The sequence below is a fragment of the Acidobacteriota bacterium genome (assembly GCA_033549365.1).
Taxonomy (GTDB): domain Bacteria; phylum Acidobacteriota; class Aminicenantia; order Aminicenantales; family Saccharicenantaceae; genus JAWSUF01.
The window spans coordinates 230687-346029 of record JAWSUF010000001.1 but is presented as its reverse complement, the minus strand read 5'-3'; the positions used below and the strand labels follow the sequence as shown (position 1 = coordinate 346029).

General features: G+C 59.4%; 108 protein-coding genes (1 of these 108 cut by a window edge). 49 read left to right on the top strand and 59 right to left on the bottom strand.

The features are described 5' to 3' along the window. The 8 genes in view from infA to SCM96_01440 are tightly spaced (at most 46 nt apart) and all read left to right on the top strand, a layout consistent with a single transcriptional unit that may run on beyond the window. Positions 1-82, top strand: the 3' portion of a protein-coding gene (gene infA, locus SCM96_01475; protein ID MDW7759294.1) for a translation initiation factor IF-1. The gene continues 137 nt to the left of window position 1, outside the view; only the last 82 of its 219 coding nucleotides appear in the window; the start codon falls outside the window, past its left edge; its stop codon occupies positions 80-82. Positions 83-94: 12 nt separating this feature from the next. Next, a complete protein-coding gene (rpmJ, locus tag SCM96_01470; GenBank protein ID MDW7759293.1) occupies positions 95-208 on the top strand; it encodes a 50S ribosomal protein L36 in 114 nt (37 codons plus the stop codon). Positions 209-220: 12 nt separating this feature from the next. Next, entirely contained in the window at positions 221-601 is a 381-nt protein-coding gene (gene rpsM / locus SCM96_01465; protein MDW7759292.1) for a 30S ribosomal protein S13, read from the top strand. Positions 602-626: 25 nt separating this feature from the next. Next, on the top strand, positions 627-1019 hold the full coding sequence (rpsK, locus tag SCM96_01460) for a 30S ribosomal protein S11 (GenBank protein MDW7759291.1): 393 nt from the start codon (positions 627-629) through the stop codon (positions 1017-1019). A gap of 24 nt (positions 1020-1043) precedes the next feature. After that, positions 1044-1670 (top strand): 30S ribosomal protein S4, encoded by a 627-nt coding sequence (gene rpsD, locus SCM96_01455; protein MDW7759290.1) that lies wholly within the window; start codon positions 1044-1046, stop codon positions 1668-1670. A gap of 46 nt (positions 1671-1716) precedes the next feature. Beyond that, entirely contained in the window at positions 1717-2751 is a 1035-nt protein-coding gene (locus tag SCM96_01450; GenBank protein MDW7759289.1) for a DNA-directed RNA polymerase subunit alpha, read from the top strand. Beyond that, the gene (rplQ, locus tag SCM96_01445) at positions 2748-3164 is read left to right on the top strand and encodes a 50S ribosomal protein L17 (GenBank protein MDW7759288.1); all 417 of its coding nucleotides are present in this window, start codon (positions 2748-2750) and stop codon (positions 3162-3164) included. Before SCM96_01450 ends, rplQ begins: the two co-directional genes overlap by 4 nt. A gap of 30 nt (positions 3165-3194) precedes the next feature. Beyond that, complete coding sequence (locus SCM96_01440; GenBank protein MDW7759287.1) at positions 3195-4145, top strand: cysteine synthase family protein; 951 nt, start codon at positions 3195-3197, stop codon at positions 4143-4145. Between the two features lie 6 nt (positions 4146-4151). Here SCM96_01440 and SCM96_01435 read toward each other — a convergent pair whose 3' ends face one another. Genes SCM96_01435 through SCM96_01420 form a run of 4 tightly spaced genes read right to left on the bottom strand, consistent with a single transcriptional unit; the run spans position 4152 to position 9486 of the window. Further along, the gene (locus SCM96_01435) at positions 4152-5792 is read right to left on the bottom strand and encodes a LysM peptidoglycan-binding domain-containing protein (GenBank protein MDW7759286.1); all 1641 of its coding nucleotides are present in this window, start codon (positions 5790-5792) and stop codon (positions 4152-4154) included. Positions 5793-5828: 36 nt separating this feature from the next. Further along, positions 5829-6800, bottom strand: coding sequence for a UDP-glucose 4-epimerase GalE (galE, locus tag SCM96_01430; GenBank protein ID MDW7759285.1), 972 nt, complete (start codon positions 6798-6800; stop codon positions 5829-5831). Then, positions 6797-8263: an HD domain-containing protein gene (locus SCM96_01425; protein MDW7759284.1), complete on the bottom strand. Its 1467-nt coding sequence runs from the start codon at positions 8261-8263 to the stop codon at positions 6797-6799. Before SCM96_01425 ends, galE begins: the two co-directional genes overlap by 4 nt. After that, on the bottom strand, positions 8260-9486 hold the full coding sequence (locus tag SCM96_01420; protein ID MDW7759283.1) for a peptidase C1: 1227 nt from the start codon (positions 9484-9486) through the stop codon (positions 8260-8262). The genes SCM96_01425 and SCM96_01420 overlap by 4 nt, the downstream gene beginning before the upstream one ends. Positions 9487-9579: 93 nt before the next feature. Between SCM96_01420 and SCM96_01415 the strand changes: the two genes are divergently transcribed. Next, positions 9580-10419: an LEA type 2 family protein gene (locus SCM96_01415; protein MDW7759282.1), complete on the top strand. Its 840-nt coding sequence runs from the start codon at positions 9580-9582 to the stop codon at positions 10417-10419. A gap of 46 nt (positions 10420-10465) precedes the next feature. On the opposite strand, the gene SCM96_01410 is transcribed toward SCM96_01415, so the two are convergent. Further along, complete coding sequence (locus tag SCM96_01410; GenBank protein ID MDW7759281.1) at positions 10466-11230, bottom strand: outer membrane beta-barrel protein; 765 nt, start codon at positions 11228-11230, stop codon at positions 10466-10468. Between the two features lie 218 nt (positions 11231-11448). Between SCM96_01410 and SCM96_01405 the strand changes: the two genes are divergently transcribed. After that, on the top strand, positions 11449-12066 hold the full coding sequence (locus SCM96_01405; GenBank protein ID MDW7759280.1) for an L-threonylcarbamoyladenylate synthase: 618 nt from the start codon (positions 11449-11451) through the stop codon (positions 12064-12066). Positions 12067-12096: 30 nt separating this feature from the next. On the opposite strand, the gene metG is transcribed toward SCM96_01405, so the two are convergent. The 4 genes from metG to SCM96_01385 are packed head-to-tail and all read right to left on the bottom strand — an operon-like array spanning position 12097 to position 15003. Continuing rightward, positions 12097-12429, bottom strand: a complete 333-nt coding sequence (gene metG / locus SCM96_01400) for a methionine--tRNA ligase subunit beta (protein ID MDW7759279.1) — start codon at positions 12427-12429, stop codon at positions 12097-12099. A gap of 3 nt (positions 12430-12432) precedes the next feature. After that, positions 12433-13014 (bottom strand): GTP cyclohydrolase I FolE, encoded by a 582-nt coding sequence (folE, locus tag SCM96_01395; protein MDW7759278.1) that lies wholly within the window; start codon positions 13012-13014, stop codon positions 12433-12435. Next, positions 13014-14210: a nickel pincer cofactor biosynthesis protein LarC gene (larC, locus tag SCM96_01390; GenBank protein MDW7759277.1), complete on the bottom strand. Its 1197-nt coding sequence runs from the start codon at positions 14208-14210 to the stop codon at positions 13014-13016. Before larC ends, folE begins: the two co-directional genes overlap by 1 nt. A 7-nt stretch (positions 14211-14217) precedes the next feature. Further along, entirely contained in the window at positions 14218-15003 is a 786-nt protein-coding gene (locus SCM96_01385) for an NAD-dependent deacylase (protein MDW7759276.1), read from the bottom strand. Positions 15004-15104: 101 nt separating this feature from the next. On the opposite strand from SCM96_01385, the gene mtnP reads away from it, so the two are divergent. From mtnP to SCM96_01370, 3 genes are read left to right on the top strand one after another with little or no spacing between them, the layout of a single operon-like run. After that, complete coding sequence (gene mtnP, locus SCM96_01380; GenBank protein MDW7759275.1) at positions 15105-16016, top strand: S-methyl-5'-thioadenosine phosphorylase; 912 nt, start codon at positions 15105-15107, stop codon at positions 16014-16016. Further along, positions 16013-16912: a PfkB family carbohydrate kinase gene (locus tag SCM96_01375; GenBank protein ID MDW7759274.1), complete on the top strand. Its 900-nt coding sequence runs from the start codon at positions 16013-16015 to the stop codon at positions 16910-16912. Before mtnP ends, SCM96_01375 begins: the two co-directional genes overlap by 4 nt. A gap of 42 nt (positions 16913-16954) precedes the next feature. Beyond that, complete coding sequence (locus SCM96_01370; GenBank protein MDW7759273.1) at positions 16955-18328, top strand: tryptophanase; 1374 nt, start codon at positions 16955-16957, stop codon at positions 18326-18328. Position 18329: 1 nt separating this feature from the next. On the opposite strand, the gene SCM96_01365 is transcribed toward SCM96_01370, so the two are convergent. The 3 genes from SCM96_01365 to SCM96_01355 form a co-directional block, all read right to left on the bottom strand. Continuing rightward, complete coding sequence (locus SCM96_01365) at positions 18330-18680, bottom strand: hypothetical protein (protein ID MDW7759272.1); 351 nt, start codon at positions 18678-18680, stop codon at positions 18330-18332. Positions 18681-18790: 110 nt separating this feature from the next. Beyond that, positions 18791-20092, bottom strand: a complete 1302-nt coding sequence (locus tag SCM96_01360) for a TrpB-like pyridoxal phosphate-dependent enzyme (protein MDW7759271.1) — start codon at positions 20090-20092, stop codon at positions 18791-18793. Positions 20093-20302: 210 nt separating this feature from the next. Beyond that, positions 20303-20809 carry a nucleoside deaminase gene (locus tag SCM96_01355; protein MDW7759270.1) on the bottom strand — a complete coding sequence of 169 codons (507 nt, stop codon included), beginning with the start codon at positions 20807-20809 and terminating at the stop codon, positions 20303-20305. A 131-nt stretch (positions 20810-20940) separates the two neighbouring features. On the opposite strand from SCM96_01355, the gene SCM96_01350 reads away from it, so the two are divergent. The 3 genes from SCM96_01350 (at position 20941) to SCM96_01340 (ending at position 25475) form a co-directional block, all read left to right on the top strand. Next, positions 20941-22617 carry a M28 family peptidase gene (locus tag SCM96_01350; GenBank protein ID MDW7759269.1) on the top strand — a complete coding sequence of 559 codons (1677 nt, stop codon included), beginning with the start codon at positions 20941-20943 and terminating at the stop codon, positions 22615-22617. Further along, positions 22614-23195, top strand: coding sequence for a hypothetical protein (locus SCM96_01345; GenBank protein MDW7759268.1), 582 nt, complete (start codon positions 22614-22616; stop codon positions 23193-23195). Before SCM96_01350 ends, SCM96_01345 begins: the two co-directional genes overlap by 4 nt. 123 nt (positions 23196-23318) lie before the next feature. Next, positions 23319-25475: a serine hydrolase gene (locus SCM96_01340; protein MDW7759267.1), complete on the top strand. Its 2157-nt coding sequence runs from the start codon at positions 23319-23321 to the stop codon at positions 25473-25475. Here SCM96_01340 and queA read toward each other — a convergent pair. Genes queA through SCM96_01315 form a run of 5 tightly spaced genes read right to left on the bottom strand, consistent with a single transcriptional unit; the run spans position 25448 to position 29396 of the window. After that, positions 25448-26479, bottom strand: coding sequence for a tRNA preQ1(34) S-adenosylmethionine ribosyltransferase-isomerase QueA (queA, locus tag SCM96_01335; protein ID MDW7759266.1), 1032 nt, complete (start codon positions 26477-26479; stop codon positions 25448-25450). The genes SCM96_01340 and queA overlap by 28 nt on opposite strands. Continuing rightward, positions 26480-27514 (bottom strand): Holliday junction branch migration DNA helicase RuvB, encoded by a 1035-nt coding sequence (gene ruvB, locus SCM96_01330; protein ID MDW7759265.1) that lies wholly within the window; start codon positions 27512-27514, stop codon positions 26480-26482. A gap of 13 nt (positions 27515-27527) precedes the next feature. Then, positions 27528-28115 (bottom strand): Holliday junction branch migration protein RuvA, encoded by a 588-nt coding sequence (gene ruvA / locus SCM96_01325; protein MDW7759264.1) that lies wholly within the window; start codon positions 28113-28115, stop codon positions 27528-27530. A gap of 20 nt (positions 28116-28135) precedes the next feature. Next, positions 28136-28630, bottom strand: a complete 495-nt coding sequence (ruvC, locus tag SCM96_01320) for a crossover junction endodeoxyribonuclease RuvC (GenBank protein MDW7759263.1) — start codon at positions 28628-28630, stop codon at positions 28136-28138. Between the two features lie 19 nt (positions 28631-28649). Beyond that, complete coding sequence (locus SCM96_01315) at positions 28650-29396, bottom strand: YebC/PmpR family DNA-binding transcriptional regulator (GenBank protein MDW7759262.1); 747 nt, start codon at positions 29394-29396, stop codon at positions 28650-28652. 162 nt (positions 29397-29558) lie between these two features. Here SCM96_01315 and SCM96_01310 point away from each other — a divergent pair, with 162 nt between their 5' ends. Both SCM96_01310 and SCM96_01305 read left to right on the top strand, forming a co-directional pair. Further along, positions 29559-29759 (top strand): DUF2892 domain-containing protein, encoded by a 201-nt coding sequence (locus SCM96_01310; GenBank protein MDW7759261.1) that lies wholly within the window; start codon positions 29559-29561, stop codon positions 29757-29759. A gap of 66 nt (positions 29760-29825) precedes the next feature. Then, positions 29826-32318, top strand: a complete 2493-nt coding sequence (locus tag SCM96_01305) for a heavy metal translocating P-type ATPase (protein MDW7759260.1) — start codon at positions 29826-29828, stop codon at positions 32316-32318. Positions 32319-32341: 23 nt separating this feature from the next. Here SCM96_01305 and SCM96_01300 read toward each other — a convergent pair whose 3' ends face one another. The 5 genes from SCM96_01300 to SCM96_01280 form a co-directional block, all read right to left on the bottom strand. Continuing rightward, positions 32342-32779, bottom strand: coding sequence for a CARDB domain-containing protein (locus SCM96_01300; GenBank protein ID MDW7759259.1), 438 nt, complete (start codon positions 32777-32779; stop codon positions 32342-32344). A 165-nt stretch (positions 32780-32944) separates the two neighbouring features. Further along, positions 32945-33511, bottom strand: a complete 567-nt coding sequence (locus SCM96_01295) for a hypothetical protein (GenBank protein MDW7759258.1) — start codon at positions 33509-33511, stop codon at positions 32945-32947. A gap of 84 nt (positions 33512-33595) precedes the next feature. Further along, positions 33596-34468 carry a hypothetical protein gene (locus SCM96_01290; GenBank protein MDW7759257.1) on the bottom strand — a complete coding sequence of 291 codons (873 nt, stop codon included), beginning with the start codon at positions 34466-34468 and terminating at the stop codon, positions 33596-33598. Between the two features lie 134 nt (positions 34469-34602). Next, positions 34603-35133: a thioredoxin family protein gene (locus SCM96_01285; GenBank protein ID MDW7759256.1), complete on the bottom strand. Its 531-nt coding sequence runs from the start codon at positions 35131-35133 to the stop codon at positions 34603-34605. 101 nt (positions 35134-35234) lie between these two features. Continuing rightward, entirely contained in the window at positions 35235-36557 is a 1323-nt protein-coding gene (locus SCM96_01280; protein MDW7759255.1) for a pyridoxal phosphate-dependent aminotransferase, read from the bottom strand. Positions 36558-36741: 184 nt separating this feature from the next. On the opposite strand from SCM96_01280, the gene SCM96_01275 reads away from it, so the two are divergent. Then, positions 36742-37632 carry a tetrahydrofolate dehydrogenase/cyclohydrolase catalytic domain-containing protein gene (locus SCM96_01275; protein ID MDW7759254.1) on the top strand — a complete coding sequence of 297 codons (891 nt, stop codon included), beginning with the start codon at positions 36742-36744 and terminating at the stop codon, positions 37630-37632. A 56-nt stretch (positions 37633-37688) separates the two neighbouring features. Then, entirely contained in the window at positions 37689-38717 is a 1029-nt protein-coding gene (locus SCM96_01270; protein MDW7759253.1) for an AIR synthase family protein, read from the top strand. Between the two features lie 159 nt (positions 38718-38876). Here the strand turns inward: SCM96_01270 and SCM96_01265 are convergent, their stop codons facing one another. From SCM96_01265 to SCM96_01190, 16 genes are all read right to left on the bottom strand, one after another. Next, positions 38877-39296 carry a hypothetical protein gene (locus SCM96_01265; GenBank protein ID MDW7759252.1) on the bottom strand — a complete coding sequence of 140 codons (420 nt, stop codon included), beginning with the start codon at positions 39294-39296 and terminating at the stop codon, positions 38877-38879. 134 nt (positions 39297-39430) lie between these two features. Further along, the gene (locus tag SCM96_01260) at positions 39431-40774 is read right to left on the bottom strand and encodes a M24 family metallopeptidase (GenBank protein MDW7759251.1); all 1344 of its coding nucleotides are present in this window, start codon (positions 40772-40774) and stop codon (positions 39431-39433) included. 129 nt (positions 40775-40903) lie between these two features. After that, positions 40904-41722 (bottom strand): c-type cytochrome biogenesis protein CcsB, encoded by an 819-nt coding sequence (gene ccsB, locus SCM96_01255; protein MDW7759250.1) that lies wholly within the window; start codon positions 41720-41722, stop codon positions 40904-40906. Beyond that, positions 41719-43053, bottom strand: coding sequence for a cytochrome c biogenesis protein ResB (locus SCM96_01250; protein ID MDW7759249.1), 1335 nt, complete (start codon positions 43051-43053; stop codon positions 41719-41721). Before SCM96_01250 ends, ccsB begins: the two co-directional genes overlap by 4 nt. After that, complete coding sequence (locus SCM96_01245; protein MDW7759248.1) at positions 43050-43508, bottom strand: Rrf2 family transcriptional regulator; 459 nt, start codon at positions 43506-43508, stop codon at positions 43050-43052. Before SCM96_01245 ends, SCM96_01250 begins: the two co-directional genes overlap by 4 nt. A gap of 144 nt (positions 43509-43652) precedes the next feature. After that, positions 43653-45107, bottom strand: a complete 1455-nt coding sequence (locus SCM96_01240; GenBank protein ID MDW7759247.1) for a M48 family metalloprotease — start codon at positions 45105-45107, stop codon at positions 43653-43655. Further along, positions 45100-45522: a hypothetical protein gene (locus SCM96_01235; protein ID MDW7759246.1), complete on the bottom strand. Its 423-nt coding sequence runs from the start codon at positions 45520-45522 to the stop codon at positions 45100-45102. The genes SCM96_01240 and SCM96_01235 overlap by 8 nt, the downstream gene beginning before the upstream one ends. 42 nt (positions 45523-45564) lie before the next feature. Further along, positions 45565-46176: a hypothetical protein gene (locus SCM96_01230; GenBank protein ID MDW7759245.1), complete on the bottom strand. Its 612-nt coding sequence runs from the start codon at positions 46174-46176 to the stop codon at positions 45565-45567. Between the two features lie 236 nt (positions 46177-46412). Beyond that, positions 46413-47822: a sigma-54 dependent transcriptional regulator gene (locus tag SCM96_01225; protein MDW7759244.1), complete on the bottom strand. Its 1410-nt coding sequence runs from the start codon at positions 47820-47822 to the stop codon at positions 46413-46415. Between the two features lie 69 nt (positions 47823-47891). Continuing rightward, positions 47892-48074 carry a hypothetical protein gene (locus SCM96_01220; protein ID MDW7759243.1) on the bottom strand — a complete coding sequence of 61 codons (183 nt, stop codon included), beginning with the start codon at positions 48072-48074 and terminating at the stop codon, positions 47892-47894. 117 nt (positions 48075-48191) lie between these two features. Further along, positions 48192-48404 (bottom strand): DUF3185 domain-containing protein, encoded by a 213-nt coding sequence (locus tag SCM96_01215; GenBank protein MDW7759242.1) that lies wholly within the window; start codon positions 48402-48404, stop codon positions 48192-48194. 94 nt (positions 48405-48498) lie between these two features. Then, positions 48499-48723, bottom strand: a complete 225-nt coding sequence (locus tag SCM96_01210) for a hypothetical protein (GenBank protein ID MDW7759241.1) — start codon at positions 48721-48723, stop codon at positions 48499-48501. Continuing rightward, positions 48707-49762: a C39 family peptidase gene (locus SCM96_01205; GenBank protein MDW7759240.1), complete on the bottom strand. Its 1056-nt coding sequence runs from the start codon at positions 49760-49762 to the stop codon at positions 48707-48709. The genes SCM96_01210 and SCM96_01205 overlap by 17 nt, the downstream gene beginning before the upstream one ends. Position 49763: 1 nt before the next feature. Next, positions 49764-49916, bottom strand: a complete 153-nt coding sequence (locus tag SCM96_01200; GenBank protein MDW7759239.1) for a lmo0937 family membrane protein — start codon at positions 49914-49916, stop codon at positions 49764-49766. A gap of 161 nt (positions 49917-50077) precedes the next feature. Then, the gene (locus SCM96_01195; GenBank protein ID MDW7759238.1) at positions 50078-50314 is read right to left on the bottom strand and encodes a hypothetical protein; all 237 of its coding nucleotides are present in this window, start codon (positions 50312-50314) and stop codon (positions 50078-50080) included. 20 nt (positions 50315-50334) lie between these two features. Continuing rightward, positions 50335-50580: a GlsB/YeaQ/YmgE family stress response membrane protein gene (locus SCM96_01190; GenBank protein ID MDW7759237.1), complete on the bottom strand. Its 246-nt coding sequence runs from the start codon at positions 50578-50580 to the stop codon at positions 50335-50337. Between the two features lie 317 nt (positions 50581-50897). Between SCM96_01190 and SCM96_01185 the strand changes: the two genes are divergently transcribed. The 13 genes from SCM96_01185 (at position 50898) to SCM96_01125 (ending at position 72783) form a co-directional block, all read left to right on the top strand. Further along, positions 50898-52445 carry a WD40 repeat domain-containing protein gene (locus SCM96_01185; GenBank protein MDW7759236.1) on the top strand — a complete coding sequence of 516 codons (1548 nt, stop codon included), beginning with the start codon at positions 50898-50900 and terminating at the stop codon, positions 52443-52445. 178 nt (positions 52446-52623) lie between these two features. After that, positions 52624-53145, top strand: coding sequence for a methyltransferase domain-containing protein (locus SCM96_01180; GenBank protein ID MDW7759235.1), 522 nt, complete (start codon positions 52624-52626; stop codon positions 53143-53145). Positions 53146-53372: 227 nt separating this feature from the next. Beyond that, complete coding sequence (locus SCM96_01175; protein ID MDW7759234.1) at positions 53373-54920, top strand: dynamin family protein; 1548 nt, start codon at positions 53373-53375, stop codon at positions 54918-54920. Between the two features lie 129 nt (positions 54921-55049). Continuing rightward, positions 55050-56639 carry a thiamine pyrophosphate-dependent enzyme gene (locus SCM96_01170; GenBank protein MDW7759233.1) on the top strand — a complete coding sequence of 530 codons (1590 nt, stop codon included), beginning with the start codon at positions 55050-55052 and terminating at the stop codon, positions 56637-56639. A 3-nt stretch (positions 56640-56642) separates the two neighbouring features. After that, a complete protein-coding gene (locus tag SCM96_01165; GenBank protein ID MDW7759232.1) occupies positions 56643-57221 on the top strand; it encodes an indolepyruvate oxidoreductase subunit beta in 579 nt (192 codons plus the stop codon). A gap of 10 nt (positions 57222-57231) precedes the next feature. Next, positions 57232-59586 carry an acetate--CoA ligase family protein gene (locus SCM96_01160; GenBank protein ID MDW7759231.1) on the top strand — a complete coding sequence of 785 codons (2355 nt, stop codon included), beginning with the start codon at positions 57232-57234 and terminating at the stop codon, positions 59584-59586. 1 nt (position 59587) lies between these two features. Further along, positions 59588-62830 carry a glycoside hydrolase family 38 C-terminal domain-containing protein gene (locus tag SCM96_01155; protein ID MDW7759230.1) on the top strand — a complete coding sequence of 1081 codons (3243 nt, stop codon included), beginning with the start codon at positions 59588-59590 and terminating at the stop codon, positions 62828-62830. Then, the gene (locus SCM96_01150; GenBank protein MDW7759229.1) at positions 62827-63834 is read left to right on the top strand and encodes a uroporphyrinogen decarboxylase family protein; all 1008 of its coding nucleotides are present in this window, start codon (positions 62827-62829) and stop codon (positions 63832-63834) included. Before SCM96_01155 ends, SCM96_01150 begins: the two co-directional genes overlap by 4 nt. Then, positions 63831-65792 carry a sodium:solute symporter gene (locus tag SCM96_01145; GenBank protein ID MDW7759228.1) on the top strand — a complete coding sequence of 654 codons (1962 nt, stop codon included), beginning with the start codon at positions 63831-63833 and terminating at the stop codon, positions 65790-65792. Before SCM96_01150 ends, SCM96_01145 begins: the two co-directional genes overlap by 4 nt. A 91-nt stretch (positions 65793-65883) precedes the next feature. Then, positions 65884-67068 (top strand): TMEM43 family protein, encoded by a 1185-nt coding sequence (locus SCM96_01140; protein ID MDW7759227.1) that lies wholly within the window; start codon positions 65884-65886, stop codon positions 67066-67068. A 15-nt stretch (positions 67069-67083) separates the two neighbouring features. Continuing rightward, positions 67084-67830, top strand: a complete 747-nt coding sequence (locus tag SCM96_01135; protein ID MDW7759226.1) for an SDR family oxidoreductase — start codon at positions 67084-67086, stop codon at positions 67828-67830. Positions 67831-67971: 141 nt separating this feature from the next. Further along, on the top strand, positions 67972-68982 hold the full coding sequence (locus SCM96_01130; GenBank protein MDW7759225.1) for an aldo/keto reductase: 1011 nt from the start codon (positions 67972-67974) through the stop codon (positions 68980-68982). Between the two features lie 207 nt (positions 68983-69189). Beyond that, entirely contained in the window at positions 69190-72783 is a 3594-nt protein-coding gene (locus SCM96_01125; protein MDW7759224.1) for a hypothetical protein, read from the top strand. Positions 72784-72904: 121 nt separating this feature from the next. Here SCM96_01125 and SCM96_01120 read toward each other — a convergent pair whose 3' ends face one another. Then, complete coding sequence (locus tag SCM96_01120; GenBank protein ID MDW7759223.1) at positions 72905-73858, bottom strand: glycoside hydrolase family 130 protein; 954 nt, start codon at positions 73856-73858, stop codon at positions 72905-72907. Positions 73859-74185: 327 nt separating this feature from the next. Between SCM96_01120 and SCM96_01115 the strand changes: the two genes are divergently transcribed. From SCM96_01115 to rmuC, 5 genes are all read left to right on the top strand, one after another. Beyond that, complete coding sequence (locus SCM96_01115) at positions 74186-74983, top strand: SDR family oxidoreductase (protein ID MDW7759222.1); 798 nt, start codon at positions 74186-74188, stop codon at positions 74981-74983. A 161-nt stretch (positions 74984-75144) separates the two neighbouring features. Next, positions 75145-75993 carry a DUF6599 family protein gene (locus SCM96_01110; GenBank protein ID MDW7759221.1) on the top strand — a complete coding sequence of 283 codons (849 nt, stop codon included), beginning with the start codon at positions 75145-75147 and terminating at the stop codon, positions 75991-75993. Positions 75994-76029: 36 nt separating this feature from the next. Then, positions 76030-76932 (top strand): DUF362 domain-containing protein, encoded by a 903-nt coding sequence (locus SCM96_01105; GenBank protein MDW7759220.1) that lies wholly within the window; start codon positions 76030-76032, stop codon positions 76930-76932. 15 nt (positions 76933-76947) lie between these two features. Further along, positions 76948-77325, top strand: coding sequence for a zinc ribbon domain-containing protein (locus tag SCM96_01100; protein ID MDW7759219.1), 378 nt, complete (start codon positions 76948-76950; stop codon positions 77323-77325). Further along, positions 77312-78640 carry a DNA recombination protein RmuC gene (rmuC, locus tag SCM96_01095; GenBank protein ID MDW7759218.1) on the top strand — a complete coding sequence of 443 codons (1329 nt, stop codon included), beginning with the start codon at positions 77312-77314 and terminating at the stop codon, positions 78638-78640. The genes SCM96_01100 and rmuC overlap by 14 nt, the downstream gene beginning before the upstream one ends. Positions 78641-78708: 68 nt before the next feature. Here the strand turns inward: rmuC and SCM96_01090 are convergent, their stop codons facing one another. Further along, a complete protein-coding gene (locus SCM96_01090; protein MDW7759217.1) occupies positions 78709-79362 on the bottom strand; it encodes a YggS family pyridoxal phosphate-dependent enzyme in 654 nt (217 codons plus the stop codon). 313 nt (positions 79363-79675) lie between these two features. Between SCM96_01090 and SCM96_01085 the strand changes: the two genes are divergently transcribed. Next, positions 79676-81199, top strand: a complete 1524-nt coding sequence (locus SCM96_01085) for an aromatic amino acid ammonia-lyase (GenBank protein MDW7759216.1) — start codon at positions 79676-79678, stop codon at positions 81197-81199. Between the two features lie 62 nt (positions 81200-81261). On the opposite strand, the gene SCM96_01080 is transcribed toward SCM96_01085, so the two are convergent. The 4 genes from SCM96_01080 to SCM96_01065 all read right to left on the bottom strand — a co-directional run bounded on the left by SCM96_01080 (position 81262) and on the right by SCM96_01065 (position 84691). Continuing rightward, positions 81262-81738 carry a hypothetical protein gene (locus tag SCM96_01080; GenBank protein ID MDW7759215.1) on the bottom strand — a complete coding sequence of 159 codons (477 nt, stop codon included), beginning with the start codon at positions 81736-81738 and terminating at the stop codon, positions 81262-81264. A 181-nt stretch (positions 81739-81919) separates the two neighbouring features. Then, a complete protein-coding gene (locus tag SCM96_01075; GenBank protein MDW7759214.1) occupies positions 81920-82648 on the bottom strand; it encodes an NAD(P)H-dependent oxidoreductase in 729 nt (242 codons plus the stop codon). Next, the gene (locus tag SCM96_01070; protein ID MDW7759213.1) at positions 82645-83226 is read right to left on the bottom strand and encodes an NAD(P)H-dependent oxidoreductase; all 582 of its coding nucleotides are present in this window, start codon (positions 83224-83226) and stop codon (positions 82645-82647) included. Before SCM96_01070 ends, SCM96_01075 begins: the two co-directional genes overlap by 4 nt. Before the next feature lie 196 nt (positions 83227-83422). Further along, complete coding sequence (locus tag SCM96_01065; protein ID MDW7759212.1) at positions 83423-84691, bottom strand: vitamin K epoxide reductase family protein; 1269 nt, start codon at positions 84689-84691, stop codon at positions 83423-83425. A gap of 406 nt (positions 84692-85097) precedes the next feature. On the opposite strand from SCM96_01065, the gene SCM96_01060 reads away from it, so the two are divergent. Together SCM96_01060 and SCM96_01055 are read left to right on the top strand one after the other, a co-directional pair. Further along, positions 85098-85628 carry a hypothetical protein gene (locus SCM96_01060; GenBank protein ID MDW7759211.1) on the top strand — a complete coding sequence of 177 codons (531 nt, stop codon included), beginning with the start codon at positions 85098-85100 and terminating at the stop codon, positions 85626-85628. Positions 85629-85656: 28 nt separating this feature from the next. Next, entirely contained in the window at positions 85657-87567 is a 1911-nt protein-coding gene (locus SCM96_01055) for a M14 family metallopeptidase (GenBank protein MDW7759210.1), read from the top strand. A 44-nt stretch (positions 87568-87611) separates the two neighbouring features. Here SCM96_01055 and SCM96_01050 read toward each other — a convergent pair whose 3' ends face one another. Genes SCM96_01050 through SCM96_01040 form a run of 3 tightly spaced genes read right to left on the bottom strand, consistent with a single transcriptional unit; the run spans position 87612 to position 90030 of the window. Beyond that, positions 87612-88643 carry a DUF4097 family beta strand repeat-containing protein gene (locus SCM96_01050; protein MDW7759209.1) on the bottom strand — a complete coding sequence of 344 codons (1032 nt, stop codon included), beginning with the start codon at positions 88641-88643 and terminating at the stop codon, positions 87612-87614. A 9-nt stretch (positions 88644-88652) separates the two neighbouring features. Then, positions 88653-89480, bottom strand: coding sequence for a HEAT repeat domain-containing protein (locus SCM96_01045; GenBank protein MDW7759208.1), 828 nt, complete (start codon positions 89478-89480; stop codon positions 88653-88655). Further along, the gene (locus tag SCM96_01040; GenBank protein ID MDW7759207.1) at positions 89470-90030 is read right to left on the bottom strand and encodes a sigma-70 family RNA polymerase sigma factor; all 561 of its coding nucleotides are present in this window, start codon (positions 90028-90030) and stop codon (positions 89470-89472) included. Before SCM96_01040 ends, SCM96_01045 begins: the two co-directional genes overlap by 11 nt. Positions 90031-90201: 171 nt before the next feature. On the opposite strand from SCM96_01040, the gene SCM96_01035 reads away from it, so the two are divergent. Beyond that, the gene (locus SCM96_01035; GenBank protein ID MDW7759206.1) at positions 90202-91005 is read left to right on the top strand and encodes a hypothetical protein; all 804 of its coding nucleotides are present in this window, start codon (positions 90202-90204) and stop codon (positions 91003-91005) included. 149 nt (positions 91006-91154) lie between these two features. Here the strand turns inward: SCM96_01035 and SCM96_01030 are convergent, their stop codons facing one another. From SCM96_01030 to SCM96_01010, 5 genes are all read right to left on the bottom strand, one after another. Beyond that, positions 91155-92012 (bottom strand): phosphoribosylaminoimidazolesuccinocarboxamide synthase, encoded by an 858-nt coding sequence (locus tag SCM96_01030; GenBank protein MDW7759205.1) that lies wholly within the window; start codon positions 92010-92012, stop codon positions 91155-91157. Positions 92013-92074: 62 nt separating this feature from the next. Beyond that, the gene (locus SCM96_01025) at positions 92075-92494 is read right to left on the bottom strand and encodes a VOC family protein (protein MDW7759204.1); all 420 of its coding nucleotides are present in this window, start codon (positions 92492-92494) and stop codon (positions 92075-92077) included. A 3-nt stretch (positions 92495-92497) separates the two neighbouring features. Further along, the gene (locus SCM96_01020) at positions 92498-93523 is read right to left on the bottom strand and encodes a zinc-binding dehydrogenase (GenBank protein MDW7759203.1); all 1026 of its coding nucleotides are present in this window, start codon (positions 93521-93523) and stop codon (positions 92498-92500) included. After that, complete coding sequence (gene lsrF, locus SCM96_01015) at positions 93520-94398, bottom strand: 3-hydroxy-5-phosphonooxypentane-2,4-dione thiolase (protein ID MDW7759202.1); 879 nt, start codon at positions 94396-94398, stop codon at positions 93520-93522. Before lsrF ends, SCM96_01020 begins: the two co-directional genes overlap by 4 nt. An 84-nt stretch (positions 94399-94482) precedes the next feature. Beyond that, positions 94483-96567, bottom strand: a complete 2085-nt coding sequence (locus SCM96_01010) for a M20/M25/M40 family metallo-hydrolase (protein MDW7759201.1) — start codon at positions 96565-96567, stop codon at positions 94483-94485. 145 nt (positions 96568-96712) lie between these two features. On the opposite strand from SCM96_01010, the gene SCM96_01005 reads away from it, so the two are divergent. The 3 genes from SCM96_01005 to SCM96_00995 are packed head-to-tail and all read left to right on the top strand — an operon-like array spanning position 96713 to position 97820. After that, positions 96713-96967, top strand: a complete 255-nt coding sequence (locus SCM96_01005) for a ribbon-helix-helix protein, CopG family (GenBank protein ID MDW7759200.1) — start codon at positions 96713-96715, stop codon at positions 96965-96967. Continuing rightward, positions 96964-97362 carry a type II toxin-antitoxin system VapC family toxin gene (locus SCM96_01000; GenBank protein MDW7759199.1) on the top strand — a complete coding sequence of 133 codons (399 nt, stop codon included), beginning with the start codon at positions 96964-96966 and terminating at the stop codon, positions 97360-97362. Before SCM96_01005 ends, SCM96_01000 begins: the two co-directional genes overlap by 4 nt. A gap of 32 nt (positions 97363-97394) precedes the next feature. Then, on the top strand, positions 97395-97820 hold the full coding sequence (locus SCM96_00995) for a thioesterase family protein (protein ID MDW7759198.1): 426 nt from the start codon (positions 97395-97397) through the stop codon (positions 97818-97820). 4 nt (positions 97821-97824) lie between these two features. On the opposite strand, the gene SCM96_00990 is transcribed toward SCM96_00995, so the two are convergent. From SCM96_00990 to SCM96_00975, 4 genes are all read right to left on the bottom strand, one after another. Beyond that, positions 97825-101145, bottom strand: coding sequence for a glycosyl hydrolase (locus SCM96_00990; protein ID MDW7759197.1), 3321 nt, complete (start codon positions 101143-101145; stop codon positions 97825-97827). A 115-nt stretch (positions 101146-101260) separates the two neighbouring features. After that, complete coding sequence (locus tag SCM96_00985) at positions 101261-101869, bottom strand: hypothetical protein (protein MDW7759196.1); 609 nt, start codon at positions 101867-101869, stop codon at positions 101261-101263. 114 nt (positions 101870-101983) lie between these two features. Beyond that, a complete protein-coding gene (locus tag SCM96_00980; protein MDW7759195.1) occupies positions 101984-104509 on the bottom strand; it encodes a protein kinase in 2526 nt (841 codons plus the stop codon). Positions 104510-104602: 93 nt separating this feature from the next. Further along, positions 104603-105313, bottom strand: coding sequence for a TorF family putative porin (locus SCM96_00975; GenBank protein ID MDW7759194.1), 711 nt, complete (start codon positions 105311-105313; stop codon positions 104603-104605). 52 nt (positions 105314-105365) lie between these two features. Here SCM96_00975 and SCM96_00970 point away from each other — a divergent pair, with 52 nt between their 5' ends. Beyond that, positions 105366-105731, top strand: a complete 366-nt coding sequence (locus SCM96_00970) for a hypothetical protein (protein MDW7759193.1) — start codon at positions 105366-105368, stop codon at positions 105729-105731. Positions 105732-105795: 64 nt separating this feature from the next. Then, a complete protein-coding gene (locus tag SCM96_00965; GenBank protein MDW7759192.1) occupies positions 105796-108969 on the top strand; it encodes a hypothetical protein in 3174 nt (1057 codons plus the stop codon). 30 nt (positions 108970-108999) lie between these two features. On the opposite strand, the gene SCM96_00960 is transcribed toward SCM96_00965, so the two are convergent. Together SCM96_00960 and SCM96_00955 are read right to left on the bottom strand one after the other, a co-directional pair. Further along, on the bottom strand, positions 109000-110442 hold the full coding sequence (locus tag SCM96_00960) for a radical SAM protein (protein MDW7759191.1): 1443 nt from the start codon (positions 110440-110442) through the stop codon (positions 109000-109002). Next, entirely contained in the window at positions 110435-111157 is a 723-nt protein-coding gene (locus SCM96_00955; GenBank protein ID MDW7759190.1) for a MerR family transcriptional regulator, read from the bottom strand. Before SCM96_00955 ends, SCM96_00960 begins: the two co-directional genes overlap by 8 nt. A 358-nt stretch (positions 111158-111515) precedes the next feature. Between SCM96_00955 and SCM96_00950 the strand changes: the two genes are divergently transcribed. Together SCM96_00950 and SCM96_00945 are read left to right on the top strand one after the other, a co-directional pair. After that, positions 111516-112937, top strand: coding sequence for a hypothetical protein (locus SCM96_00950; protein ID MDW7759189.1), 1422 nt, complete (start codon positions 111516-111518; stop codon positions 112935-112937). A 103-nt stretch (positions 112938-113040) separates the two neighbouring features. Then, on the top strand, positions 113041-113970 hold the full coding sequence (locus SCM96_00945; GenBank protein ID MDW7759188.1) for a pirin family protein: 930 nt from the start codon (positions 113041-113043) through the stop codon (positions 113968-113970). Here SCM96_00945 and SCM96_00940 read toward each other — a convergent pair. After that, positions 113936-115288 (bottom strand): amino acid permease, encoded by a 1353-nt coding sequence (locus tag SCM96_00940; GenBank protein MDW7759187.1) that lies wholly within the window; start codon positions 115286-115288, stop codon positions 113936-113938. The two genes, SCM96_00945 and SCM96_00940, sit on opposite strands and share 35 nt — an antisense overlap. Positions 115289-115343: the final 55 nt, after the last annotated feature.

Here is a 115343-nt window from a genome sequence, read left to right as displayed (position 1 = left end):
CATCCTGCCGGGAGACAGGGTCTTGGTGGAACTGTCCCCCTATGACCTGACCAAGGGGCGCATCACTTATAGGTACAAGTAGAGGATCAAAGCCATGAAAGTCAGAGCATCTGTGAAAAGGATCTGCAGAAACTGCAAAATCGTCAGGAGGAAGGGCGAGGTGCGCGTCATCTGCTCCAATCCGAGGCACAAACAAAAACAAGGATAAGACGAGGTCACTATGGCAAGAATCGCGGGCATCACGCTTCCCACCGAGAAGAACATCGGCATCGGTCTGACTTACATCTACGGAATCGGGCGCTCCAAATCCCTTCGGATTCTCAAGGAAGCCCGAATCGACGAAAACAAGAAAATCAAGGACTTGTCCGAGGACGAAGTCAACAAAATCCGCCAGATCATTGAAAAGACGGAAAAAATCGAGGGCGATCTTCGGAAAGACGTCACGATGGACATCAAACGTCTGATCGATATCAGTTCCTACCGCGGCATGCGCCACAAACGGAAACTCCCGGTCCGCGGGCAGAGAACCAAGACCAATGCCCGGACCCGAAAAGGCCCCCGCGGCCATGCGATCAAGAAAGCCGGCAAGGATAAAAAGTAAGAGATCCTGACGAAAGGGAACGACCATGGCCAAACCAAAAGCCAAAACAAAAAAGAAAAAAGTCAGGAAGGATATCGGATTCGGTACGGCCTATATCCAATCCACTTTTAACAACACCGTGATCACCATCACCGATCAGACAGGACACACCGTCTGCTGGTCCAGTTCCGGAACGTCGGGGTTCAAGGGTGCCCGCAAGGGAACGCCCTATGCGGCCCAGCTGGCGGCCCGGGATGTGGCGAACAAGGCCAAGGATTTCGGCGTCCGCTATGTGGATGTGCGGGTCAAGGGCCCCGGTGCGGGCCGTGAATCGTCCATCCGCGCCCTGCAGTCGGCGGGCCTGGAAATCCGATCCATCAAGGATGTCACGCCCATTCCCCACAACGGCTGTCGACCGCGGCGTCGGCGCCGGGTCTGAGCGGACGGAGAAAAGGAGACCATCATGGCGAGATCGAGCCAGCCTGATTGCCGGATATGCCGGGTCGAAAAGACGAAGCTCTTCCTGAAGGGGCCCAAATGCCAGACGGACAAATGCGCCATCGAACGAAGGGCCTATCCGCCGGGGCAGCACGGACGAGCCCGGAGAAGGGTTCTGGGGTATGCCATTCAGCTCAGGGAAAAGCAGAAAGTGAAAAGATTTTACGGCATGTCCGAGGAGCAGTTCCGGCTGTTTTTCGACCGGGCGGAACGCCATAAGGGCGTCACCGGGGAAAACCTTCTGAGCCTTCTGGAGCGACGTCTGGATAATGTCCTTCATGTCATGGGTTTTTCGCTGTCCCGGGCCCATGCCCGGCAACTTGTGGCCCACGGACATGTGCTGGTCAACGATCGAAAAGTGAATATCCCGTCCTTCCTGGTCAAGGAGGGGGATCTCATTCTGTTCCGGGAGAGATCGATCAAGAGCGAGGACATCAAGGCCGTCGCGGCGGCGCACAGCGGCAAAACCGTTCCGGCCTGGCTTGAGGTCGACAGGGACGGCCTGAAAGGCCGTGTGCTGTCGTTGCCCAAGCGCGAAGACGTGACGCTGCCCGTCGAGGAGCATCTGATCGTCGAGCTGTACTCGAAATAAGAACGGAACACCGCGGGGACGCGAAAAAATCCCGCGAGGAGGACACATGGCAGAAACCGGTTTTGTGAAACCCAAATTCCTGGACGGCAACCCCGAAACGCAGACGGAAAAGTACGGCCGTTTCCAGGCCCAGCCTTTTGAACGCGGATACGGCGTCACCGTGGGAAACGCTCTGCGGCGCATCCTTCTGTCGTCGATCCCGGGGGCCGCGATAACGGCCGTCCGCATTCAGGGCGTTCTCCACGAATTTTCCACCATCCCCGGCGTCGTCGAGGATGTCACCGACATTCTCCTCAATCTCAAGAGCATCCCGCTCAAGATGAAAGGGAAGAAACCGGTTCGGATGACCCTCAAGATCGAAGGTCCGGCCGAAGTGAAATCGTCCGACATCACCTGTGAATCGGGCGTCGAAATTCTCGATCCGAATCTGACCATCGCCCACCTCGATGCCGACGGCCGTCTGGACATCGAAATGATCGTCAAAAACGGCCGGGGCTACATCCCCGCCGACAGGAATTTCGACGAAGAATTGAGCGTGGATTTCATTCCTCTCGATTCGTCGCATTCTCCGGTTCTCAAGTCCAATTACAAGGTCGAACCCGCCCGCGTCGGCAAACGCATCGATTACGAAAGCCTGACCCTGGAGGTCTGGACGACGGGCGCGGTGCGCCCGGCTCAAGCCCTGTCCCAGGCGGCCCAATTGCTTCGCGACCATCTCATCATTTTCCTGGATGTCGTCGACGAGCCGCTTTCGGACAAACAGTCCTCTCCCAAGGGAGGCGACATCCCGCATTTCTATCAGGCGGATGTCCTGGCCAAATCCATCGAACATCTCGAACTGTCCGTCCGATCCAACAACTGCCTGCGGGCGGCCGGTCTCGATCGCATCGTCGATCTCGTTCAGAAATCGGAAGACGAGCTTCTCAAAACAAAAAATTTCGGTCGCAAATCTCTGGCGGAAATCAAGGAAACTTTGAATAAGATCGGTTTGGGATTGAGCCTCGATCTGCACCCGACGCTGCTCGAACGCGTTCAGGCGGAGCTCAAGGACGAACATGCCGAAAAGGAGACGGAGGAATGAGGCATCAAGTCAAGCGGGGACATTTGGGCAGGACGACCTCTCATCGGAGGGCCTTGCTCCGCAATCTGGTCACCTCGTTCCTGGAAAAGGAGCGGATGAGGACGACTTTGGCCAAGGCCCGGGCCACCCGGCCGATAGCTGAAAAAATGATCACGCTGGCCAAGAGAAACACCCTCCATTCCCGAAGGCAGGCCTTGAGTTACATGATGAAGGAATCCGTGGTCACCAAACTGTTCGCTGAAATCGGGCCGCGTTTCACGGAACGGCCGGGCGGGTATACGCGGATCGTCAAGCTGGAACCCCGGCTGGGCGACGGTGCGGAGATGGCCATGCTGGAGCTCATCGGTTCCGAATTCAAGAAAAAGGCCAAAAAAAAGAAAGCCAAAACTCCCGCGGCGGCCAAAACCAAGTAGAATCTCTGCTTTCATCCGGTGCCCCAGCCATTGAGCATTCAGGCTCGATCTTCCGGTCTTCTGGACGCCATCGGCAAAACGCCCCTTGTCGAATTGTCCCGTTCGACAAAGGGGGAAGCGTTTCGGATCTGGGCCAAACTGGAATACCTCAACCCCGGCGGAAGCATCAAGGACCGCATCGCCCTCCATATGGTCGAAAAAGCCGAGCGCGAAGGGCGGCTCAAGTCGGGGGACATTCTTCTCGAAAACAGTTCCGGGAATACGGCCATGGGCTTGGCTCTCGTCGCCCTGCAGAAAGGCTATCGCTGCCGCATCGTCATTCGGGATACGACCAGCCGGGAGAAAATCCGTATGCTTCAGCATCTCGGTGTGGAGGTCGTCCAGGTGGACGCATCGCTTTCTCCCGACGATGACAAATCCTACAATCAATATGCCCGGGTCCTGGCCGCCCAATCCCCGGAACTCTTTTATGTCGATCAGCACAACAATCTCGATAACAACGAGGCACACTACTTGACGACCGGTCCGGAAATCTGGCAACAGATGGAGGGCCGAATCGATTGTCTGGTGGTCGGGATCGGAACCGGCGGCACGATCTGTGGGGCGGGACGGTATCTTAAGGAGAGGGATCCGGCGATCCGGACCGTCGGCGTTGATCCTTCGGGATCGGTTTTCTATGATTATTTTCACTCTCAGACGATGATTCCTCCCCGGAGATATCATCTTGAAGGCCTGGGCGACGAATTCATTCTGCCGACGGTGGAATGGGAATACATCGATGATATCCTTCGCATCGACGATCAGACGGCTTTCGAATGGACATTGCGTCTGGCCCGGACCGAGGGGATCATTGCCGGAGGATCGAGCGGCGCCGCCTTATGGGGGGCTTTCGAAGCGACCCGCCGGTTGGGGCCGGACGCCCGCATCGTGACGGTTTTTCCGGACTCGGGCTACAAATACTGCAGCTCAATCTACAAATAAACGGAATTATGTGGTGCCGGAGCGGATGACTAGCCGCTGCCCGACATTGATGCCGTCGCCCTGAAGTCCGTTATCGGCCTTGATCTGCTGAACGGTCGTGTTGTAGAGGCGAGCCAGCTGAAAAAGTGTGTCGCCCGCCCTGACGGTGTGGGTCACCGAGCCTCCCGGCGGCGGAGGCGAAGGTTTGGCCGTGGCCGGCTGACCGGCGACGGCCCCGGGGATTTTCAACCGCTGGCCCGGATGGATCAACCGTGAATTCTTCAGCGAGTTCAGCCGGACGATGGCGGCGACGCTGGTCCGGTAACGGCGGGCGATGCCTCCCAGGGTTTCTCCGCTTCTTACGGAATGCCAGCTGAAAACGGCTTCGGGCGGCACATATCGGGAGAGGGAGGGAAGGGCGGCCACAACCCGTTCGCCGCTTCCCGTCGGGACTTTCAAATGATACTCGGTATCCGGGGTGGAATCGTGACGGAGTTCCGGATTCAACTGGGTGAGATCATGCGGGCCGAGACCGAGTGCGGCGGATAAAGCCGTCAGCTTGACGGGTTTGTCGATGCGGATGGTTTCGAATTGAAGAGGCGGATCGGGTTCCGGCAGGACGAATCCATATTTCTCGGGATTTTCAATGATCAGGTTGACGGCGATAAACCGGGGGACGAAACGGGCCGTTTCGAAGGGGAGTCTGTTGAAAAGATCCCAGAAGTTGTCCAGATAGTCGATATGCTGGGAGCGGATGACGCTTTGAACGCGGAATTCTCCGCAATTGTAGGATGCCAGGGCTGTTGTCCAATCTCCGAATAAACCATGAAGCTCGGACAGGTACTTGACGGCGGCCTGCGTGGCTTTTAGAGGATCCATACGCTCGTCGATCCATTTGTCACGTTTAAGCCCGAACCGGGTGCCGGTGGATGAGATGAACTGCCAGAGACCGAGCGCGCGGGCCCGTGACAGCGCCCGGACTTTGAAGCCGCTTTCGATCAGAGGCAGCCAGGCGATTTCGTCGGGGAGGCCGCCTTTCCGCAACTCCTCAAGGATCATGCTCCGATATTGACCGGATCTTTTGTAGGACTCCAGAAAAAACTGCCGTTCCCGATTCTGGAAGGATTGGATCTCCCTGAGAACATTCGGATTTTCGACGAGCGGGATAGTCTTGTGATTTTCGCCCGCCGGCATCAACCGGGAGGCGTAGATCTGCTGAATCCGCTGAGCGATCAGCAGCCGCAATCCGTCCTTCTCCTGACTGAACGGAGAATCGGGAGCGGTATTGATCTCGATGATTACGGCGTAGGCATCGTCGAGCCGCTGGAGCGCCCGGTCGAGATCCTCGGACTCCCATGCGAATTGGGCGTCCTGAAATGCGGCCAACGCTTCTTCAAGCCGGGCGCCGGCCTCTGCATCCGATGTGGTTGTTCTTTCCCGGGACGGGCGGTCGGCGAAGGTCTCTTCACCCGCCGGATCCGGGAGATCGCATTCCTCGATCACGAGATCGGCGGGAGGGAGAACTTCGCCGGCGGGTGTTTCGAGAGCGGGAACGTCGCCCGGTGCGGGCGCTTGATGGGCCGGTTTCCGTTTTCCGGATGCGCATCCGCCCATCGCGAGCACAAGCACCAAAAAGAAGGGAAGACATGTTTCCTTGAAATATCTCATTGTCCCTGGAATTTTATAACAAGCCATACCGTCCGGTCAAACGTTTTTGCGATGCCAGTTCCAGGCGGTTTCGAGAATGTTCTCGATGTCGGAATGCCTGGGAATCCAGCCCAGCTCGGACTCCGCTTTGTCGCGTGAAGCCAGGAGGACCGGGACGTCTCCCGGCCGCCTCGGCACAGCAAAGTAGGGAATGACCGACCCGGTTACGGACTCCGCTTTTCGGATGATTTCCAAAACCGAATACCCCCGGTTCGTTCCCAGGTTGACGGCGCCTCCCGGATATCCGGCCATCAGGGCCTTGAGGCCTTCGACATGGGCCCGGGCCAGATCGGTGACGTGGATGTAATCGCGGACGGCCGTGCCGTCGGGGGTGGGGAAGTCCGTTCCGAAAACCTCGAGACGGGGAACGCGGCCGAGGACGGACAGCAGGATGTTGGGGATCAGATGGGTCTCGGGATCGTGGCTTTCGCCCATTTCCCCGGAGGGGTCGGCGCCGGCGGCGTTGAAATACCGCAGGGAGAGGGATTTTAATCCGTAAGCCCGGCCGTAGTCCGCAAGGATGTTTTCGACGACGGCCTTGGTTCTACCGTAGGGATTGGCGGGCGCGATAGGATGATTTTCCGCGATGGGTGTTTCGTGCGGCACCCCGTAGACGGCCGCGCTCGAGGAAAAGATGACATGTTCCACCCCGAAATCGACGGCGGCCCCGATGAGATTGAGGCTCGAAACGAGGTTCTGGACATAGTACCGGGCCGGGTCCCGGGTGGACTCTCCGACCTGGATGAGGGACGCGAAATGAAAAACCGCGCCGAAAGTGTTTCCGGCAAACACCGCTTCGACGTCGGCCTTGTCCATGAGATCTCCGGGGACGATCCGGTGTCCGCGGATGAAGTCTCTCCTTCCCGTTGAAAAGTTGTCCAAGACGCAGACCTCAAAGCCTTCCTCGGCCAGGGCCTTGACGGTGTGAGCCCCGATATAGCCGGCTCCCCCCGCGACAAGAACATTCATGCCTTTTTCCCTTCCAGCAAACGTCGGGCCGCTTCCATTCCCGCGGCTTTCGTTTCGAAGACCCCGTCGAGCTGCAGCGTGTGAAGCTTTTTCAGGATCCGCCCCATCGCCGGTCCGGGAGCGACACCGAGGCCGATCAGGTCCCGACCCATAATGAGCGGCCGGATGGTTTCGCTGTCAATCCGGAATTCGCGGAATTTCCGGAACAACCAGCGGGCCTCCCGGTCCAAACCCCGGACAAGCTTGTTTTGCCGTCCGGCCCTGTCGGCGGCGTCCAGAATGATGGGGAGATCGAAATCGCCTCCCACATCCGCGGCCAGGCGGTTGAAGGCTTTGCGGGTCACATCATCCCGGTTGGCCCAGATTTCCGAGGCCCGGTGGTGGGCGCCGATAAGCCGGGGGACCGTTTTTTCAATATCCCAGCCTCCCCAGGATACGATGCGATGGCGGGTCAGAACTTTGCGGGCGATACGCTCGGAGACCCTGTCATGTCCACGCGAGGTGACGGTTATCCGTCCTCTTCTGAATTCCCGGCGCGTCGTGGACGCCTTGCCGGCGTCGTGATATATCGCGGCAAGGAGAAGGCTGAGCCGTTTTCCGTCCGGCCATTCCGATGTCCGGACCAGGGACTGAGCCTGATCGACCGTCAGAAGGGTATGTCCCCAGACCGTATGGTGTCCGTCGGCGTCGGTCTCGGGGTGAAAGACGGCATCCTGAATGGTCAGGGAGAGGGCATAGAGTTCGGGGAAAAGTTTTTCAACCCCACCCAAACGGAGCAGTTCTTCGAGGCCGCGAGAGGGCCGCCGGGAGTCAAGAAGAATCCGGAAAAACTCTTCGTTGACGCGTTCGATGGACAGCCCGGACAGATCGATATCCCGGGACAAGTCATAAATTTCGGGATCGATTCGGAATCCCAGAACCGAGGCGAAACGCGCCGCCCGCAGAACGCGCAGGGGATCGTCGGGAAACGCTCCGGGATTGGTCAAACGGAGTCGGCCCGCCCTGGCGTCTGAAGCCCCGCCGAAGGGATCGATGAGACATCCGTCGGCAAGGCGCAGCGCCATGCTGTTGCAACGGAAATCCCTGCGGGACAGGTCTGTTTCAATGGGAAGGTTGGGGTCGGTGGCGATTTCGAAATCCTTGTGGCCCCGTTCCGCCGCCGGACGAGGCGTGTCGATCCGGGGGAGGGCGACGTCATACGTTTTCCCTCCGGTCGTAAATTTGATCACCCCGAAACTCCGGCCCACGAGATCCACGCGGCCCCGGCTTTCGAGTTTTCGGACAACGGCTTCGACGGAGTTACGGGCGACCAGGATGTCGACTTCGGGAGACGGCCGCTTCCGGATGAGATCCCGGACATAGCCTCCGACGGCGTAGATGTTTCCGCCGAAAAGACGGATGAAAAGCCGCTTGTCCTTGAAATCGAAGTCCGGCATGTCGTCGATCAGGGTTTCAAATCTCAATTGTCCCGGGGGAATTTGGCCAGAATGTCGGAGACGGCGCTCTTGTGGGTTACGAACATCAGGGTCTTCATCCGGATGTAATCGTCGCGAAGAAACATGTATCCGGCATGACGGCCTTCGAAGGCCGTTTTCCAGGAGTCCTTGATCAGGAACCAGGAACCCTTTCCGCCGTAATCCTTGTATCCCGTGCAGTGGACGGCGTGGTCGTCGGTCGTCGAGCCGTAGGCGAAACGGATTTCCCGGGCGGCGGCGTCGATATGGCTGGCCGGGATATCGAAAGTTGGAATGACCGCGGCGTCTTCGGCCGGGACGTATCCGGGTTCGGTGAAATCGATGGACAGAGTCGCGGTATATCCCCGGCGCAGCGCCCGGAGAAGAGTCAGGTAAAATTCGTGAAGGGGAAGGTTGTGGTAATCCGCCGCACGGCTCCAATTATCGGGGACGTCGAACTCTCCCCGCGTATGCACGGGAAGAGCCAGGGTGCTGATGAAAGCGACATAGTCGTCGGGATTGAGGCCGAGTTCCCGCGTGAGATATTCGCGGGGTGTGAGGGATCGTCCGTCGACGGTGATGCGATCCGGCGGACGTCCCAGGACACGGTCCAGCACGCCCCGCACTTCGGACACGGCCTTGTCTTCGTTCCAGTCTTCGCGCGATGCCAGATCATGCAGCCGTTTGCGGATCTCGCTGAAGAGTTCGGAATGATCGTGTTCGGTGAGGCCGGAGGGAAGGCCCGGATAATCTTCATGCCGGACAAGACCGTAAGTTTTGATTCTTTGAAGAGCCGAATCGGGTTGCGATCCCTGGCCCAGAAAGGATTTTCCCCGTTCCCGGATGAAGCGCCGGGCCTTGTCGACATATTCCCAGTAGACGGTGTGCATTTCCGAGAGCTTCACGGGTTCCCGGCCGAGGCGCCGGAGATCGGACTCCAGAAGAGATGTGGCGGCGAAAGCCCAGCACGTTCCGGTTTCTCCCTGGGGAACGGGAGGAAGGTGGAAGAGATTGGTGAATTCGGCGGGATGGCCCGGTTTCTCAAGATCCGCCATGTTCATGATCAGGGCAGGCGGTTGCCCTTCGTCGCGGACGATATAGACGGCCTCATCGCGGGCCGTGAATGTGATGGCTCTTCGTCGCGAGGCTCCCTCATCTCTCCGGCAGGCCGCGGCCGCGGCAAGGACGACGGAGACCAGAACGAACAGAGCGAAATAACGACGCGGTTTCATGGCCACCTCCTGGCGGCATTATACTCCGGCGTCGGGATCTTGTCACCCGGCGGGAATTTGTGTATCTTGAAAACAGGTTGCAACATGAAGCTTATGAAGACAACAACACGCCCCTTCGCCCTTTTTCTCATTTTCGTCCTTTCTTCGGTGTCCCTGTCGGCCTCGCTCAGGCGGGACCTGTCCCTGGAGCTCAAGGAAAGACGCATCCGTGAGCTGAGTTCGTCGGGGTTGACGCTGGTTTTTCATATCGGAGCTTTCAACCGGGGACCCTCCGCCGCCGAGCTCGTCCGCTACAACTACCGGGTCCGGGTCAACCAGAGGGAGTATATCAACCTCTCCACCAATCTGGATTCCCCGCTGGTCATTCCTCCGGGTCGGGAAACCATTTTCGCCCTGCCCGTTAAAATCACGTATCCGCTGCTTTTTCAAGTTGTCGGAGAAATTGAGGAAAAGGCCGGCTTTGACCTTGCGGGGGAGTTGATCTTCAGGGACGCGCGGAGCCGGGAAGAAAAATTCGCCATGGGCCTGTCCGGGGAATTCCCGATTTTCAAGGATCCCGAGGTCGGCTTTCTGCCTTTGGAGGCCAAAACGCTGACTATGGGAGGCGCCGACGTCGTTTTCACGGCGAGCTTTCAAAACGCGAATGCCTACGAACTTCTGGTCGACAGCGTGCGCTATCGCCTGGAGTTCGCCGGAAAGACGGTCCAGGAGGGGTTTCTACCCGGCGACAAGAGTCTTCCCGCCCGGGGCGGAAAAGAAATCCGCGTTCCTTTTATCATCGATTTTTTCTCGGTCGGCCGAGATGTTCATGACCATCTTCATGCCGGCCGGGTTCCCTGCCGGTTCAGCGGAGAGATCGAAATCCAGTCCGTCTGGGGCCGCCTCCGGATCCCGTTCGACACGTCCGGCACGCTGGTTCTCAGCGGCCGGTGAAACTTGCCGGCCGCCTTTTGATGAACAAACCGGGGAGCCAGGTTGCTTAGAACCAGTAGTTGATCCCCGCGGAAATCGTGTATCCCCCCAGGTCGAATTTCTCGAATCCCAGGAAGGCTTCCTTGAAGTTGCCCTTGACGGAGTTGTAGCGGAACTGGACATCCACGGTGATCCTGTGGGCGACCGGAACTTTGAATCCGGCGAATCCGTGGTAACCGAAGGCCGTGCGCTCCTCGCGAAGCTGGGCCGGATAGATCGGATAGACGGGAACATCGCCCAGGTCTTCGTCCTCGTAAAAGTATTCATCCGAGAAATCGACGATGTCTCCGCGCAGGTAGACCGTCCAAAAATAGATTCCGCCCCCGGCGCCGAGATAAGGCACGATTTTATTCCGGCGTCCCAAAGGGGCGATCTTGATGGAGAACTGCACGGGCGTGATGGACAGATTGAGCGTGTGGGCGACACTGAAGGCGCCCTGGTATAACTCGGCCGGGAAGGCAAAATCTCCCTCAGTGAATTCATAGCCCACGTAATCCACGTAGAATCCGGACTTGTTTTTGTTATAAGTGTCCAGGCTGATTTCGAAACTCAATTCCCGAGTCAGAAAGTAATCGTAGGCGAATCCCAGCGTGGATTGGGCGTAATCCGATTTTTGAAAGCTCATCTGGTCGAATTCAATTGTCCAGAGGCTGTCGGGGCCGCCTTCGGCCTTGGGGAAAAAATATCCGATTTTTAAGGACAGCGTATTGGCGGCGGCCGTTCCGCAAAGCACCAAAAGCGACAACACAAGTGCGATCCCGGCTTTTTTCATCTTGACCTCCTGTCGCGATTATTCATGATGCCATACATTATAGCAAAAAACATGCCAGACTCATCAGGCATAAAAACGGATTCATTGCCGGGCGGACTGTATCCAAAAAAGGGCAGGTGTCATCATTTGACAAATCCGGCCGGTGTCCCTACCATGAATTCGGCCGGGCCGGATGAGACACCGGAGCTTGAACGGGGTTCAACATGAAGACGCGGATCATGACACTGCATCGGGGCGGGCTGGAGAGGGCTCATCTTGACGAAGCCGTCGAAATCCTCACGGCCGGAGGCGTTGCGGCCTACCCGACGGAAACGTTCTATGGGTTGGGCGGATCGGCGGAGTCGGCGAACGCCGTGGAAAACATTTTCCGGCTGAAAGGACGGGATCGGTCCCAGGCTCTGCCCCTGATCGCCTCGGACGTCGAAATGGTCAGGGCCTGGGTGAGCCGTCCCGGTCCGGTATTTGAAGCCATGGTTCGAAAGTTCTGGCCGGGATCCCTGACTCTGGTCTTGAAAGCCTCGAAGGCCGTCCCGGACCATATCCGCGGACCGGGCGGTTCGGTAGCCCTGCGTGTTCCTCCCCTTGTGTGGCTCCGGAGACTTGTCCGCCGGCTTGGTGTTCCTTTGATCGCGACAAGCGCCAATCCGTCCGGGCACGCCGGTTTCTCGGGTCCGGATTCGGTTCGTGCTCATTTCGGCGGCCGGATCGACCTCATCATCGACGGAGGGGAGACGCGAGGGCGGCTGCCTTCGACCATCCTGGATTTGACGGGAAAAAATCCCGTCATTCTTCGTGAGGGCGCCGTTTCCCGGAAGAATCTCGCCCCGTTTCTTTAGAGGCCCCTTTTCGACTTCGGCTGCGGGAATCTACTGAACAGGGGATCCGGTGGGGACCTCGGGAGCGAAGAAGGGGATATGGGCTTTCCCGTCCACGACGGCCGCCAGAAGCATGGCCTGGGACTCGATGCCACGAATGACGGCCGGTTTCAAATTGACAATGACGATCATTTTGCGGCCGACCAGGTCCTCAGGCGCGTAAGTCTCGGCAATCCCCGAAACCATGGTCCGGATCTCGGTCCCGATGTCCAGCGAAATCTTGATCAGCTTGCTGGTTCCCGGGACCCGTTCGGCGGACCGGATTTCTCCGACCCTGAGGTCCATTTTCTTGAAATCTTCGAAAGTGACGATCGTTGCGCTCATATTTCAGGCCTCCCTGCCGCTTTGGGTTCCGCCGCGGATGAGCATCATGGCTTCGGCCCGGGTCGCGGCGTTTGTTCGGAAGGACCCCCGGACGGCCGATGTGACGGTGATGGATTTCGGTTTCTTGGCCCCCCTCATGGACAGGCACATGTGCTCGGCTTCGATGACGACCATGACGCCGAGCGGTTTCAGGTGTTCGGCCAGTAGATCGGCGATCTGTTTTGTCAGGCGTTCCTGGACCTGAAGCCTCCGGGCGAAGGATTCGACGACGCGGGCGATCTTGCTGAGTCCGACGATCCGGCCTTCTTTTGGAATGTAGGCCACATGGGCGACGCCGGCGAACGGCAGGAGATGATGCTCGCACATGGAATAAAGGGGAATATTCCGGATGATCACCATTTCGTCGTGGCGGTCGTCCATGACGACCAGAAGCTCGGCGGCCGGGTCTTCCTCGATCCCCGAGAGGATTTCCGCGAACATCCGGGCCACGCGTTCCGGCGTGTTCCGGATGCCCGGCCGATCGGGATCCTCACCCGTTCCTTCGAGGATGAGACGGACGCCCTGTTCGATTTTTTTGAGATCCATCATGTTTTATCTCCGTCCTCGCCGGGCTTTGAGGCCGGCGCCGCATATTCCGCCGCGGCCCGGCGTTGGATGTCTTTCAGGGGACGTCCGGTTGCGGCCGCGGCTTTCAGACAGTCCTCGTATTCCGGCTGGGCATTGACCTCTTCGCCGGCCAGAAATGCGGTTTTCATGCCGATCTCCTGCCCGAAGACCCGGACGGTTTGGATTTTCCTGTCCAGAACGCGCCGGGAGGCCGAATGAATCCTGACGCCCAGAGACGGCGTTTCCCGAAAAACCTTTTCAATGAGCCGGTCCGTGTTTTCGGGCGGAGACAGAACGGTCAACTGGGTGGCCAGCCGGTTCTTTTTCATGACCACGGGGGTCAGGTAGGCATCCAGGGCGCCTGCGTCGAGCGCGATATCAATAAAACGGGCCAGAAGCTGGGGGTTGGCGTCATCGATGACGGTCTGGATGACCTTCAGGGCGTTGTCTTTGAGCGAGGGCCTGCGGACGAGAAAAGCCCGAAGGATATTGGGCAGATGGGGAAGTTCTTTTGTTCCGGCGCCGCAGCCGACTTTGACATAACTGAATTCGGGGAAAGAGACAAAGTCTCGGGCCAGGACGGCAATCAAAGCCGCTCCGGTCGGTGTCACCAGCTCGGTTTCGGCGCCGGCCTGGTGGACGGGAACATGCGTCAAAATCTCAACGACCGCCGGAGGAGGAACGGGAAGAAGGCCGTGGGCGGTTTTGACGTATCCGCCGCCCACGTTCAACCGGGAACAGAGAATGTCGTCGATATCGAGAGTCTCGAGCAGAAGACAGCTTCCGACGATGTCGACCAGAGCGTCGTCGGCGCCGGCTTCGTGGAGATGGACTTCGGCGAAGGCGCAACCGTGAACTCTGGCCTCGGCTTCGAAAAGCTTCCTGAAAACCGAAAGGGCCCGAGTTTTGACGGCGTCGGAAAAGCGGGCTGTCCGGATGACCGACTCGACATCCGCCCATCGTCTTTCCGCGGAAGGTGAGCCTTGAATGTCGACATCGACCTTCAGAGCCCGGAATCCCCCCCGGCGGACCTCCTTGATGGAAATCTCCACGGGAAGGCCGAGCCCTGACATCTGTTCGCGGAAGCGTTCGGGGTCGGCGCCGAGATCCAGGAGGGCGCCGAGCATCATGTCTCCGCTGAGACCGGATGAGGCGTCGACGTAAAGGGAATTCATGGTCCGCTCATCGATCATCCCCGGATCGGGGCGTTTTCCTGTTCCTGAGAATGAGGTCCGCGGCGCCGAGAATTTTCGCCGCCGTTCCCCGAAGCGAAAGATGAGACTGGGCCGTAAGGGGCGTTGCGTCGGGATTGACCTCAATGACCTTGGCGCCGGCCGCGGCTGCGACCGAGGGGAGGGAAGCGGCCGGATAGACGATGGCCGACGTCCCGACAACCAGCATGAGATCGCAGGTTTCACTCAGGCGGAAAGCCCGGCCGATGACATCCGGATCCAGGCTTTCTCCGAACCAGACGATGTGGGGCCGGAGAAGCTCTCCGCAATCCGGGCATTTCGGGGGAAGGGTTGCCAGGGGAGCTTCCCGGTTTTCGTGGATGGTCCGCTCGCGTGTGCAGCGGACTTTCCAGATATTGCCGTGAAGTTCAAGGACGTTCTTCGATCCGGCTCCGGAGTGGAGGCCATCCACGTTCTGGGTGACGATCGTGAAGTCGGGGAAGAGGGTTTCCCATCGGGCCAGGGCCTCATGCCCCGGATTGGGCCGGAGTTTCGCGATCAGGGTTCGCCGCCAGTCGTACCATCTCCAGACAAGTGTCGGGTCGGCCCGGAACGCTTCGGGTGTTGCCAGATCCTCGGCCCGGTACTTTTCCCAGAGGCCGTCGGCGCCGCGGAATGTCGGGACGCCGGATTCGGCGGACATGCCTGCGCCCGTCAGGACGACGATACGGCCGGCGCCGGACAGGGCCTCGACCAGCTCCTCCGCGGCCCGGATTTCAGGTGCGTTTTCTGTCATCCGGGAAAGGATAGCGCGTTCCCGGCGAAAATGCAAAGGCTGCGTCGGCTTGACTTGGCTTGCGCGAAAAGATATATGATAAAGCTTCTTAAGGAGGACATATGGTCACCAGTCGCTTTGACGATACCCATCACGCCGAAATCGGCATTCTCGGCGGAACGGGTCTTTATGAAATGGACGGGGTAGAGGATATTCGCGAGACGGCGCTGGAAACGCCCTTCGGCGCGCCCTCGGATTCCTACGTCATCGGCCTTTTCAGCGGGCGGAAAGTCGCTTTTTTGAGCCGGCACGGGCGGGGACATACGATCCTTCCCTCCGAAATCAATTACCGGGCCAATATCTTCGGTTTCAAGATGCTCGGCGTCGGCCGGATCGTCTCCGTCAACTCCGTCGGATCTCTCAAGGAAGACCTTCGCCCCCGGGACATTGTGCTGGCCGACCAGTTCTATGACAGAACCCGAAGACACAACACGTTTTTCGGCGGCGGTATCGTCGGTCATATCGGTTTCGCGGAGCCCGTCTGTGCGAATTTGTCGGGCGCGCTGGGCGAGGCCGCCCGGACGCTGGGGTTGAGGGTTCATCCGCAGGGCACCTACATCTGCATCGAGGGCCCCTCGTTTTCCAGCCGGGCCGAGTCGCGGATTTACCGGTCCTGGGGATGCGATGTCATCGGCATGACGGGGGCCACGGAAGCCAGGCTCTGCCGCGAGGCCGAAATCTGCTATGCGGCCATGAACATGGTGACGGACTACGACGTCTGGCATGAGGAGGAAGAGCCCGTGAGCGTCGAGGTCATCTTCGCCAATCTCCGGAGCAATGTCGAGGCCGCCCGCTCCGTCCTGCGGAGCGTGATCCCGGCTCTTCCCGAGAAGCAGCCGGAATCCTGCGGCTGCAGCGCCGCGTTGAAAAGCGCCGTCGTCACCCGGCCCGACCTTATCCCTCCGGAACGCCGGGCGGCCCTGAACCTTCTCATCGGGAAATACATCGGGGAGGACACGGGAGGCGGAACGTGAGCCTGATCATTGTCGGCTCCCTGGCCTTCGACACCATCGAGACGCCCCTCGGGCGCCGTGAAAAAATCATCGGCGGTTCGGGCACCTACTGTTCCCTGGCGGCCGGGTATTTCACGAGACCCGGCATCGTCGGCGTCGTCGGCCGCGACTTCCCGAAAAAAACACTGACGTTTCTGGAATCCCGGAATGTCGACATCCGGGGGGTCTCGGTCAAGTCCGGAAAGACGTTCCATTGGGAGGGACGCTACGGCCGGGATCCCAACCAGAGGACGACCGTCCGGACCGAACTCAATGTCTTCCAGGATTTCCAACCCGTGCTGCCGCCTGAATTCCGGACTCCGGACATCCTCTTTCTGGCCAACATCGATCCCGACGTCCATCCCGAGATTCTCTCTCAGATCAAAAAACCACGCCTCACCGCCATGGACACCATCCGCTTCTGGATCGAGACAAAGCCCGAGGCTTTGCTCCGCGAAATCGGCCGGGTCGATATCCTGTTCGCCAACGACGAAGAAGTCCGGATGATCGCGGACGAGATCAACCTCATCCGGGCCGCAAAGAAACTTCTCGATCGGGGTCCCTCGATCATCGTCGCGAAGAAGGGAGAACACGGCGTCCTCGTTTTTGAGCGGGATTTCCTCTTCGGCGTTCCGGCTCACCCCTGCGAGAATGTCGTCGACCCGACCGGAGCCGGGGACAGTTTCGCCGGCGGATTTCTCGGCTATCTGGAAGCTGCGGGCCGGATCAACCGCGGCACATTGCGCCGGGCCGCCGTCTACGGAAGCGCCCTGGCGTCTTTCGCCATCGAGGATTTCGGCGCCGAGCGGTTCTCCACGCTGTCGCGGGAGGAGATTGAATCCCGATACCGCTGTTTTCGCCGACTTACGTCGTTTTGACAATCCGCCCGACTGAAGGGAAGGAGGAACACCATGCCGGACATCCGGATGCCCGCGGAGCCGTTCCGCATCAAGGTCGTCGAACCCATCCGTCTCATTTCCCGCAAAGAGCGCGAAGCGGCGCTCCGCAAGGCCGGTTTTAATATTTTCGGCATTCCCGCCGAAAATGTCTTCATCGATCTTCTGACCGATTCGGGAACGTCGGCCATGAGCGACAGCCAATGGGCGGCCCTCATGATCGGAGACGAGTCCTATGCCGGGGCGCGAAGCTTCTTTCGTTTTGAAGAGGCCGTGCGCGACATCTTCGGATTCTCTCACGTCATCCCCACCCATCAGGGCCGGGCGGCCGAGCGCATCCTTTTCGAAACGCTTCTCAAGAAAGGGGACAGCGTTCCGAGCAACATTCACTTCGACACGACTCAGGCGAATATCGAAATCCGGGGAGCGAAGGCCGTCAACCTGGTCATTTCCGAAGCCTATAATCCGGACTCCTCCCATCCCTTCAAGGGAGATATGGATGTCGCGGCACTGAAGGCGTTCATCAAGAAAACGGGCGTCGGCCGGATTCCCCTGGTCATGTTGACCGTCACCAACAACAGCGGCGGCGGTCAGCCCGTGTCCCTCAAAAATATCAAGGAGGTGGCCGGCATTTGCCGGAGCCACAGCATCCCGCTCTTTTTCGACGCCTGCCGGTTTGCCGAAAACGCCTGGTTCATCAAATCCCGGGAAAGCGGATATGCCGGGAAATCCGTCCTGGAAATCGCCCAGGAGATGTTCTCCTACGCCCAGGGAGCGACGATGAGCGCGAAAAAGGACGCCCTGGTCAATATCGGCGGTTTTCTGACCCTTGACGACGGCGCCCTGGCGGAAGAATTGAAAAATCGACTGATTATCGGCGAAGGTTTTCCGACCTACGGCGGACTGGCCGGCCGTGATCTCGAGGCTATCGCCCGGGGTCTCCGGGAAGTTCTGGACGAGTCTTACCTGGAGTACCGGACTCGCCAGACGGCCTTTCTGGCCGATCTTCTCGATGCGGGCGGCGTGCCCGTCTTCAAACCGACGGGCGGCCACGCGGTGTATATTCTGGCCGACCGCTTTCTCCCGCATATCCCGCGTCATCAATATCCGGGATGGGCTCTGACGGTCGCGTTATACCGGGAAGCCGGAATTCGGGCGGTTGAGATCGGCGGGGTCATGTTCGGAACGAAAAAGGGAAAAGCGGGCGGGGAATCCTATCCCGAGCTTGAGCTTGTGCGGCTGGCCCTGCCGCGCCGCGTCTACACGGCCTCCCACCTCCGGTATGTCGCCGAATCCATGATCGATATTTATAAAAACCGTGAGAAAGTCAAAGGGTTGAGAATCGTCCGCGAGCCGCGGTTTCTGCGGCACTTCACCGCCCGGCTCGAAGAAATTTGATTCAGAGCTGTTTGATGCGGTAAAACCACATCAAAGGCAGCCAGAGCTGGTGGCCGTAGGGCAGGTTCTTATGGTTGACCAGGATTTCCGTCGTGTCCCAGTCGTGGACCAGGTTGAAAAGCTCGAAAAGTTCGTCGACCTCGTCCGGGGTGTATGTCGCCGCATGGCGAATGAAATCCCCGCTTCCTTCCTCCGTATAAGTCGGATTCCGGCGGGCGAGTTCCACGGCTTTTTCGTAATTCGGATGGCTTTTCGGCATGAAAACGACCGTGATCTTGAAGGCTTTGGCCCGGGTGCTCGGCTGGAGGATTTCGGCCAGTTTGTCCTGGACGGAGAGATCGTTCGCATTCATTGCGGATTCAGTCTAACCCAGAACACCAACCAATTCAAGCGGGATGGGAAGCACTCCGGCGAGCCGAGTGCGGGGGCCTTCTGAGGCCCCCGCATCGGCGGATTTCGGTTTCAGGGCGCAGCGGCGGGAGCCGGACGCCCGTTTCTTTCGAAGGCGCTCATGTCGAGAAATCCGTGTCCCGAGAGATTGAAGAGGATGGTCTCGGACCGTCCCGTCACTTTGGCCTTGAGAGCTTCGTCGATGACCGCAGCCACGGCGTGGCTGGATTCCGGTGCGGGTAAAATGCCTTCGGTGCGCAGGAACAGCGAGGCGGCATCGAACACTTTGTTCTGGGCGCAGGTGCGGGCCTCGACGACTCCGGTTCGGGCGAGGTGGCTGACGAGAGGAGCCATGCCGTGATACCGGAGCCCTCCGGCATGAATGGGCGGAGGAATGAAATCCTTGCCCAGTGTGTGCATGAAAAGAAGCGGCGTCAAGCCGACGCTGTCGCCGTGGTCGTAGCGGATTTCTCCCGCGGTCAACGATGCGCAGACTTCGGGTTCGACGGCCAGGAAGCGCATGGATTTCCCATCCACAAGTTTCCGCCGAATGAACGGAATGGCGATTCCGGCAAAGTTCGATCCTCCGCCGACACACCCGATGACCGTGTCCGGCTCCGCGTCGAATTCGGCCAACTGCCGCTCGGCCTCGAGGCCGATGATGCTCTGGTGCATGAGAACGGCGTCGAGGACCGAACCCAGCGAATATTTGCAGCCGGGGCTGCGGACGGCCGACTCGACGGCTTCGGCGATGGCGATTCCCAGGCTTCCCGGGTGGTCCGGATTTTGGGAAACATAGCCGCGGCCTGAATCGGTCGTGTCGCTCGGGCTTTCGAGGACCGTTCCGCCGAACATTTCCATGAGGGTTCTCCGGCCGGGTTTCTGCCTGAAGCTGGCCCGGACCATGAACACCCGGGCGGACACGCCGAATATCGAGCCGGCGTAGGCGAGGGACGAACCCCACTGGCCGGCTCCCGTTTCCGTCGTCAGGGTTGTGATGCCCTCCTCGGCCGCCAGGAAAGCCTGCATCAGCGCTGTGTTGGTCTTATGGCTTCCCGTCGGTCCGGCGCCCTCATATTTGTAGAAGATCCGGGCGGGCGTGTCCAGATTCCGTTCAAGTCCGGCGGCTCGAATGAGAGGTGTCGGACGAAAGATCCGGTAGGCCTCCCGGACGGGATCCGGTATGGGGATATGCCGGTCCAGGGAAATTTCCTGCCGGATGAATCCTCTGGAAAAAACGGCCTCCAGCTCTCCGGGTTGCAGGGGTTCCCGCGTCGCCGGGTTGAGAGGCGGCTTGGGGGACTCGGGCAGGTCGGCCTTGATGTTGTAAAAATGGGTCGGAAGATATTCCGGATTTCGCGTTGCGAATCGCATGATGTTGAACTCCTTTTGAAATGGAAAGATGAAAATCCACCTGAGAGAGGGAAAAAGAGCGGAAGAAGGAGTTATCGGGCGGAAGAGTCCGCCCACCAGAGCCAGGACGGACGGACGAAGGACGGCCGCGTTGCGGTTGGTGTCGCAATTGAAGAGCCGTCACACATGAGGCGCATTATAGGGAAGACGTCCCTCGATGTCAAATGAAATTCAGTAAGTCCGATGCCCGGGATGCTCCACCCACTCTTCGAAAAGCTTGAAGCATTCGTCCCTTAAAAATCTTCCGTGAAGACGGATTCGGCTTTTTCCCAAAGACTTGAGGGTTGCGTTGGAGATTTCGAGTTCGCGGAATCCCGCCTTTCGGGCGTCGGCGATTTCCGTGCCGAACACGATCTCCCCGATCCGGGCCCAGTGAATGGCGCTGAAACACATCGGGCAGGGTTCGGTTGTTGAAAAGATCCGGCATCCCGAAAGATCGAATGTTTTCAGGATCTTCGAGGCTTTGCGGATGGCGTTGACTTCGGCGTGGCAGGTCGCGTCATGCCGGAGGACGGTGTTTCGGGCTACGGCCAGGATGCGTCCGTCGAGGACGATGCAGGCGCCGAAAGGGCCTCCCTCAATGGTTTTCAGGTTTTTTCGGGCCTCGCGGATCGCCAGCCTCATGAATTCTCCGTCTTCGGCCCGGCTGTTCCGAGTTTTTTTTAGAAGATTGGTCATGAGTGCCTCTCCCGATTCCCGCCGTATCGAGTCGGATGTTTATTGATAAAACACAATTCCGGTTAGGCGTCAAGGCCTCGACCCGGCCGCCGGGATTGATATCGACGGCGGCATCTGGTAAAAAGACATCCATGGCAACCGCACGGTCGGTGATTTCATCCCTGGCGATCCCGCTGCTTCTCCTGGCGGCCTTCGACGGCCCGTCTGTTCTGGTTAAGATTCCCAAGGATGGGACTGATATCTGGGAAACTCTCGTTGCCGGGCGAATGACCGTCATCCAGGAACTCGACTCCTGTTATCTTGTTCTGGCAGGCGCCGGCGACCTGCCTTTGTTGAAGGGCCGAGGGGTTCCGGCGATCGTCTTGGACCGAAACACCCGCGGGGCGGACTATGTCATTCTCGACGCCGCCCGCGCGGCCGACGCCGGACTGGATTCGCGCGGCCGGCTGATTCCCGTCGAGGACGGCACCGTCATTTTCCGGCCCGCCTCGGGACATGCCCACGATCATCTGCCGCCCGGACTTCCGCACAAGTATCCGGCGGCGGCATCGATTCTGGAGCACCTTTCCCGGCCCGTTCCTTCCGGCCTGTTCACATCTCAAACGGTTCACCGGGATGAGACGGCGCTGCGTCTTTCCGAACTTGTTTCCCGCGACCGTTTGAGAGCCCTGGTTCGGGGACTCCAGGATTTCCAGACCCGATATGCTTCAACGCCCCAATGCGAGGCGGCCGGAGAATCGATTTACGAGGTCTTCGCCTCACTGGGACTCCAAACCGAATACCATCCCTTTTCGTTCCGCGGTTATGAATCGAGAAACGTCATGGCCGAAAAGCCGGGCGAAACGCACCCCGATGAAATCCTCATCATCTGCGGCCATTACGACTCGACATCAAGATTCCCCCTGATCTTTGCGCCCGGCGCCGATGACAATGCGAGCGGAACGGCCGCCGTCATGGAAGCGGCCCGGGTTCTGGCTTCGGTTCCCATGGATTTCACTGTGCGGTTTGTGGCCTTTTCGGCCGAGGAATGGGGATTGTACGGCAGCCGCGCCTATGCCGTGGCGGCCCGGGCGGCCGGGGAGAAGATCATCGGCGTCATCAACCTGGACATGATCGCCTATGCGGACGCCATGCCCGAGGACCTGGAAATCATCGCCAATCCCCAATCCGCCTGGCTGTCCGAAAGGCTCGACCTGGCCGCAAATGCCTATGCGGGCCTTGCCGTCAGGAAGATCGTCAATGCCTCCTTCATCTATTCGGATCATGCCTCTTTCTGGGATATGGGATATCCGGCCGTTCTGGCCATCGAAGATGAGCCCCTCCGGAATCCGCATTACCACAGGGATACCGACACCATCGAAACATTGAATTTTGATTTTTTCGAGGCGGCGGTTCGGGCGGCCACGGGGCTGCTCGCCGAGCTAGGCCAGCCCGTCAGGCCGGGGCTTCCGGCATCGCCTCGGAGATTGGCGGCGCGGGTCTTCACGTATGGTTCGCTGTTCAACACGATCCGCAACACCCGGCTGACCTGGGAACCGAGCCCCGGCGCTGCAGGTTACAATGTCTACCGGTCGGCGACCTCCCGCGTCGGTTATGAGAGGCTGAACTCCGGTCTTGTTGCGGCGCCTGTTTTTATTGACGCTCTCATCTCTGCCGAGGTTCCTTTCTACTATGTCGTCGCCGCCGTTGGTCCGGACGGACGAGAAGGGAACTTCTCCTCCGAGGTCCGCGTCGATCCCTATGCCGCACCGCGCGCCGCTTCCGTTTCCCTGAATTTCGTCGGATTATTTCAGGGCTTGCAGCCATGAAAAAAACGTGCGCGGCCGTTCTTCTGTTCATCGTCGCGGCGGTTTCCGGCCCGGCTGTCGAATTGTCCCTGGCTCTCAAAGCCGGGGCTTTTTTCCCTTCGCAAGACGCGTTTCGAAACGTCTACGGGAATGGATATCCTCTGGGAGGAGATGTCCGCTTGGGTTTCGGGGGCCTGTACGGCTTTTCTGCGGGTCATGAATCCTTGGGAATCAAGGGGGCGGCCGTTCCGCTTGACGGGGGGGAAGACATCCTGCCGCTCCGATTCGAATCCCGATCCTTGAGGTTCGCGGTTTCTCTGTTGATCTCCTCGGCACGTCCCGTTTTGACGGCCTCAGCCGGCGCCGTGCGATGTTCTTTCAGGGAATCCTGGGCGACTCTTCCTGAACTCGATTATCGGGATGCCGTCTGGGGCCCTTTCGCGATGTTCGCTGTTGAAATGCCGTTGGCGGCCCGGATCGGCGTGCTCGCCGAAATCCGCTACGAAAGCCTCGACTCGGGCGCGGGAAGCGCAGTCGAACGTGACGTCAATTTGGGAGGATTTTACGTTTCGGCCGGTCTTGTTTTTCGGGTGTTCTGAAGCCGGGCGCGCCCGTCGCCTCCGGGATGCGCCGCTGCCGGCTTCCCGGCTTGCGATCGGCGCGAAGATCCGCTAACCTGAGTGAGTAAGAAAAGGGCTTGTGAAAGAGTGCGAGGAGGATCGATGAGTCTTGGGCGGATCGAAAGAATATTGCGGTGGGTTGCGCTGCCTCTGGCGCTGTTGAGCCTGGCGGCCGCTCCGGGCGGAGAAGCCCGGGCCGGGGAACCCTCCTTCGAGAGAGCGGTTCGTGAATTTGAAGAGTTCGCCGAACGGATGATGGTCCGGGACCGCATTCCGGGTCTGGCCGCAGCCTTCATGAAAGACGATTTCGTTTGGGTGGGAAGTTTCGGTTTGGCCGATGTCGAAAACGAAACCCCTCTTCCCCCCGATGCCTCCTTCCGACTGGCTTCGATCACCAAACCGTTGACTGCGATCGCCGTTCTTCAGCTTTACGAGAACGGAAAAATCGATCTCGATGCCGAAATTCAAGCCTATGTTCACGATTTCCCGAAGAAAAAGTGGCCGGTCACCGTCCGTCTCCTTCTCGGCCACCTGGCCGGAATCAGCCATTACCGGAATGTCGATGAGGAGATTCGGATCCGGGAGCCCAAGACCACCCGTCAGGCGCTGGCGATTTTCGAGGATTCCGATCTGGTCGGAGAACCGGGGGCCGTCTACAACTACTCGAGTTACGGCTACAACCTTCTCGGCGCGGTTATTGAGGCCGTTTCCGGGATGGCTTATGGAGAATATCTGAGAAAACATATTTTCGAGCCTCTGGAGATGAACCAATCACGAATGGACAGCCCCCTTGACCTTATCCCCAAACGGGTCCGCGGCTACCGGATCGTCAACGGCCGGCTCATGAATTCCGAATATGTCGATATCTCCAGCCGCTTTGCGGGCGGGGGTGCGCGATCGACTGTGGGTGATCTCATGAAGTTCGCCCGGGGCGTCATGACCGGCCGGCTGCTCAAGGACGAAACGACGCGGATGATGTTCGCCTCCATGGCCCTCTCCAACGGGCGTTTCACGGGTTATGGCATGGGCTGGAGCGTCATGCCCTGGCGAGGACGGGTTCAGGTTTCTCACGGCGGAAACCAGCCGGAAACCCGAACCCAACTCGTGCTTTTCCCCATCGAGGGTTTTGCCATCGCCATGGCCGCGAATCTCGAGAGATCGAACCTGATGCCCTATATCGATAAACTGGCCGAACTGGCCGCCGGTCTGCGTCTCGAAGGCGATGTCTATGCCCCGGATCGGGAACGCCAGGCGGTTGTCGACGCCTGTTCAGATGTTTTTTCACACGGATTGAGTCAATTTCTGTGGCAAGGACGATCCACAGCCGCTTCCGCGGCCGAAAGAGTGGCCGCCTTCGCCTATTTCAACCGAAATGTCGCCGAGGGCCGGTTCCGGTCGGATTATGCCGCTCAGCGCATCAAGGCGGCCGAGGGCATTCACCCGGTTTCCAACGCCGCTTTCGCCGCGGTCGGATCCTTCATGGCTGAAATGCTGCACAACAGCCTGGGCGGGGAGACCCTGAAGCAAATGCAGAATGACGGACCGGCCGCATTTTTCTCCGCCTACATCCGCCTTTACAGAAACCGGCCCGACATTCTGAAGGCCTTCCGTTTCGAGAGATCCCTTGAACGCCTGATTCTCAAATGGGACGCCGATTGCACGGCCGTTCGGACCGAAGAGATCCGGGCTCTCCTTGCGGATCAGGACCCCGACTTGGCGGCGGTGACATCCCGCTTGAAGGATCTTTTCAGGGATCTCTCCTTCCGGCCGGATTTCTCCGAACGCTATCTCCAGGCGGCTCAACTGAGGATGGATTCGGGAGATTTCGAATCGGCGGCGCGGATCATGGATCAGGCTTTCGCCCTGTATCCCCGATCGCCATCGGTTTTGGCCGGTCAGGCCATGGTCCAGTTCTGGAGGGGCGATATCGAGCGAGCCGGCAAGACTCTCTGGAAAGCGAGAATCGAGGATCCCTTTTTGCCCTTGACCGGTCCGGATCGGCTTGTCTCTTTCGGTCTGAGACTGGCCCAGTCGGGGAAAATCAGGGAAGCCGTCGCTCTGGCTGAAGCGGCGGCGGGTTTTCATCCCGGCGATGCCCACGTTTTTACCGCCCTCGGCGATTTTCGTCTTCGGATCGGGCGGAAAGAAGGGGCCCTGGAAGCTTACAGGAAAGCGTTGGAACTCGATCCGTCTCTCCAGGCGGTTGCGGCCAGAATCAAGGAACTCGAAGATCAGAGAATCAGCATGCAATCCCCGTAGGAAAAAAAACGGTATTTTTCCGCGACGGCTTCGGCATAAGCCCGGAGGATGACATCCCGACCGGCGAAGGCGCAGACCAGCATCAACAGCGTGGATTGCGGCAGGTGGAAATTTGTCAGCAGCGCGTCGACGACTTGAAACGCAAAACCGGGACGGATGAAGAGGTCCGTGCCGGCTTTCCCCGCTCGGAACCGTCCGTCTTTCCAGGCGCTTTCAAGGGTCCGGACGACGGTCGTTCCAACGGCGACGACCGGCCGTCCTTCCCGCTTGGCCGCCGTGACGGCTTGGGCTGTTTCTTCCGGAATATCGTAGTTTTCCAAAAGCATGGTGTGTTCGTCGATGCGTTCGCATCGCACCGGTTGGAAGGTGGCCGGTCCGACTTCGAGCGTCAGACGACGGATCTCGACTCCGGCTGCGTCGACCGCGGCCAGGGTGTCCGGCGTGAAGTGCAAACCGGCCGTGGGCGCGGCGACGGCGGCGCCGCGGTCGGCGAAGACGGTCTGGTAGCGTTCGAGATCCCATTCTCTCAGGGCGCTGTCGGCGGCGCCGCGGCGAATGTAGGGGGGAAGGGGAGCGGAGCCGATGTCCTCAAGCCGGGCTTTGACATCGGAGACGTCGAACCGCAGGGTCCGCCGCCCTTCGGGGCCGCAGGCGATCACCTCGCCTTCGAATCCCGGGGCAAAGACAATTCGTTTTCCGGGAGCGGCCTTGCGGGCGGGCCGGCACAGGATGTCCCAGGTCGCCGGTTTGGTTTCGTGAAGAAACAGAACTTCGATCTCCGACCCGCCGACGCGGCCGCGGACCCGGGCCGGAAAAACCCGGACATCGTTCAGGACGAGAAGGCTTTTCGGGGACAGCCTGTCCGGCAGGTTATGGAAGAGGTCGTGAGTGAAGGTTCCGGTCTTCCGCTCGAGAATCATCATGCGGGCATCGTCCCGCCGCATCGCCGGATGCTGAGCGATCAGGTCCCGGGGCAGATCGTAATCGAAGTCGGCGAGACGCATTCAGTCTTTGAACAGTCTCTTCTGGGCCTTGGTCCCGGCGGAATCGGGCTCGGAAAACCCGAGGTGTTCGTAAGCCCGGGGCGTCAGTTTCCGCCCCCGGGTCGTTCTTTCCAGAAAACCGATGCGCATGAGAAACGGTTCGTATATGGATTCGATGGTGTCCTTGTCCTCGTCGATGGCCGCGGCGATGGTCGAGATCCCCACAGGTCCGCCGCCGAAGTTTTCCATAATGGTCAAAAGGATCTTGCGGTCGACGTCGTCAAGGCCCAAGGCGTCGACCTCCATCTTGTCCAGGCCGCCGGAGGCTTCCCGAGCCGTGATGACCGGGCTGTTCCGGACATCGGCGAAGTCGCGGACGCGCCGGAGGAGCCGGTTGGCCACCCGCGGGGTTCCCCGCGATCGGAGAGCGATCTGAGATGCGCCGTCCGGGTCGACCTTGACGTTGAGCAGACCCGCCGACCGGAGGATGATCGCCCGAAGATCCTCCTCCCGGTAGTAGTCCAGACGGTGGATGATCCCGAAACGGCTCCGGAGAGGCGCCGTGATTCGCCCGGCCCGCGTGGTCGCGCCGATGAGAGTGAACTTCTTGATCTTGAGCTTATGGGAGCGGGCTCCGGGTCCCTGTCCGATGAGGATGTCCAGACTGAAATCCTCCATGGCCGAATAGAGGATTTCCTCGACGGAAGGATGGAGCCTGTGGATTTCGTCAATGAACAGGACTTCATGATCCTGAAGGCCGGTCAGGATGGCGGAAAGATCCCCCGTCCGTTCGATCACGGGGCCCGAGGTCGGTTTGATGCCGACGCCCATCTCCCGGGCGATGAGATAGGCCAGACTGGTCTTCCCGAGACCCGGAGGGCCATAGAGAAGGACATGGTCGAGATGTTCCCCGCGCTTGCGGGCGGCTTCGATGAAGACGCGGAGGTTGGCTTTGATGTTGTCCTGTCCCACGAATTCGTCCAGAGTCCGGGGTCGGAGGCTGTCCTCGAAGATGATGTCTTCTTTGGTGCGGACGGGGCTCAGGACGGCCGGCATGAAGCCTCCCTTGTCATAGTTTCGCCATCCGGCTCAGACATTCCCGAAGAAGTTTTTCAAATCCCTGTTCGGGGCCGAGATCGGAGACGGCCCGCTCGACGACGCGCTCCACCTCTTTTCTCCGGAACCCCAGGTTGGTGAGCGCCGAAACGATGTCCTCGGTCTGAGGCGACGTCCGGCCCGCGAGGAGTTCCTCCTTTTTCTCCATCTTGTCCTGGAGTTCCATGGCGATGCGGAGAGCCGTTTTTTTCCCGATGCCCGGGACAAGACTGAGCCGGGCCACGTCGCTGTTGCGGACGGCGTCTTCGAAATCGCCCGGCTCGATTCCGGAAAGGACATTCAAAGCCAATTTCGGGCCGATGCCCGAGATGCCGATCAGCTTGAGAAAGATGTCTTTTTCGTCCGACGTGGCGAAACCGAAAAGCGACAGGGAACTGTCCGTCAGATGGGTGTGAATGTGCAGGGCCACGGGTCCGCCGATTTCGCCGAGACGGAAAAACGTGGTCAAAGGAACCGCGGCGCAATATCCGACGCCGGCGATGTCCACGATGACCTGGTTCGGGGCTTTATGGACGAGGATCCCCTTGAGATATGCGATCATGATGCGCGCATCATGATAGCTCAGCCGCCCTCGATTTTCAACCGGAACTGCCGGGCGTTGAGGTGACAGACGGCCGCGGCCAGCGCGTCGGCGGCGTCCGCCGACAGAGCGTCGTCGTCCAGGTTGAGAAGAGCCCGGACCATGATCTGGACCTGGGGTTTTTGTGCCTGGCCGTAACCGGTGACCGCCTTCTTGATTTCCAGGGCGGAATACTCGTGCAGGGCGCACTTGCGTCCGGCCAGGGCGCAGAGAACGGCGCCGCGGACCTGTCCGAGGATGAGGGCCGTCCGGACATTCCGGGCGTTGAAGGGGTTTTCCACGGCCGCCTCGTCGACCTCGAAAGAGCTTAGGATCGTGTCGAGTTCGCGCCGGATTTCTTCGAGCCTTTCGGGAAGCGGGCGGCTCCGGGATGTGCGGATGGCGCCGTAAACGACGGGAACATAGCGGCCGTCCTCGCAGGATATGACCCCGAATCCCGTTGAGACGAGGCTGGGATCGATGCCGATGACCCTCATGCCGTCTCCCGATCGGAGGCTAGGAAAATTGCGCGATCTCCTCTTCGGAGATGTCGAAGTTGGCGGAGACGTTCTGGACGTCGTCGTGGTCCTCAAGTTCCTCCATCAGGCGAAGGATCTGTTCGGCCGGCTTGCCTTCGACCTTGACCGTGTTCTGGGGGAGCCAGCCGACGTTGGAATCGGCGATCTCGATGTCGTTCTGTTTCAGAGCCTCGACGACGGCTTCATAGGTTTCCGGCGTGGTCGTGATCTCGAATTGGCTTCCGTCGTCCTTGACGTCCTCGGCGCCCGCGGCCAGGCCGATTTCCAGGAGCTTTTCCTCGTCGGCCTTGTCCTTATCGATCGTGACGTAGCCCTGGCGCTTGAACATCCATGAGACACAGCCCGATTCACCCATACGCCCCCCGTTTTTGGACAGGATGTGCCGGAGCTCGGAAACCGTCCGGTTCTTGTTATCGGTGAGCGTGGAGATGAAAATGGCCACGCCGCCGGGGCCGTAACCCTCGTAGGTGATTTCCTCGTAAGTCGCCCCATCGAGCTGGCCCATGCCTTTCTGGATGGCCCGTTTGATATTGTCGGCCGGCATGTTGACGCCTTTGGCGTCAAGAATGGCCTTGCGCAGACGGGGGTTCTTGTCGGGGTCTCCGCCGCCGGTCTTGGCGGCCACGCTCAACTCGCGGATGAGTTTGGTGAAGATCTTGCCCCGCTTGGCGTCGGCGGCGGCCTTTTTATGCTTGATGGAATGCCATTTCGAATGTCCGGACATGGGTTGCTCCTTTGCGAATTGCGCCGAAATTCTATCATAATCCTGATGGGGGCGCAATCGATGAGACGCCGAGGCTTCCATGGCCGTTGCGGCGGACATTTGTCATTTCGATGCCGGGGGGCTATACTGAAATTCAAGATCATTCCTGGAAGGAGAGAACACATGACCTTGAACATGGGTCCGATGGACCGTCTGATCCGTCTTTTGCTGGCCGTTCTGGTCGCCCTCCTGCTTCTGGCGGGAGTTCTCGAAGGGACCTTGGCGATTGTCCTGGGAATCCTGGCCCTGGTTTTTCTGGTAACGAGTGTGATCGGCTTTTGTCCGCTATATGTGCCCCTGAAAATTTCGACCAGAAAACAATAGAAAGACTCCAGGTTTGCGGCCATGTCGTTGTCGATGTTCTTGAAAGGCCAACATAAACGACTCACCATGGCAACCCGGAGAAGAAAGCCCGGAGAGGTCAAAGATATCGGATTTCGGGCGCGGATCGATATCCCGATTTCGGGAATGAGCTGCGCCTCGTGCGCCGCGAACATCGAGCGCAAGCTGGCCGCCCTGGGCGGCGTCCTTGAGGCCCGCGTCAATTTCGCCTCCTCCCGGGCCGCCGTCGATTTTGATCCGAAACGCGTTCGTCCGGCCGACATCGTGGACACCGTCCGGAAATCCGGTTACAACGTCGCCGCAACCGAAGCGGATTTCGCCGTCCGCGGCATTGTCTGCGCCTCCTGCGTCGCCAAGGTCGAATCGGCCGTCCGGAACATGCCCGGAGTCGAAAAAGCGGCGCTCAATTTGGCGACCGGCATCCTCCGTGTCCGTTATCTTCCCGGATTGGTCGAGGCCGGGCATATCCGGGAGACCGTCGTCGATGCTGGATACGAAATCCGGGACATCGCCGGTTCGGAAGATGCTTCCGACATCGAATTTCTCCTCAAGGAAAAGGAATACAAGGAGCTGAGAACGGGTGTCGTCTGGGGCGGCGTCCTGGCGTTGCTTGTCTTCATCGGCGGCATGCGGCACTGGTTTCCGTGGGCGCCGGCCTGGTTGCAGAATTTCGCCGTCCTCTGGGCCCTGGCGACCCCGGTCCAGTTCGTCCTGGGGATGCGATTCTACAAGGGCGCCTTCGCCGCCCTGCGGCGACGCAGCGCCGACATGAACACGCTCATCGCCGTCGGGACGTCGGCCGCCTATTTCACGAGCGCCGCGGCCGTTCTCTTTCCGTCCTTCTTCGCCGGGGCCGGCATGAAACCCGATGTCTATTTCGACACCTCGGCGGTCATCATCGTCCTTGTGCTTTTCGGCCGTATGCTCGAGGCCCGGGCCAAGGGGCGGACGTCCCAGGCCGTACGCCGTCTCATCGGCCTGCAGCCGAGGATGGCCCGTCTTCTCCGTGACGGCGCCGAAATCGAAATCCCGATCGACGAGGTCGCCGCCGGGGATATCGTCGTTGTCCGCCCCGGAGAGAAGATACCGGTCGATGGAGTCATCCTCGATGGGGAGTCGGCCGTCGACGAGTCCATGATCACCGGAGAAAGTCTTCCTATCGACAAGCGGCCGGGTTCGGAGGTTGTCGGGGCGACGCTCAACACTACGGGAAGCTTCAACTTTCGTGCGGTCCGGGTGGGGAAGGATACGGCCCTGGCGAGGATCATCGGGCTCGTCCGCGAGGCCCAGGGTTCGAAAGCCCCCATCCAGAGGTTGGCCGATTCCATCGCTTCGATTTTCGTGCCCGCCGTCATGGCGGTTGCCGTCGTCACCTTTGCGGCCTGGCTCTCGTTCGGACCGTCGCCGTCCTTTAACTATGCGCTTCTCAACTTCGTTGCCGTCCTGATCATCGCCTGTCCTTGTGCCCTGGGCCTGGCCACGCCGACGGCCATCATGGTCGGGACGGGGAGGGGAGCCGAACACGGGATTCTCATCCGCGGGGGAGAGGTCCTCGAAGCGCTTCACGGCATTCAAACCGTCGTCTTCGATAAAACGGGGACACTGACTCGCGGCGAGCCGGAAGTCACGGATATTGTGCCCGTAAAAGAATTTCGAGCCGATGAGCTGCTTTTCTGGGCCGCATCAGTCGAAAAACGTTCGGAACATCCTCTGGCCCGGGCCGTGTTGCACAAGGCTGCCTCCAAGGGTCTGGAGGCGAGGGATCCGGTCGGATTTCAGGCTCTGGGAGGACTCGGTGTGCAGGGCGTCGTCGACGGCCGGACTGTTCTGGCCGGGAGCCTGAAGCTACTCAAAGACAACGGTGTCCACTTGGATTCTTTGATGGAAAATGCGGAGAAGCTGACCGGCGAAGGCCGGACTCTGATCGGAGTTTCCGTTGATAAGGCTGCGGTCGGAGTGCTGGGTCTTGCCGACATCTTGAAGGATGAAGCCGTTTCCGTCGTATCCGGGCTCAGGAAGGATGGGTTTTCCGTCGTCATGCTCACCGGGGACAATCGGAGGACGGCCGAGGCCGTCGGTCGGCGCGCGGGAATCGACCGTGTCATCGCCGAAGTTCTGCCTGAAGACAAGGTCCGGGCCGTTCGGGATCTTCAGGATCTGGGGGAAAAGACGGCCATGGTGGGCGACGGCATCAATGATGCACCGGCCCTGGCTCGGGCTGACGTCGGCATCGCCCTCGGTTCCGGGACGGACGCCGCGATCGAAGCGGCCGACATCACTCTCATTCGGGGCGACCTGCGAAGCGTCCGGGCGGCCATCGCCCTCGGCCGGAGGACCATGCGGACCATCCGCCAGAACCTCTTTTGGGCGTTTTTCTACAATGTCCTCGGAATCCCCGTGGCCGCCGGCGTTCTCTATCCCTTTTTCGGCATTCTTCTCGATCCCGCGATCGCCGCGGCGGCCATGGCTTTCAGCTCGGTCTCCGTGGTCGGCAATTCCCTCCGCCTGACCCGGGCCCGGATCCCGGGGATTGCCGGATAACGACCGGCGCGGGGTTGTTGAACTCAGGACTGTTTGCAGTTGGTTTGGATGAGAATATTGTTCGCTTCGTTGGTTTCCTGGACTTCATTTTCCGAATCGGCCGTGGCTTTAAAGCACCACCATTGCGGATCCAAACCTCCGTCGATATCCTGAAAAGTCCCCGGTGCCGTAAGAAGGCTGCCCTTGCCGGGCATCAATCCGTCACATTTCAATTGGGTCACGATTTCATAAGTCGCACCCGATGCGTGGTATGATTGCGGTTTCTTTTCGAGTGGAACTTTGAACGGTCCGGCTTGGCCTTTTCCGATGTTGATCACCATGACGTGAAGTCGATATTCACGAATGACGGTCGGAGGGAGAGAATAGTCCAGAGTGCTTTGCTTGATCACTTCCTGACGAAAGGTCCTGACGGCCAGGTCGGCCTTTGCGGGCCAAGGAGGTTTCGGGGTTCTCTGGTCCATGACCTCAAGCCCCACTGTCTTTCCCGGCTCTCCGGCCCTGCCCGTGGCAAGAAATGCGCCGAGCAAGACGACAGCTGCTCCGATGGTCCCCAGGCCCCTGAAAAACTTGCGGTGTGGTTTAAAAACGGGCCTCCTCTTATCCCAAAAATTTTTGGATGATGCGGCTCAGTATTTCCTGCAGTCCGTCATGGTGAGAGTGTTGTTCGTGATGTTGATTTCTCTGAGGATGCGATGGGGGTCGGCTGTGGCCCTGAAGCACAAAAATGTGGAACCTAATGTCGGATGATCCGAATCCACGAAGGCGTCGTCCTCAACCTGGAGATTGATACCAGCGCCGGATCTTAATCCTTCGCAACCCAGCATGGCGACTTGTCTCCAATCAATCCAGGTGGAGCCGGTGTCCGGCAGATTCAACTGGGATTCCACTCGGATCTTGAAACGCCCGGCACGACCCCTGCCTTTATTTTCGACACGGATCTGAACTCGGTACTTGATTTTTTTGACCGGGACGCCGTGGCTATCCACGACTGTCGTGGCTTGAATCACTTGTTTTTTAATGGATGTGACGACCAGGTCGGGCGGCAGGGCTTTTTGGGGTTCCCCCGTCGTGATCCCCGGTTCCGGCGATGCGGAGAGCCAGGTGGCCTGAGTGTTGAAAGCCCCGAGACATAGCACCGCGGCGGCGGCGACCTGCAGCCAAATACGAAGACTTTTCCTTGATGCAGACATCATCCCCTCCTTTCCTTTCATTTGATTATCGAGAGAATCTCTGAAGTGTTAAGTCCTGTTTTCATTTTCAGTCCCCCTGCCGAGGAATTAAAGCAGGAAGCGGATCGTGAAGCCGAGCTTGAGGAACGAGGGATTCATGCGAAGAGCGGAGACCGGGATATTCTGAGCGGCGAGGTCAATCTCCCGGATGTGGCTTCCCGGCTTTTCGAGAAGCGCCAGTTCTCCCGCGACATCGTAAGCCGGACAGAGATAATATCGAATCCCGCCTCCGACGCCGAAGTTGCGTCCCGTGAAAAGAACGATCTCGAAGCCCGCATGGAATCCCAGGCGTGTTGAGCTTGGGATATGGATTTCCAGGTCGTAATCTTCAGAAAAAAGAACGGAATGCCCGCCGAGCCAGAAGGCCGTAAAGGTCGGACTTTGCGCTTCGGCCGAAACGAAGAACAGGGTTGGCCCGGCCGATAAATCAACGGCCGGTCCGCCGGCCGCGTGCAACCGGACGAGGACGCCGAGGCTGAACGCCGTTTCCTTGAGAGTCCCTTCGGCCGGAGGTCTCGGCGATGTTCTTTCATACGTATAAGTTCGGAGTTCATACTGGGGCGGCTGGCGGGATTGGTACTCCAGCATCAGGATATAGGGGCCGCCGGGTCCTTCGAGGGCGGTCGAGAAAGAGTCGACAAGTAGTTGAGCCCCGATTTTACGGACAGGCCTGACGATGAGCCCGACCCCGAGAGCCGACCGGGGCTCAGCCTTGAGACCCAGGACCTGGAGGGCCGTCCCGGAGGATGTGCCGTATTCGAGACGAGGCGTGTAGGTGTGGGTATAAGACGTATCCAGGCAGGGCTTCAGGCGATACAAGGATAAAAAAAGCTCGATGTCCTGTGACGCCGCCTCCGTGGGTGGAGGAATCAAGACGGCGGCCGAAAGAATAATCCCCCCAATCAAAAACCGCTGAGGCATCTTAGGAAAATCCCCTCACTCGAAATATAGGACGACTCTTTCAGCTTGTCAAGCGGCGGCCCGGGCCTGCGACACCGATCCTCGTTGACGTATCACAGAAGGACCCGTCCCTGCGCAGCGGTGGATCGATCCGGTTACGAATGACCAAAGAGAATGTCGGCCAGATCCGCCTCGATGGAAATGCGGGGGTGTTCGATGATACGGCCGATCTCCCGGCCGTTCTCGAAGACAATGAACGTCGGCACCCGTTCGATCCGGTTGTCGCGGACGATGTCCTCGGGTTGCAATTTGTCCCGTGAGACGCCGAAGTATTCGACCGAAATCACGGGGTTGTCGGCCAGCTCGATCAGTCGGAAAAAGGCGGTCAGATGCCTGCGGCAATCCGGACACCATGTCCCGATGACGACCCGGATCACAATCGGCCTCTCGAAGTCATGAAACCGGGCGACGATCTCCGGGTCGGGAAGATGAGCGGCCGCTTCATGAGCCCAATCCGGAAGAGCTTCGAGAATGGCTTCCCGTGTCAGGGGACCGATGAGTTCAACCGGTTGGCCAGGAAAGGCAATAAGACCTGCGGTCAAAAGAAGGCTCACGGCGACTGTGGCTCGAAAAGCTGAGACCGATAAGCACTCAACATCCGGCTTTTTGATAATTTTTCGCATCATACTCTTTCCTCATGTGCAATTATAACTCATCCCGACTTCACATGCCCAGTTCGTTTGGACGAAAACTAAGTTTGTTTCGGAGGCCGGGTTCAGCGGTCTTTTTATGGGTTGAGGGGATGATCCTCATGGAAGCGGCGAAGGCGCTCCTCCAGTTCCGGGAGCTTCTCCGCTCCGATCTGCGAGACACAGGCGCGGATGCCCTCCGTCCGGGTGCTTCCCGTAATGGCCAGGGAAATGGCGCTGATACCGTAACAAAGGAGATCTTCCAACAGGCGGCCGGAGTCCAGCCCGGGATAGGACAGGGTGAAGTAAAAACCGTCGGCCAGCGGGTCGTCGAGATCGCGGTCATAGACGATGTGGAAACCGAACAGGGTAAAAAGGTTTTTCATGATGTGGGCCCGCCGGCCGTATTCCTTGACCTCGGCGACGAAATCGAACCGGCCGTCGCAGGCCGCCTCGAGCATGGCCTTGAGTCCATACTGGGCGGAATGGGATGTCCCCGAGGAGATGGCGTAGATGGCGCCGTAAATCAAGGCTCGTCCGAAGACGTCCGAGGCGTAATATCGAAGAAGATCGGGATAGCGGCGCTGGAATAGGGTGTCGGAAACGACCATCATGCCGATGCGCTGGCCGGCGTAGCTGAAAGCCTTGGACGAGGAGATGAGCAGGATGTATTGATCGGTATAGCGGGCCACCGTCGGCTGATAAGGGGGGTGTCCCGGTTTCCCGGTGTTACTGCGGAAATCCATGCAGAGATAGGCGAGGTCCTCGATGACGATGACATCGTGCCGTTTGGCCGCCCGGGCGATCGTTTTCAGTTCATCCTCCGTGAAACAGATCCAGGACGGGTTGTTGGGGTTCGAATAGAGAAGGGTCGATGTCTTGCCGCGGCTCAGGATGTTTTCGAGGGCCGCCTCGAGTTTGGGGCCCCGGTGATCGTAGACGTCGATGGATTCGAAATCCTGCCCGAGGACGCGGCACTGCTGTTTCTGAACAGGGAAACCGGGGTCGAGAAAGAGCGTCCCTTCCTTGGTCCGATCGTTCCGGTTGGCCGTGAGAAAACAGACGAAGGCGCCCATCATGGAGCCGACGGTCGGGATGCATCCCTGGGGATCGACATCAATATCGAGAAAGAGTTTGGTGAACCGGGATATCGCGCTTTTGAGGTCATCGAGGCCCTCGATCATCGGATAACGGGATGCGACGCCCCGGCGGAGCGCATCGATTTCCGCCTCAATGCCGACGGCGGGCGCAGGAAGTCCGGGCACCCCCATTTCCATTCGGATGAAATGTTGACCGGATTCCTTTTCAAGAATATTGACAATGCGGACGATGTCGCGGATGCTGGCCCGGGCCAGGGAGTCGACACCTCTTTCCCGAAGCAGGTTTCGGACTCTTTCCGGGTCGATAATCGTTTGAGTCATGCGTACGTTCCCTTATTGGAGGATTGAAATTCTTGAAGACAATCATTGTACATGAGGAAAATGGAAAAGAAAAGGCTGAGGATCCCGGACAATGCAGGCGTCCGGTCTTGACCCGGCCCGCGTCTTCGGCTATCGTTAATCAACCCGGCGCTTCCACCGCCGGAACAGTTTCGAGGAGGGCGACATGGCGGCCAAGATCATCAGCGGCAAGGAGATATCCTGCCAAATCCGGGACGAACTCAAGATCCGTGCGGAAGCCCTTGCGAAACGAGGCGTGACGCCGGGACTCGGTGTGGTTCTTGTCGGGGACGATCCGGCCTCCGCCTCCTATGTCTCGGCCAAGGCCAAGGCCGCCCTGGAACTCGGTCTTTTCGAGGAGACCGTCAGGCTTCCGGCCGAAACCTCGGAGAAGGACATTCTGGACACGGTGGATCGCTTGAACCGGGATGACCGATTCAACGGCATCCTTGTTCAACTCCCCCTTCCCAAGCATGTCTCTCCGGACAAGGTGATCAACTTCATCTCGCCCGAGAAGGATGTCGACGGTTTTCATCCGGTCAATGTCGGCCGCCTCCTGCGGGGAGAACCCTGCCCTCTGCCGTGTACTCCCTACGGTGTGCTGGCCATGCTCGAAAGGACGGGCTACGACCCTGCGGGAAAACACGTCGTCATCTGCGGGCGGAGCAACATCGTGGGCAAGCCCCTCATGGCTCTTCTCGTCCAGAAAAAGAAGGGAGCCAATGCCACGGTGACGGTCTGCCATACGGGGACGCCGGACATGTCGCGCTTCACTCTCCAGGCCGACATTCTGGTTGCGGCCATGGGCAGCCCCCGGGCCGTCACGGCCGACATGATCCGGGAGGGATGCGTGGTCATCGATGTCGGCGTCAACCGCGTCGAGGATCCCTCCGCACCGCGCGGCTACCGGCTGGTCGGCGATTGCGATTTCGAATCCATGAAGGAAAAGGCCGCGGCTATAACTCCTGTCCCGGGAGGCGTCGGCCCCATGACCGTGACCATGCTGATGATGAATACGATCGAGGCGGCGGAAAGGAAGGCCGGCCTCACGCCCTGAGCGTACGCTTCCGGTAGATCTTTTGCAGGCTCCGTTTCGGAGTGGGAGGTCCAACGATGGCCATCGGAAAAATTGACACCCGCACGTTCAACAGTCTCTTTCTCAATCGGTTGGGACGCAAGGACCGCACGGTTCTCGTCCCGCCCATGACGGGCGTGGATGCGGCCGTCATCGATATCGGAGGGGGAAAGGTTCTCGTGGTCGCCGAGGATCCGATTTTCACCATGCCCCGCCTGCCGCTCGAGATGTTCGGCTGGTTTACGGTCCACATCGGCGCGAGCGATGTCGCCGTCATGGGTGTCAAACCGCGCTACATGACGTACACGCTTCTTCTTCCTCCGGACACACCGCGCAAGGATTTGAAAACGATCGCCGAATCGATCCACAAGGCGGCCCTCGAACTCGGCATCGCCATCGTCGGAGGCCATACCGGCTATTATCCTGGATTTGCCGCTCCGACGATTGGAGGAATCACGGTTTTCGGCATAGCCCGCAAGGGCGCTTACGTGACGCCCGCCGGCGCCCGACCCGGAAACGCCGTCCTCCTGACCAAGGGACCGGCCGTCGAAGCGGCCGGGCTCCTGGCCGTTTTGCGGGAAGAAGAATTGCGGAAAAATCATCCGGCGGTGTTGGTGAGCAAGGCGAAGGCGCTCTGCTCCAGGTTGAGCGTTGTCGACGACGCCCTGACGGCCATGCGGGCCGGCGGCGTGACGGCCATGCACGACGCCACCGAGGGCGGCGTCATCGGCGGACTTTTCGAAATCGCCGCGGCCTCGGGCGTCGGAATGGATGTCGACGAAAACCTCTTTGTGTATCCCGACGAGATCCGGATGGTTTGCGAAGCCCTGGACATCGACCCCGTCAAGTCCATTGCGGAAGGAAGCCTTCTTGTCTCCGCCGAGCGCGGTGCCGAAACGAAAATCCTGCGGGCCCTGAAGCGGCGAGGCATCGACGCCTCCGTGATCGGCGAAGTCACGGCCGATCCGAAGCGCCGATCCCTTCGGCGCCGGAACGGCAAGTCCGTGCCCCTCGCCGTTCCCGCCCAGGATCCGTTCTGGCCGGCTTTCTTCGCCGCCCTTTCCTAAGGTTGCTTGGCTTTGGCAAATTGTTGACATGTTTTCATTTGAATTTTTTCTTCAGCTTCGAAAAAACGTTGGAGCACTCTTTTTGCCATTGAAAACGATACTCTAAGAGACATCATTTGTGACGCAACGGGACAAATCCCCGGAGGGTCGAACAGATTCTCAGATCTCGAAGAGGAACTCGTACTCCGCAAGACAGCGATAGGTGCTCGAATGGACATAAACCGCCTCGGGGTTCTGGCTTCCGATGCAGAGGCGGTATGTTTTTCCGGGTTCGAGCCTGAGATCTTTTTTCAAATGGAGAGTTACGGAATAAGACTGAGAATCACCGAGGCGCCGCGTCGGAAACCATCCCTCCGCCACGGGCTCATTTCCATCGAGAAGCAAGTGATAAAGATGAGTGATCGTGAATTTCACGGCAATCCGGAATTCCACTTCGGTCTCCGTCGTCCTGACGACTTGAATATACCCCTCGGGGACATTCTGGCCGCTATAATACTCCATTCGCGGCGATTTTCCGGCGGAACAGGCCGTCAGACCGGCCAGCAGAATCAGTCCTCCTGAATATATCAATGATCTCATGGTGCCCCTCCGTATTTGTCGCGACAAGCTGATTTTTCTTTTCAAATTATAGCACAGGATCTTCTTAAGGGTCACTTCAGGTCTGATGAGCGGAACGCGGCCGTGACGGGAAACCGCCGGACGTCCCCGCAGACTCAATGAATGATCAGAAACTCGGTCTGGCGGCCGTCGACGAACCGGCAGACACCCCCGGTGAAAATCGCCGTCTCCTCGAAACCGATACGGACATCCTGACCGCCCCATTCCGGAACGCTTGTCGTGCTGCTGAATTCGATGGCGTAGGCGGTATCCGGGTAAAGGGGATAATACTTCCGGTCTTTGTTGTTTTCGTCGATCCGATCCTCGGGCCGGGCGTCGATGAAACATCCGGCGCCGTGGCCGTGGAAGCCGATCGGATGGGTGTAGATAAGCGGCCGCAGGTTTTCGGCTTCAGCCTTGGCCATGGCCGCCTCGACAATCTCGCGGCCCGTCCGCCCCTCGACGAACTCGGCCATCAAAATGTCGGCGACACGATTGGCCCGGCGCAAGGCGTCCTTGAGCCCGGCCGGGACATCGGTCTCTTCAGGGCGGAGGACATAGGCCTGCCACTGCATATCCGTGCACAGGCCGAGATAGACGATGCCGACATCGCAGTGCAGAAGATCGCCCCGCCGGATGACATTGTCTCTTGCGGTGTCCTGACGGCGTTGGAGCGACACGGTCGGCTGGAACCAGGCTTCAAGACCGAGCCCGGCGATCCGGTCGCGGATCCACCAGACAACGTCGTCGGTTGTCGTCACTTCAGGCACGATGACGCGGTTGGAAAAGAACTCGCGGATCAAATCGTGGGCGATTCCGGCCACATAGCGATAGGCGGAAATTTCCATCGGGCTCCGCGTCTCCAGCCAACCGACGGCCAAGTGTTCCGCGGAGACCAGCCGCCCGGAGAGTTCCGGGCCCAGGGCCTCGACAAGTCTGTCCCGGATGCTGACGGACAGACCGTCGCCGTAAGCCCAGACGCGCGAGATTCCGACGCCGATTCGCTGCGGATCGGCTTCACGGATGAATTCGGCCAGTCGTTCGAACTGCCCGAGACTCCTGTCCGTCCAGATATTGGGGTAGTGGGCGCCGGCCGCCCGGGGCCCGCAGGAAAAGCGCACAATGCCGTCGGCTTCGCCCCTGTCGTGGAAAATGAGGGCCGACATCCCTGCGGAGGCCATGGCCGGTTGAGGAACCATGGTCAGGTAAACCGGGTCCTCGTTGTATTCGCGGTTCATGACGATCCACATGTCGATGTTTTCTCGTCGCATCAAGGCGGGAACGATGTTATCCAGGCGCCATTCGAGCCAGGCGTTTTCGATCCGGGCCCGTTCCCTGTGGGGCAGGATGTTGTCGATATCCCGGACCGCGGCCGGCTGATTCGAGAAAACAACAGGGGAACCCGTGCCCAGGAGAATGACCGCGATAAGCGCAACGGCCGGGAAATAACGTTTGAACATGTCACAACTCCTCATTCGGAAATCCGACACCCGCGGTTCCATAATTCTATCTTAGGAAAAAAATGCCAATTTGGAAAGAACCGGGTCAAGATATCGCCGCCTCGATGTCAACGGCGCCGTCTTCCCGCCTCAGTTGTAGCTGTGAAGACCGCTCAACAAGTAGTTGACGCCGAAGTAGGTGAAAAGGGCGGCCAGAAATCCGAGGATTGCCACGACGGCCGACCGCCTTCCCTTCCAGCCCATGACAATCCGCGTATGGAGATAAAGCGCGTAAACCATCCAGGTGATGAAGGACCAGGTTTCCTTGGGATCCCAGCTCCAGTACCGCCCCCAGGTCCTCTCCGCCCAGATCATGCCGAAAACCAGGGCGCCCAGCGTAAACAAGGGAAACCCGGCTGCGACGGCCCGATACGTGACCCGGTCATAAAGATCTGCGGCCTTGGCCGCGCCGGAGTCGCCCGACGTCCGGGCTTTCCGTTCAGAGATGAGATAGAGGATCGCCGTGATGAACGCCACCGCGAAAAACGCCTCGCCGATCAGTGTCACGGAAACATGGAGCCAGAGCCAGTAGCTTTGGAGCGCGGGGACGAGGGGCGAGATCTCTCCGGGCATCAGCGGCGATGAGGCCAGAGCCATGAGTCCGAGGACGATGAGAAGGACGAACGGGCCGGCTTTCCTTATTTTGAATTTGAGCTCCATCCCCAGAAAGGCAACCGCCGAAGCCCAGGCCAGGAAGGACACGGATTCGTACATGTTGGCCAGCGGGGCGCGCCCGGCCGTGACGGTCCGGGCGATGATGGCCCCCGTATGGGCCGCCCAGCCGGCCGCCGCCAAAAGAAAACCCAACCGAGCCGCCTTGTCCCGGCCCGAAAAAAGAAAGACGAAATAGGCCGCGACCGCCAGGGCATAGGCGACGAATGCGATTGTGAAAAAGGCCGTCTCGCTCATGGTTCTCTCCTCAATGCGGTCATCAGATCCGAAAATTCCCCGGCAAATTGCTCTCGGCCCTTGGCTGCCGATCCACCGGCCCGGATTTCGGATCCTCCGTCCCTACGGATGATGTGAATCAGGATGTCCCGCGGTCGATAATAAAACACAAGAAGAAGACCGGCCATGATGATTCCGCAGCCCGACCAGATCAAGGGAACTCCCGGATCCCGTGATGCACCCAGAACGGCATAGGGGCCGACGGAAACGTCCCGGAACTCGAGGACGACATCCAGATCTTCCGGTCCGCGGATGCGGTTGAATTCGGGATGGCGGGAAAACAGCCAGGCCTGGAAAAAATCTTCCCCGGGCGTTTGCCCCTCGACGAGAACGGCCGGATTGCGGGGCTCGAAGGTCCGCGTCCCGATTTCGTTGTCTTCGGTGATAAAAAAGTCGGGGACGACATGCCGGATTCGGATTTCCGTCCCGTCCTCGAGGGCGGCCGAGAGGCCTTCGCTGAGGATGAAGCGCTCCGGCTCCGGACGGTCCGGTCGCCCGACCCGAATATCGAGCTCGGCCTTGTGCCAGTCCCATCCTGTGCTCTCCAGATAGAACGACAGGCCCCGCCATGTCAGGGGATGGTTGACCCGGATCACGGTGGACGCCGCCTCCGCGCCGTTTTCGAGTACGGTAACCAGGCTCTTCCAGGACTTGACCCCGCCTTCCGGGTGATAGTCCGTTGTGAAGTCGTCGAGACGAATCTCCATGTCCCGTCCCGTGACGGCCGCCGTCTCTCCGATGGAAAGAATGATCCTTTCCCGGAATCCGCCGAGGCCCGTCGCCAGCCCTCCGGCCAGAATGACCAGAAGACCGAGATGAACGAGGCTCGATCCGAGGCGCCCGGCGGTTTTCTTCCCGGCCCGGAGGATGGATTCGGTGTCTCCGGTTTTTTCGTGGACCCGCCAACCTGCGTCGGCGAGTCTGCGGCGGATATGTGTCCGGGCGCTTTCAAACGGGATCTTCGAGTTAAACCCGTCGCGAATCCGGCATGCGGAAATTCCGCGGGCATCCAGTCCTTCCTGGGGGCGAAAAACACGGCGAAACGCGGTCACGGACCGCGGCAGGCTGCAGGCCAGAAGATTCAAAGCGAAGAGAAGCAGAAGGCCCAGAAACCACGGAGAGCTGTAGAGATTTGTGAATTGGAGACGGAAGAGAAGGGGAGCCAAACCGCCGAATTTGCCCTCAATCGCTCCCGGCGGAGGATTTTGGGGGATGAATGTTCCCAGCGCCGCGGCCAGGGCGATGAGGATGATCAGAATGAGGGCCAGGCGAAGAGAACCGAAAAAGCTCACGTCCGCTTCCGGATTTCGCCGCGGCCTCCTTTGAGCTTGCGATCCTCGATGGCCATGAGGTCTTTGAGGGAAATGCTTTCGAAGTATTCCTTAAGAAGCGTTGTGGCTTCTTTCCAGACCTCATGCGCCGGACAGTAGGGAATTTCTTCGCAGTAGTCCGGATCCTCGACGCATTCGACGAGACAGCAGGTTCCTTCGAGGGCGAGGAGAATCTCACTCATCTTGACGAGGGCGGGATCGCGGGCCAGGGTATAGCCTCCTCCGGCTCCCCGGACGCTTTTGACGAGCTTGTTGATCTTCAGGGGGATGATGATCTGTTCCAGATAGCGGATGGAAATGCCTTCCTCGTCGGAAATGTCCCTCAGGATAACGGTCGATCCGTTGTTGCCGAAGCGACGGGCCAGATTGAGCATCAGGCGCGTTCCGTAACGGCCCTTGGTTGACAATCGGATCATGAGCGACTCCTCGATGACAAACGTAAGGGGATAATCTTATCCCTCAAATAAGATAGCCTAAAAACCCGCCGATATCAACATGATTTTATAGGAATAATGTGTTATTGCGGCGTTATGAAACGCCCGGTGGTCTTTGCCGAAAACCTACTTCACGACAACCTTGAGTGTGGTATTGGGAGGAACGGCATCGTCCAGCTCCATACCGTTGAGAATCGCCAGGGCCTCCCACTTGGCCTCCGGCAGGCCGAATTTTTGGAAAGCTTGACGCAAGCTCCCCTGGGCTGTCGTTCTTCTCAGGGCCAGTCGTTCGGGTTTGACATTGATTTTTTGGGATTCCGTCAAGTTTTGAAATTGACTCATGGTCCGGTCGAAAACGGGGAAAACTCCGTCGAACCGCGCCTGGGCCGTATATCCGAGAAAGACATACACGGTCTTGTCTTTCTGGATGAAATACGACACAACGCGCAGAATCCCTTGCTCCGTCGTGACGTCGGAGACGATACGCTGAGCCTCCATTCCGTTGACTCGGGTCCGTTCCCGTTTGATAACGGCGGATTGGCTTTCCTTGAGGAAGGCATCGGCGGCCGCGGAAGGCGTTTTTTCCGGAGCCAGGGAGAAGAGAATGGCCGCGTTTTGTTCCGGATTGATCATCTGCACCTGAGAGGCCGTGTTGTTGACCTTCCAGCCTGCGGGGACCGGAAACCGGAATCGGAGTTGAGGGTGATAAAAAATATCGTTCTCGACATAACCCTGGCGCGGATCTTCGCCGAAGATCATTCCGTCGAGATGCTTTAAATAGACATTGCGATTCACGGCAAACCGGTATTCCGGATTTTCAGCCCGCCACGCCTGTGTGTCTCGTTTGATGGCGGCGATTCGATCGGGCGGGTTGGGGTGAGTGGAGAACCAGCCGGGAAGTCCGCTTTGAGCCTCGCCCGGATTGAGCCGCTCCAGCGCAACAAACAAATTCGCCATATGATCGGCGTCGTATCCGGCCCTGGAGGAATACTCGACTCCCAGGGCGTCCGCCTGGCGTTCCATATCCCTGCTGAAGCTTAAAAACAGCATGCCGACCCCCGCTTGGGCCAGGCCGGCGTATTTGCGAAAGCTTTCCGAAAGCATGCTCCCCAGACCCAATCCCAACTGGGCGAGCTGGGCCCGGCTGTACTGTTGGGCACTGTGTCGCGAGGCGATGTGGCCGATTTCATGGGCCACGACGCCGGCCAGTTCGGCTTCGTCGTTGATGTAGGCCAGGATCCCCCGGGTCAAGTACACATACCCGCCGGGCACGGCAAAAGCGTTGACGACCGGGCTGTCCAGCACCTTGACGGAATAATCCAGGTCCGGCTGGTGGCTCAAAGCGCCCAATTTTTTTCCGAGCGCGGTGACGTAACGATCCAGCTGGGGATTCTTGTATTCGCCGAAGGTTTGTAAAATATGCGGATCCGTCTGGCGGCCCATCTCAAGTTCGTCGGCCGAGGACAGGAGCATGAATTCCCTTTTATGGGTGACCGGATTCATGGCGCAGGAAACCGCCCAAACCATAAGGACGGCGGTGATGACTTTGGCGACGGTTTTTGAAACGATCTGTCTAGTCATTTGACGACTCCTGAGAAAATCTTTCATTAAAATAATTGGGAGGAGAAAGGGATTTTTTATACATTTTTTTTAAAACTTCGCCGAGGTGTGTGAAATCCTCATGACGTTGGCTCAGGAATCGAGGCAACATGAGATGAGCGAGATCGACCGTGCTCTCTTTTCGATCCGGGATGACAAGAACGACATAAATCTCCGGAAGCAGCTTGCGGAGCGGTTGCAGTTGCCGAAGCTCTTCATGGTTCAAAGCCGAGAGAACCGCGATGGAATCCGATTCGACCGGCCTCCGAAGTCTCTCCCTTAAGTCCTCCAGTTTTTCAAAGGGTTCAATTTTTCCTTCCGGGATCACGGAATGAATGGCCGCTTCAAGCCTCTTGGCATTGTGATCACGTTCTCTCGAATAATAAAATAAAGTCATCGTCATACTCCGGACACCCCCCCATTGGAAATGGCAGAGACGTCAATGCGAAATATAAAACGCCAACCCCACACTGGCATAGCTGCGGGCGTTGTCGTTGAGCGCAATTCCAACTTCGGCCAGGACATCGAGGTCTTTACTGATGCGGTACTCGAGTCCCGGCACGAGATGCGCAAGGGTCGCGCTGTGATCCGAGTTCTTGAATGAATCGAAGGCGAGCTTAAGGCCCCCGTAGATCTCCAGATTTCTCCGGGGCACGGTGCTGACAAGAAGCGTGGTATCGAGGCCGGAACTGTCCGCTCCCCACTTCAAGTCCGTGATATGTCCGCCCAACGCCGCCGAGACGTTAACGGTTTTCCCTTGGAGGAGCCAATATTCAATTTCGGCTCCGAAATACTTGAGACCGTCGAAGATCGCGGCTTTAGCCTCGATGTCGAGGCGCTGTGCGATTCCGTAGCCGGCCCGTCCGGCCACGCCCCATGAGGAGTCGCTGCCGTTCTTGCCGAAAAGAACGACCGGGAAGAGGGCCAGCTTGATATTGCCCTTGTTGATGGTCTCGGCCGAGTTCATCACCACGCCCTGTGCTGAGACCGCGGTCGCGGCGACGGCGAGAAACGCCGTTGCTCCGAGAATGGCACCGATCGTTTTAAACATGTTTCACCTCTTTCCAAAACGCTACAAAGATACTTAATTTTCTATGTGCACTCTCTATTAATCAAGAAACATGCCAAATCCCGGAAAACCGCGAGATTCGTTTATTAAGGGGAAGGGACAATATTGCCGGCCGATTTCCCCGGGATTCAGCGGAGACGTGTTCTCTTTAACAGCACTTATTCCTGTAAATGAGCACGAACGATCAGATGAATTTGATAAAGAGTGAACGGATCAGGCTAGGGCTCAACATCCGTCCGGGTTTTTTTTAATAGCGTGTAGAATCTGGAACGAGACAGGCCGGAAATCCGGACGGCTTTCTTGATGTCCCCGCCCGTATAAGAGATCAGGTCTTTGAGATACCGTTTTTCGGCTTCGGAAACGGCCGTTTTCCGAATCTCTTTCAATTCGGGCGGCGCGACTCGAACGTCCGAACGTTTTTCCGGTTTCCCCGGGTTTGTCGGGTGCTTCGGGAATGATTTCCGGGCCAAATAAATCCGAATATATGTCGGCAGGTGTTTGGGGTACATCATCGGTTCGTCTTTTGCCGCAATCAGGGCTTTTTCCAGGGCTTGAATCAGTTCCCGCACATTACCGGGCCAGGGATAGGAGACAATGACATTCCAGAATTCAGGAGAGGCGACTTTCGGCTCTATGCCGAACCGCTCGCACAACTGGTCGATATAGAAGAGCGTTATTTTTGGGAGGTCTTCGGGAAGTCTTCTTAAAGGGGGCAATTCAATGCAAAGAGTCCGAAGTCTAAAAAGGAGATCTTCCCGGAACCGCCCTTCCAGGACCATGGTTTCCAGATCCCGGTTTGTCGCCGCCACAAGCCTGAAATCGCTCTCGATTTCCCGGCGGCCTCCGACGGGACGGAAACGGTGCTCTTGAATCACGCGGAGGAATCGCTTTTGAATTAAAAACGGCAGTTCCCCGATCTCATCCAAAAAGAGAGTGCCTCCATCCGCTTGCTTGACCAACCCCTCCTCGCTTCGCTCAGCGCCCGTGAACGCGCCCCGAGCATGCCCAAAAAGAACGCTTTCCACAAGAGTCTCAGGAAGCGCCGTGCAGTCGACGACCACAAAATTTTTTTCGGCCCTGGAACTGTTGGTATGAATCGCCTTGGCGTAAAGCTCTTTCCCTGATCCTGTTTCGCCGGTGATAAGCACATTGACATCGCTGTCGGCGGCCTGGGCCAGAATTTCCAGACAGGACGCGATCTCCTGCGAATCTCCGATGATGCCGTTTCTTTTCAAATGATTGGACGGTTTTCCCGGGCGTCTTTCCGTTCGATATTCCAGAGACCGGAGAATGGGAAGCTTGAGGGTGTCGAACGAAGCCGGTTTTTCCAAATAATCCCAGGCGCCGTTTTTGATGGCGTGTTCGGCCTCGTCGGGATCGCCCATCCCGGTGAGCACGATGATTTCCGGGGAATACCGGGACGCCTTGATCTCGGACATGATGTCCAGGCCGTTTCCATCGGGCATCTCGACGTCCAGAAAAACGATGTCGAACGGCGCGAATTGGATTTTCCTGAGGCCCTCCCGGAGACTTGGTGTTGAGACGGGGCGATGCCCCAACCGAGTGACGACCTCCGCTACCCAGTCGCGAATGACCTTGTCGTCATCGACGATCAGAATATCAGCCATAGAATTTCCACCGAATCTTAACTTAATATTGAGATACAAAAATCTTGATGATTTGTCAAGTCCCGTTTGTCAGGACTCGAGGGAGACGTCTTCTCTGTAATCCACGGAGATCCTGGCGCCCGGCGCGGGATTCAATAAAGCGGTGACCCTGAGGAATGTCCGGTTCCGTTTCGCCCACATCCGATTGAGCTTCCGGGCGTAATGGGCGACGCCGACGCTGAGCCACTGACCCGAGGCGATTTTCCGGGCCATCTGCTTCAAGGAGTAGAACTTTTTTTGGCAGTCCAGTTGGGCTTTTAGGATGATGGCCGGAAGAACCTCCTTGGTCCGCCTTCGGCATGGAGATCCTCCCCGACGGGATGTTTCTTCCTAGCGTTTCTTTCGGTCGGCAAGGACCAGGGCGATCCCCGCGACGACCGCAACTCCGCCCAGGATCGGAGGCAGCGGAATGGTCTTCTTCTCCGTCGCCGTGACTTGAAGGGGCCCGAGATCGATCAGTTTTTCCTGGGTTGTATATTGGATCCCCTGATAGACCAGAGCCAAGACTCCGAGAATGATGAGAACAATGCCTGCAAGCTTCATGAAATCCAACCTCCTCGATTCAAATAGGTTTGGGCGTCCTCTCCAATGAGAGGACGCCCTCATGACATGAGACTGGTTGCCGGGCCCGATTGAATTAAAGGACCAAAACGATAACCAGGATCGCGACCCCGATGGCGACGATGATGAGGAGATCTCTCGAGGAGAGTGCGCCTCCTCCGGCATCGGAAGCCGTGATCACGTCTTGACCGTCGAGGTCCAGCTGGGCCGCCGCGCCCGCCGGCTGTTGAAAAGCGACGGCGGTGGAAGAAACCAGCGCGATCATCAACAGAACCCCCAAGACCTTAGCATGTCTTGTCATTCGAATTCTCCTTTTCCTGAATTGTTTTAAGCCGGGCCTGTTCGATGTAGAGAGCCCGGACTTGCAGATAATGTTTTCGGATAAATTCCTCGCCGGGGGCGAGCTGAAGAGCCCGGCCGAGGGATTGGAAAGCCGGGACGATTTTCCCTTGCCGTGCGTAAGCCAGGCCCAGGACATCGTGAGCGTAGGCGCTGTTTGCGTCCAGGTCGAGGGCTTTCAGGGCCAAGGTCTCGGCCTCCTCGTTCTTGCCTTCCCTCAGACTGACCATGGCTAGACTGTACAGGGGAAAGGGATCTTGACGGAGGATTTCCCTGACGTTTTCCCACTGCTCCCTCGATTTCGGGAAATCCGATCTCCGGTAAAAAGCCGTGGCCAGATTGATGGATGTCAGGGGGTCGCTTTTCAGAGCGTCAAAAGGGAAAGGGCTGTCTCCGGGGACCACGGCCATCATCCACCGGGACTGATTCCGCCCCGGCCCCATCTCCCAAACGGTCATGAAATCCTTGTTCGTCATGTAAGCCCGGTCTCCGAAATAGGGATCGTGAAAGATGATCTGGTTCTCGTCCTCATCGTACCCGATGACCACACGGTAATGTCCCTTGGCGACCTGTTTGATGGTTTTCGTCAGAACGATCACCGGAATGCCTTTCCCGACCAGGCCTTTCAGGATTTGGAGGTCTCCCTGAAAAGAGAAACTCTTGAACCCCTGGGTTCGCGGATAAAGGACCAGCTCGGAATTGTAAGTCGCCTGGTTTTCGGAATCATAGATCGCATCCGCGATCATGCGCTGGCTGAAGGATTGCGTTTCATCCCAGAAATTGAGAACCATCGCCAAGGCGGCCGGGCCGCAATAATTCCTCTCCAGCCATTTTTCGAAAGGCACCGTCCGGATCAAATGTCCTCTTTCAGGCCGGATTTTCATGTATTTGAGAATCTGGGAGGAATGGAGACAGGGGGCCAACATCGCCAGCCATGCGAGGAACACCCCCACCCGTCTTGAAGTCCGGCCCGCGGGCGGCATCATGTCGGCGTTTTCCACTCTAAAAGATTTTCCTTCGTCCCTGCAGCAGTTGGACGAGTAGGACAATGACGGCGATGACCAGAAGAACATGGATCAGGCCGCCGAACGTGTTGGCCGTGAGAAAACCCAGAAGCCACAAAGCAAACAGAATAACCAGGATTGTCCAAAGCATGCGAACCTCCTTTTTTTTATTTACTCTTCATGCTTACTGCATTTTTTATGCCAAGATCTTTTCCGGGGTCTCAACGTGAATTCCGGGTGACCCGGGCTTCAAAGCCTTTGTCCGCATGAAGAAACCGGACGGAAAAACAGGACATTTCCTAATAAAGAGAACTATATGAGAACAAGAAATACGACGAGTCCGACCCCGAGAGCCACGATGATGAGGAGATCTCTAGATGTGAGAGCGCCTCCCCCGGCATCGGAAGCCGTGATGACGTCGGGCCCGTCGATCTCCAACTGGGCCGCCGCTCCCGTCTGTTGGTCCGCCGGTTTTTGAAAAGCAGCGGCATAGAAGGAGAACAGCACAACCATCAATAAAATACTTGCGACTTTTACAGGTTTTTTCATTCTATTTCTTCCTTCGTCCTTTACCTTCGGCTGATCAATCGGTAAACGATGAGGATCAGGATGGCGCCGAGAATCGCACCGATGAAGCCGGCCGGCTGGCCCGGTCGATACCAGCCGAAATGCTGCCCGATGTAGGTCGCAACAAAAGATCCGGCGATACCGAGAAGAATCGTAATGATAATACCTCCCGGATCTCTCCCCGGCATGAGAAACTTGGCGATGACGCCAACCACAAAACCGATGATAATCGTCCAGAGAATATCCATGTTTCCTCCTTCAGTCTGGGAAGCCGTACATACAATTGGGTTTTATGCGGTTTTCATGCCAACATCATCCACAACAGTTTTATGGCGGCTTTCCTTAAACAAAGCCGTTGGCTATGTCCTGTTTAACAGGAATTGTCCCGGCTAAGGCGACAATTCCTCAAGAGAATAAAAAAAGCCGTTTGGCCGGCCGGGGGCGATGAAATGCCTGTCCGGCCTGAATTTCCGCAATTCAGAGAATGCGGAATGAATCTGGCACGAATAATGCTTAAAGTGTGGGTGGGCACAGGACAGAATTTATAAGAAGGAGGTATTTCCCTATGAGCGCAAAGCGATTTTTTATTGTCATTTCAGTCCTTTTACTGGCGGTGTCTCTCGCTGCTCAAAACATCGATCTCATCGATAAGGCCAAAGACGCAATATGGCACAACGGAGACGGAACGGCCTTGACTTTCGGGAAGGATGGAGCCGCGGCCGGCAGTGTCATGTACAGGACCGACGTTGTTCTCGAAGACGGACATTCCCGGGACCGGGTGCTTTCCACCCATCCTCAATGGAAACCCCAAGGACGGGTTCAAGGCCTGATCCGAAGCATCACCGTACCTCAAGACCATCCCAGGCTGATCATCGCCGGAGGATTCATCCGGGATGCTCAGAAGACGGATGGGGCCAGGTTGACGGTCGTCTGGGTCGATCCCCAGCCTGAGGTGCGCACCCGGACACGGATCCTCAAGGACGAACTCCGGGCTCGGATACCGGGCCGAGACGGGGAAGTTCTCGCCCGGAACCTCGTCGCGCTCGATATCCGTTATAACGGACGCATCGATGAAGCGGAATACGATCTTTCCGCATACGCCGGAAAAACCGGCGACATTCTTCTGACGGTGGAAGCCGGCGCCAGTGCCGACTCCGACTGGGCGGTATGGACCGAGGCCCGGATCGCATCCGGCCTCGAAACTCCGGAGATCCCCGTCCCCCCTGGGCAGGCCGAACCCCGGCTGCTGAAGTCGTTTCGGGCCCATGGAGGTCGGATTTACGGCGCCTCATTCAGCCCCGACGGCCGTTTCATCGCCACGGTTTCCGCCGACCAGACCGCCAAGCTCTGGCGCGTCTCCGAGGGTGAAGAGGCGGCGACCATGGCCGGTCATTCGGCGCATACGTTTGCCGCGGCTTTTTCCGCCGACGGCCGGAAGCTGATCACCGCCAGCGGAGACAGGACAGCCCGGATTTGGAATGTCCCGGAAGGGAATCTGCTGCACACTCTCTCCGGGCATGCCCGAGAAGTCCTGGCCGCGGCTTTCCGTCCTGGAGGCAGCCAGGTTGCGACCGGAGCGAATGACGGGAAAATAAAGATCTGGAATGCGCATGACGGGAACGAATTGAAAACTTTCGATTTTCCCGCAGGCGCTGTCAATTCACTGGCCTTTCACCCGAACAACAATTGGCTGGCGGCGGCCGGAAACGACGGCCACGTCCTGATTTTGGATGCGGACTCCGGCCGACAGGTGCGCGTTTTTTCCGGCCACAGGCTGGCCGTCTATAACGTTCGCTTTTCGCGAGACGGGGAGCGCCTGGTCACCAGCGGCCGGGACGGCACGGTCCGGATCTGGAACACGTCCGGCGGGCAAGCGAGGGAATTCGGAGGCGGAACGGCCTTTGACGCCGCCTTTGATCCCAGCGGACGACATATCGTCGCCGGGTATGACGGACAAGGCGCGATATGGAACATCGACAGCGGGGAACGGCTTATGACGCTGCCCCATCCCGGAGGAGCGCTCCGCGGAGTCGACTGGCATCCCGGCGCAAATCTGATCGTCCTGGCCGGAGAAGACGGACAGGTCAGAATCTGGGAAATCAAGATCGATTGATTCCTCCGTCCGAAACGCCACAAATGAAGGCCGGGATGAAAATTTCCCGGCAAGGTTGAACGTGCTCGGAGTTTCCAACGGTAAATCTGTTTTTTTCAGGGAATATCTTCGCAACTTTCATGATGTCGGGGCTTTGGCGCCCAGCGGAACGCGGCTCAGCAGGGCACTGGCTCATTATGTGAGCGATAACGGCAGAGCCCTGAGGGTGCTCGAAGTGGGCCCGGGAACCGGATCCGTGACGCGACAGATCGTGGCAAGCATGACAACCGCCGGCCTTCTCGACCTGGTTGAAATCAACTCCGTTTTCATCAAGAGCCTGCTTCACGATTTGAAACACGACGCCGTTCTCCATCCGGCCGCGGGGAGGATAACGCTTTTCCAGATTCCCGTTGAGCGGCTTGACCGAGTGCGGCGCTACGATGTCATCGTTTCCGGACTGCCGCTGAACAATTTTTCCGTCGAGAGTGTCGAAGACATCCTCGATGAATTTCGCTCCCTGCTTATGCCGGGGGGCACCCTGTCGTTCTTTGAATACGTCGGGATTCGCCGCATCAAATCCTTGATCAGCGGCCGCTGTGAGCGGCGCCGGCTGTGGCAAATCTCCGTTCTCCTTGAACGAATGTTCGCGACCAACGAAATCCGCCGGGACTTCATATTTGCGAACATTCCGCCTGCCTGGGTCCACCACGTGCGGTTTTAATCTTATTTCCGCACCGGAGGGAATGGTGTTGTATGATAGAGAAGCCGTTGGGATGTGAATCGGCGGATGAATCATCGAGGAGTAAGACATTGGCGAATCGAGTCCTGGGCCCAAAACTGACCGGCCAATATGAGTTGATATGTGAATTGTTGCAGCGATGCATCGCCTTGACGGAAAAGTGTTCAGATGGGGAGGCAACAGAAATCCTCCGGGCGCGGGCGGCTCATTTGCAGTCCGCCGCTCTTTTCGTCATCGTCGGCGAAGTGAAGGCCGGGAAAAGCAGTTTCATCAATGCGCTTCTCGGTGAAGAAATCTGCGAAGTCGCTCCCGACCCCTGCACGGCCGGCATTCAGGAATTGGTTTATGGGGAAGAGCGGACGAAGACACCCCTCGGAGATCATTGGGAAAGGATCGGCTTGCCTCAAGACGTTTTGAAGGATGTCTCCATTGTCGATACGCCTGGAATCAATTCGATTATTCGCAACTATCAAACGATAACAGAAAATTATTTGCCCCAAAGCGACCTTGTCCTGTTTGTGTTTCCGGCGAAGAATCCCCATACGGCCGCCGCTTGGGAACTCCTGACCCTGATTCGTAAAGAATGGCACCGCAAGGTGGTCTTCATTCTTCAGCAAGCCGACCTTGCGACACCACTTGAACTCGCCACCAACCGGGAGCGCGTGCGGCAGTATGCGAGGGAGAGAAACGTCCAGAATCCAACGGTCTTTATCGTTTCGGCGAAACGGGAATTTGAGGGGGCGTTGGACAGCGGCTTCGCGGAGTTCAGACGGTTCCTGGGCCATGCCGTCGAGACAGGGGATGCCTGGAGAATGAAAATGGAAGGCACGCGAGACACGGCCGAAAAGATCGTCGGTCGTCTGCTTGAGCGCCTTCGGCGTGACCAAGCGGCCATAGAGGACGACAGAGCGTTTTACGGGCAGTTGCTGGACGGGGTGGACGCTCGCCGCGAGAAGGCCGACGCGCTCAGGCGCTTGGCGGTGGACAGTCTCTGTGTGACTTATGATCGGCTTTCCTCCAAGCTGGAACAGGACTTTGCTGATGGATTGCGCATTGGAACCGTTTTGCGCCGGGCGATCCCTTTCCTTAGAGACAAGGATGTCAAGACATGGCTGAAGGAACTTCAATCCCAATTTGAAAGCGTTTCAAAAGTGGAGATCGACACGGAATCATTGCGGGTGTCGAAGGACATGGCCGATGAAATATCGTCGATGTTCACTGCGCTGATGGAGACCATTGCCCGCCGTCAAAGCCTCGTCATGAAAGACGGTTCCGTGAAAGATCCCGACCGGCACGAAATTCTCTCGCTCTTGCAACAGAAACTCCGGGATCTTCGTATCGCGGACATCGTCGGCGACAAGGGAATTCAGGGGTCGGATATCGGAAAACTGACGCTGGCCGGCGGGGGATTGGCCGCCCTCGGCGCGGTCATTGCTTTGGCCACACATCTGGCGGTTCTGGACATTACCGGCGGCATCCTGGCGCTGGCGGGAGCCGGTCTTGTTGCCGTGACATTGTTATGGAAGCGGACGAGCATGATTCGCGAAGTTTCGCAGCAATTGAGGAGGTCGCGAAATGAGTTCCGCGATCGGTTGGACAAGGAGATTGCGCGAATCTTCGATAAGCTGTTCATCGAAACAGAACATCGGCTGAAAGAACCGCTTTCGGGCCTCAACAACACGGCGGCCCTGTTCGCATCTCTTGTCGAGGAATCGGAGCGGATCATGAAGCTGATCGAATCCATCTCTTCCGGTTGAAAACGTTCGATCCGGAAAGCCGGAATTCAGGCCTGAATCCGGTGGGCAAGTTGACACGGTCCACGCCGGATTGTATCCTACGCTTTCGCTCATGAGATTCCCGAAATTTCAATAACAGGGAGCCTGCCCATGACCAAAGACGTCCTTCTCGGGGATGAAGCCGTCGCTCTCGGCGCCGTCCATGCCGGCCTCTCGGCCGCCTATTCCTATCCCGGAACTCCGGCCTCGGAAATCATGGAGTTTCTCGTGCGTCCGCCCGTTGAATCCCGGCCCTATGTCGCCGCCTGGTCCATCAACGAAAAGGTGGCCTTCGAAGAAGCTCTCGGCGCGTCTTACGCCGGAAAGAGAGCCATGGTCTCCTTCAAGCACGTCGGCCTCAATGTCGCCGCCGACCCCTTTATGAACTCGGCCATGACAGGGGCGAACGGAGGGCTCGTCGTCGTGAGCGCGGACGATCCCGGCATGCACAGTTCGCAGAACGAACAGGACAGCCGGTTTTATGCCCGCTTCGCCCGGATTTTCTGTTATGAACCCTCGGACCACCAGGAAGCCTATGATATGACCCGGGAGGCCTTCGACCTGTCGGAGCGTCTGGGCCTGCCCGTCATGATCCGGCTCGTGACCCGGTTGAGCCACAGCCGCTCGCCGGTCGAGACCCGGACGGCCCGCCCGCAAAATCCGCTCCGCCTCGGCGAAGCGAAGGACTGGACGCTTCTTCCGGTAAACGCCCGCCGCCGATTCGCCCTTCTGATCGACCGCCAGGCTGAAATGGTCGAAATCGCCGACGCCTCGCCCTTCAACACGCTGGAACTCAACCCCGAGTCAACCGATCTCGGAGTTCTCGCCTCCGGGATCGCCTGGAACTATGTCCGGGAAGCTCTTCGAGACGCTCCCCGGCGACCCTCTCTTCTCAAAATCGGAACATTCCCGCCGCCTGAAAAACTTATCCGGAAACTCTTCGCCCATGTTCAAAACGTTCTCGTGGCCGAAGACGGATATCCCCTGATCGAAGAGTCTCTTTCCGGGTTCTTCGGCGTTCCCGGGAAAACCGTCAAGGGAAAACTCAGCGGAGATCTACCCGCGACGGGAGAGCTTTCCCCCGACATTCTGAGGTCGGCTCTGGGGCTTGAGCCGCTCGCGTCGCATCCGGCGCCGTCCGTTCCCCTAGCCGCGCGGCCGCCCCAGCTCTGCGCCGGCTGTCCCCATGCCGATACTTTTAAAGCCCTCAACAAAGCCCTGGAGGGCGTGTCGCCGGCCGGAGTCTTCAGCGACATCGGCTGCTATACGCTCGGCGCCCTGCCGCCCTACAATGCCATCCACACCTGCGTCTGCATGGGCGCCAGCATCGGCATGGCCAAGGGTGCCGCGGATGCCGGACTCCATCCGGCCGTCGCCGTGATCGGCGATTCGACCTTCGCCCACTCCGGAATCACTCCTCTCGTCACGGCCGCCGCCGCGAACACCCGGATGACGGTGTTCATCCTGGACAACGGGACGACGGCCATGACCGGCGGTCAGCCGAGCTTCGGAACGGGAGAAAGCCTTCTCCGCATCATCGAGGGGGCCGGCGTTCTCCGGGAGCGCATCCGGACGATCACGCCCCTGCCCAAATTTCTCGAAACCAACACGGCGGTCATCCGGGAAGAGATCGAACATGACGGGCTGTCCGTCATCGTCGCCGTCCGCGAATGCGTCGTCGAAGCCCGAAAAAGGAGCTGAGCCGTGAAACAAGACATCATCCTTTGCGGAGTCGGCGGCCAGGGCATTCTGTCCATCGCCTTCGTCATCGACAACGCCGCCCTCAAAGTCGCCCTGAATTTCAAACAGTCCGAAGTCCACGGCATGGCCCAGCGGGGCGGCGCCGTTCAGAGCCACCTCCGCCTGTCCGACGGGCCGATCTTCAGCGACCTAGTCCCCCGGGGATCGGCCGACTTGATTCTGAGCGTCGAACCGCTGGAGGCTCTGCGCTATCTTGACCATCTGTCGCCCCAGGGCCTTGTCGTCGCAAGCGCCGCACCCTTCAAAAACATCCCGGATTATCCGGATCTCGAGAGCATCCTGGAAGAAATCCGAAAGGTCCCTTCGTCCGTCATCGTCGACTCCGAGCGGATCGCCAAGGAGGCCGGAACGGTCCGGGCTCAGAACATGGTCATGCTCGGCGCCGCGTCTCCCTTTCTCGTCCTTCCGGAGGAAAGCCTCAAGGAGTGGATCGCCGCGCTGTTCAAGAAGAGGGGAGACGCCATTGTCGAGGCCAACCTCAAGGCTTTCGACCTGGGCCGCAAGGCGGCCGGCGCGGATTGAGGAGGCGGACATGACACGTTCGGCAGCAAGCCTGGATGCCGTTTTCCAAGCCGCCGAAAAGGACGGTCGCGACACGCTTTTCGAACACGAAAGCTACGCCCTGTTCCGGGCGGCCGGACTCGAGACTCCGCGCCACATTTTTCTCCCGGCCGGCAAACGGATCGCCCGTCGCGACCTGGAGGCCCTGGGATCGTCCCGGGTCGTTCTCAAGGTTGTCTCGCCCTTTATCCTCCACAAGTCCGACGCCGGAGGCGTCGCCTTTGTTTCGGCTTCGGTTCGAGCCGTGAACGATGCCGTGACCCGGATGATCCGGGATGTGCCGCGTAAATACTCGGCCTGGGTTCGAAAATCTCACGGCGCCGGCGCGGCCGGACACCTCAGCCCCGCCGATGTCGCCGCCTCCATCCGCGGCGTTCTCGTCTGTGAAATGGTGGATTTCGCGGACGTGGGGTTCGGCTCTGAACTTCTTCTCGGCGTCCGCAACACACGCGAATTCGGCCCCGTCCTCACCTTCGGCGGCGGCGGCCTCGATGTCGAGCACATGGCCGCTCACCTCAAGGACGGTCATGGCGCGGCCCTGGCCTCGGTCCATCTCGCCAAAGCCGCCGATGTTCCCGGTCTTCTGGCCCCCCTGGCTTTTTTCGGCAAGATCGCCGCGCCCTTCCGCGGACGAAAGCCCCTGATTTCTCCCGCCGCACTGGCCGCCGCGGCCGGGAAATTTCTGGCTCTGGTCCGCCGCTTTTCCGAGGAAGGACCGGCGGATTTCATCATCGAGGAAGCCGAGATCAATCCGCTTGTCATCCGCGACGGCGGTCTCGTTCCCCTGGATGCTCTCTGCCGGTTTTCCCGGCGGAGTGTCCCTAACGATGCCTCATCGCCCCGGCCGTTGGAGAGCGTCGGCCGTCTTCTCCGGCCCGAATCCATCGGCATCATCGGCGTCTCCGAAAAAATGAATATCGGCCGCATTATCCTGAAGAACATCCTCAAGGGCGGCTTTCCCGCATCCCGGACATTCGTCGTCAAGCCGGGCTCCGAAGAGATCGACGGCTGTCGCTGCGTTCCCACGGTGGCCGACCTCCCGGAGACCGTCGATCTCTTCGTCCTGACTCTGGCCGCCGACCAGGTTCACGGCCTTATGAAAGACCTCGTCGCTCACGAACGGGCCCGGTCCGTCATCGTCATCGCCGGCGGGATGGGCGAGAAGGAAGGCGGAACCAGCATCGAGGAGGATATCCGCGCCCTGCTCACCAGGGCCCGAACGGAAGGCCGTCCCGCACCCGTCATCAACGGAGGAAACTGCCTGGGCGTTTTATCCGAACCGGGGCGTTACGACACGACCTTCATTCCCGAACACAAGCTCCCCCGGCCGAAAGGCCGCCGCTCGGGTCTCGTTTATCTCAGCCAGAGCGGGGCGTTCATGGTCTCGCGGATGAGCCGCCTCCATCGGCTCGAGCCCCGCTACGCCGTTTCTTTCGGCAATCAACTCGATTTGACCGTTTCGGACTACCTGCGCCACCTCAAGGACGACCCCGAATCCCGGATCTTTGCGGTTTACATCGAGGGTTTCCGGCCCGGCGACGGCCTGGCCTTCGCCCGGGCGGTCGGCGACGTCCTATCGGATCAAGGCCGCTCGGTCGTCGTCTACAAGTCCGGACGCAGCCCCGAGGGCCGGGCGGCCACATCCAGTCACACCGCTTCCGTGGCCGGAGAATACGATGTCTGCCGCCGGATTCTCGAACAGGCGGGAGCGATCGTGGCCGGCGACATTCTGGAATTCGAAAGCTTCGTCAAGGGGCTTGTCTATCTCGAAGGTAAGAAAATCCGCGGCGATCGGGTCGGTCTGGTCACGAACGCCGGCTTCGAATGCGTCATCATGGCCGACAGTCTGGAAAACGGCGGCCGCCTGCGCCCGGCCGACTTCGAAGGCCGGACGGCCGAACGCATCATGGAAGCCATGCGCCCCCTTGGCATCGACAAGCTTCAGGACGTCCACAACCCGCTCGACCTCACGCCCGTCGCCGCCGACGCCGTTTTCTGCGACTGCGTCGAGGCAATTCTCGATGCCGAAAACGTGGACTGTGCCGTCGTCTCGCCCGTACCGATGACGCCGGCCATGCGAACGCTCGCCGCGGGGGAGGGCCACCGTGAAAGCCTTGTCGATCCGGAGAGTTTCGCCCAGCGGTTCATTCCCGTCTTCCGGAAGACGGACAAGCCCGTCGTCGTCAACATCGACGCCGGCGCGCTCTACGACCCCTTTGCCGATATCCTGGAGGAGGCGGGGATTCCCGTCTTCCGCCGTTCGGATGAGGCTCTGAGATTTCTGAGGCGGTTTGTTGCCGCCGGATTGCGGGGCCGCGGGCGGTGAGATGACCGCAACCGGTCGAACGTCGGGCGGACGAGGGCCCGGCAGACCCGACACGCTGTTTTTCAAGACCGAAACTCCCGGCCATCCCCTCGGCTACAGCTACGTCACAATTACAAACGACGCCTATGTCATCCGCGAGGGCGACTGTCTCGAATACGAGATCTATATCGACACCGCGTCCCCCCTCAGCCAGGCGGGCGTCGACATCCACTTCGCCTCGGGGCGGGCTCTCCGCGAATCCATGGTCTCGGACCAGGACGGCCTGTCTTCCCATCCGTTGACAAATCTTTACGATGCCCGGGCCGCCTGGCACCGCCGGTTCATCGATCTCTCCGCTCTTAACGGCGAAGTCACGGCCGGTGTCGAAATCGCCGTCGTCGCTCCGGCGACCGGCGTCTATATCGCCTGTTTCCGGAACATCCGCATCACTCGGGATGGGCGGACGGTCCACGCCTTTTACGAGGGCGGCGAACCCAAGACGACGTCAAGCTGGATTCGGCTGGCCTTCGAAAAGGATGTCGTCGAGGCCATTCGCTGGGAGGACTTCCGGAAAATCAAGGTCCGCCATGTCGGACCGGAGGGACTCTCGCCGGAGATCCGTCTGGCCGAGGCCATGGTCGGTCTTGAAGCCGGACGGGAACGCTCGCTGCGGCCTCTGATCGATGAGGCCAAGTCGGTTCTCGACGTCGAGGCCTACGCCCGCGGCGACGAAGCCGCATTCCGGGCCTCGCTCGACCGGGTCGGCCGCATTCTCGAACCCATCCTGGCCGAGGCCCGGACCTTCGCCGTCCATCTCGTCGGCCATGCCCATCTCGACATGAACTGGCTCTGGACCTGGGACGAGACCCGGGCCGTCTGCCTGCGCGACGCCGCCTCGATGATCCGTCTTCTCGACGCCCATCCGGACTTCCGGTTTTCTCAGAGCCAGGCTGCGGTCTACAAGGCGATCGAAAATAACCGGCCCGACCTGTTCGAGAGAATCCGGGGGCATGCCGCCCGCGGGGCCTGGGAAGTTACGGCCTCGATGTGGGTCGAGGCCGACGAGAACATGGCCTCGGGAGAGGCGCTCGTCCGCCAGTTTCTCCTGGCCGACCGGTTCATCCGCCGCCGCTTCGGCCGCGGCCCCGTCGTCTGCTGGCAGCCCGATCTTTTCGGCCATGCCTGGACCATGCCCCAGATCCTCCGCGGTTGCGGCGTCCGCTATTACTATTTCACGCGCTGCGGCAAGCAAAATCCTCATGTCTTTCAATGGGAGGGGCCGGACGGATCGCGCGTCCTGGCCGCGGCGACGCCCGGATACAACCTTTCGGTCGGCGGCGATATCCTCACCTCGGCCTTCGAACTTTATAAGAGTCAGGGGATCAAGGACTATATGCACGTCTACGGCGTCGGCGACCACGGCGGCGGCCCGACCGAGCGCGACATCGCCCGAACCCGCGAGCTGGCCGCAGCCCCGGTCCTGCCGGATTTCCGGTTCGCCACGGCCGAAAGCTACTTCGCGGCGGTCGAGGCGAAAAGCCATGAGCTTCCCGTCGTCCGCGACGAACTCCAGTTCATTTTCGAGGGCTGCTACACGACCCACGCCGACATCAAACTCCGCAACCGGCAGTGCGAGAATCTGTTTCCGACACTCGAGACTTTCGCCGCGTTGGCCCTGCCCTATGAGTCGCCCTATCCCGGGTCCGTACTCGACGCGGGTTGGGAGCGGACCTGCTTCAACCAATTCCACGACATCCTGCCCGGATCGGCCATCCGCGCCGCCTACGACGAGGCCCTGCCCATAACCGACGGCGTCCTTGCGGCCGGCCGGTCGGCCCTGCGGAAATCCCTGGAAGTTCTGGCCGGACATGTCGACGCCCGGGACATTCGGGGCGAGCTCATTGCCGTCTTCAATCCCTGTTCGTGGGAGCGTTCGGACATCGCGACGGTCGTGCTTCCTCTGGCCGAAAACGAGTGGCCTGAAATCCGCGACGGGAGGGGCCGGGTGATTCCCAGCCAGGTCACGTCCCGTTCGGCCGAAGAGGCCGAAGTGATCTTTTTGGCCGAGGGTGTGCCCTCGCTGGGCTATGCGTCTTTCGGCTGGCGGCCGTGCTCCGGACCTCATCCGGGAGACGGCGCCCTGTCCGTCTCCGGGGATCTCGTGGTCAATGAGCATCTCGTCGTCCGCGTCGATCCTGAAACGGGCGCACTGCGCGGACTGGCGCTCAAGAGCGACGGCCGGGAATTCGTCATGCCGGGCGGCGCAGCCAATGTGCTCCAACTTCTCCACGAAAAAGGAACGGAGATGTCGGCCTGGACGATCGGGGAGATTCTGTCGACTGAAGAGCTTCTGACGCCCGAATCCTTCGAAATCGAGGAGCGGGGCCCCGTCCGCATCCGCCTGAAAGCCGTGCACAGGCGGCGGGATTCGGTTTTCGTTCAGCGCACGGAGATCTGCCGGGGACTGCGCCGGGTCGCTTTTCCCTGCCGTGTCGATTGGCGGGAGGCGGGTTCGCGCGAGACGGGGAGCTTCTTCCTCAAAGCCGCTTTTCCCTGGGATTTCAATTCAGATGCGGAAGCCGTCTTCGAGATTCCTTTCGGGACGATCCGCCGCCCGACTGACGGTCGCGAAGTCCCGTCCCAGACCTGGATGGATCTCGGCGACGGCCGTTACGGCGTCTCCCTTGTCAACGATTCCAAATACGGCTGCGACATCCGGGGGAATGTCATGCGGCTTTCGCTTCTGCGTTCGTCCTACGATCCCGATCCTCTTCCCGATTTCGGGCGCCATGTCTTCTCTTATGCGGCGGTTCCTTACGCCGGCACATGGAAAACGGCCCGGACGCTCCGCGAGGCTGCGGCCTTCAACCGTCCTCTCCCGGCCGTTGCTGTTTCCAAGCCGCAGAATGCCGGGTCATGGCCGGCCGCCCGGTCCTTTCTCCGCGTCTCGGCCGATAACATCGTCGTCTCGGCCTTCAAGAAGGCCGAGGAGGGAGACGACTTGATTCTCAGATGCCATGAAACGGACGGGAGGGAGACCGAGGTCGCTTTCGCCTTTCCGTTCCGCCTGAACGATGTCCGCGAAACCGATCTTCTGGAGCGGGATATCGGGGGTTCCGGCATCCGTCGTGACGAAGACGGCTTCTCGGCCCGCGTGCCCCCTTACGGAATCAGAACCTTTCGCCTGACGCGCGAGCCTCATCGGTGGCCCAAGCGCCATGCTTTCCAGGCGATCGATCCGTCGAAAAAGGACTGGGAACCATGAGAATGACCGAGGACCAGAGAAAGGCCGTTCTGCGGAAATCGCCGCAGGCCGTCCCGGCGGCAGCGTCCGTCCTTCCGGCCGCCTGGATGAAGCACCGCGAAGCCCTTGAGGCGATCGTCCGGCGGTATCCCCATCTTTTTCCGGGCGAAGGCGGCGCCGCGCGCGACTATGATGCCGTCTGGAGTCCGACCTACGTCGAGGGCCGGCATGTCGACGCCTGGGGATGCGAGTGGAGCAATGTCAAGACGGGGATGGACGGTCTGGTCACGGGCCACCCGCTGCCCCGGCGCGAGGACGTCCGCGCTTTCGAACCCCCGGATGTGCTTGTGGGCGGTTTTCCTCACGGATTCATGTATCTTCGTCTGGCCGATCTCCGCGGTTTCGAAAATCTCATGATCGATTTTGCCGAGGAGCCGCCCGAGCTTCAAATCCTGATCGACAAAGTCCTGGCTTTCAATCTTCGGGAGGCGGAAAGCGTCCGGCGCGGGCTCCGGAAAAGCGGATCCGAAGATGATCTCATCGTCTTTGGAGACGATCTGGGCCATCAGAAAAGTCTGCCCGTGAGCCCGGCGATGTGGCGGAAATATCTCAAGCCCTGCTTCACCCGGATTTTCGCCCCGTTCCGGGAGGACGGCCGCCTCGTCTACCTTCATTCCGACGGCTGCATCCATCCGATCATGTCCGACCTCATAGACTGCGGCGTGGACGTCATCAATCCCCAGATCGGAGCGAACGGTCTCGACAACCTTGTCCGGACCTGCCGCGGCCGGGTCTGTGTCGACCTCGATCTCGACCGCCAGATGTTTCCTTTCGGCTCGCCCGAGGAGATCGACGCTCACGTCCGGGAGGCCGTCGAGGCCCTCGGTTCGCCGGAGGGCGGGCTCTGGCTCAAGGCGGAGATCGGCGACGACGTTCCGCTCGAAAACATCGAGGCCGTCTGCGCCGCACTCGACCGGCACCGGATGCGGTTTTCCGGGGAACGGGGCGGGGAGGCGAGGCCGTGAATCTAGGGGTTCTGGATTGGGCGATCGTCGCGGCGGCGGCCGTATTCGTCATCGCCGGGGCGATATTCAGCCGCCGCTACATGCGAAGTGTGGCCGACTTTCTGTCGGCCGGCCGGACGGCCGGACGCTACGTCATCAGTGTCTCGCAGGGTGTCGCGGCCCTGGGCGCGATCACCATCATCGCCAATTTCGAAATGAACTATATGGCCGGCTTCCCCATGACCTGGTGGGGTTTCACCATGGGCGTCGTGCTTCTGGCCATTGCGCTTTCCGGATGGGTCGTCTACCGGTTTCGGGAAACGCGGGCCATGACCATGGCCCAATTCTTCGAGATGCGATACGGCAAACGGTTCCGCGTCTTTGCGGGCGGTCTTGCGTTTCTGTCCGGGATCGTCAATTTCGGTATCTTCCCCGCGGTCGAGGCTCACTTTTTCATCTATTTCTGCGGATTGCCCAGGACCATCTCCCTTCTCGGACTCGAAGTCTCGACCTTTGCCCTGATCATGTTTATCCTGCTCTCCATCGCGCTGTTTCTGGTCTATGCCGGGGGGCAGGTCGCCGTCATCGTCAACGACTTCCTGCAGGGACTGTTTGTCAACTTTGTCTTTCTCATCGTGATTGTCGTTTTTGTCCGGATGTTTACCATGGACCAGATTCTGGCCGGGCTGCAACAAGCGCCGCCCGATGCCTCGCTGATCAATCCTTTCCAAACGAGCCAGGCCCGTCATTTTAATCTCTGGTTTTATTTGATCGGGGTCTTCGGTGTCGTTTACAGCGTTCTGTCGTGGCAGGGGACGCAGGGCTTCAACAGCTCGGCCAAGAGCGCCCACGAGGCCAAAATGGCCGGTGTTCTGGCCGGCTGGCGGAACATCCCCCAGATCGTCGTTTTGCTCTTCATCCCCGTCTGCGCCTACACGGTCATGCATCATCCCGATTTCATCGGTCAGGCGACGGCCGTCCGGGACACGCTCAGCGGGGTTGGCGACAGAATTCTGGAGAGCCAGTTGACGGTTCCTCTCGTTCTGACCCACCTCCTGCCGCGGGGACTCATGGGGGCTTTCACCGCGGTCATGCTGCTGGCTTCGATCAGCACCCTCAACACCTACATGCATTCCTGGGGGAGCATCTTTGTCCAGGACGTGCTCATCCCCTTGAGGAAAAAGGGCTTTTCGCCGACGCGCCACATCATGGCCCTGCGCTTGGCCATCGCGGGAGTGGCCGTGTTCGTTTTCTTTTTCGCCATGCTCTTTCGCCAGACCCAGTACATTCTGCTTTTTTTTGCGGTGACGGGGGCCATCTATGCCGGAGGATCCGGTGCGGTCATCATCGGCGGTTTGTACTGGAAACGGGGCACGCCGGCCGCGGCTTGGTCGGCCATGATCTCGGGATCGCTCATTGCCGTCGGGGGGATCGCCGTTCACCAGATTTGGGAGGATTTCCCGATCGACGGCCAGGTCATCTGGTTCATCGCCATGGCCTTGTCCATCGCGGTTTATGCGGCGGTGTCGCTGCTCGGCCGGCGTCGGGAGTTCGACATGAACAAGGTCCTGAGGCGGGGCGATTACGCAGTGAAGGGTGACCACAAGGTCGTCGAAACCGCTCCGATTCGCGGGCTGAGGATGCTCTACATGGGAAAAGAGTTCACTCGCGGTGACAGGATCATCTACATTGCCTCTTATCTCAACACGTTTCTCTGGTTCGCCGTCTTTGTCATCGGAACCGTCCTCAACCTGACCCGCCATGTCTCGGATGCCGACTGGATGAAATTCTGGTCGGTCTACCTCGCCGTCAACATCGGTCTGGCCGCGGTTATCGTCGTCTGGTTCACGATCGGGGGGATCCGAAACCTCCGGGAGATGTTGTCCGAGCTGAAGACCCGGATTGTGGATCATGAAGACGACGGCCGTGTCCGCCACGAGGAATTCGTCAAAAAAGAAGGCGGTGTTGCCGATCGTTGACCCGTCGGATCGGATATGCATATAATCGGTCCCATCGACGTCCGGGTCCGGCGCGGGCCGGCCGATAGACAATAGACGAAGGAGGAAAAGCATGACAGCCGACAAGGTCACGAGAGTCACGAAACAGTCCTGGGGCAACCGCCTCGGCGGCTCCATCAAGGGGATCGGAGCCGGATTTATCATATTCCTGATCGCCTTCCCGGTTCTGTTCTGGAACGAGGGACGCTCCGTCAAACGCTATAAAACGCTGAAAGAAGGCGCGGGCGTCGTGCTGCCCGTCGGGCCGGACATGGTCGATCCGGCCAACGACCAGAAACTCATTCATGTTTCCGGACAGATGGTGACGGACGAAATCCTGAGCGACCCTGAGTTCCCGGGCGTTTCGGTGAATGCCCTGAAACTGCGGCGCAAGGTTCAAATGTATCAGTGGATCGAATCGTCTCAGAGCGAAACCAAAAAGAAAGTCGGCGGCGGGACGGAGACCGTCACGACCTACTCTTATGCCATGGGCTGGTCGGACCGGTTGATGGACCACACGAAATTTCAGGAACCGGCCGGACACGAAAATCCCCAGGCCATGCATATTCCGGGAATGGAGTTTCAGGCCTCCCATGTGACCCTGGGCGCGTTTGTCGTGCCGCCCGACATTGTGAGCGGTCTGTCCTATCGCGACCGATACCGTGTGCCGGCCGATGCGAGGTCCGAATCTTATATGAGCCATGTCACGGGCGATCTCATTTATGTCGGATATGACCCCGCCGAGCCCCGGATCGGGGATATGAAGGTTGAATTCGACGCGGTCTTGCCCGGTCTCTTCAGTCTTGTGGCCAAGCAGACCTCCAATACGTTCGCGGCGTATTATGCCAAGGCGGGCGGAAGCATTCTGCTTGTGAAGCCGGGTTTTCATGGCGCTGAAAGTATGTTTCAAGCCGCCCAATCCGCAAACCGTCTGCTGACCTGGATTCTCCGGCTGGTCGGTTTCCTCATGATGCTCATCGGATTGAAAATGGTCTTCGAACCTCTAGGTGTTCTGGCCGATGTCCTGCCGTTCCTGGGAAGCATCATGCGGGTCGGGACGGGCTTTGTGGCCGGTGTTCTGGCGTTTGTTCTGACGCTGATCACGATCTCGATCGCCTGGCTGTTCTATCGTCCTGTTTTGGGTGTGACCCTTCTGGTGATTGCGGGCGGGGGGATTTATTTCCTGATAAAGAAGCTGAAGGCCAAAAAGGCCGCTGCCGCAACGCCGGCCGCTCCGGCCGCACCTGCAGCGGGTTAGGAGTCACATATTATCGTGGACTTCAAAGGACGGACGGCGATCATTACCGGGGCGGCCTCGGGAATGGGCGAGGCGACGGCGCGCGAATTTGCCGAGGCGGGAGCGCATGTCGTTGTCGTGGATATCGATGCCGAGGGCGCGGAGAGGGTTGCCTCGGAAATCGGCGCCTCCCCGGCGGTTGTCGGCGATGTCGGCAATTCGGAATTCTGCCGAGCTGCGGTTGCGGCCGCCGTCGAGCGCCACGGGCGCCTCGACATTCTGGTCAACGCCGCAGGGATCATCGTCCGGGCGCCGGGAGAGACGACGAAGGACACGCAGTGGCGGCGCATCATGAGCACGAACCTCGATGGCGTGTTTTTCATGTGCCGCGAGGCTGTGAAACGAATGAAGGCGCAGGGGCGAGGCGCCATCGTCAATTTCGGGTCGATCTGGGGCGATGTCGGCGCGGCCGGCGTCGCGGCTTACTGCGCGACCAAGGGCGGCGTCCACCAGTTGACCCGGGCCATGGCGCTCGACCATGTCAAGGACGGCATCCGGATCAATGCCGTCTGCCCGGGCGAGGTCGACACGCCCATGCTTCGTTCCGAGAGGCAGCGGCCGCCGTCGGCAGATGACATGAAGAAAATCGCCGACACCGTGCCCATGGGCCGGCTGGCCCGGCCGGTCGAGATCGCGAAGGTTGTGCTGTTCCTGGCCTCGGATGACGCGAGCTATATGACCGGGGCGATGGTCACGGTCGACGCCGGATTCACGGCCCGCTGAGACCGGGGAATCGAACTGAGACGGTGCAGGCCGGGAGAAGCGGATGTCGCGCGGAGACTTGTTTGCGAGCGAAGTGATGGAACGAGCTTCCCGGGCCGACCGTCGATCGCTTCTCAACGCGTGGAGTCGAAGGATGAGGCCATGGATATGAGACCGCTGGGCCGATCGGGCCTGAAAGTTTTTCCCCTAGTCCTGGGCACGGATAATTTCGCCAATCCGACGCCGGAGGATGAGTCCGTCCGAATCGTCGACCGGGCGATCGAGGCCGGTGTCAATCTCATCGACACGAGCAACAGCTATGCGCGCGGCGAGTGCGAGCGCATCCTGGGAAGGGCCTTGGCCGGGGGAGAGAAGCGCGATCGGGTTCTCGTCGCGACCAAGGTGTTCTACCCGACGGGTCCGGGGCCGGACGATCGCGGCGGATCGCGCCGTCACATCCTGAAGGCCTGCGAGGATTCTCTTCGCCGCCTGGGGACGGACCGCATCGACCTTTACCAGCTCCATCGGCCGGATTTCAATGTCCCTCTCGAGGAGACATTGGGGGCGCTCACGGATCTCGTGCGGGACGGCAAGGTCCGCTTTGTCGGGAGTTCGACGTTTCCGGCCTGGCGGGTCATGGAAGGCCTGATGTGGAGCGAACTCAGGGGATATGCGCGGTTCGTCTCTGAGCAGCCGCCTTACAATCTCCTTGACCGGCGGATCGAAAATGAGCTGGTGCCGATGTGCCGAACGCATGGGGTGGGTCTTCTGCCCTGGTCGCCGTTGGCCATGGGCATGCTGGCCGGGCGATATGCTGACAACGGGGGATTTCCGACCGATTCGCGGGCGTCTTTGCGAGGCGGGATTTATGCGGAGCGGGTGACACTCCGGGCCGTGGCCGCCGGAAACCGGTTTGCACGTTTGGCCGCCGAAAACGGCCTGTCACCCGTGCGCATGGCTGTAGCCTGGGTCAAGGACCGGCCGGGCATTACGGCGCCCATTGTCGGACCGCGAACCATGGAGCAACTTGAGGATTTCCTGGCGGCGGCCGACATGACGCTTTCCGACGAGCTCCGCGCCGCCTGCGACGCCGTTGTCCCGCCCGGATCCGCCGTCGCCGACTTCCACAACACCTCCGGCTGGCTCCCTGCTCTGGCTGCTGGAAGTTATTGATAATAAGAAAAATAAGTATTTTTTGGCTGCTCTGGCTGCTGGATATCGCTGATATTAAATAAGATCTGATAAATCGAAAAATTAGTGATTAAGTAAATATAATATTATCAATATTATCCAGCAGCCAAAGCGGAGAATGTTTGGGCATAGATTGACAAATACGGATCCGGAGCCTAAATTCATTAACAGGCAAAACAGGAGGTGATCATGCCCGGAAGACTCGGCAGGCTGGTCCTGATACTAGGACTGGTTATCGCCGTGTTGCCGTCATGGGTTTTTTCCGGAGATTCCGGTTGGACGTGGATGAACCCCCGTCCTCAGGGTAATCACCTCTGGGGTGTCTGGGGAAGTTCGGCGACGGATGTTTTTACCGTGGGAGAGTCCGGCACCATCCTCAATTATGACGGCAACAGCTGGACGGCTATGTCAAGCGGTACAACCTGGGGTCTCTATGGCGTCTGGGGGAGCTCGGCGACGGATGTTTTTGCCGTGGGAGGTTCCGGCACCATCCTTCATTATGACGGCATAAGCTGGTCGGCCATGACCAGTGGGACTTCGCAATGGCTCAGGGGTGTTTGGGGGAGTTCGGCGACGGATATCTTTGCCGTGGGATATGACGGCACCATTCTGCATTATGACGGGACGGAATGGTCGGCCATGTTAAGCGGCACGACGCAGTCACTCTGGGGTATCTGGGGGAATTCGGCGACGGATGTTTTTGCCGTGGGCGATGGCGGCACCATTCTTCACTATGACGGGACAGACTGGACGGCCATGTCAAGCGGCAAGACGCAGTGGCTCTACGGCGTCTGGGGGAGTTCGGCGACGGATGTCTTCGCCGTGGGGGGCGGCACCATTCTTCACTATGACGGGACGGACTGGTCGAATATGCCAAGCGGTATGGCTCAAACACTTCACGGTGTCTGGGGGAGTTCGGCGACGGATGTCTTCGCCGTGGGGGGCGGCCCTATTCTTCACTATGACGGGACGGGCTGGCGGGCCATATCGAAAAATCCGCCTCGGAGTCTCCTTAATGTCTGGGGGAGCTCGGCGACGGATGTTTTTGCCGTGGGAGGTTCCGGCACAACCCTTCACTATGACGGGACGGACTGGTCGAATATGTCAAGCGGCACGATGCAAACACTCTATGGTGTCTGGGGGAGTTCGGCGACGGATGTCTTCGCCGTGGGGGGCGACCCTATTCTTCACTATGACGGGACAGGATGGTCGGTCATTTCAATAAGTCCGCCTCGGAGTCTCCTTAGTGTCTGGGGTAGTTCGGCGACGGATATCTTCGGCCTCGGATTTTCCGGCTCGATTTTTCACTATAACGGGACGGAATGGTCGGCTATGACCAGCGGGACTTGGCAAAGGCTCCGGGGTGTTTGGGGGAGCTCTTCGACGGATGTTTTTGCCGTTGGCGATGGAGGCACCATTCTTCACTATGACGGGACGGGCTGGTCGGCCATGAGCAGCGGCACGACGCAGAAACTCGAGGGTGTTTGGGGGAGCTCGTCGAAGAATGTCTTTGCCGTAGGAGATGCCGGCGCCATTCTTCACTATGACGGGACGAAATGGTCGAATATGTCAAGCGGTACGACACTCACGCTTTACGGTGTCTGGGGGAGCTCGGCGACGGATGTCTTCGTTGTGGGCTTCTTAGGGATTATTTTTCACTATGACGGGACGGGCTGGTCGGCCATGAGCAGCGGCACAAATTGGCATCTCTATGGCGTCTGGGGGAACTCGGCGACGGATGTTTTTGCCTTGGGCGATGGAGGCACGATTCTTCACTTTGACGGGACAGGCTGGACAGCCATGTCAAGCGGTACGAACCTCACACTTTACGGTGTCTGGGGAAGCTCGGCGACGGATGTCTTCGCCGTGGGGTATGGCGGCACCATTCTTCATTACTCCCCTGCTGCAACCTCACCGACTGTCACAACCGAAGCCGCATCCGCCATCACGAGCAACTCCGTCACCCTGAACATGAGTTTCACTACGGGTAGCTATGGCTCAGTAGATATCCGCTTCGCTCATAGAAAAACTTCCGACTCCGCCTGGACCTACACCGATTGGACGACGAAATCCACGGCCGGCGACCATGCCGAGGCGATCGCCGGGCTCGACTCCGACACTCCGTATGATTTCAAAGCCCAACTCACGTATAACTCCACGATTCTGAGCGGCGACACGCTGCAGTTCACGACGAGCGGTGTCGCTCTGCCCCCGGCGATCGGATTGAGTCGGAATAGCCTGAGCTTTGGCTACGAGATCGGTGGTCCGCCGCCGTCGGCGCAAAAGGTGCTGATCACAAACATCGGTGGAGGTACGCTCGATTGGACGGCAGAGGCGAAAAGTTGGATCCGAGTTGCCCCGGCTTCGGGAATCGGGGACGGACGGATTGCGGTTTCAGTCGATGCGGTGAGTCTTGCAGCGGGGACATACGCAAGCCAAGTGAAAATCGAGGCCGCCGGAGCGGCGAACAACCCCCAGACGATCGATGTGACGCTGAATGTGATCGCCTCGGGAGCGTCGGTTCCACCGTTCGGGCATTTCGATACGCCGGCGGATGGTGCGATGGTCTGCGGCGCGGTGCCGGTGACGGGTTGGGCGCTTGATGATGTCGAGGTTGTATCCGTCGAGGTCAAGCGTTCGCCACATGCTTCGGACCATCTTTCGGCGATAGGCTTGGACGGGCTCGTCACTATCGGGGATGCGATCTTCGTCGAGGGAGCGCGGCCTGACATCGAAGCTGCCTTCCCGGATTATCCGATGAACTATCGCGCCGGCTGGGGCTACATGCTTCACCCGAAAATGCTGCTGGCCGGCATCGATGGTCCGTTCACATTGCACGCCTTTGCCGTCGATAATAGCGGGAACCGGACAAAGCTGGGCGAGAAGTCGATCACGGCGGACTATGCGAAATCGGAGCTTCCGTTCGGGACGATCGACACGCCGGAACCAGGCGATGTGATATCGGGTGCCTCTGACCGGTATTTCGGCTGGGCACTGACGCCGCCGCCGAATATGATTCCGGAAGATGGGTCGACGATTACGGTGTGGGTGGACGGTGCGAATTTCAGCCGCCCGATCTACAACCACGACAGGGAAGATATCGGGACGCTGTTTCCCGGCTATGCCAACTCGAGCAGAGCCGGGGGGCTCTATTCCCTTGATACAACGGACCTTGCGAACGGCGTACATACGATTGCCTGGGGGGTTGTCGATAATGCGGGGAATGCCGCCGGAATCGGCTTGCGGTACTTCACGGTATTGAATCTCGGAGCGAAAGATCGCGTTGCAGATGAATCCATGTCGAGGCCGTTCGAAGATCGCTGGGAACTATCGGAAATCGCAACCGTTCCGACGGCGTACAAGGAGCCGGTCTATGTGAGCAAGGGCTATGACATGGCGCGTGCTCCGGAAATGGTCCAGGCCGGTGCGGCCGGCACGGTGAACATCAGGATTGAGGAAGTCGAAAGAGTGGAGCTCGTTCTCGGTATCGAGGCCATGGAGAGGGCCGAGCGGTCGGGCCGATTCTTAGGAAGAGGATCCGGCGCGCGGCCGCCTGCCTCGGCCCGGATGAAGCCCGATCAATCTTTTTCCGGCTATCTCGTCGTCGGCGATGAGCTGCGTCCGCTTCCGATCGGATCGACGCTCGATTCCCGATCCGGCGTCTTCGCCTGGCAGCCGGGGCCCGGTTTCCTCGGGGAGTACGCGTTCGTCTTCGTGCGCGAGCGCCGAGGAGGCCTGCAGGACAAATCCGTCGTCCGGATCACAATCGAACCGAAGTTCTGAGGCTGCTCTGGCTGCTGGAAGTTACTAATAACAAATGAATTGGAGCTTAAATAGCTGTTTTTCCGGCCGAAAAAATTCTAAGTTGTTTATTATCAGCTAAATCCAGCAGCCAAAGCAGGATTCAGGTGCGACAGGCGGCGACGAGTTCGCCGATCGTGGACTCGGCCAGGCCGACGACTGTGTCGGCGGCGCCGTAATAGAGAAGGCCGCGCGCCTCGTCGGGCGCTCCGTCCTTCGGATGATCGCCCTCGACAATCATGCCGGAGGGAAAGACCACGTTGGGAACCTGTCCCGTGAGCTCGTAAAGCTCTCGGGGTTCGAGGATGTTGTAGCGGCCGCGGGCGATCACGCGCTCCGGGCGTTCGAGATCGAGCAGCATGACCCCGGCCTGGTAGATGGGCTGGTAGTGCAGGGCGATGCCGTGGTAGACGAGAAGCCAGCCGTGGCGCGTCCGGACGGGCGGCGGACCCGGACCGATGAGTTCATCCCAATAATGAAAACGCCCTGAGGCAACAACCCCGCGGTCCCGCCACTCGATGAGGTCTTCGGATTCCGAAAGATGAATGTCCGAACCGGAGACGGGCCCGTCGGCGACGCGGACTTTATTCGGGCGGTCCAGGCACAGGAAACGTCCGGCGATTTTCTCAGGGAAGAGAACGCCGTTTCGGACATCGCCGCGGGACACAATCCCGATGAAGTCATATGTTTCAAAATTGTCGGTCACGGACAGACCCAGACTGCAGCGTCCGTCCATGTCCATGGCGAAAAGGATATAAAAACGATCTTCGATGCGCGTGATCCGGGCATCGTAACAGTGATAGACGGGCTCCTTGACCTTCTCGATACCCCGGAAAACGATAGGGGAGGGATCGATCCGGAAATCGATGCCGTCCCGGCTCACGGCCTTGAGGAAGAACGTCTCCCGCCCCCGATTCTGTACGCGGAGGAGAAGGAGAATGTCATCTCCGAATCGAACGGCGCCGGGATTGAAAATCGAAGTCACGTCGCGAAGCGCCGGATGGCGGTCCGGAATGTTCGTTCGGGTCAGGATCGGGTTTCTGCCGCTGCGCCTCATGCACCGATTCTATCAGAACATAATAGCCGTTCCAATTGATTTTCTTCATGTCGATTCCCATTTCTCGTCCTTTCTTTCTGTCTGCTTTGTCTGCTTTGGCTGCTGGAAGTCGTTGATATCAAATAAAATCTAAAAAAATCTTGCGTTTTAAGCCCCAATAAAGAGATAAATCCATTATTATGAGTAATTTCCAGCAGCCAAAGCAGAGGGGTCGGAGGGGTCGACAAGGGAGGCGGCATCGGCTATGCTGTCCGCTGTCATATCTATCGGCCGCTGTGCTTTTCAAGACTGCAGCGGATCGAAAGCAATGGAAAAGGAGCATCCCCTATGATGCATGATATTCGAAAAGCGCTCATCACCGGAGCCTCGGCAGGGCTGGGCGAGGAATTCGCCCGTCAACTGGCCGCCTCGGGAACGCATCTCATCCTTACGGCTCGGCGAAAAGACAGGCTTGAGGCCCTGGCCGCGGATCTCGAAAAACAATTCGGCATATCCGTCGAAATCATTCCGGCCGACCTCGTCGAAACATCGGACATCGAGCGTCTGGAAAAAAAAATTGCCGCAACCCCCGACCTCGACCTCCTGATCAACAACGCCGGCTTCGGCCGTATCGGCCGCTTTGCCACCCGGCCGATCGAACCATCCCTCGAAATGATCCAAGTTCACATTGTCGCCTTCATCCGCCTGGCTCGGGCCGCCCTTGCCGGAATGCTCGCCCGGAATCGCGGAGCCCTCATCAATGTCTCTTCAGTCGCCGCCTTCTCGACGCTCTCCGGTGCGATTTACAGCTCCTCGAAGGCGCTTCAAGTCATGTTTTCCCTGAGTCTTCAGAACGAACTTCGAGAAACGGACATCCGCATCCAGGCGCTTTGCCCGGGTTTCACCCATACGGAATTCCATCAAGTCATGGGCATGGACAAATCCGCCATTCCCGCCTTCATGTGGATGACCGCGGAGAAAGTCGTCCGGATCTCTCTCCGCTCTCTCCGTCGCCGCCGCAAGGCCGTCTGCATCCCCGGCTTCGGAAACCGCCTGAATGCCTTCCTGATGAGATGCCCGACGACAGCCGCCCTCATCCATGCCTCCGGGCGGCTGGCTTTCGTCCGGAAAAAAATGGAGGAATGAATCTGCGGCATATCCCTGTCGGGAAAGATGTGCAGTCGGAAAGACGCATGAGAACGGCGCGAAATCCGGCTTTCGGCGCGTTCCGTGTTTATGGTACAATTTACTCGATGAAAGGGAAATTCGTCCTTCTGTTTCTCATTTCTATTCTTACGGGAGGGCTCATGGCGCAAGACACGACTGCCGAGGCCCCGGATCTCGCCGTCCTGGTTCCCTCGGAGGTTTCCGGCTGGAACGCCTCCGGCGACGAAGTCTTCGACCCCGAGACGATCTTTGATTACATCAACGGCGCAGGCGAGGTCTATCGGTCCTACAATTTCTGCCGCGTCCTGGCCCGCCGCTTTGAAAAGCCGGATGCGCCGGATCTCGTCGTCGATCTCTTCGATATGGGATCGGCCGAAGACGCTCTCGGCGTTTTCACCCACGACCTCGAAGGCGAGGACGCCTCCGTCGGCCAGGGTTCGACCTACAAGGGCGGTCTCCTTTCCTTCTGGAAAGACCGCTATTTCGCCTCGATCTATGCGGAAGCCGAAAACGAAGAGACCCGGGCCGCCGTCCTCGATCTCGGCCGCCGCATCGCCACCGCCATCCCCGATGAAGCGCCCCGCCCCGCCATTTTGGGCGTTCTGCCGGAAAAGGGCCTCGACACCGCAACCGTCCGCCTCTTCCGTACCCACCACGTGCTGAACTATCACTTCTTCGTCGCCGACGGAAACCTCCTGGACCTGGGTCCGGAGACTTCCGCCGTTCTCGGCTCTTACCCGGCCGGCCTGCGTATCCTGGCGGTTGCCTATCCCTCCGCCGATGCCGCGCTTGAGGCCTTCCAAAAATTCCGTGAAATCTACATGCCCGACGCCTCGGATGCCGGCATCGCCCGGACCGAGGAAGGCCGCTATACCGCGCTCCGGTCGTCGGGGCGAGGCCTGGTCGTCGTCATCGGCGCGGCCTCGGAATCCGCTGCGGCCGAACGGGCCGCTGAAACGCTGTTGAATTTCGAGCGTTCCGGCTTCTGACCGGCACGTTCGTTTGACGTCAAAGAAGGAGGAGACATGGCCAAGAAAACAATCACCCGCCGAGATTTTCTCAAGGCGGCGTCCGTTGCCCCCCTGGCGGCGGCGTTCGTCCCCGCCCTGAAAAGCGGACCACTGACGAATCCCGCATCGGGGGCAGAAAAAGCCCGCGTCGTCCTCGTCCGAGATACGGGCGCCCTCCGAGCCGACGGCACGCCGGATCCCGATGTCGTCCGCCGGATGCTCGACGAGGCCGTCTCCGCCATAACGGGAGAGACGGACGCGCTCGCCGGTTGGAAAACCCTCATCCGGCCCGACGACATCGTCGGCATCAAGTCCAATGTCTGGCGCTTCATTCCGACGACAACCGAGGTCGAGCAGGTCCTCAAGGGCCGCGTGATGGGTGCCGGGGTCGCCGAGGACAGAATCGGTATCGATGACAGGGGCGTCCTTCGCAATCCCGTTTTCCAGCAGGCGACCGCCCTGATCAACGCCCGGCCCGCCCGGACGCACAACTGGTCGGGTGTCGGCAGCCTGATCAAGAACTACATCACTTTCGTGCCGCGCCCCGCGGAATGGCACGGCGACACCTGCGCCGACCTGGCCAAGATCTGGTATCTCCCCGAAGTCAAGGGCAAGACGCGCCTCAATATCCTTTCGGTACTGACCCCGCAGTTCCACGGCGTCGGCCCCCACAGCTTCAGCAAGGAATATGTCTGGGAGTACAAGGGTTTCATCGTCAGCCGCGATCCGGTGGCCGCCGACGTCATCGGGCTTCGGATTCTCGAGGCCAAGCGCCGCGAGTACTTCGGCGACGACCGGCCGCTCCAGCCGACGCCTCATCACGTCTTCCTGGCCGATACGCGACACGGCCTCGGCGTCAGTTCCGAGGACCGCATCGAACTCGTCCGGATCGGCTGGTCCGAAAACATCCTGATCTGAGGAGGATCACACCCCGTGCCGATTTACGAGTACCGCTGCCTCTCCTGCGGAAAAAAAACGTCATTCCTCACCTTGTCCGTCAACGCGGCGCTCGATCCGAAGTGCCGGGCCTGCGGGTCCGCGGACATGACCAAGCTCGTTTCGCGCGTGGCCGTTTTCCGCTCCGAAGAGAGCCGTCTCGACAATCTGGCCGATCCGTCCAGCCTGGCCGGCCTTGATGAGAACGACCCGAAGAGTGTGGCCCGCTGGATAAAAAAAATGGGCCGCGAAATGGGGGATGAGATGGGCGACGATTACGAAAGCGAGATCGATCAGGCCGTCGAGGAGGCCGAAGGCGGGATGGGCGGCGACGGCGATGACTTCGGCCCCGGCGGCGGCGATGACGATTTCTGAGCCGCTCGCTTTCATCGCCGGCTTTCTTGTCGGCGCTGCGGTCGTCCTCGTCATTTTTTGGATACGAAAGCGTGAGGCCAAAGCCCTGGCCCGGGAGATTGTCGCCCAGGCTGAAGACCGCAAGATCCAGGACCTCGAACTGTTCCTCGGCCGCGTCCGGGAATCCTTCGGAACCCTGTCTCTCGAAGCGCTCAGCCGGAATACCGACCAGTTTCTCAGCCTGGCCCAGGAGAGGCTCAAGCGCCAGACCCAGGACGGGGAGAAGGAACTCGAGGGAAAAAAGCGCCTGATCGACCGGAGTATCGAGGCCATGAGGGAAGACCTCGACAAGGTCCGCACCCTGGTCGTCGAATTCGAAAAAGACCGCGATAAGAAATTCGGACATCTGGATGCCCAGCTCAAATCGGCGGCCGAGCAGACGGCCCGCCTCCAGGAGACGACCGGACATCTCCGCGAGGCCCTGGCCTCGTCCAAGGCGCGCGGCCAGTGGGGGGAACGGATGGCCGAGGATGTCCTCCGGCTGGCCGGGTTCGTCGAGGGCGTCAACTACCTCAAGCAGAAAACCATGGAGACATCAGGCTCACGGCCCGACTTCACCTTCCTCCTGCCCAACGAGCGGAGGGCGAATATGGACGTCAAGTTCCCCCTGGCCGGCTACATGCGTTTTCTCGAGTCGGAGACGGACATGGAGCGCGAGGCCGCCCGGGCCCAGTTCCAAAGAGACGTCCGCGGCCACGTCAAAGCCGTGACCACCCGCGACTATATCAATCCCGAGGCCGGGACGCTTGACTACGTCCTGCTCTTTATTCCCAACGAGCAGATCTATGCCTTCATCAACCAGAATGACCCCGGGATCATTGACGATGCCCTGAAGAGCCGCGTCATCCTGTGCTCGCCGTTCACGCTTTTCGCCATCCTGGCCATCATCCGCCAGGCCATGGATACCTTCAATATGGAGAAGACGGCCGGCGAAATCCTGCGCCTCATCGGGTCCTTCCGATCCCAGTGGGGTAAGTTCGTCGATTCCATGTCCAAGATGGGCGGGAAACTCGACGAGGCTCAGGCGGAGTACCACCGCCTGGTCACGACGCGGAGAAGGCAGCTCGAAAGGCCTCTCGAAAAGATCGACGAGCTTCGCAAACAGCGCGGCCTGGAGCCGGCGGAATTGCCGCTCATCGAGGCGCAGGCTCTCCCGGTGCCGGGCGCCGCGGACGGATGTGCTGATGAGGTTGCCGAGGACGACGTTGACAGCCGCGCCGATGACGTCGATGACGACGAAGGGGATAGTCCGGAAGACGATCCCAAGGCCTGTTGACGCTTTTTGATCAGATCTTCAAGCCGGGCGGCTTCCTGGAAGGATGATGCCGCTGATGTGGTGCGGGTTCAGTCCCGCTGTCCGAAGATCCCGGTCCCGATGCGGACCATGGTCGCTCCTTCCTCGATCGCGACGCGATAGGAGTGGGTCATGCCCATGGAGAGGTGGGCCATTTCGATTCCCGGGATTGCGGACGCGGCCAGTGCGTCGAAGACGCGGCGTGTTTCGCGGAAATAGGGCCTGGCGTCCTCGGGGTCGCCTTCGAACGGACCCATGGTCATGAGGCCCTCGAGGCGGAGATTGGGGAGCATGGCGATCTCCCGGGCGAGGGCCTCGACATCCTCGGGGAAGACGCCGTGTTTCTGGGGTTCGCGGCCGCTGTTGACTTCAATGAGAATGGGCATCGTCCGTCCGGCCGCCGCGGCCCGCTTGTCGAGTTCCCGGGCCAGGCGGGCCGAGTCCACGGTTTCGATCATGTCGAACATCTCGACCGCCGCTTTGGCCTTGTTCGTCTGAAGGTGGCCGATAAAGTGCCAGCGGCAGCGACGGCCGAGGGCTGCGATGGAGCGGGCGGCTTCCTGGACATAATTATGGCCGACGATCCGAACGCCGGCCTCGACGGCTTCGATGATCTCCTCCGGCGCGCGCGTCTTGGCCGCGGCTACGAGCTCGACGCCCGGCGGGAGTTCGGCCATGAGAGCTTTGACGTTTTCTGTAATCATGACGATTTCCTTTGTCTCATCGTTCTTCGAAATCCTCGGCCGCCCGGCCTGCCGTGATGAAAATTTCCCTGAGCACAACAAAATAATTTTATCACAATATGGACGGCGGGAAACGTCGCCGATATTAAGGTCTGTTGCCGCCAAGCCAAGTGGTTGTTGAGCAACTTTTGGATTGACGGACCGAAGGGACTTGCTCATCAGCGAAAGGATTGAGCTGGATGCAAGATCATTTAATCTGACGACCTGCGCGCAGGTTGACGCGGCGCATGACGATGTCATAAGCTTACCGTAAATTCCGACAAGGAGGCGTGCCATGCCCGTCCGTCTCGATGGTTTGCATCTGACGATTGAAGATCTGGTCCTTATTGCGCGACACAATGAACCTGTGGACCTCGACCCGGCTGCACTCGAAAGGATCAAAAGCTGCCGGGCCATGCTCGAAAAAAAGCTCGCGGCCCGCGAGATCATGTACGGCACGAATACGGGAATCGGGGAATTTTCCGAGATCGTTCTCAGCGACGAACAAGTCCGGGAGTTCCAGAAATATCTGATCTATAACCACGCGGCGGGGATCGGCGAACCGGCTCCGATCGAACACGTTCGAGGCGCCATGGCCGGACGGATCAATGTTCATGCCCGCGGACGGTCGGGTTGTCGCCCCGAGATCACGCTGACGCTTCTGGAAATGCTGAACAAGGGCGTAACGCCCGTCGTCTGCAGGAAAGGGTCGGTCGGTGCCTGTGGAGATCTGGCACCCATGTCCCAGATTGCGCTTCTCTTGATGGGTGAGGGAGAAGCCTTCTTCAAGGGCGAGAGATTGCCGGGGAAGGTTGCGATGGATCGAGCCGGTATTCCCGTGCCGGGGCTGGAGGCGCGCGACGGCCTGGCCGCCATAAACGGGTCAAACATGCTCACGGCCATGAGCGCCATTCATCTCCACGATATCGGGCGCTGGATCAAGCAGGCCGAGATCGCCTGTGCCATGTCGCTCGAGGCTCTGGTCGCCAACCTCAAGCCATATGACGTTCGGTTGCATGTTGAGCGGGGATTCGAGGGCGCCATCCGGTCGAGCCGGGCGATCATGAAATGCATTGAGGGAGGGGACCTTCAGACGGGTAAGATGAAGACCAAGGTCCAGGATGCCTACTCCATGCGCTCGTCGCCTCAGGTCATCGGCGCCGCTCGCGACGCCGTCGCCCATGCCCGCCGTCAGGTCGAGATCGAACTCAACGCAACGGCCGACAATCCCATTTTCCTGCCGGAATTCAACCTGACCCTGACCGGCGCCAACTTCCAGGGGAGTCCTGTGGCCCTGCCGATGGATATGGTCGGGGCGGCCGTCACCATGGTTTGCGTCCTTTCGGAGAGGCGGCTCAATCGGCTGACAAACCCGGCCCTGAGCGTCGGCCTGCCGGCTTTCCTGACGAAGGGAGCAGGCATGTTTTCGGGCATGATGCTGAGCCAGTATACGGCCGATATGATGATCGTCGAGCAGCGGATTCTTTCCATGCCGGCCTCGATTCAGTCCATTCCTGCCGCGGCCGATCAGGAGGATTTTGTCTCCATGGGCATGAACTCGGCGCTCAAAAACGAACAGATCCTGGACAACGCTTACGGCATTTTGGGGATCGAGTTTATGGCCGCGGCCCAAGCTCTCGATTTCCGGACGTTCACGCCGGGCCGGGGATCAGAGACCGCCCGCCGGGTTATCCGCCGGCACGTCCCGCATCTCGACGAAGACCGGCCCCTTTATCCCGACCACAACATTATGAAAGGCCTCGTTTGCTCAGGTGAGATTCTGGAAGAGGTCGAAAAGGCCGTCGGCCCCCTCGACTGACTTCTCCCTGCTTTGGCTGCGGGAAGTTGAATCCCTGTTCCAAGCCAGCTGCGATCACAAATTCAGCGCATGTCCTCCATGGCCTTGTTGTATCTCTCCTGGGCGGCCGCGACCAGCGGGTCCGACTCGTACTCGGTCAGTTTATTCATGACGCCGAACATTCTCATCATCACGGCCATGAGCTTGTCGTTGAGCGGTTTGAGTTCAGCCGGGGGTTCCTCCTGGGTCTTGAACTCGGGAAATTTTTCCTCGATGGCTTTCATGGCCGGGGCCATTTCGATCATGGCGTCCGTCATGCCGTTGATCGCCGCGGCGACTTGCTCGGCGTTTTCAGCCTTTTCGAGGGCATCAACATACTTTTCATTGGCCTGAATCATCTTATCCATCACGGGGCCGACATCGGCGTATTTCCCGAGCGATGAGTAGTCCAATTCAACGGATACAGCGGCAGGAGCCTCGGCGGGGCCACTGTCCTTTTTACAGGCGGCGATTCCTCCGAGTAGGATAACGGCGAGTCCCAACACACATGCTTTTTTCATGAATCCTCTCCTCATGTGGGGAGTGCGGGTTCCAGATAATCCGGATAAACACCGGGAAGGAACCATCGGCTCCCGACGATGCACGGAATATATCTCCGATGTCAGGCTGTTGTCAAGCGAGTTGGCCCAAAATCTCTTCGAATGCCGCCCATTGTAGACATCTTCACTGATAAATATATTATTATCTGGTAGATGCAGCAGTCTGAGCGGGGTCATAAGGGCGGTCGCGCATGCGCTTGTGTACGCCGCGCTTTTTGGCCGCTTTCTTCATCCCCCGGTCACCGAAGAAGATATAGAGCCACTTGGGGATGAGGGCTTTGGCCATGACCGCCGTGGCTCTCCTGGGGACGTCCTCGCCCCGGAGCAGCGAAGCTGCGGTCAGTTCCAACGCCTCGACGGCTTTCCGGACCATGCCGCCCGCGTCCTCGAGGGGACGTCCGGCGACGGCTCCGCCCATTCCCATTGACAGGGCGCCTCCCCAATGGAATCCGGCCTCGGCGGCGAACCGGCGCATGATGTCGACCGCCTGCTGATTCTGGTGCGACTCCGGAAATCCGCACTGGACGATGGCCACGATTTTCGCCGGGCGCGCGCCGGACGAGGCGGGGTCGGCCGGCGTGTTTGCCCCGGACTCCGTCCTCCGGGCGGCGATGAGCTCAAATGCCTCGATGAGCGGTGCCGGAAGCTGGTCGACATACAGGGGGAAGGACACGATGAAAATCCCGGCCTTGTCCACGGCCTCGAGGAGCAGCCGTCTGTCTTCGATGGACCGCATGGCCGCCCCGATTGTGACTTCTTCGACGGCCAGGCCGCCGGTCTCGAGTTTATGGAGAAGGAATCGGCCGAGCGCGTGGGATGTGCTTTTCTTGCCCTTCGGACTGCCGACGAGAAGAAGGACCTTGGTTTTCATAGGGCTTTCTCCATCAGATCCAAGGCCGCCATCACCGCGCCGTCAATATCCGTCTCCCCGGTGTTTTCGTAAAAAATCCGGGATTCCGTCGCGACGCTGCCCAGATTCAGGGCGTTTCTTCGGACAAGCCTGTGGAAGATCCGTTCGGATTCGGCCTCGGGCTTGGGGAGCGTTCCCAGGCCCAGGAAAGCGCGTCGCTTCTCGTACCTTTGGGGGTGATGAATCTCGCCCTGGATCTTGATGAAAAAGGGCAGAATATTGGGGATGGCTCGGTCGAGCGACTTCTTGAGGATCGAGGAATATCCTCCGAAAGTGACGGCGGTCGTCCAGATCTGGATGTCGCTTGCGGCCATCGCTTTCAGCACGGCCTCCTGGTCGTCACGGATGGCACAGATCCCCGGATGTTTCATCCAGCATGCGAAACAGCCCAAGCAGGGCTTGATGGTCATGGCGTTGAGATCGAATGCCGTAAGTTGCCAGCCCCGGTTTCGGACTGCGGCTGCAACGCGGTTCTTGATTGTCCGGCAGGATGCGCCTCGATCTCCGGACGCTCCGCCGTTGAGAAGCATGACTTTCATCTGTTGTCCATCCGACGGAAACGGTAAGGACCTGTCAGCATGCAGGCATGTCTTCTGCTCATCATGATGCCAACCCTCCCCACTCTTTGGATTTTTCGAAGGGCCGTGTATTCAAAAAAAGTCATTATAAGCCGGAACCGGCCGCCGAAAAAGAAATATTTTTCGCTATCCCTGCCTTGCCGCCGGAAAGACGGGGTCACTTGCGCGCGGCGGGAGGCACCCAGTTTTCAATGAACCGTTTGGGTCCGCCTTCATGCTCTTCGACCAGAGCTTGAAAAATCGCCCGCAGGTGATCGTAAGGGAGCGTCCCGATGATCATCCGGTTGTTGATGATCATTGTCGGGGTTGAGCGGATGCCGTGGGTGAACTTCTCCGACGTTTTTTCATATTCGGTCCCGGTGTCGATAATTCTTTTTACAAGTTCCCTTACGGCGGGATCGGCTGCGGCTTCCGTCGCTCCATATTTTTCCGCCAGAGTCGCCCGCCACTCCGGATTTTTTGCCGAGCGGAAGTTGTCCCAGATCTCGTCATGGATCTCGATGAAGCGATCCGGAACACCGGCCGCGATCCAGGTCAACTCGCAGGCCCCGGGGTGAAGCCCGGCTTTTTCCGGAACGACGTTGTTGCAGGCGCCGTCAAGAGGAAAGAACTGGATGGCGACATTGATCTTCCCGGAAAACTCCTCTTTGAGCCTGTCGATCTGCTGAGCCAGGTAGAGGCAGTCGGGGCAGAGAAAATCGGTGTATTCGATGACTTGAATGGCCGCGTCTTCAAACGTCTCCGTGGATTTCACCGACCAGTAGGGTGATAAAAAGCTCGGCGAGTCGACCTTGGGGAGTTCGTAGAACTGCTTGACGATGTTCACGGCGGTGCCCTCCTGGGCATCCTTGCGGGCGTTGTGGTATTCGATCATGCCGAAGGCTCCGGCCAGGGCCACCACGGCGAAGATGGAGAGCAACTTGAATGACGGTTTGCCGAAGCGGACAAGGAGACTTCTTCTTTCGCGATCGATGCCGCGGGCCCAGAAGAGTGCGAAGTTCATGATTGAGAACAGGTAAAAGCCCGTGCAGAGGAGGCATAAGCTCCCGAGACCGAAAATGGAATACAGGGACAGAGCGACCACGCCAAGGACATTGAACAATGAAAGGAAGGCATTGGTCCGCTCAAACTCCGAAGAGGGGAGGACCGCGCCCAGAACGATGAGGGACCCCATGAACAGGCCGAAATAGCCGAGCGGAATGCCCAAAATTTGGGAAATGGCGGAGAAGGCCGAGCTGTCGCAGTTAAAAAACGCGCTGACGTCGCAGAATGAACCCGAAAAGATCGTCTTGGGGTAGTTGGCCTTGAAAAAGTGGTCGATGGTCATTGCCGACGAGACGATCATCCCCGTCCCGGCAATGAAGCTCAGAATTCGGGGCATGGTCAGGCCGTCGAGCGTCAATGTCCTGCGTTTGCCTGGGTTCACGGGCGTCTCCTTTCGCCGGGCGTTTCGATTTATCCCGACATTATACATCGGTTCTCTCATTTTTTACATCGATTTCCTCCCGTGTGCTTTGGCTGCTGGAAAATATTGATAATAAAGAAATTAGAGCTAAGAACCCCCATTTTTCGGTCGAAAATTTGATAACTTATTTATTATCAGCAAATTCCAGCAGCCAAAGCGGAATGGAGAGAGGGCTTCCCATTTGGTCTTAATATGTGTAATATCCGATATGTCAAACGGGTCATTATCGGCATTGTGTCGACGATCCTGAAAGTGAGAGATAGTGAATCACAATAAGACTTGGACGATCCTTTCAGGTATTTGTCTCCTGTCTCTCATGTTCTGCGCTCCGCGGGAAACCCCGAAGGCCGCGGAAGACGTACAGCAGATGTTCTGGAATAACCTGCAGAAACACTGTGGCGCAGCTTTCGCCGGTCATCGCACCGTTGCCCGGCCCGCGAATGAAATGCTGGCCGGCGACGAACCTCTGATCGCTCATTTCCGCGAATGTTCGGAGTTAAACGTCAAGATCCCGTTTCACATCGGACCGAGCGAAAACACTCCCGTCCCGGCCGACTCTCCCGACGGCTGGGACAGATCCCGGACCTGGATCTTCACCCGCCACGACGGCCGCCTCGAAATCCGTCATGACCACCGCAAACCCGATGGAAGCGAGGACGAAAACACCTGGTACGGTGGGTTCACCGAAACGCCGGGCACGGCCCATCTTCAGGAGTTCATTTACCACGACCGCAAGGACCCCGATGGGTTGCGCTTGGGGTGGAGAATCGAAATCCATCCCGGCGATCGCTTTGTCTACGGAACGATCCGGGGAGACGATTGGACATGGCGGATCGAATTCGATCTGAGCCGGGAGATCGATGCTCCGCCCGCCCCCTGGGGCCATGAAAGACCATAAATTGCTGAAGCCAAGCAAGGAGAAAAGGATGTTCATCAGGATCACCGCACTCAGTCTCATGATCGGCCTCGTCTGTTCGGGCCTCGCCGTCGTGCCCGTTCCGGACGCATCGGCCGCCCAGACCCTATCCGGAACACAGGATGCCTCCGGCGACGAAAAACCCGTTCCGTTTCTCGTCCGCAGCGGCATCCCCGGAGTTGCCGACGTCACAATCACCAGGCACGATTATAAGGAAACAAAACCGCTCGTGACCGGCGAATTCGACATCCAGCACTATTTCACATACGGAGAAGTCATGTTCTGGATGTCCCACTGGGCCGACAAATATCCCGACCTCGTCGATGTCTATCCCGTGGGCAAAACCCTTGAGGGCCGAACCATCTGGCAGATGACCATCACCAACAAATCGACCGGTCGGGCCGGTCATAAGCCGGCCATGCTGGTCTCGGCCAACCGCCACTCCGGTGAAGTCACGACGGTTCCGGCCGCAATGCTCTTCGCTCATACTCTCCTCACCGGATACGGTTCTGATCCCGAAATCACCCAGCTTGTCGACACCCGCGCCTTCTTCGTCCGCCCCAACGAGAATCCCGACGGATCCGAACTCTATTTCAACACGGTCCTGCGCAACCGCTCCACAAACCGTCCCGTCGACAACAACGGCAGCGGCCTGGCCGACGACGACATCGAACAGGACCTCGACGGCGATGGGCACGTCGTCCAGATGAGGCAGCACGTCGGACCCGGCAAGGGAACGCATATTATCGACCCCAAGGAGCCCCGCAACATGCTGCGCGTCGGCGAGGGAGAAGGCGATTATCTCATCCATCCCGAGGGGCTGGATTCCAACGGCGACGGCCGCATCAACTCAGACGGCATCGGCGGGCTGGACCTCCACCGCAACTATCCCCAGGCCTGGCGTCCGATGGCTGAGGAGACGGGCATGGGCTGGACTCAGGGCGGGGCGGGGGAGTACCCTCTCTCCGAACCCGAGATCCGATCGATGTTCCTCTTTCTGGTCACTCACCCCAACATCTCCGTCGTTCAGAGCATGGACACATCGGTGCCCATGCATCTCCGTCCGCCCTCGACTTCGGCCACCGAAGAAACCATGTATACCATGGATGCCTCTTACTACAAGCATTTCGACGCCGAGGGCATGGAACTCAGCGGCTATCCCAAGGCCGGCGACGTTTATAAGGAATTCATGACCCGGGATCCGGAACGGCCCCGCTGGTATCCGCTCTTCGGCCACGGCCCGGACTTCGGTTATTTCCAGTACGGCGCCATCTGGTACGGCGACGAGCTATGGGGCCGGCACGCTTTCATGGAGGACTACAACGACGACGGCGAAATCAACGTCTATGACGAATTCTGGCTTCACGACAACAAAGCCGGATTCGAAGGCATCTTCGTCGATTGGAAGCCCTACGATCACCCCCAGCTCGGACCCGTCGAAATCGGCGGATTCATCACCAAGTTCTGGACTCAGAACCCGCCGACGGTCTGGTTGCCCAAGGTCGTCGAGGCCCAGCACCGCTTCAATATGCTTCTGGCCAAGTCCCTGCCGCGCCTGGTCATCGAGGATGTCTCCATCACAAGGGCCGAAGGCGAGGCCTCCACACTGACCGTTACGGTCTCCAACGAGGGCTTCCTTCCCGATGCGCTGAAACAAGCCCATCAGATCAAGATTGTGAAAATCAGCCAAGCCGTTCTCGAACTGTCGGAAGGGCTGACGCTGGTCGAGGGGGAAAGCGAGCGGGATCTCGGGTTTTTCGCCGGTGAAATCGCCGATGACGGAAACGACCGTTTCTTCACCTCCGGACCCTGGGAGCGCTCGAAGACCCTGACCTGGAAGATCCAGGGAACAGGCGAGGCCACGGTGACCATCCGTTCGACCCGAGGCGGCACGGTTTCCGTAAAATTAAACAAAAATTAGGGCGGCCCCGCTGGAAGCAGGGCCGCCGGGATGTGCCGGAGAGGTTACTTGCCCTTGCGGATGTAGATGTTGCCGGAGAAAGTGGTCAGGCTGATCTCGGGACCGCCGCCGTTGATCGCACCGACGACGGATCTGTCAAAGGTGATCCGGAACCTCTCTCTTTCTCCTCGATCGGACCTTTCGTGGCGGGCCGGGCTCTGGTTCATGACCATGTCGAAGTCGGTATAGATTTCGCCCTGATCCGTCTTCATTCTCAGGGAGGCTTTGGCATTTGCGGGCAGCGTGACGTCGATATCGCCGCTCATCGTGCTGAAAGACAGCGGTTTGTCGGATGCGAATTTGGACGTGGCGATGTCGATGTCGCCGTTCACGGTATGAACGAGAACATGACCGGAGACGTTCCGCACGGTCACCGGGCCGTTGAGGTTGTTGATGTCGATTTCTCCGGAAATCCCCTCGACACGAACGGTTCCGTCCATCATTGACCGGATCTCGAGCGACGCCGAAGCCGGCGCCTGAATGACGACATCGACGGCCGATCTCAGGGAGGAAGTCCGGATCCGGACGGTATTGTCGCTCTCCTCGATGGACAGGCTCGATGACGAAGACGAGACGAGTTTCAGGCCCTCGGCTTTCTTCTCACGGGCTTTGCGGCGCTCGGCGGCTTTTTTCTGACTTTCCTCTAAGAATTGGTGAAGATCCTTCTCCTTGATGACGACCTTGGCCAGGGCCTCCTGCTCGGCCAGGCTCTTGGCCGGGGCGGGTCTTTCGGGCGGAGCGGGCGGCGCCGTCGGGCGCGGAACAGCCATTGTGTAGCGCTCACTGCCGTAGATCTCGGATAATGCCTTTTCCCGAGTTCTGGACTCGACAATGATCTCGCGACCCTCGACCGCCCGGACTGTGACACTTCCCCGCATGACCGAAATCTCAATTTTTGCGGGCTGAGACGGGTTGCTCAGGGGCACGACGGCCCTGTCGGGGGGTGTGTCGCCGGCTGTCGTCTGGGCGGGAATCCAACCGAACGTCCCGATCATCAGGGCGCCCAACACGGCGATGTTGCGGATGTGTTTTTTCATAATGTTCTCCTAGAGTTGTTTCAAACCTTGTTCGGCCCGGTTTCGGACCGCGGGGTCGATAAGATTTTCGTTATCGATCAGGTGCTTGAGGGCTTCGGCCGCCCGCTCCTCACGGACGTCGACGAGGAAATCGATAATGGCGATCTGGACGATGGGATAGGCCTGAACGGTCAGAGAGCGGACCAGGCCCTCTCGCACGCCCGGCCGATTGCGGAAAAGATACAGGGCTTCGACGGCGGCCAGACGGACGTTGGGATTGGGATCGCCGTTGACGGCCGCGATCAGCGCCTCCAGAGTCGTGCCGTCCGGCGTGTCGACTGCGGTGCTGAAGCCGATGCCCAGAAGCCGATCCGCGGCCGAGGGGCGATCCATGAGATTCAGGGCGACTTGTTGACGCATGTCTTGGACCTCCGCGGACAGGACGGCGAGCCGCCGGGCGCCGTCCGGACCTCCGGCCAGGAACCATCCGGCGCCGATTCCGAAAAGCAGAAGAAAAGCTGAAAACGATGCGGCGAAGGCCGGGCGTCTGAAAGCGAACCATTTGCAAAAGTTTTTAATCGGCCGTTCACCCAAGCTCGCCGCCGCCTTTCGCCCAGACGCGGCGGCAAGGACCGCCTTCCGCTCCTCGATCATGGCATAGAATCGGTCCCGGAGTCCGGATCCCGGCCGCTCCTCAGGCAGAACGCCGAGTCTGGCCCAAATCAGGGTCAGATTTTCGAGTTCTTCACGGCAGGCCGTACAGCCGGAGATATGATCTCTGATGCCGTTCCTTGCCGCCTCGTCAAGATCTCCGGTCAAGTAATCGGAGAAATTGTCGAGTATGGTTTCACATGTCATGGCATTGTCCCTCCGCGAGTTCTCCGTAGATCCGGCCGAGGTCCTTGAGAGCCCGGTGGACCTGGGCCTTGACCGTCCCGACCCGGCAGCCGAGAAGTTCGGCGATCTCCCGGAGTTTGAGGTTCTGAAAGCGAAAGAGGACCAGAACTTCCCGTTTCTGAACGGGCAGGCGGTCGAGGGCTTGGCGGATGAGCTCGGCCTCCCGGTCGGCCTCGTAGGCGGCATCGGGGAGAAGCGCAAGGTCCGGCGGTTCGGTGAACTGTTCGGCGAGGGGAAGTTCGCCCTTTCTCTTCCTCAAATGATCGATGTGAACGTTTCGTGCGATCTGGAAGAGCCAGACATTGAATCGGCCGTCGCCCTGGAAGCCGCTCCGGTATTTGAGAACGCGCATGAAGACCTCCTGGACGAGGTCTTCGCTCACGGCCCGGTTGCCGGTCAGACGGAGAAAGAAATTAAAAAGCATGATCTGGTGCCTTTCGAAGAGGACGGCCAGCCTCTCGATCCGGCCGTCCCGGACTTCCGTCATCAGTTCACAGTCTGTCGGAGACATATGGGCTTTGGTCCTTCTTCTCTCGCTTTCAGCCTTCATGATGACATACCAAAACCGAGGGAAAAGGTTGCAAACCGGTGCGGGGCCGCTTTTTCTTGACAAACGCTTTCAGCGCCCGGTATCCTAAAATTATCAGCTCGAATTGAGCAGAAAATAAAGGAGGAAAATGAAATGAGGAGAACTCTTGCCGTAATTTCGGTATTGTGTTTTGCAGCCGTTTCCGTATTTTTTGTGGCCGCTTCGAACGGATCAAATTCCGGTCAGGCCCTTGACGACATGATCCAGGATAAGGTCGAGGTCTGGGTGGAACTCGACATCTCCAATCTGAATGAACACAGCTTCACGGCCGGCTATCCGCCGCAGACCGTGAGAAGCACCACGGACATCAGCTTTCGCAGAGCCGGTGTCTGGACTTTCGCCCGTATGAAGCCGAAATTCGGCGGCGGATACCGCGTCTTTCCCGGACGTCTGCCGAAAACGGAATTTCCCACGGTTTCGAATGTGGCCGTCACGGCGAGCCACCCCTGCCAGGATGGGGAGGGTCAAGTCATCGGCCGGGAGACCGTCCATCCCTCTGCGAAGGTTCATCCTGCGTTGGGGGGGATCCAGCTCTTTGCTGTGCCCGGGGGACGGGTGCGCGTCCATCTCATGCCGAGTCAAATCGATGTGGATCACGTCGAATGTTCCCATGAGAATTGCAACGCGGGTTTTGCGAGCGGCTGGATCACGATCGGTGAGAATCCGGAGACCACGGTCGAGGATGAGGACGGGTATGAGGAGGTCGGAGGATACGATCTGGGGGAATATGATTGGGATTCTCTGAAAGCGCTGGCCAAGGGAGGCGAACTGGAACTCACGTTGCCTCTAACCGCGGACGGCGTTCAAAGGGAAGACTATGAAGATCCTCCGGGATATGCCGCAAGCAATGTGGAGACCTACCGCGTCAAGGGATGGATCGGGCCGATAACCAAATAACTCGCTCTCTCCCCGGCCGTCATTGAGGCCGGCGCGAAGCCCAAGAAACCGGTTATCCCGGCCTTCTTTTCTGTCCCGACCCGGACGGGGTTTCCTTCAAGATCACAAGGGTTTAGGAAGAACCGCGCGCCGGCGGACGGATCGGGCCCCTAGCCCAGGACGGCTTTTTCGAGCGCCGCGGCATTGAGTTGTTTGCGGCCCTTGATCGTCCGCTTGCCGTTTGCGAACGTCGTCAGGATGCACTCCCGGTGGACGGTGCAGTCGCCGGCGGCGTCGGGGGCATAGCCGTTGCATGTCCGGAGAACGTCCGGCGAGATCTCGTCGATGAGGACGATCTTTCCGTCTCCGTGCTTCAACCGGCCCAGCTCGAATTTGCCGTCGATGACGTGAATGCCCTTTTCGGCGAGGTCGCGGCAGACGACTTCGGCGATGTCCTTGACAAGCTTGTCGATACCCTCGATTTCTTCCCGGGTCATGACACCCGCCGCTTCAAGCGCTTCGTAAGTGATGAGGATGTCGGCATCCCCCTTGGTCCAGGCCTCGACGACGCGACGGAGGTTTTTCCCCGGCCGGACGAACGGGTAGCGTCTCCAGAAACTGCCCATGGCGTTGTTGCGCCAGGTCCATTCGAGGTTCTGCAGGGGAACGGAGCCTTCGAATTCCGGCCCTCCCGCAGGCAGACCCAGGGGGTCGGCGGGCTCGACGATCATGACCGAATCGCCGGCCGTCGTGATGTAGTGCGTGGGAATGCCGCTTTTTTTCAGGAGCTCGAAGAAATACGCGGCGAACTTGAAGGCAATGGCGCCCTTGCCCGGAATTTCGCCGACGACGGTATCGTAGCCCGGATCGAAAACGGGGTTGCCTTTATCGTCGAAGTAGCCGGTTCCTTTATCGGTGAAAACGAAAGCGTATTTTTCCGCATACGGTCCGTCGGGGATGCGGTAGACATCCTTGGACTTGCCGGCATAGACCAGGTTTTCTTTTGTGAAGATGTTTGTAAGCTCCATCGTCGCTTGCCCTTTCTCCTGGGAATTTTCAGATCATTTATAACGGCGGACCTCAATGGTCGTCAAGCGTGAGCGAGCTTTGCCTCTTTGACCTCGAAGAGATTTCCATCATCGTCGCGGATGAAGGTCACCCAGGAATCTCCCTTGGACGCCCGGCTGACAGGGACGCCGAAATCCCGGCACCGCTCGAGGAGGCGGGTCAGATCGTCCGTTTCGAGGCAGACATGGGCCGGGGGCGGCGCGGCCGCGGGGTCCGCGTCTTCGATCAGAAAAATCTCGACATAAAGGCGGCCGTTGGAGTAGTTCCGGATCGGCAGTTCCCGGTCGATGCCGAAGAGGGAGTGGGCCAGTTCGGCCGGAACGGATTTGGTCCCGAGGAATTCAAGGCCCAGGACTTCTCCGTAGAAGCGGTCGGCTCTTTCGGTGGTCCGGCAGCACAGTCCGATGTGATGCAGGCCGATACGGCACTTCTCATCGTCCATTCTTCAGCTCCTCTCCAAACCGTGGGGCCGGATGATGACCTTGATCGCTTCCCGGCCGTCGAGGACGAGCCGGAATCCCTCGGCGATTTCCGATAGGGGAAGCCGGTGGGTGATCAGGCCCTCGACATCGACGGCGCGTTCGGCCAGAAGATCCATGGCCTCCCGGATATCCGGGGGTCCGCAGTAATAGGAGGTCAGAATCCGGACTTCCTTCATCCAGAAATCATTGATGGGGACGACGACTTGCTTGTCCGGACCGGGCACGGCGAAAAAGACGATCGCGCCGCCCTTATTCAAGGACGCCCAGGCCTGTTCAACTGCGGAAAGAGCCGAGGTCGTGAGAATGACGAGATCGGCTTTTTGCCCGAGAAATTCCTCCGTCCGCGCCGGGACGTCATCGCCGGCAGGAACGACAAGGTCTGCGCCGAAGCTCCGGGCGGCCTCAAGCTTTTGGGGCTGAACGTCGGTCGTGACGACGCGGCTCCCGGCTCTTTTGGCCATTTGGATGTGGAGAAGCCCCGACATCCCGCAACCTAGGACGAGAACTGTGCGGGCAGAGTCCGCTTCAGCCAGCCGGCGGGCCCTGACGACGCAGGCCAAAGGCTCGATGAAGGTGCTTTGTTCATAGGAGAGGCTTTCCGGGAGGGGATAGATCCCGCTTTCGACGAAGACCCGGGGGACGAGGATGTCCTCGGCGAATCCCCCCGGCAGGCGTTCCTTGATTTCCCCACACTGGGGAAAGTGGCCGTCCCGGCAGAGCGGGCATTTTCCGCAGGGGATTTTAGGGGGGATGAAGATCCGGTCGCCGGGCTTGAATCGGTCGACACCGGGTCCTGTTGCCGCGACTTCGAGTCCGAGCTCATGTCCTTGGACGAGAGGGGCCCGCGGGAGCCGGTACCACTCGACGACATCGCTGCCGCAAATGCCGCAGGCATGGACTTTGGCCAGGATTTCTCCCGGTCCCGGCTCAGGCCGAGGAACGTCCGTGATGCGGATGTCCCGGTTGTTGTACCAGAGGGCGACTTTCATGTCCGGCGGGTGAGCTCCTCGTAGAGGGCCAGCGCTTTTTCCGGCGTCTCGTTTTCGTGGACGACGGCCCGGACGGCCTTGATCATGGCCGCGGGATGATCGGACTGAAAGATGTTGCGGCCCATATCCACGCCGGCCGCGCCCTCCCGGCAGGCATTGGCGGCCATGCGGAGAGCGTCGAGTTCGGGCTGTTTCTTACCGCCGGCCATGACGATGGGGACGGGACAGGCCGACGTCACGGTGTCGAAACCGTCCTCGACATAATAGGTCTTGACGATGTGGGCGCCGAGCTCGGCGCAGATCCGCGTCGCCAGCCGGAAGTAGCGGGCGTCCCGCTTCATGTCCTTGCCGACGGCCGTCACGGCCAGGGTCGGGATCCCGTAGCGGTTCCCCATGTCGACGACTTCGGTCATGTTGAGGATGGAATCGTGTTCGTGTTCGCCGCCGATGAAGACCTGGACGGCCATGGCAGAGACGTTGAGGCGGATGGCGTCCTCGATGTCGACGGCGACGCCTTCGGCCGAAAGCTCCTTGAGGATGCTGGCGCCGCCCGAGACCCGAAGAACGATCGGTTTGGGAGATGCGGCCGGAATGACGCTCCGGAGAATGCCGCGGGTCAGCATCAACGAGTCGGCGTAGGGGAGAAGCGGCACAATATTGAGGTCGACGCGCTCCAGTCCCGAGGTCGGCCCCTGAAAATAGCCGTGGTCGATGGCCAGCATGACCGTCCGTCCCGACTCCGGGTTGAAGACCCGGGCCAGCCGGTTTTTGGCGCCCCAGTCCAGCGAGCCGCAGCCCTTGAGGAAAAAGCCCTCGCTTTTCTGGGGGATGTCCGGGGCGTAATCCTTGGCGGTTTTATCGTCGGCTTCGGGCATGTTGCGTCTCCTTTTTCAATGGATTGGGTTTCGTCTCAGAGTCCATGATTTTACCGGCCTTTTTGCCGGGACGCAAGATTGGAATCAGAATTTGGCAACGGCCTCGATAAGACGGGCCAGATCCCGGAGGTCGTTCAAGTCCAGGACCTCGACGGGGGAGTGGCTGTGGAGGCCGGACCAGGAAAGCCCGGCGTAGAGTGCGCCGTATCGCATGAACGGCGCCCCGTCCGTTCCTCCGCCCGATGCCCCCCGCTGCAACGCGATCCCGGCTTCGCGGGCCGCCGCGGCGATGCGTTCCATTTCCTGAGGTTTGCTGACACTCGCACCGTCCAGGCCGCGGAACACCGGCCCTTTCCCAAGCAGGGTGTAGGCGAAGCGCGGACTCTCAAGAGGCGAGTCTGAGGAAACGAAAGTGTCGACGGCATAGGCTGTCCGGATCGTCGGTCCGAAATGATCGGCAAGGGCATGGGCACCGACCAAGCCCACCTCCTCCTGAACGGTCCAGGCGAAGATGACCCTGCGTGGCAGCGTGTCCGGGTCGATCTCCTCCAGGGCCAGGAGAAGCGCCGTGATGCCCGCCCTGTCGTCCAAGGCCCGGCCGGTGAAGAGGGTCCGGCCCATTCGCCCGGCCTTTTTATGGGCCGTCACCTGGGCCCCCGGGCGGACGCCCGCTGCGGTCAGGGCGGCCTCGTCCATGCCGAACCAGGCCTTCAGGGCCGGAGGCTGCTTGCCCTCCGGTTGATCCCGGGGCACGAAGATTCCGCGCAAGGGAGGCCGGCCGGATTTCGGGTCGAAGTGGAGAAGCGCCGGTTGGCCCTCCCAGAGAGAGCGCATCATGGAGCCGCGCGCCCGCAGCGTCGCCGTGCCGTCAGGAGCCACGGAATCAATCTCCCAGCCGGTCTCGTCCATGTGGGCGAGGAAGATGATCGGGTCCCGGTCGGGGCCCATTTCCAAAATGATGTTGCCCAAGGCGTCGATCTGGGCTTGGCGACGAGCCCAGCCGGGGAGCATTTCCAGGACGGCATCGCGCACGATATCCTCGTGACCCGAGACGGCCGGCAGGTCGGCCAGAACGGCCAACATGCCGGCGATACGATCCAGATCATCCTGCCGCCTTTCCGATGTCTCGGGCCGGGGAGGGAGCGCGACCCAAGCCGCTTCATCCGCCGGAATGCCCGCGGCTTCAGCCACACGGCGGCGCAGGGCGACGGCGTCACGGAGAGAGACGCTTTCCGCATGGCTGCCTGCATGAAGAACCGGCGGAGACACGATCTCCACGAAGCGGAGCCCCGTGCTTGGCGGAACCCAGCGCGGCGCGTCGATTCTTTTGGAGAGAACGCCCTGGGCGACGGGCCGACCGTCGAAAGCTCCATCGCCGACCAACGTGAGCGCGTCGACACGACCGAATCGGGCCAGAGCCGCCCCGAGCCCGGCATGGCCGAAGCTTCCCATCGTCGCCAGTACGAAGATCGTTTCGCCTTCTTGGACCGGTCCGGCGGCTGCGCCGGCCACTGCCGCGCAGCCGACCCTCGATGCGGCTCCGGGCCCTGTCGCATGGTCCGCATATGTCCAGAAGGGCCAATCCCGCACGAGAGGATCGAGAAGTTCGATACCCAGGGCCTCAACCTCCGCTGTGTTGCGCGCGCCGACGTCGAGATAGAGGTCCTCGATCACGGCCGGTTGATCGGGTCCGGCGGGACCGCGAAGGTGCGTGCTGCGGACCGTCATGACCCCGGCGACCGGACCGCGACGGGTTAGGACGCGGATCTTCTGCCCCTCGTGGAGCTGATGCCGGAGAGGATGGCTGCGCCCCGATCCTGCGGTCTGCACCCGGAGCCGGCCGTCCTCGCGGATCTGACTGACGACGTATCCGGCGAGATCGAGGTTGGCGGCCACAACTCGGCGCGGAGTCCCCTGTCCCTTGCGGAAGATCCAGTTGCCCGCCGGGTCGCGTTCCCATTCGGGAAGGACTGCGGCAAGCGCCGGTGCGGCCAGTTCTTCCCAGCCCGGGGGAGCGTCGAGGGCGATCCAACTTGCCAAAGTGTTCAAGGCCGCCTGTTCTGAAGTCTCCTGTGACACCTCGGCTCCGTCCCGCGGATCCGCCGTCGCGTCCGCGGCCGAAAAAGCCGGCAACGCGAAGGCGGCGATGATCAGAATGGCTGTTTTCATGATTCACTCCTTATACGCCGGACCGCCTGCAAGGGGCTTTCTTCTAATTACCACAATTCGATGCGGCTTGACATCCGGATTTTTATGAATCATGATATGAATCAAGATAAAACATATCATGAATCACTGATGGGGCGGAGCGACCATGAAATCGATCAGTGTCCACGGTATCGATGAAAAATTGGAAAAGGCGATCAAAGAGCGAGCAAAACAGGGCGGAAAAAGCGTCAATAAAGTTGTGAGAGAGTTGATCGCCAAGGCCCTCGGCCTGGGAGAGCGTCCGCCCGACAACAGGGAGGAGTTCGCCGACTTGTGTGGTGCGTGGAGCCGGGAGGAGGCCGTGGAGTTCATGGAAACCGTTGCCGATTTCGACACGGTGGACGAAAAGGACTGGCGATGAAATTCGTCCTGCTTGATACGAACGCTTACGTCCGATATCTGGCCGGCGACGAAAAAGTCCTGGACGCGCTGGCCCGGGCCGAGCGCATCCCCATGTCCGTTTTTGTTCTCGGCGAACTGTATGCCGGGTTCCGGGCCGGCTCCCGGGAAAAAAGGAACCGCCGGATTCTTGAACAGTTCCTGGCCAAGCCCGGAGTCGCCGTCCTCGAAGCCGGACGGGAAACCGCCGAATATTTCGGGATGATCAAAGCCTCCCTCAAGGAAGCCGGACGGCCGATTCCTTTGAACGATGTGTGGATCGCCGCCCAGGCCCTGGAGACGGGCTCCGTTCTCGTGACATATGATACGCATTTCAGCGCCGTCCCGGGCCTCCGTGTTTGGGACGAGCTTGTATGATCGATTTCATATTCTGAACGGAGGAGACCAAAATGCCTCGGCTTCGACTCAAACCCTTGGACGCCTATCCCTTCGGCACGGATATCAAGGTCCGTATCACGGACCTGAACTATGGGGGACATGTCGGGAACGACACTTTCCTCTCCCTCATTCACGAGGCGCGGACGGCCTTTCTTGCATCCCATGGCTTAAGCGAGACCGATTGCGGTGGGGTTTCTCTCATCATGGCCGATGCCGCGATCGTGTTCATGGCCGAAGCCTACGCCGGAGATGTGCTCCAATTTGAAGTTGCGGCCGGAGAAGCGACGCGCTGCGGCTTCCGTCTCTTTTACCGCGTGACCCGCCCGGCTGACGGAAAAACGATTCTTCTCGCCGAGACGGGCATGGTCGGCTGGGATTACGAGGCGGAAAAGGTCATGCCGTTTCCCGCCGCCGTCCGCGAAAAATTCGGGATCTGACTGTTTACTTCCAGTCCGGCAACCGGCCCGGTGTGTAAGGCGCCCCGACGGCGTCCAGTCCCTCCTCGATGGCCTTGACGTCCTCGGCCAGAATCTTCTTCAACTCGTCGTGGACCGGCTTGAACTCCTTCTCGGCGATGACGAAGGCATCGCGCTGGGTTTGGGTCGGGGCCGAAGTGGATCGATACTGCTCGCCGGCAATCCGTCCGATACGCGATGCGATTCCCGGCAACGTGTCCTGATCCAGACGCGACAGCAGCCTGTCCCCGGTCATCCGAAGCTGCAGGGATTCGATCTTCGTTTCGAGGGTTCTAACAGCCTCGAGAATGTCCTGGTGGGAGACCGTGACGCTTTTTAGAGAGGCGCGATAATGCCGGGTGAGGGTGTTCAGATCGCGCAGAACGGAAGATGCGGCCGTGACGGAATGGGCCAGCTTGCGAACCTTTTTCTGGAAGGCGGCGAGTTCGGCCCGGTCGGCGGCCGGAAGCGTCAGGGCGGTCAAAGCCCGGACATTGAATGTCACAGGGCCGGAGAGCTCCTTGATGTTTCCATCGATGCTCACGGCCATCGAGACGGTGTAATTCCCAGGGATGACGAAGGTGCTCGAGGGGCCGGACGAAGCCGGTGAGGCCTGGGCGGGGTTTGCCGGGACGAGGCCGGGGTAGCGGAGGTCCCAGGCTGCCCGGTTGATGCCCTTGCGGGCCGGCTCGCGAAGGATGCGGACGACCGTGCCGTCCTCGTCGGCGATGGTGAACAGGAGAACGGCGGGTTCCTGCGCCTGTTCGGCCCGGAGACGTTCGGAGGAGGGATAAGGGACGGGTTTTCCGGCTCTAACAAGGCCGGCTTCCTCGTCTTTCCGTTGATCACGGAGCGACTTCGGGACGTCCTTGAGATGATAGGTGAAGACCGCGGCAACTGGCGGGTTGGGCGCCGTGAAATAGTTTTCGCCTTGGAAACCCTTCTCGCGCGAGCCGAGGCTGCCCAATGGCTGCTTCTCGACAAACATCCAGGCCTCCTTGACGGGGAAGAGGTGGCCGTCCCGGGCCAGGACGCCGGGCTTGACGTCGCGGAGCGCGGAGTAATCGTCGAGGATATAGAAACCGCGGCCGAACGTCCCCAGGACGAGATCGCTCTCGCGCTTCTGCACGGCCAGGTCACGGACTGCGATGGTCGGCAGTCCGGCCGAGAGACGTTTCCAGTGGCGGCCGCCGTCAAGGGTAACGAACAGTCCAAACTCCGTCCCTGTGAAGAGGAGGTCGGGACGGATGTGATCCTCGGCCAGGGAGTAGACCGATCCGCGCTCGGGAAGATCGGAAGCGATGGACGTCCAGGTGCGGCCGAGATCCGTGCTTTTAAGGATGTAAGGCTTGAAGTCGCCGCGTTTGTGGTTGTTGAAGGCGGCATAGACGGTGTTGCGGTCGTGATTCGAGGCGACGACGGCGATCACGTAAGTGAGGTCGGGAACGCCGGGGAAGGTGTCGATTTTGCGCCAGGAGGCGCCGCCGTCATCGGTCACCTGGATGAGTCCGTCGTCCGTTCCGGCGTAGAGGAGGCCTTCGGCGACGGGCGATTCGTCGAGGGCGACGATGTTGCCGTACTGCGAGGTCGAGGCGTTCTTGGCCACGGCGTCCATGGGCCAGACGCGGCCCATGACCTCGAGGGTGTTGCGGTCGATGCGGCGCGTCAGGTCGTCGCTGGCGACCGTCCAGGAGTCGCCCCGGTCGTCGCTGCGGAAAACTTTATTGGCGGCGAAGTAGAGACGGGCCGGAGAGTGGGGACTGATGAAGAGCGGGGAGTCCCAGTTCCAGCGGTACTCGGCCTCGCCTTCGCGCGGTTTGGGTTGGATGCCCATGGCCTCGCCGCTTTTCCGGTCGAAGCGGACGAGGTTGCCGTGCTGGGACTGGGCGTAGACGATGTCGGGATTTTCGGGGTCGACGGCCGACTCGAATCCGTCGCCGCCCTGGGTTGTGATCCAGTCGGCGTTGACGATGCCGTGGGCGCTTGTCGTCCGGGAAGGGCCGCCCAGGCTGTAGTTGTCCTGGGTGCCGCCGTAGACATTGTAGAAGGGCTCGGCGTTGTCGACGGTGACTTTGTAGAACTGGGTCACGGGCAGGTTGGGCATGTATTTCCAGGTTCGGCCGCGGTCGAAGGACTCGTAAATGCCGCCGTCGTTTCCGTTGAGGTAATAGTCCGTGTCGTCGGGATCGATCCAAAGTGCATGGGAGTCCCAGTGTTTACTCTCGTCGCCGAGGGCTTTCCAGGTTGCGCCGCCGTCGTCCGTGACCTGAAGGAAGACATCATGGGAATAAACGCGGTCCGGGTTTTTGGGATCGCAGAGAATTTCCTGGTAGTAGTTGCCGCTTGTGCTGTAGGCGCTCCGGCGCTCCCAGGAGGCGCCGCCGTTCACGCTCCGGTAGAATCCGCTTTTGTCCTCCTGGGCTTCGACGATGGCGTAGAGCAGGTTGGGGACGACGGGGGAGACGGCGAGTCCGATCCGGCCCAGGTCGCCTGAGGGGAGCCCGCGGACGATCTTGTCCCAGGTTTTGCCGGCGTCGACGGACTTGAAAACGCCCGAACCCGGACCGCCGCTGATGTAGGTGAAGACGTGGCGGCGCCGCTGGTGGGCCGAGGCATAGAGGATGTCGGGATTGTGCGGATCCATGTGGATTTCGCTGATGCCGGAGTCGTCGTCGACGGCCAGGATACCCGACCAAGTCTTGCCTCCGTTGGTTGTTTTGTAGAGTCCGCGTTCGCCGCCCGAACTCCACAAGGGACCATAAGCCGCGACGTAAACGACGTTCGAATCGCGGGGATCGACGGTGATCATGCCGATGTGCTCGGAGGCTTTGAAGCCGACATGTTTCCAGATGGCGCCTCCGTCTTCGGACTTGTAAACGCCGTCGCCGTAGCCGACGCTGCGCTGATTGTTGTTCTCTCCCGTTCCGACCCAGACGACGTTCGGATTGTTGGGATCAAGGGTTACGCAGCCGATGGAGTAGGAGCCCTGGGTATCGAAGACGGGGGTGAAGGTCGTTCCGGCGTTCACCGTTTTCCAGACACCGCCCGAGGCGGAGGCCACGAAGAATTCGTGGCGCTTGCCGGGGCGCACGGCAAAGTCCGCGATGCGGCCCGAAGTCAGAGCCGGGCCGATGGACCGGAGCCTGAAGGCGCCGAGGGACAGGCCGGCGTAAGGGTCCGCGTCTTTCGAGCCTTGAGGACCGGCCTTTGATTGTGCGGAAAGCGGCGCAGAGGGGAGGGCCGCGGCTATGAGGACAAAGACCAGAGCGGCGGCCAGGATGTGTTGGGCTTGGATTCGGGCGGGCATTTCGACCTCCTGAGACGGATTGTCCGATGAGACGGAGATCGAATCATAATGCCGGCAGCGCCGGGACGTCAAGGAATAGTGATTGTTTCAGCGAGTGGCCGAATCCAAGCAAACTTTAAATTTCGGGCTCGCAGATCCGCCGGTGAGGCAGAGTTCCCTCCATTGTGAATTCACCGTTATAGCTGATGGTCGCTTTGATATGCCCTATGAAATCGATTTCTTTTCCAGGGGGTCTTTTTTCATTGTGTCTCATCCATTCACTGCCTGATTGGGGATCAAAAGGAATATGCTGGAAAGCGATATGGGCCTTTACGAAATCGAATTCCTTGCTCAGTGCGATGATGTCATTGAGTGCCGAGATGACCTCGTCGATATCTTCAAACATCTGGTCATTCCAGGTCAGTTTCGGATTTTTCAAATAAGTCTCGCCCATCGAATTGTTCCAGTCTTTATGTAGCAATATTTCCCCATCCGTTTTTTTCATTGTGAGGAGATTGACTAAATTTTCGGTATCCCCTTGGATCTTAGCCCTATAGTTGACAAGAGACCCGGGCGCCAAGCCGTAGGTGAACTCCGGTTTTTCACGGAGGACCGGAGCTTCGGTTGGGTGCGGATCCTTGACGGCCTCCGGTGTCGCGCTCTCTCCATTCTTCGTACAACCCGTGAAAACCATCGCGGCCAGGACGACAATGGCCATCCCGATCACAAATTTTCCATGTTTCATCACTTCCTCCTTTTTAATTCACATTCGATTCGCACTTTTTCCTGGATGATTGTTTGCCGTCTTGCGACCACCCCCCTTCGCTCCGGTCCGGCACCTTCCCGAGCGGCCGGCGGCCTAAAGTTTTTCGAACTTTTTAAGTTCTTTGAGATAGTATTCCTTTTGTTTTTTCAGGATATTCTGAAAACGGGGATCTTTTCGGAGTGTATTGAAGCGGGCATTCCGGGACAGGGAGGGATAGGAGTAAAGATACATCAGTCGCTCCTGAAATCCCTTTTCGATCCCGAATTCGATGTTTTGAAGGGCCTCGTCCCTCATCCCGAGTAGAAGATAAAGACATGTGGATTCCGGCAGGAGCCATCGCCTCGCCAGGATATTTTCCGGCACAGGGTTTTCTTGCGATCCGCTTATCAACTCCAAAGCTTTCTCTTTTTGTCCCCGGGTTGCCGCGAGAAGTGCGGAGGGGAGGTAAGGACGGCGGTTCTCGGGATGGAATTTTTCGTAGTTTTGCAGCTGATTTTCGGCTTCTTCGAGACGACCCATCATGACGAGGTTGATGGCAAAGGCGTTCAACACCTGGAGGTCCACCGGGTTGATGATGAACGCCCGTTGTGTCAGTTTCAGGGCCTTTTCGTATCGGCCCATATAAGCCCGGCACTGGGCCATCTGGATAACGGGTTCCGGATTGACGGGATCGAGGCGGGCGGCCCGGTCAAGATATTTCACGGCTTGGTCATAAAGCCCCAGGCTTCTGAGGAAGGCTCCGGCATCCTGATTGACCATGACATTTTTCGGATCAAGTTTGAGAGCCCTCTGAAAATACTGGAAAGCCTTGTTATTGTCGCCATCGTAAAACGAGGCCCAGCCGAGGCCGAGATGGGGTTCGGGCAGATGGGGACCGATATCACCGGCTTTGCGGTAGGCCCAAAACATGCTGTCCAGGTCTTCTTTGTTTCGATGGTGACCGGGACGGTTGTAGCGTGCCTCGTAGACATTGCCCAAAGCCCAGTAAGCGAGGGCATAGCGGGGATCGATCTCGATGGCCTTTTCGAAATGCCCAACGGCCTCATCAAAGTCGTCGCGGGAAATCTCCATGCCGTCCAGGTAATGATTGTAGGCTTCGAGGTTTTTCGGCTCCCGGTCAAGCTTGACATTCCGGAGCCGTTCCTCGATGAAAGTGATCTTGAGGGCCCGGGCGAGTTGCTCGGGCAGCTCGTCCTCGAGCTGGAAATAGTTGTCTTTGGGGCCGAGGTTGAAGGATTGGACGATTTCGCTTTTGGAGGCGTCAATCAGGTGGGCCGTCAATCGATAATCGGCTTCGCCCGCGCTGGGGTAAAGACGCAGAAGATATTTTGCGCTGAGATCCTCCCCGATCTGCATGTCGCTGTGGCGCGGATTCCCGTAATCCGACATGGTTTTCCAGGGAACGAAGTCCAGACGCGGGATGCCGGCAATGAGCTTGTTGATGATGTTCTCCTGCAGGCCGCGAAAATGACTTGCATCCGCTTGATCGACATCCCTTCTCAGGTCCAAAAGCACGGCGATCTTGTGGGGCGTGGGCTTCAGGGGGATGTTGTGGATGGCCAGAAAGGCGATAGCCGTCAGCCCGGCGATACCGGCGGCCAGGCGAAGGACACGAGCTCGATAGGAAGGCGACGATGTCTTTTTCTCATGGGGCCGATTATCTTTCTCCAAACGATCGAGATCGACCAGAATCTCGGCTGCGTTCTGATAGCGCTTCTCCGGCTGTTTCTTCAGACACTTCATGATGATCCGGGCCAGCTCGGAAGGAATATCGGGATTCACCTCGCGGGGATTTCGGGGCGATTGAGTCAAGTGTTTATGGACCAGACCGGCGGCGCTCGAGGTTCTGAAAGGAGGATGTCCCGTGACCATTTCATAAAGCACGATGCCCAGCGAATAGAGGTCGGCCCGATGGTCGACGGTTCGGTTTTCGATCTGTTCGGGGGCGATGTAGGCCGGAGTCCCCTCGGCGGGTCCCTTTTCTGAAAGCTCGACCGATCTGGCCAGCCGGGCCAGGCCGAAATCCATGATCTGCGCCTTGCCGTCTTCATCGATCATGATGTTCTGAGGTTTCAGGTCGCGATGAATGATGCCGCGGCGATGGGCTTCGGCCAGACCCCGGCAAACCTGGGCGGCGATGGGAACGGCCTGAGAGGCGTCGAGGCGGCCGACTTTCTTGATGAGGGCCCGAAGATTTTCGCCCCGGACATATTCCATGGTGATGAAAGGCATGCCGTCCGTTTCGTTCAGGTCGAAAACGCGGGCCACGTTTTGGTGAACGACTTGGCGGGCGGTTTTGAGTTCGGCCCGGAACCGATCCAGGGTTTTGCGGTCTCCGGCCGCTTCGGCTTTGATGAGCTTGAGAGCGATCTCCTCATCGAGCTTCTTGTCGAGAACGCGGTAAACCCGGCCCATGCCGCCCGCGCCGAGCTGTTCGATGACCTGGTAACGGGAGGCGAAGATGTCGCCGGTCCGGAGGACGGCCCAGGGGAGGATTTGGGTTTCAGAAAGAGTTTCGCCGGCTTCGCCGGAAAGGGACGACTCTGGAAGTGGAGTCCCGCATTCGCCGCAGAATTTCCGGGTGTCGGAGTTTTCTCCCGAGCAATTGGGACAATTCATTCAGGCAACCCCTTACCGTAACACATTCAATATAAGCACAATCGGGGTTCAAGTCAACCGCGGAGTTCGGATTTGTGAAAGCCGGGGTTCAATTCAGAAAGAGACCGAAAGGCCGAAGAAGATCTCGCTTTTGGAAGGGTTGACGGCGCGCAGAAAAATGAACGTCAGGTTGCAGAAGGGCGTGATGGTCACGCCCTTCGCCTCCAAGGGGAGGGCCAGCGTCCAGGAGAGGTGGGACAACCCGGATTTTTCCTTCTGATATTGCCTGCCGTTATAGCCGAGGGCGACGGAGAGTTCGGGAACGACGTTTTCCGAAAGCGGGGCGTCGAGCGCTCCCGAGAGCTCGGCATAGAGGCCGTCGCCGAGATCGAAGTCGTAGAAAACGGTTAGAGAAGGCCGGGCGAACACATTCGGCAGCCCCGCCTCGACGAAAACTTCACGGCTTGTGTCGTTTCGGTAAGTGAAGCCCGGCGTCCGGTAATAGACATAGTGGATGAGGCCCGCCGAGAGGTCGACGTTGTCTCCGGCGGGCAGGGCATAGGACACGATCAGATTGAGCTCGTCGGCGGTTTTGAATTCGGCGCGGTTTGCGGAGGCGAAGCTGAACCAGGCCTCGACGCTGAGGCCGCTGTTCCCGAAATCGAAGGTCAGGGAGGGCTGGAAGGCCGGTTTGTTTTCGGGATAGAGATCGAATCCGCGCCAGATGTAGCGCGAGACGATGTCGGCCTGGCCTGAAACCTGAATTCCGGCATGGAGCGGAACGAGAGATGCGGCCATCGTCAGCAAGACAACGGTTTTTTTCATGAGGTCCTCTGTCTACGGCTGGGATTCGAACGCGGAATTTTATCATGGAACTGTGACGGTGCGAATTGGCTTGAGCGAATCGGCGAATTCCGATCGACATCATGCCGAGCTCATGCAGAAGCTCAATATGGTGATCGGGGCGTTCTTCAGCGAAGTCGGTGTCGATTTTCTGGAGCGGCTCGCGGCTCTCGATGTCGATCGGTCCAGGCTCCAGAGAGGCTTCAAACTCGACAGGAGCTGGGACGACAAGCGGCTCAAACAGGCGGTGGCGGATGCGGCCGCGGGGGGATTCGATCTGAAAACGACACGGGAATCCATTCGGGAGATGCGCGGCTTTCTGAATGAAAAAAGACGGTTTCCGCTCCAATCCGCTCGACCGCGAGTCGCGGATAGAAGTCAAAGAATGATCCTGAAATAAAATATTGATTTAAGGGGGCGAATTCTGTTATAAGCGGAAGAAAACCCAGGCTCAGGAGGTTCTCATGTCTCGTCCCTTTCACCGTTTTGTCTGTGCGTTCGCGGCGGCCGCCCTGCTTTTAGCGCCCGGTGCCGCGGTCTTTGGCCAGGCGGCCCAAGCCAAGGAGGCCAAACCCGCCGCCTTCGATGCCGCGACCGTTATCAACCAGCTCAAGGCCCGAAACATCGGACCGGCCAATATGGGCGGCCGGGTCGTGGACCTGGCCGTTCCCGACAGCGACACGACCGTGATTTATGCCGCGGTCGGTCCGAGCGGGCTCTGGAAATCCGTCGATTCCGGAATCACCTGGATTCCGTCCTTCCATGAGGAGGCGACTGTCGCCGTCGGCGCCGTGGCCGTCTCTCCGAGCCACCCCGACATCGTCTGGGCCGGAACCGGGGAGGCCACCGCCCGGAACTCCGTCGCGCCCGGCGACGGCGTCTATAAATCCGAGGACGGCGGACGGACCTGGAAGAACATGGGCCTGGCCCGAACGCTCTTCATCAGCCGGATCGCCATCGATCCCGTCAACCCCGACATCGTCTATGTCGCGGCCCAGGGCCATCTCTGGGGCTCCAACGAGGACCGCGGCGTCTACCGTACGCAAGACGGCGGCAAGACCTGGAAAAAAGTCCTTTATCTCGATTCCGGAACCGGCGCCTCCGATCTGGTCATGGACCCTTCGAACTCCAAGATCCTCTATGCCGGAATGTGGGACCACCTCCGAAAACCCTATCATTTCCGAAGCGGCGGTCCGGGGAGCGGACTTTACAAAACCACGGACGGCGGCGACACCTGGACTCCGTTGACGCAGGGACTGCCCAAAAAACCCTGGGGCCGGATCGGGCTCGGCGTGGCCCGCAGCAACCCCAATGTCGTCTACGTTCTCATTGAAGCGGAAGGCGAGGAGCGGGGCCTTTTCCGCTCGGAGGACAAAGGATTCACCTGGCGGCGCATGTCCGACGCCCGCACCTACGACCGGGTCAACTTCCGGCCGTTCTATTACAGCCGCCTCACCGTGGACCCCTCGAACGAGCTTGTGGTCTATGTCTATTCGGGAAGCTGTTTTGTCAGCCGCGACGCCGGCCGAACTTTCGAGCAAATTTTCCGCGGCGCCCATCCCGATCACCACGCGGTCTGGGTGAATCCGGATAACCCGCGCCATGTGATCAGCGGGAACGACGGCGGAATCGACATTTCCTGGGACGGAGGGGTCAATGCCTACGGCGTCGCCTCGCAGGCCTGGGCCGAAGTCTACAATGTCGGGTTCGACATGCGCGATCCCTATTATGTGAATGTCGGTCTCCAGGACAACGGCAATTGGCTGGGCCCGTCCAATACAAGGGAGCGGGCCGGCATCCTCAACCATTACTGGATCCCGACGGGCGGAGGAGACGGATATTATGCCCAGTTTGACCCCATCGACTGGTGGGTCATGTTCCGAAACCTCCAGATGGGCGGAATCGAGCGCCATAACCTGAAAACGGGGGAATCCCAGCGCGTTCGGCCGGAGGCGCCTCTCTCCGAGCCGCCTTACCGGTTCAACTGGAACTCGCCCATTCTGCTCTCACGCCATAACCGCTTTGTGCTCTACTTCGGCGGAAATTACCTGTTCAAGTCCACGGACCGGGGCATGTCCTGGACCAAGGCGAGCCCGGATCTGACGACCAACGATCCGGCCAAGATCATCGATTCGGGCGGGTTGACGATGGACAATACGGGGGCGGAAAACCACTGCACCATCCTGACCATCTCGGAATCGCCCTTGAAGGAAGGTTTGATCTGGGTCGGGACGGATGACGGCCAGGTCCAGGTCACACGCGACGGCGGCGCGACCTGGGAAAACGTGACCAAGAATATCCGGGGATTTGCCGCCCACGACAACTGGGTGACGCGCATCGAGGCCTCCCATCACGTTGAAGGCGGCGTCTATCTCACCGTGTCGCGCCACCAGGTCGCCGACTACAAGCCTTATGTCTTCAAGAGCACGGACTTCGGGAAGACCTGGACGTCCATCCGCGGCAACCTGCCCGAATACGGCTATCTCCATACCGTACGCGAAGATATTGACAATCCCAACCTGCTGTTTGTCGGCTCGGAGTTCGGTTTGTTCATCACCTTGGACGGGGGGGCGAACTGGATTTCTTACCGGAACGGCTTCCCGACGATCGCCGTGCGCGACATCAAAATCCACCCGCGCGACCGCGATCTCATCATCGGTACCCACGGCCGCGGCGTCTGGATCATCGACGACATCCGGGCGCTTTCCGGCCTGACGGCCGAGGGCATGAAGGCTGAAGCCCTCCTTTTCGACGTCAAACCGGCGACGCTTTTTGCCACGCGGACGACGGTCGACATGTACAGCGATCCGGGTTATGCCGGCGAGAACTCGCCCTACGGCGCGGCTCTCACGTATTATCTGAATCCGGCCGCGGCCAAGACCGCCAAGATCAAGCTGGCCGTCGTCGACAAGGATGGGCGCGAGATCGCCTGGCCGGGGTTGACGAACAACCCCGGTCTCAACCGGATGTATTGGAATCTTCGGGAAGGCGCCGCGCCTTCGGCCGCGGCCATGGCGTCGGCGGGGGGATGGGGAGGCCGCGGCGCGGCCATGGGTCTCTTCGGACCCTGGGCGCTTCCGGGCGAATACAAGGTCGTTCTGGAGGTGAACGGCCGGGTTCAGGAAAAGCCGCTTATCGTCCGCGAAGACGAACTCCAGGATCACACGATGGAAGAGCGGGAAATGGGACGGACCTACTTCCTTGAAGCCAGGGAATTGTCCCGCAAGGGAAGGGAACTCATCCAGGCACTCGACGGTCTGACGAAACAGTTCGAAGAACTGGCGCCGCGGATCTCGGCGATCAAGCCCGCCGACGTGGCGTTGACGGTGGCCTTCATGGCCGTCCGGGACAAGATCGATGAGATCAAGGCCGTCTATTTTCTGAGCCCGCCGGACCAGGGCTTCTTCCGCAAGCCCATCCTTGTCGCTTTCCGGGGCGGCACGGCGGCCGAGCTTGTGATCGGCGTCGTCGGCGCATTCGGCGGCATGGGTCGTCCGACACAGACGGCGATCGACCAGATGAACGATTTCAAGAACTTCATCGCCCCGCTCCTCGCGGCCCTCGATGACATCCGGAACAAAGACATTCCGGCGCTCAACAAGCTTCTGGCTGAAAAAGGAGTCCCTTACTTGAAGTAGGTTGCTTGACTTTGGAAAGCTCCAGTCGGATTAGATATCGAGGTTGATTTCCTGGCGGTAGTCGACGTTGATTTTTGCCCGCGAACCGGGCCGAGGCTTGAGAAGCTTGATCGCCCGCATAAAAAGCCTGTTGCGGCGCCGCCACATCCGGTTGAGATTTCGGGCATAGTGGGCGATCGCCACGCCGAACCACTCTCCGGCCAGAAGCTTGCGGGCCGTCTGTTTTAACGAATAGAACTTCTTGTGGGCGAAGATCTGTGCTTTCTGCAGGTCAAAGAGCGAAAACCGGGCGGGTTGGAAGACGGCGTGATGGGCGTCGTAGAGAGTCCAATCGTGAAATTGAATCCGGTTCTCGGAGGAGATCCGGTTATAGAACTCCGAGCCGGGAAGGGGTGTCAGAATCAGAAACTGTGTCGATGTCAGCCTGGATTTTTTGGCCCACCGGACCGTTTTCCGGACGGATTCCCAGTCGTCCTGGTCGAACCCGAGGACGAACATGCCATGAATTTTGATGCGGTGGCGGCGCAGGATCTTGACAGCCTGGGCGATTTCGGCCACGGTCTGCTTTTTTTTCATGTCCTCGAGGCTTGCCGGGTTCACGGACTCGAAGCCGATGTAGAGGGTGTGGCAGCCGGAGCGCTTCATGAGACGGACAAGATCGGGGTCGCGGGTGATGTCGGCCCGGACTTGGGTCGTCCAATTGAACTTGAACTTTTCGCGGATCATGGCTTCGCAGAGCTCCCGGGTCCGTTGAGGGTCAGCCGCGAAATTGTCGTCGTAAAAGAAAATGGAGTTTTTCCGGCTGTCATAGAGCCGGAGTTCCTCGATGATGTTTTCCGTCGAACGGTGGCGATATTTCCGGCCGAACATCCCGGTCACGGAACAGAAGGAGCAGTCATAAGGGCAGCCGCGCGAGGTGAGTACGGGAATCGAACTCATGCGTCTTTGGCCCGGAGCGTCGGGCTTGAGGAGTGTGAAGTCCGGGAAAGGGATGGTGTCGAGGTTTTCCGCCCGGGGGGCCATGGGGTTGTGGTGAATTCGGCCGTCGGCGTCCCTGAAGGAGAGGTTCGGGACCTCAGCGAGAGGCGTGCCGTTTTCGCGGGCGTCCATGAAGGTCGCAAGCGCCGCCTCGCCCTCGCCGCGGATGACGAAGTCGGCATGTTCCAGAGCCTCCTCGGTGAGAAATGTCACATGCGGCCCGCCCATGATGACGGGGATTCCCAGGCCACGAACCCTGTCGGCGATGGCATAGGCTCGAGGCGCCGTCGAGGTGATGGTCGAGATGCCGACGAGATCGGCTGAGCCGATGACTTCGAAATCGAGCCTTCTGAAATCTTCCACGAAGACTTCGACTTCGCAACCGCGGCGCTTCATCATCGTTCCCAGAATGAGCGTTCCCAAACGGGGGAGCGGGAACTGCGAAAAGATGTGAAGATCCGGGGCTTGAGGTTCGATGAATATGAATTTAGACATGGCCGGCCTCCTTGAGCGGGTCGGCCCGCTTTCGATTTTTCGCCTGAAGGGCGAGAATGTCTTTTCTCTTTTTCTTGAGCAGGTCCTCCCATCGATCGATGCCTTCTCGGAGAAGCTTCATCCTGTCGAAGAGCGCCTGAATGGCCTCGATCATCCCCGCAAGTTTCGCTTCCACTTCGGATGGGGGGAAGGAGGCCGGGTCGGCTTCGATGACCAGAAAAGTCCGGACGTCGTCTGAGAGAGCCTTGATTTCTTCCAGGGTGTAGCCGAAGAGCTGGAGATCGCGGATGAGCTGGCACAGGAAAATGTAGGACTCGGGATAGAGGCGGAACCCGCCCTCGGTCCGCATGTCGGGCTCGAGGATGCCCTTGTCCTCCCAGTGCTTGATGGTCCGGGGACTGACACCCGAACGTTCGGCCAAGGCGCCGACCGTGAGATAACGGTCCTTTTCAGGAGAAGGGTCGGGGCCGCGTCCGTCGATGGGCAGCCCGACCTTGCGGATGATTTTCTGGATGGCCTCGGCGCCGTAGCCGAGTTCCCGGAGTTTGCGGATATGGGCGATTTTCTCCAAATTCTCTGCCGTAAAAAGCGGCAATTTGTCGTCACTGAAGCCGAACGGCTTGAGAATTTTGATTCGGGTCCATTCGGCGATGTCGTCGGGTGTTGCGCCGGTTTTTTGGGCCAGTTCATCAAGAGAATAAACATCTTTTTTCATAATGCACCTATGCGTATATGATAGCTTATAGAAAATAAGACATGCACGTATAAGAATATATTGCCGGGAGGGCTGTTTGTCAAGGTTTTTTTTCGTTCTTGACATGTAACCGGATGAAGAAGCAATATGAAATGGTGAATGCGCAGACATCTCCGCATTGACAATGATGTCATCCAACAAAGGGGAGGCCATGAATCAACGAAAAACGAGGAATGAAGGATTTCATGGGTCATGCCGGTGTCTGTCGCGCCGGAGCTTCTTAAGAGATTGTGGAGTTCTGGCGACGGCGGCCGGCGCCGGCTTGGCCTTTTCGGGTTCGGGGGGATGCGGAAGATCCTCTTCCAAAGATGGAACCCGGGTGAAAGTGGGCGTCGTTTTTGTGACGGCGCGGCGCGATTTGGAAGTCTGGCCCTATGTGAATTTCGATTATGAGTCGCGGAAAACGGAAATCCTGCAAACCCTCCAGGGCGAAATTCCCGAAATCGAGTTCATCCCGATCGACGTTCAGGGGACGCCCGACGAGGAAATTCCCAAGGTGCGGGAGTTGGCCGGCCGGGTGGACGGCCTTCTTGTTTCCGTGATGTGCACCAACTGGTGGCTGACATCCTCGTTGTTTCCCGCCGTCGGAGAACTCAACATCCCCGCCCTTCTCGTGGATGAACCCTACGCGGGGTCGGGCGTTTTTCTTTGTCACGGCGCCGCTGCGGTGCGCGGAGGGGCGAAGCTTGTGATGCTCTCGACTTGCGGTTTCCAGGACGTCGTGGAGACGGCCCGCTGTTTCGGTCTGTTAAACAGACCCGAGGCTTCCCTCGATCGTTTCTTCGCCGCGGCCGACCGTGTCCGAAGGGCCAATTTCGCGACTCCCGGCGATATGTCCTGTCTGGAAGATCCCGTCAAAATCGCCGATGTCTCGGAGGTTCTTCGCAGGCTGAAGGAAACAAAGATTCTCCGTGTGGTCGGCGACAAGGGCGAGTCATCAAGAGTTTTAGGGACTCTCGTTGAGACCGTGACCTTCGAAGAGATCAATGCCGTTTATCGGGCGATCGATCGCGATGAAGCGGCATCCTGGTCGGATCGCTGGATCGCTGAGGCCCGCGAGGTCATCGAACCGACCCGGGACGATATTCTCAATGCGGCGGCCGTTTATCTGTCCATGAAAAAGCTTCTTGAGAAGCGGGGCGCTCAGGCCGTCACCATGGACTGTCTGGGAGGGTTTTACAGCGGAAAGCTTCCCGGATACCCCTGCCTGGGTTACCGTCAAATCAACGACGACGGGCTGCAGTGTGGAACCTGCGAGGCTCAGATCCAGGATATGACGGCCATGATGATCTGCCGGTATATGTTCGGACGGGCGAGCTATACCTCGGATCCGGTTCTCGACACCTCGACGAATCAGATCATCTATGCCCATTGCGTGGCGCCGACGAAGATGCTCGGTCCGAACGACGCGGCCAATCCGTTCCTCATCCGCTCTCATGCCGAAGACAACAGGGGCGCCTCGATCCAGTCCCTTCTCCCGGTCGGATACATGACGACGAGCTTTCGTTTCAACAGGGACTATTCGGCCATGGCCGTTCATCAGGCCAAGACGGTCGGCAATGTCGACGAGCCCAAGGCCTGCCGGACGAAGCTCGCCGCGGAAGTCAAGGGCGATATCGAGAAGCTTTTTTATGAATGGGACCGCTTTTCCTGGCACCGCCTGACGGTCTACGGCGATGTCCGTGAACCCCTGGAGGAGTTGGCTCGCGCTCTGAAAATGGACGTCGTCCGCGAAGCGTGAACGGCCGAGTGATAAAAAACGACGCAGAGGCGGCGCTTCGAATCTTTGCGGATCCGGTGGGGAATTGCATTGAGGTGGTAAAATATCAAAGAGAGGAGGGATCATGGCCCGGGAAAGACAGGTCCGCAAGGTTTTAATCAGCCAGCCGACCCTGGAAGGCGCGGGGGTTCATCTGCGCCGCGGGTTCGGGTTCCGAGAGGCGCCGCTGTTCGATCCGTTTCTTCTTTTCGACGATTTCCGCCAGGACGATCCCGAACGTTATCTCCCCGGCTTTCCCTGGCATCCCCACCGCGGCATCGAGACGATCACCTACATGCTTCGCGGCACGGCCGAACACGGCGACAGCATGGGAAACGCCGGCGTGATCGGACCCGGCGACGTCCAGTGGATGACGGCCGGACGCGGCATCATCCATCAGGAAATGCCCAAAGGTGGCGCCGACGGCCGCATGGGCGGCTTCCAGCTCTGGGCCAATCTGCCGGCGTCTCAAAAGATGATGGATTCCCGCTACCGGGACGTGAAAAGCGCCGATATTCCCGAGGTGGCGCTTCCTGGAGGCGTCACAGTCCGGATCATCTGCGGGGAGGTGGGCGAGACCCGCGGGCCGGTCCGCGACATCGTCATCGATCCCGAATACCTCGATGTTTCGGTTCCGGCGGGCGCCGAGTTTGTCCATCCGACAAAACCCGGCCACACCGTGATCGCCTATGTCTTCGAGGGGGAAGGGATCTTCTCGCGCGGCGAAAAGGCGCCGGACTTCGAATTCGAGCCGGCCGAATATTTTGATCTGGATTGGAAACGCACGCTCGGCGACCATTCCGTCGTTCTCTTCGGAGACGGCGACCGGATCCGGGTCGCGGCCGGAGACGTGCCCGTGCGGTTTCTGATCATGTCGGGACAGCCCCTCGGCGAACCCGTCGCCTGGCGGGGGCCGATCGTCATGAACACGCAGGAGGAACTCCGGACGGCCTTCAAGGAATTCCGCGACGGAACCTTCGTCAAGGATTTTTCGAAGCCAAGCAACGATAAATAAGGAGGCCGAGGGCGGCCAGGCCAAGACTTGCCAGGGAATGGAGCGGCCGGTTGATCAGGAGATTGAGCCCGAAGCCGCCGCTGATGAGGATGAACACGAGCGGGGTCACCGGGTAGGCCAGCGTCCGGTAGGGCCTCGGCCGGTCGGGCATCGTTTTCCTCAACCGGATGACGGCGAACGCCGTGATCGTGATGAAGACGGTGTCGGCGAAGACGAGATAAGTCGCGATGTCGGCGAATGTCCCCCAAAACAGGAGAAGAATGGCGGCCCATGAAGCCTGAAGCAGGATGGCCCGTGCCGGAGTCTTGAAGCGCGGGTGAATCCGGGCCAGCCCCTTGAAAAACACGCCGTCCGCGGCCATGGCAAAGAAAATCCTTGGCGCCGAAAACAGGCAGATGCCCACCGTCCCGAAGGTTGAAACAGCGATCGTCGCCGCGATCAATGTTCCGCCCCACGGCCCGGCCCGGCTCATGGCTTCGGCGGCGACGCTTTGCGATGCGGCGATATCGGCGATCGGCATCAGCGAAAGATAAGCCAGGTTGATGAGGATGTAGACGGTCCCGACGATGAGTGCGCCGGCCACCATGGCCCGCGGCACCGTCCGCGCCGGATTCCGGGCCTCGCCCGCCAAATACGAGGCGTGCTGCCAGCCGCCCGACGAGTACCAGACGCCGACAAAAGCCAGGGCGAAGGCGGCCAGGGGCGACAGCGTGGGGTCGACAAGCGAGACATTGGGCGCGGTCCAGGCCAGGGTTTTTCCGTGCGTGCCCAGCGTCAGTCCGATCACGGTCACGGCGCCCATTCCGAAAAGCTTGAGCCCGGTGAAAAACCCGGCGAAGATTTCGGACAACTTGGCTCTCAAGACATTGACGACGCAGACCGATGCGATGGCGGCAAGCGCGATAACAGTCGTCGACGAAAAGGGGAGAGCAAAGAGATAGGCAAAATATCGGGCGAAGACGATGCTCAGCGAGGCAATGGCGGCGGCGTTGACGACGGTGAAGGTGATCCAGCCGAAAAGAAATCCGACGACCGGACCGTAGGTTTCCCGCAAATAGGCGTATTGGCCGCCCGCGCCCGTGAACATCGATCCCAGTTCGGCGAACGTCAGGGCGCCCGTCAGCGAGACGACGGCGCCCAGGCCCCAGGCCGCAAGAATCAGAAGCGGCGAGGAGAGATATCCGGCGATCATGGACGGCGTGAAGAAAATCCCGGCACCGATGCACGATCCGACGGCGACGAGCGTCAACCCCGGAAGCGTCAGCATGCGGGACGGTTGGGCCGGCGACGGACTCGCCGCGCCGGTTTCCTTTCTCACGACTTAGCCCGCCTCATCCCGCGTTCTCCCATCGCTTTCAGCAGCCGGGTTCATT

What these genes read in the sequence shown, in the direction of transcription:
- SCM96_01050 (MDW7759209.1), bottom strand. Translation starts at nt 88,643, where the DNA reads ATGAAAAAACACATCCGCAACATCGCCGTGTTGGGCGCCCTGATGATC.
- rpsM (MDW7759292.1), top strand. Translation starts at nt 221, where the DNA reads ATGGCAAGAATCGCGGGCATCACGCTTCCCACCGAGAAGAACATCGGC.
- SCM96_01060 (MDW7759211.1), top strand. Translation starts at nt 85,098, where the DNA reads ATGTTCTGGAATAACCTGCAGAAACACTGTGGCGCAGCTTTCGCCGGT.
- SCM96_00990 (MDW7759197.1), bottom strand. Translation starts at nt 101,145, where the DNA reads ATGCCCGCCCGAATCCAAGCCCAACACATCCTGGCCGCCGCTCTGGTC.
- SCM96_01070 (MDW7759213.1), bottom strand. Translation starts at nt 83,226, where the DNA reads ATGAAAGTCATGCTTCTCAACGGCGGAGCGTCCGGAGATCGAGGCGCA.
- SCM96_01185 (MDW7759236.1), top strand. Translation starts at nt 50,898, where the DNA reads ATGAGCGCAAAGCGATTTTTTATTGTCATTTCAGTCCTTTTACTGGCG.
- SCM96_01035 (MDW7759206.1), top strand. Translation starts at nt 90,202, where the DNA reads ATGAGGAGAACTCTTGCCGTAATTTCGGTATTGTGTTTTGCAGCCGTT.
- SCM96_01420 (MDW7759283.1), bottom strand. Translation starts at nt 9,486, where the DNA reads ATGAAACCGCGTCGTTATTTCGCTCTGTTCGTTCTGGTCTCCGTCGTC.
- SCM96_01270 (MDW7759253.1), top strand. Translation starts at nt 37,689, where the DNA reads ATGGCCATCGGAAAAATTGACACCCGCACGTTCAACAGTCTCTTTCTC.
- ruvB (MDW7759265.1), bottom strand. Translation starts at nt 27,514, where the DNA reads ATGCCGGCCGTCCTGAGCCCCGTCCGCACCAAAGAAGACATCATCTTC.
- SCM96_01450 (MDW7759289.1), top strand. Translation starts at nt 1,717, where the DNA reads ATGGCAGAAACCGGTTTTGTGAAACCCAAATTCCTGGACGGCAACCCC.
- SCM96_01045 (MDW7759208.1), bottom strand. Translation starts at nt 89,480, where the DNA reads ATGACATGTGAAACCATACTCGACAATTTCTCCGATTACTTGACCGGA.
- SCM96_01285 (MDW7759256.1), bottom strand. Translation starts at nt 35,133, where the DNA reads ATGATGCGAAAAATTATCAAAAAGCCGGATGTTGAGTGCTTATCGGTC.
- SCM96_01245 (MDW7759248.1), bottom strand. Translation starts at nt 43,508, where the DNA reads ATGATCCGATTGTCAACCAAGGGCCGTTACGGAACGCGCCTGATGCTC.
- SCM96_01235 (MDW7759246.1), bottom strand. Translation starts at nt 45,522, where the DNA reads ATGACTTTATTTTATTATTCGAGAGAACGTGATCACAATGCCAAGAGG.
- rpsK (MDW7759291.1), top strand. Translation starts at nt 627, where the DNA reads ATGGCCAAACCAAAAGCCAAAACAAAAAAGAAAAAAGTCAGGAAGGAT.
- SCM96_00965 (MDW7759192.1), top strand. Translation starts at nt 105,796, where the DNA reads ATGTCTCGTCCCTTTCACCGTTTTGTCTGTGCGTTCGCGGCGGCCGCC.
- SCM96_00960 (MDW7759191.1), bottom strand. Translation starts at nt 110,442, where the DNA reads ATGTCTAAATTCATATTCATCGAACCTCAAGCCCCGGATCTTCACATC.
- queA (MDW7759266.1), bottom strand. Translation starts at nt 26,479, where the DNA reads ATGCGTCTCGCCGACTTCGATTACGATCTGCCCCGGGACCTGATCGCT.
- SCM96_01365 (MDW7759272.1), bottom strand. Translation starts at nt 18,680, where the DNA reads ATGAATGCGAACGATCTCTCCGTCCAGGACAAACTGGCCGAAATCCTC.
- SCM96_00955 (MDW7759190.1), bottom strand. Translation starts at nt 111,157, where the DNA reads ATGAAAAAAGATGTTTATTCTCTTGATGAACTGGCCCAAAAAACCGGC.
- SCM96_01040 (MDW7759207.1), bottom strand. Translation starts at nt 90,030, where the DNA reads ATGTCTCCGACAGACTGTGAACTGATGACGGAAGTCCGGGACGGCCGG.
- SCM96_01085 (MDW7759216.1), top strand. Translation starts at nt 79,676, where the DNA reads ATGCCCGTCCGTCTCGATGGTTTGCATCTGACGATTGAAGATCTGGTC.
- galE (MDW7759285.1), bottom strand. Translation starts at nt 6,800, where the DNA reads ATGAATGTTCTTGTCGCGGGGGGAGCCGGCTATATCGGGGCTCACACC.
- SCM96_01230 (MDW7759245.1), bottom strand. Translation starts at nt 46,176, where the DNA reads ATGTTTAAAACGATCGGTGCCATTCTCGGAGCAACGGCGTTTCTCGCC.
- SCM96_01305 (MDW7759260.1), top strand. Translation starts at nt 29,826, where the DNA reads ATGGCAACCCGGAGAAGAAAGCCCGGAGAGGTCAAAGATATCGGATTT.
- lsrF (MDW7759202.1), bottom strand. Translation starts at nt 94,398, where the DNA reads ATGCCCGAAGCCGACGATAAAACCGCCAAGGATTACGCCCCGGACATC.
- SCM96_01025 (MDW7759204.1), bottom strand. Translation starts at nt 92,494, where the DNA reads ATGGACGATGAGAAGTGCCGTATCGGCCTGCATCACATCGGACTGTGC.
- SCM96_01310 (MDW7759261.1), top strand. Translation starts at nt 29,559, where the DNA reads ATGACCTTGAACATGGGTCCGATGGACCGTCTGATCCGTCTTTTGCTG.
- SCM96_01200 (MDW7759239.1), bottom strand. Translation starts at nt 49,916, where the DNA reads ATGCTTTGGACAATCCTGGTTATTCTGTTTGCTTTGTGGCTTCTGGGT.
- rpmJ (MDW7759293.1), top strand. Translation starts at nt 95, where the DNA reads ATGAAAGTCAGAGCATCTGTGAAAAGGATCTGCAGAAACTGCAAAATC.
- SCM96_01240 (MDW7759247.1), bottom strand. Translation starts at nt 45,107, where the DNA reads ATGACTAGACAGATCGTTTCAAAAACCGTCGCCAAAGTCATCACCGCC.
- rmuC (MDW7759218.1), top strand. Translation starts at nt 77,312, where the DNA reads ATGACGATTTCTGAGCCGCTCGCTTTCATCGCCGGCTTTCTTGTCGGC.
- SCM96_01030 (MDW7759205.1), bottom strand. Translation starts at nt 92,012, where the DNA reads ATGGAGCTTACAAACATCTTCACAAAAGAAAACCTGGTCTATGCCGGC.
- SCM96_01195 (MDW7759238.1), bottom strand. Translation starts at nt 50,314, where the DNA reads ATGAAAAAACCTGTAAAAGTCGCAAGTATTTTATTGATGGTTGTGCTG.
- SCM96_01000 (MDW7759199.1), top strand. Translation starts at nt 96,964, where the DNA reads ATGAAATTCGTCCTGCTTGATACGAACGCTTACGTCCGATATCTGGCC.
- SCM96_00995 (MDW7759198.1), top strand. Translation starts at nt 97,395, where the DNA reads ATGCCTCGGCTTCGACTCAAACCCTTGGACGCCTATCCCTTCGGCACG.
- SCM96_01115 (MDW7759222.1), top strand. Translation starts at nt 74,186, where the DNA reads ATGATGCATGATATTCGAAAAGCGCTCATCACCGGAGCCTCGGCAGGG.
- SCM96_01210 (MDW7759241.1), bottom strand. Translation starts at nt 48,723, where the DNA reads ATGACAAGACATGCTAAGGTCTTGGGGGTTCTGTTGATGATCGCGCTG.
- SCM96_01360 (MDW7759271.1), bottom strand. Translation starts at nt 20,092, where the DNA reads ATGCGATTCGCAACGCGAAATCCGGAATATCTTCCGACCCATTTTTAC.
- SCM96_01090 (MDW7759217.1), bottom strand. Translation starts at nt 79,362, where the DNA reads ATGATTACAGAAAACGTCAAAGCTCTCATGGCCGAACTCCCGCCGGGC.
- SCM96_01295 (MDW7759258.1), bottom strand. Translation starts at nt 33,511, where the DNA reads ATGATGTCTGCATCAAGGAAAAGTCTTCGTATTTGGCTGCAGGTCGCC.
- folE (MDW7759278.1), bottom strand. Translation starts at nt 13,014, where the DNA reads ATGGATCTCAAAAAAATCGAACAGGGCGTCCGTCTCATCCTCGAAGGA.
- SCM96_01110 (MDW7759221.1), top strand. Translation starts at nt 75,145, where the DNA reads ATGGCGCAAGACACGACTGCCGAGGCCCCGGATCTCGCCGTCCTGGTT.
- SCM96_01105 (MDW7759220.1), top strand. Translation starts at nt 76,030, where the DNA reads ATGGCCAAGAAAACAATCACCCGCCGAGATTTTCTCAAGGCGGCGTCC.
- SCM96_01405 (MDW7759280.1), top strand. Translation starts at nt 11,449, where the DNA reads ATGACACTGCATCGGGGCGGGCTGGAGAGGGCTCATCTTGACGAAGCC.
- mtnP (MDW7759275.1), top strand. Translation starts at nt 15,105, where the DNA reads ATGGTCACCAGTCGCTTTGACGATACCCATCACGCCGAAATCGGCATT.
- SCM96_01125 (MDW7759224.1), top strand. Translation starts at nt 69,190, where the DNA reads ATGCCCGGAAGACTCGGCAGGCTGGTCCTGATACTAGGACTGGTTATC.
- SCM96_01415 (MDW7759282.1), top strand. Translation starts at nt 9,580, where the DNA reads ATGAAGACAACAACACGCCCCTTCGCCCTTTTTCTCATTTTCGTCCTT.
- ruvC (MDW7759263.1), bottom strand. Translation starts at nt 28,630, where the DNA reads ATGAGGGTCATCGGCATCGATCCCAGCCTCGTCTCAACGGGATTCGGG.
- SCM96_00975 (MDW7759194.1), bottom strand. Translation starts at nt 105,313, where the DNA reads ATGAAAAAAACCGTTGTCTTGCTGACGATGGCCGCATCTCTCGTTCCG.
- ruvA (MDW7759264.1), bottom strand. Translation starts at nt 28,115, where the DNA reads ATGATCGCATATCTCAAGGGGATCCTCGTCCATAAAGCCCCGAACCAG.
- SCM96_00985 (MDW7759196.1), bottom strand. Translation starts at nt 101,869, where the DNA reads ATGAAACATGGAAAATTTGTGATCGGGATGGCCATTGTCGTCCTGGCC.
- SCM96_01170 (MDW7759233.1), top strand. Translation starts at nt 55,050, where the DNA reads ATGACCAAAGACGTCCTTCTCGGGGATGAAGCCGTCGCTCTCGGCGCC.
- rplQ (MDW7759288.1), top strand. Translation starts at nt 2,748, where the DNA reads ATGAGGCATCAAGTCAAGCGGGGACATTTGGGCAGGACGACCTCTCAT.
- SCM96_01355 (MDW7759270.1), bottom strand. Translation starts at nt 20,809, where the DNA reads ATGACCAATCTTCTAAAAAAAACTCGGAACAGCCGGGCCGAAGACGGA.
- SCM96_01345 (MDW7759268.1), top strand. Translation starts at nt 22,614, where the DNA reads ATGAAAAAAACGTGCGCGGCCGTTCTTCTGTTCATCGTCGCGGCGGTT.
- SCM96_01265 (MDW7759252.1), bottom strand. Translation starts at nt 39,296, where the DNA reads ATGAGATCATTGATATATTCAGGAGGACTGATTCTGCTGGCCGGTCTG.
- SCM96_00980 (MDW7759195.1), bottom strand. Translation starts at nt 104,509, where the DNA reads ATGAATTGTCCCAATTGCTCGGGAGAAAACTCCGACACCCGGAAATTC.
- SCM96_01160 (MDW7759231.1), top strand. Translation starts at nt 57,232, where the DNA reads ATGACACGTTCGGCAGCAAGCCTGGATGCCGTTTTCCAAGCCGCCGAA.
- SCM96_01260 (MDW7759251.1), bottom strand. Translation starts at nt 40,774, where the DNA reads ATGTTCAAACGTTATTTCCCGGCCGTTGCGCTTATCGCGGTCATTCTC.
- SCM96_01130 (MDW7759225.1), top strand. Translation starts at nt 67,972, where the DNA reads ATGGATATGAGACCGCTGGGCCGATCGGGCCTGAAAGTTTTTCCCCTA.
- SCM96_01340 (MDW7759267.1), top strand. Translation starts at nt 23,319, where the DNA reads ATGAGTCTTGGGCGGATCGAAAGAATATTGCGGTGGGTTGCGCTGCCT.
- SCM96_01010 (MDW7759201.1), bottom strand. Translation starts at nt 96,567, where the DNA reads ATGAAAACAGCCATTCTGATCATCGCCGCCTTCGCGTTGCCGGCTTTT.
- SCM96_01290 (MDW7759257.1), bottom strand. Translation starts at nt 34,468, where the DNA reads ATGCCTCAGCGGTTTTTGATTGGGGGGATTATTCTTTCGGCCGCCGTC.
- SCM96_01080 (MDW7759215.1), bottom strand. Translation starts at nt 81,738, where the DNA reads ATGAAAAAAGCATGTGTGTTGGGACTCGCCGTTATCCTACTCGGAGGA.
- SCM96_01350 (MDW7759269.1), top strand. Translation starts at nt 20,941, where the DNA reads ATGGCAACCGCACGGTCGGTGATTTCATCCCTGGCGATCCCGCTGCTT.
- SCM96_01075 (MDW7759214.1), bottom strand. Translation starts at nt 82,648, where the DNA reads ATGAAAACCAAGGTCCTTCTTCTCGTCGGCAGTCCGAAGGGCAAGAAA.
- SCM96_01005 (MDW7759200.1), top strand. Translation starts at nt 96,713, where the DNA reads ATGAAATCGATCAGTGTCCACGGTATCGATGAAAAATTGGAAAAGGCG.
- SCM96_01225 (MDW7759244.1), bottom strand. Translation starts at nt 47,822, where the DNA reads ATGGCTGATATTCTGATCGTCGATGACGACAAGGTCATTCGCGACTGG.
- rpsD (MDW7759290.1), top strand. Translation starts at nt 1,044, where the DNA reads ATGGCGAGATCGAGCCAGCCTGATTGCCGGATATGCCGGGTCGAAAAG.
- larC (MDW7759277.1), bottom strand. Translation starts at nt 14,210, where the DNA reads ATGAATTCCCTTTACGTCGACGCCTCATCCGGTCTCAGCGGAGACATG.
- ccsB (MDW7759250.1), bottom strand. Translation starts at nt 41,722, where the DNA reads ATGAGCGAGACGGCCTTTTTCACAATCGCATTCGTCGCCTATGCCCTG.
- SCM96_01155 (MDW7759230.1), top strand. Translation starts at nt 59,588, where the DNA reads ATGACCGCAACCGGTCGAACGTCGGGCGGACGAGGGCCCGGCAGACCC.
- SCM96_01275 (MDW7759254.1), top strand. Translation starts at nt 36,742, where the DNA reads ATGGCGGCCAAGATCATCAGCGGCAAGGAGATATCCTGCCAAATCCGG.
- SCM96_00945 (MDW7759188.1), top strand. Translation starts at nt 113,041, where the DNA reads ATGGCCCGGGAAAGACAGGTCCGCAAGGTTTTAATCAGCCAGCCGACC.
- SCM96_01215 (MDW7759242.1), bottom strand. Translation starts at nt 48,404, where the DNA reads ATGAAGCTTGCAGGCATTGTTCTCATCATTCTCGGAGTCTTGGCTCTG.
- SCM96_01190 (MDW7759237.1), bottom strand. Translation starts at nt 50,580, where the DNA reads ATGGATATTCTCTGGACGATTATCATCGGTTTTGTGGTTGGCGTCATC.
- SCM96_01150 (MDW7759229.1), top strand. Translation starts at nt 62,827, where the DNA reads ATGAGAATGACCGAGGACCAGAGAAAGGCCGTTCTGCGGAAATCGCCG.
- SCM96_01020 (MDW7759203.1), bottom strand. Translation starts at nt 93,523, where the DNA reads ATGAAAGTCGCCCTCTGGTACAACAACCGGGACATCCGCATCACGGAC.
- SCM96_01410 (MDW7759281.1), bottom strand. Translation starts at nt 11,230, where the DNA reads ATGAAAAAAGCCGGGATCGCACTTGTGTTGTCGCTTTTGGTGCTTTGC.
- SCM96_01280 (MDW7759255.1), bottom strand. Translation starts at nt 36,557, where the DNA reads ATGACTCAAACGATTATCGACCCGGAAAGAGTCCGAAACCTGCTTCGG.
- metG (MDW7759279.1), bottom strand. Translation starts at nt 12,429, where the DNA reads ATGAGCGCAACGATCGTCACTTTCGAAGATTTCAAGAAAATGGACCTC.
- SCM96_01220 (MDW7759243.1), bottom strand. Translation starts at nt 48,074, where the DNA reads ATGGCCCGGAAAATCGCCTCGGGTCAGTGGCTCAGCGTCGGCGTCGCC.
- SCM96_01140 (MDW7759227.1), top strand. Translation starts at nt 65,884, where the DNA reads ATGACAGCCGACAAGGTCACGAGAGTCACGAAACAGTCCTGGGGCAAC.
- SCM96_01315 (MDW7759262.1), bottom strand. Translation starts at nt 29,396, where the DNA reads ATGTCCGGACATTCGAAATGGCATTCCATCAAGCATAAAAAGGCCGCC.
- SCM96_01435 (MDW7759286.1), bottom strand. Translation starts at nt 5,792, where the DNA reads ATGAGATATTTCAAGGAAACATGTCTTCCCTTCTTTTTGGTGCTTGTG.
- SCM96_01055 (MDW7759210.1), top strand. Translation starts at nt 85,657, where the DNA reads ATGTTCATCAGGATCACCGCACTCAGTCTCATGATCGGCCTCGTCTGT.
- SCM96_01300 (MDW7759259.1), bottom strand. Translation starts at nt 32,779, where the DNA reads ATGGACCAGAGAACCCCGAAACCTCCTTGGCCCGCAAAGGCCGACCTG.
- SCM96_01120 (MDW7759223.1), bottom strand. Translation starts at nt 73,858, where the DNA reads ATGAGGCGCAGCGGCAGAAACCCGATCCTGACCCGAACGAACATTCCG.
- SCM96_01385 (MDW7759276.1), bottom strand. Translation starts at nt 15,003, where the DNA reads ATGACAGAAAACGCACCTGAAATCCGGGCCGCGGAGGAGCTGGTCGAG.